A 110430-nucleotide genomic window follows, 5' to 3' on the forward strand; every position below is an offset into this window, starting at 1 on the left:
GCCGGGACATCGCCGAGCAACTGGCCGCGCAAACCGCCCTGGGCGCCGCGCAGATGGCCGTGACCAGCGACGTGGATGCCGCCGAACTGCGCCGCCGCGTGACTTCCCCCGGCGGCACCACGCAAGCCGCCATTGAATCGTTCCAGGCCGGGGGCTTCGAAGCCCTGGTGGAAAAAGCACTGGGTGCCGCGGCACATCGTTCGGCCGAGATGGCCGAGCAACTGGGCAAATAGTCGTCCCCAACCTGCAACTGGACTAGATAGGAATCGAACATGCTCGGAATCAATGACGCTGCCATTTTCATCATCCAGACCCTGGGCAGCCTGTACCTGCTGATCGTGCTGATGCGCTTTATCCTGCAACTGGTGCGGGCGAACTTCTACAACCCGCTGTGCCAGTTCGTGGTGAAGGCCACCCAGCCGCTGCTCAAGCCCCTGCGCCGGGTGATCCCGAGCCTGTTCGGGCTGGACATGTCCTCGCTGGTGCTGGCGCTGCTGCTGCAGATCCTGCTGTTCGCGGTGATCCTGATGCTCAACGGCTACCAGGCCTTGACCCTGCTGCTGCTGCCATGGGCGCTGATCGGGGTTTTCTCGCTGTTTTTGAAGATCCTCTTCTGGTCGATGATCATCAGCGTGATCCTCTCGTGGGTCGCACCCGGCAGCCGCAGCCCTGGAGCCGAGCTGGTCGCGCAGATCACCGAACCGGTGCTGGCGCCGTTCCGCCGGTTGATCCCCAACCTGGGCGGTCTGGACATCTCGCCGATCTTCGCGTTTATCGCGATCCAGCTCCTGCAAAGCTGGGTGATCCCGCGCCTGGCGTTCTATGCGTTCATGCCCAAAGAGCTGTTCGGGTTGATCTGATTCAGCCCCGCTTGCGTGTCAGGGCCGGATAACCTCCGGCCTTTGCTTGCCGCTAGGGGCAGCGGTCTTTAGACTTACGCCTCATTTAAACGAGAGCAGGGTCGATGCCAGCTGCCTTCCCCCCCGATTCTGTTGGACTGGTCGTGCCCCAAATGGCGCACTTCAGCGAACCGCTGGCCCTGGCCTGCGGACGTTCGCTGCCAGCCTACGACCTGATCTATGAAACCTACGGCCAGTTGAACGCCACGGCGAGCAACGCCGTGCTGATCTGCCACGCCTTGTCCGGCCATCATCACGCCGCGGGCTTCCACAACGTCGACGAGCGCAAGCCCGGCTGGTGGGACAGCTGCATCGGCCCCGGCAAGCCCATCGATACCAACAAGTTCTTTGTGGTCAGCCTGAACAATCTCGGCGGCTGCAACGGCTCGACCGGCCCCAGCAGCCTCAACCCGGAAACCGGCAAGCCCTTCGGCGCGGACTTCCCGGTGCTGACCGTGGAAGACTGGGTCCACAGCCAGGCGCGTCTGGCCGACCGGCTGGGCATCCAGCAATGGGCCGCCGTGATCGGCGGCAGCCTCGGCGGCATGCAGGCCCTGCAGTGGACCATCACTTACCCCGATCGCGTGCGCCATTGCCTGGCCATCGCCTCGGCCCCCAAGTTGTCGGCGCAGAACATCGCCTTCAACGAAGTGGCGCGCCAGGCGATCCTGACCGACCCGGACTTCCACGGCGGTTCGTTCCAGGAAGCCGGCGTGATCCCCAAGCGCGGCTTGATGCTGGCGCGGATGGTTGGGCATATCACCTACCTGTCCGACGATTCCATGGGCGAGAAATTCGGCCGCGGCCTCAAGAGCGAGAAACTCAACTACGATTTCCACAGCGTCGAGTTCCAGGTGGAAAGCTACCTGCGTTATCAGGGCGAAGAGTTCTCCGGGCGGTTTGACGCCAACACCTACCTGCTGATGACCAAGGCCCTGGACTACTTCGACCCGGCCGCCAACTTCGACGACGACCTGGCGAAAACCTTCGAGGGCGCGTCGGCCAAGTTCTGCGTGATGTCGTTCACCACCGACTGGCGCTTCTCGCCGGCCCGCTCGCGGGAACTGGTGGATGCCTTGATGGCGGCGAAGAAAGACGTCTGCTACCTGGAAATCGATGCTCCGCAAGGCCACGACGCCTTCCTGATCCCGATTCCTCGTTATCTGCAGGCGTTCAGTAACTACATGAACCGCATAACTCTGTGAGAACGCCATGAGAGCCGACCTGGAAATCATCCAAGACTGGATACCCGCCGGCAGCCGCGTGCTCGACCTTGGCTGCGGCAATGGCGAACTGCTGAGCTGGCTGCGCGACAACAAGCAAGTCACCGGCTATGGCCTGGAAAACGACCCGGACAACATCGCCGAGTGCGTGGCCAAGGGCATCAACGTGATCGAGCAGGACCTGGACAAGGGCCTGGGCAACTTTGCTAGCAACAGCTTCGACGTCGTGGTGATGACCCAGGCCCTGCAGGCGGTGCATTACCCGGATCGCATCCTCGACGAAATGCTGCGTGTCGGCCGCCAGTGCATCATCACCTTCCCCAACTTCGGTCACTGGCGCTGCCGCTGGTACCTGGCCACCAAGGGCCGCATGCCGGTGTCGGATTTCCTGCCGTACACGTGGTACAACACGCCGAACATCCACTTTTGCACCTTCGAAGACTTCGAAGCCCTGTGTGGCGAGCGGGAAGCCAAGGTGATCAACCGCCTTGCCGTCGATCAACAGCACCGCCACGGCTGGGCGAGTAAACTATGGCCCAACCTGTTGGGTGAAATCGGGATTTACCGGGTCAGCAGCCCGGGCCTGACAGACCACAAGATCGCCGTCTAACTATTTTCGAGGAAGACGAATATGAGACGCCTGGCTGTATTTCTACTCACCGCGTGCCTGGGCGTCAGCGCCATGGCCGCCGATGCCATCGACAGTAAGCGCCAGAAGGAATTTGGCGATATCACCGTACACTACAACACCTTCACCTCCAGCTTCCTGCAACCCGATACGGCCCAGGCTGTCGGCGTGGTACGCAGCAAGAACAAGGGCTTGATCAACGTGACCGTGATCAAGGGCGTGACGCCCGTGGCCGCGCAAGTGACCGGCACGATCAAAGACCTGAGCGGCAGGAGCGAAATCCTGACGTTCAAGCAGATTACCGAAAAAGGTGCGATCTATTACCTCGCGCCCTACAACGTGCCGCAACAGGAAGTGCGGGTTTTCACCATCAACGTTGAAACCGGCGGCAAGGCCCATGGTTTCCAATTCAACCAGGAACTGTTTCCGGCGGACTGATGAACCTGACTCAACTCGTGCTGGCCAGCCATAACGCCGGCAAACTCAAAGAACTCCAGGCCATGCTCGGCGAGTCCGTGCAACTGCGCTCGATCGGCGAGTTCAGCCAGGTCGAGCCCGAAGAAACGGGCCTGTCGTTCGTCGAGAACGCCATCCTCAAGGCGCGCAATGCCGCGCGCCTGTCCGGCCTGCCGGCGCTGGCGGACGACTCGGGCCTGGCGGTGGACTTCCTCGGCGGCGCCCCCGGTATCTATTCGGCGCGCTATGCCGACGGCAAAGGCGACGCGGCGAACAACGCCAAGCTGCTCGATGTGCTCAAGGACGTGCCGGATGCCGAGCGTGGCGCGCAGTTCGTCTGCGTGCTGGCCCTGGTGCGACATGCCGACGATCCGTTGCCGATCCTCTGCGAAGGCCTGTGGCACGGGCGCATCCTGCATGCGGCCAGCGGCGCGCATGGGTTTGGCTACGACCCGCTGTTCTGGGTGCCGGAGCGCGATGTCTCCAGCGCCGAACTGAGCCCGGCCGACAAAAACCAGATCAGCCACCGCGCCCGCGCCATGGCTTTGCTGCGCCAGCGCCTGGGCTTGAAATGACCCAGAACACCTCCGCGCAGCCGCTGATCCACGGCGGCGCGCAAACACCACGGGCGGCCCTGCCCCATCTGCCGCCCCTGGCGCTGTACATCCACATCCCGTGGTGCGTGCGCAAATGCCCTTATTGCGACTTCAACTCCCACACCGCCAGCCCTGTGTTGCCGGAAGAAGAGTACGTCGATGCGCTGCTGGCCGACCTCGATCAGGACCTGCACGCGGTTTACGGCAGGGAACTGAGTTCGATCTTCTTCGGTGGCGGCACGCCGAGCCTGTTCAGTGCCGCCGCGCTGGGCCGCCTGCTCAAGGGCGTGGAAGCACGCATCCCGTTTACCGACGACATCGAGATCACCCTGGAAGCCAACCCGGGAACGTTCGAGCAAGAGAAGTTCGTGGCGTACCGCAAGCTGGGGATCAACCGCCTGTCCATCGGCATCCAGAGCTTCCAGCAGGAAAAACTCGCGGCCCTGGGCCGTATCCACAACGGCGATGAAGCCGTGCGTGCCGCCGGCATGGCGCGCCAGGCCGGGTTCGACAACTTCAACCTGGACCTGATGCATGGCTTGCCCGATCAGTCCTTGGACGACGCTCTGAGCGACCTGCGCCAGGCCATTGCGCTCAAACCGACCCATTTGTCGTGGTACCAACTGACCCTGGAGCCCAACACCGTATTCTGGAACCAGCCGCCGACGCTGCCGGAAGACGACACCCTGTGGGATATCCAGGAAGCTGGCCAGGCGCTGCTGGCCGAACACGGTTACGCGCAATATGAAGTCTCGGCCTATGCACAACCGGGGCGAGCGGCGCGACATAACCTCAACTACTGGAGCTTCGGCGACTTCATCGGCATCGGTGCCGGCGCCCATGGCAAGCTCAGCCACCCGGACGGGCGCATCGTCCGCACCTGGAAGACCCGCGCACCGAAGGACTACCTCAACCCGGCCAAAAGCTTCCTGGCCGGCACGAACGCGCTGACCAACGAAGAGCTGCCGTTCGAGTTCCTGATGAACGCCCTGCGCCTCACCGAAGGCGTCGACGCCAAGCTCTACGCCGAACGCACCGGGCTGGCGCTGGCAAGCCTCGCGCAAGGCCGCACCGAGGCAGAACAAAGTGGCTTAATGCAGGTCGAACCGTCACGCCTGGCGGCGACTGACCGCGGGCAACTCTTTCTCAATGACCTGTTGCAGAAGTTTTTGAGCTGATCGCTCTTAAGGAAATCGAATGGATTTGGTACTCGACCTGCTCGCCACCGTATCCCGCTGGAGCCGCAGCAACCTGTCGGAAATCTCCCTGGCCCTCGTCGGCTGCCTGTTGGTGCTGTTCGGCGCTGATATCAAAGGCTGGGTCGAAGCCCGCCTGGGCAGCATCGCCGGCGCCTTGCGCGTACCGTTGATGGCCCTGCTGTGCATGATCGGCAGCGGCGCCGCGCTGATCTACGCCACGCCGTGGATTGTGCGGGGGCTGAGCCAGTTCAACAACTACAGCCTGGCGCCGGTATTGGTGGTGGTGCTGGTATTGATCGGCGTCGTCGCCGACCGCCGCTGAATTTAAAGCCAGATACAAAACAATGTGGGAGGGGGCTTGCCCCCGATAGCAGAGTGTCAGTCAACCACTCTATGACTGACCCACCGCTATCGGGGGCAAGCCCCCTCCCACATTTTTTGGCCGCATTCCAAGTTACTGGCTGATCAGTCGACTTTCTCGAACTTCAAATCCCACACCCCATGCCCCAACCGCTCGCCGCGGCGTTCGAACTTGGTGATCGGGCGCTCGGCCGGGCGTGGTACGCATTTGCCGTCTTCGGCCAGGTTGCGGTAGCCAGGGGCGACGTTCATCACTTCCAGCATGTATTCCGCATAGGGTTCCCAGTCGGTGGCCATGTGCAAGATACCGCCGACTTTCAGCTTGCTGCGCACCAGCTCCGCGAAAGACGCCTGGACGATGCGGCGCTTGTGGTGACGGCTTTTGTGCCATGGATCGGGGAAAAACAGCATCAGGCGATCGAGGCTGTTGTCGGCGATGCAGCGGTTGAGCACTTCAATCGCGTCGCAGTCGTACACCCGCAGGTTGGTCAAACCCTGGGTCAGCACGCCATTGAGCAGCGCGCCGACACCCGGGCGATGGACTTCCACACCGATGAAATCCTGTTCCGGCGCGGCTGCGGCCATTTCCAGCAGGGAATGGCCCATGCCGAAGCCGATTTCCAGGGAGCGCGGGGCCGAACGGCCGAACACTTGGTCATAGTCCACCGGCGCGTCGGCCAGGGGCAGGACGAACAGCGGCGTGCCTTGCTCCAGGCCCTTTTGCTGGCCTTCGGTCATGCGACCGGCGCGCATCACAAAGCTCTTGATGCGGCGGTGCTTGGACTCGTCGCCCTGTTCCACGGTGTTCGGCGTTTCGTTTGATTCAGTCATCAATGGCTCTTACTTGATCAGACCATCCAGCGGCGAGGAGGCGCTGGCGTAGAGTTTTTTCGGCATGCGCCCGGCGAGGTAGGCCAGGCGGCCCGCGACGATGGCGTGTTTCATGGCTTCGGCCATCATGATCGGCTGTTGGGCATTGGCGATGGCCGAATTCATCAGCACCGCTTCGCAGCCCAGCTCCATGGCGATGGTCGCGTCGGAGGCAGTGCCCACGCCCGCATCCACCAGCACCGGGATCTTGGCTTCTTCGAGGATGATCTGCAGGTTGTACGGGTTGCAGATCCCAAGGCCAGTGCCGATCAGGCCGGCCAGCGGCATCACGGCGATGCAGCCGATTTCGGCCAGTTGGCGGGCGATGATCGGGTCATCACTGGTGTAGACCATCACGTCGAAGCCTTCCTTGACCAGGGTTTCGGCGGCCTTGAGGGTTTCGATCACGTTGGGGAACAGGGTTTTCTGGTCGGCCAGCACTTCCAGCTTCACCAGGTTGTGGCCGTCGAGCAGCTCACGGGCCAGGCGGCAGGTACGCACAGCTTCGATGGCGTCGTAGCAGCCGGCAGTGTTCGGCAGGATGGTGTAGCGGTCCGGCGGCAGGATATCCAGCAGGTTCGGTTCGCCCGGGTTCTGGCCGATGTTGGTGCGGCGCACGGCCACGGTCACGATCTCGGCGCCCGAGGCTTCGATGGCCAGGCGGGTTTCTTCCATATCGCGATACTTGCCGGTGCCTACCAGCAGACGGGACTGGTAGGTACGACCGGCCAGGACGAAGGGCTTGTCGCTACGAACGATGCTCATGGGAAATCCTCGAGGTGGGGTGAGGTTCTGCAGAATCCGGGGTGGCGCGCCTGGGCGCCGGACGACTAGCCGCCGCCGATGGCGTGGACCACTTCGACCTGGTCACCTTCGGTGAGCGCAGTCTCGACGTGTTGGCTACGCGGGACGATATCCTGGTTGAGCTCCACTGCGACGCGACGCCCGGTCAGGTCCAGACGGGTCAGCAGGGCCGCAACGGTTTCACCGTCGGGCAGTTCAAAGGGTTCGCCGTTCAACTGAATGCGCATGCCATGGGCCGCCATCGTTTTTAGGGGCAAGCATTCTAGCCCGATTGGCGTAGCTGGCCCAAGACCCTTTGATCAGCAGCGCGCTTCAGGCCGCCTGCTGCAAGCGCCACGCCGCCAGCCCCAGGAGGAACCAACCGAGCAGAAACGCCAGGCCACCGAACGGCGTGATGATGCCGAGCTTGCTGATGCCAGTCATCGTCAGCACGTACAGGCTGCCGGAGAACAGCAGGATGCCGACGACGAACGACACGCCCGCCCACGTGACCAGGCGGCCCGGCAGGTGCGCCGCGAGCAACGCCACGCCGAACAGCGCCAGGGTGTGGACCAGTTGGTAGGTCACGCCGGTATGGAAAATCGCCAGGTACTCGGCGCTCAGGCGGTTTTTCAAGCCGTGGGCAGCGAACGCACCGAGGGCGACACCGGTGAAGCCGAAAAAAGCAGCCAGCATCAGAAAGCCACGCAGCATGAGGAACTCCAGTCAGACTCATTGGGCAGGGTCTGTATAATGGCCCGCTCAACGGGTTCGGCCAAGCCATCTCTATGCTGCGTGTCCTCTTCAATCGTTTTCTCAAAGCCGTGAAATGGTTTGCCATCGGCAGCGTGTTGCTGGTGCTGCTGTTTCGTGTCGTACCGCCGCCGTTCACGGCGCTGATGGTGGAGCGCAAGATCGAATCCTGGTTTGACGGCGAACCGATTGACCTGCAGCGCACCTGGGTGCCGTGGGATGAGATCTCCAACGACCTCAAAGTGGCGGTGATGGCGGGTGAAGACCAGCGCTTCCCACAACATTGGGGCTTCGATTTCGGCGCGATCCAGGCGGCGCTCCTGCACAACGAGCGCGGCGGCTCGATCCGCGGCGCCAGTACGCTGAGCCAGCAGGTATCGAAGAACCTGTTCCTGTGGTCCGGCCGCAGTTATCTGCGCAAGGGCCTGGAGGCCTGGTTTACCGGGCTGATCGAGGTGCTGTGGCCCAAGCAGCGGATCCTTGAGGTGTACCTCAACAGCGTGGAATGGGATGAAGGGGTGTTCGGTGCGCAAGCGGCGGCGCAGCATCACTTCGGGGTGAGTGCCAAGGCGCTTTCTCGGCAGCAGGCCAGCTATCTGGCGGCGGTGTTACCCAATCCTCGGGTATGGAGCGCCAGCCATCCAACGGCCTATGTGGCACGGCGGGCGGCATGGATTCGCCAGCAGATGAGCCAACTGGGTGGGGATGGCTATCTGGTTGAGTTGAACAATTCGCGCAAGGCGCCTTGGTCCGACTGACACAACACAGAAATAAATGTGGGAGGGGGCTTGCCCCCGATAGCAATGGATCAGTCACCTTGATGTCGACTGACACTCAGCTATCGGGGGCAAGTCGAATCGTCGCACCGCCCCTCCCACAGTTTTAAGCGGCGATCGACAGCTTCAGCTTGTTCATCGCGCTTTTCTCAAGCTGACGAATCCGCTCGGCCGACACGTTGTACTTCTGCGCCAGGTCGTGCAGCGTGGCTTTTTCTTCGGCCAGCCAGCGCTGGTAGAGGATGTCACGGCTGCGGTCGTCCAGCACTTCCAGCGCTTCGTGCAGGTTGTGGTTGGAGTTGTCGCTCCAGTCGGCGTCTTCCAGTTGACGCGCCGGGTCGTACCGGTGGTCTTCCAGGTAGTTGGCCGGCGATTGGAAGGCGCTGTCGTCGTCCGCTTCGGCGGCCGGGTCGAAGGCCATGTCATGGCCGGTCAGGCGGCTTTCCATCTCGCGCACTTCACGCGGCTCCACACCGAGGCTTTCGGCCACGCGGTGGACTTCTTCGTTGTTCAGCCACGCCAGGCGTTTTTTCTGGCTGCGCAGGTTGAAGAACAGCTTGCGCTGGGCCTTGGTGGTCGCGACTTTCACGATGCGCCAGTTGCGCAGGATGAACTCGTGGATTTCCGCCTTGATCCAGTGAACGGCGAACGACACCAGGCGCACACCCATTTCCGGGTTGAAGCGCTTCACTGCCTTCATCAGGCCGACGTTGCCTTCCTGGATCAGGTCAGCCTGGGCCAGGCCGTAGCCGCTATAGCTACGGGCGATATGTACGACAAAACGCAGGTGGGCGAGCACCATCTGCCGAGCCGCCCCCAAATCCTGCTCATAGTAGAGACTCTCGGCCAGTTCACGCTCCTGCTCCGGTGTCAGCAATGGAATGCTGTTGACCGTGTGCACATAGGCCTCCAGGTTCGCACCCGGGACCAAGGCATAAACAGGTTGCAAAGAAGTGGTCATACGAAAAAACCTCCGACTCACATAACTCGTGCAGTTCAGCACTGCGAAAATTGACCGGGAACCGTAGGACAAGTTCCCTAAACCACTGATACGGTCAATACAAACGAAACCACATTAATCTGACATTAACTACTTCGGTGCCAGCTCACGTAAATGCCGTGCGACCGCAATCCACGCACCGATATACCCCAACAAGACCGCGCCAAGCAAGAGCGACAGACCATCGGCGACCGGCACCCCGGCCAATGCGAAATCACTGCCGTACAAGCCGGCCAGCCCGATGACCGCGTCGTTCAGCCAGTCCAGGCCGAACGCCAACAAGCCCCAGGACAAAATCCCCGCACCGAAGCCATAAAGCGCGCCCATGTACAGAAAAGGACGACGCACATAGCTGTCCGTGCCGCCGACCAGTTTAATCACTTCTATCTCGGTGCGACGGTTTTCAATATGAAGACGAATGGTATTACCTATCACCAAAAGTAATGCAGACACCAACAACACCGTCAGGCCGAACACAAAGCGGTCGCCCAGCTTGAGGATCGCCGCCAGGCGCTCTACCCAGACTAGATCAAGTTGCGCCTGTTGCACCTTGGGCATCTCTGCGAGTTTTTGTCGCAGGGCTTCCAGGGCCGGTTTGTCGACTTCATTCGGCGTCACCAGCACCACGCCCGGCAGCGGGTTCTGCGGCAGCTCCTTGAGCGCCTCGCCCAGGCCGGACTGTTGCTGGAATTCCTCGAGGGCCTGATCGCGGCTGATGTACTCGGCATCCGCCACCCCCGGCAGGTTCTTGATCTCTTCGCGCAGGGCCTCGCCGTCTTTGGCGCTGGCATCCAGGTTCAGGTACAGCGAAATCTGCGCGGCGCGCTGCCAGGAACCGCCCAGGCGCTCCACATTATTAAGCAGCAGCGACAAGCCCATGGGCAGGCTCAAGGCCACGGCCATCACCAGGCAGGTGAAAAAGCTGCCGATCGGCTGCTTGCCCAGGCGACGCAGGCTGTCGAGCAGGCTGGCACGATGGCTTTCGATCCAGGCACGCAGCAGCGTGGCGAAATCCGGGCCGTCGTCTTCGTCGTGTTTTTTCTTTTTCGGTTGCGGGTCGGCCGGTTTCGGCGCCACGCGCTCGGAAACCTTGGGGCTGCGTGTCGCACTCATACGCCAGCCTCCCCGTCGCCGATCAGGCGACCGCGTTGCAGGGTCAGCATGCGATGGCGCATGCGCGCGATCAGTGCCAGGTCGTGACTGGCGATCAGCACGCTGGTGCCCAGGCGGTTGATATCTTCGAACACGCCCATGATCTCGGCCGCCAGGCGCGGGTCGAGGTTACCGGTGGGTTCGTCCGCCAGCAGCAAGGCCGGGCGGTGGACGATGGCGCGGGCGATGCCGACGCGCTGTTGCTGGCCGGTGGACAGGTCGCCGGGGTAGAGGTCGGTCTTGTCCGACAACGCCACGCGCTCCAGCGCCGAGTCCACGCGCTTGATGATTTCGGCCTTGGACAGCCCAAGGATCTGCAACGGCAACGCAATGTTATTGAACACCGTGCGATCGAACAGCAACTGGTGGTTCTGGAACACCACGCCGATCTGGCGGCGCAGGAACGGAATCTGCGCATTGCTGATGGTGGCCAGATCCTGGCCGGCCAGCAGCAGCTTGCCGGTGGTCGGGCGTTCCATGGCCAGCAGCAGGCGCAACAGGGTACTTTTGCCGGCACCCGAATGGCCGGTGACAAACAAGAATTCGCCGCGACGCACTCGAAAACTCAGCTCATGCAAGCCGACATGCCCATTGGCATAGCGTTTACCGACCTGTTCGAATCGAATCATGAACGCTCCCGCTCGGCAAACAGTGCCTGGACAAAGGGTTCGGCTTCAAAGGTGCGCAGGTCGTCGATACCTTCACCGACGCCGATATACCGAATCGGCAACCCGAACTGCTTGGCCAGGGCGAAGATCACGCCGCCCTTGGCCGTGCCGTCGAGCTTAGTCAATGCCAGGCCGGTCAGTTGCACCGTCTGGTGGAATTGTTTGGCCTGGCTGATGGCGTTCTGGCCAGTACCGGCGTCGAGCACCAGCAAGACTTCGTGCGGAGCCTCGCCGTCGAGCTTACCGATCACGCGGCGCACTTTCTTCAGCTCTTCCATCAGGTTGTCTTTGGTGTGCAGGCGACCGGCGGTATCGGCGATCAGCACATCAATGTTGCGGGCCTTGGCGGCTTGCACGGCATCGAAGATCACCGAAGCGGAATCAGCGCCGGTGTGCTGGGCGATGACCGGGATCTTGTTGCGCTCGCCCCAGACCTGCAGTTGCTCGACGGCCGCGGCGCGGAAGGTGTCGCCGGCGGCGAGCATGACTTTCTTGCCTTCCAACTGCAGCTTCTTGGCCAGTTTGCCGATGGTGGTGGTCTTGCCGGCGCCGTTGACGCCGACTACCAGGATCACGAACGGCTTCTTCGGAGTAATCACCAACGGCGCTTCGACCGGCTTGAGCATCGCGGCCAGCTCGGCCTGCAGGGATTTGTACAGCGCATCGGCGTCGGTCAACTGCTTGCGCGCGACCTTCTGGGTCAGGCTCTGGATGATCACGGCGGTGGCTTCGACGCCCACGTCGGCGGTCAGCAGACGGGTTTCGATGTCTTCCAGCAGTTCGTCATCGATGGTCTTCCGGCCCAGGAACAGGCTGGCCATGCCTTCGCCGATGGTCGCGCTGGTTTTGCTCAGGCCTTGCTTGAGGCGGGCGAAGAACCCGGTTTTGCTCGGTTCGGCGGCAACCACGGGCGACGGCGCGATCACTGCGGGCGCCGCGGCCACAACAGGTGCGGGAGTCGGCTCGACCGCCACCGGCTCAACCTGCGGAATCGGCGGCGTCACATGCTCGGCCTGCACATCTTCGACCAATGCCACGGGCTCTTCGGCCACCGGCAGTGCCAGCCACGGTTTGTGCTCAGGCTCGGCTTGCGCCACCGGCGCGGTCGGTTCGGCGCCTACCAAGGGCTCAGGGGTCGGCTCAGATTGAACCTGCGGCTGTTCGACGACGGTTTCCTGCGGCTTTTTGCGCAGCCATCCGAACAGGCCTTTTTTCTCGCCAGCCGCAGCTGGACTCTTCTTGTCGTCGTTGGAACCAAACATGGAGGACGGCTATCTCAAGGTAGCGACGCGCCAAGGGCGCCTCGGTAAATAAAAATTCGATGCAGAACAGACTGCTTTAACGCTCGCTCGTTCATGCGCAACATTTTGTAAGGCGTAAATAAAGGCCTCAACAAATCGATTCAATATGGAATTGAAGCGATAACATCGGCGAAAAGATGAAGATTGTCGGGGAAAACCGTAGCAAACTTCAAAATTCCTACAACTGAATCCAGAACGGTATGACGACCGCAGTGGCCGTCCCCAAATCGGATCAGTATCCTAGCACCTCCTCGCCCGCCGACGCTAAGACCAAGCGGGCAGCCCAACAGGTTTAAAAACGAATGAATGCTCTAGCCCGCCGCGCCGCAGGCCTGCTGCTCAGCACAGTTTGTCTGCCCCTCTCAGCCTTGGCTGCCGACCCACAACCCACCCATGAATTCACCCTGGATAACGGCCTCAAAGTGGTCGTGCGCGAAGACCATCGCGCGCCGGTGGTGGTTTCCCAGGTCTGGTACAAAGTCGGTTCGAGCTACGAAACCCCGGGCCAGACCGGTTTGTCCCACGCCCTGGAACACATGATGTTCAAGGGCAGCTCCAAGGTCGGCCCCGGCGAAGCCTCGCTGATCCTGCGCGACCTGGGCGCCGAAGAGAACGCCTTCACCAGCGACGACTACACCGCCTACTACCAAGTGCTGGCGCGTGACCGCCTGGGTGTCGCCTTCGAACTCGAAGCCGACCGCATGGCCAGCCTGCGCCTGCCGGCCGACGAGTTCAGCCGCGAGATCGAAGTGATCAAGGAAGAACGCCGCCTGCGCACCGACGACAACCCGATGTCCAAGGCCTTCGAGCGCTTCAAGGCCATGGCCTTCCCGGCCAGCGGCTACCACACGCCGACCATCGGCTGGATGGCCGACCTCGACCGCATGAAGGTCGAAGAACTGCGCCACTGGTACCAGTCCTGGTACGTGCCGAACAACGCCACCCTGGTGGTGGTCGGCGACGTGACCCCGGACGAGGTGAAGAACCTGGCCCAGCGCTACTTCGGCCCGATCCCCAAGCGTGACGTGCCACCGGCGAAGATCCCGCTGGAACTGGCCGAGCCCGGCGAGCGCCTGCTGACGATGCATGTGCAGACCCAACTGCCGAGCGTGATCCTGGGCTTCAACGTGCCCGGCCTGGCCACCGCGCCAGACAAACGCTCGGTACAAGCCCTGCGCCTGATCTCGGCCCTGCTCGACGGCGGCTACAGCGCGCGCATTTCGGAACGGCTCGAACGCGGTGAAGAGCTGGTCTCCTCCGCCTCCACCAACTACGACGCCTACACCCGCGGTGACAGCCTGTTCACCCTGAGCGCCACACCGAACCAGCAGAAGAAAAAGACCATCGCACAAGCCGAAGCCGGCCTGTGGCGCCTGCTGGAAGAACTCAAAGCCAAGCCGCCGACCGCCGAGGAGCTGGAGCGTATCCGCGCCCAGGTCATTGCCGGCCTGGTCTACCAGCGCGACTCGATCACCAGCCAGGCGACCGCCATCGGTTCCCTGGAAACCGTCGGCCTGTCCTGGAAACTGATGGACACCGAACTGGCCGACCTGCAAAGCGTGACCCCGGACGATATCCAGAAGGCCGCACGTACCTATTTCACCCGCGAACGTCTCAGCGTCGCCCATGTCCTGCCTGAGGAGACCGCTCATGAGTGATCGCAAAAGCAGCCGCCTGATCCTGCCCGGCCTGATCGCCGTCACCCTGATCGCGGCGAGCGCGGTGTATTTCCTGCGCCCAAGCGAATCCGTCGCCAGCCCGGCGCTGGAAAAAGCCCAGTCGACCCACACACTGCAATCCCTGGCGGAACTGGACGGCAAGGCGCCGACCAACCGCAAGCTCGACGTGCAGACCTGGAACACCGCCGAAGGCGCCAAGGTGCTGTTCGTCGAAGCCCACGAACTGCCGATGTTCGACATGCGTATCCTGTTCGCCGCCGGCAGCAGCCAGGACGGCAACGTCCCTGGCGTGGCGCTGATGACCAACGCCATGCTCAACGAAGGCGTGCCGGGCAAGAATGTGAGCCAGATCGCCAGCGGCTTTGAAGGCCTCGGCGCGGACTTCGGCAATGGCGCTTACCGCGACATGGCGCTGGTGTCCCTGCGCGGCCTGAGCGACAGCGACAAGCGCGACGCCGCCCTGGCGCTGTTTGACCAGGTGATCGGCAAACCGACCTTCCCCGCAGACTCCCTGGCGCGCATCAAGAACCAGATCCTCGCCGGCTTTGAGTATCAGAAGCAGAACCCCGGCAAACTGGCGAGCCTGGAGCTGTTCAAGCGCCTGTACGGCGACCACCCGTATGCTCACCCGAGCGAAGGCACGGCCGAGAGCGTTCCGAAAATCACCCAGGCACAGTTGCAGGCATTCCACGCCAAGGCGTATGCCGCGGGTAACGCTGTGATTGCCGTGGTGGGCGACCTGACCCGCGCCGAGGCCGAAGCCATGACCGCCAAGGTCTCGGCCTCGCTGCCCAAAGGCCCGGCCCTGGCGAAGATCGCCCAGCCGACCGAGCCCAAGGCCGGTTTGAGCCATATCGAGTTCCCGTCCAAGCAGACGCACCTGCTGTTCGCGCAACTGGGCATCGATCGCGCCGACCCGGACTACGCCGCCCTGTCCCTGGGCAACCAGATCCTCGGCGGCGGGGGCTTCGGCACCCGCTTAATGAGTGAAGTGCGCGAGAAGCGCGGCCTGACCTACGGCGTCTACTCCGGTTTCTCGCCGATGCAAGTGCGCGGCCCGTTCATGATCAACTTGCAGACCCGCGCGGAAATGAGCGGCGGCACCCTGCGCCTGGTGGAAGACGTGCTGGCCGACTACCTCAAGACCGGCCCGACGCAAAAGGAGCTGGATGACGCCAAGCGCGAGCTGAGCGGCAGCTTCCCGCTGTCCACCGCGAGCAACGCCGATATCGTCGGGCAACTGGGCGCCATGGGTTTCTACAACCTGCCGCTGAGCTATCTGGAAGATTTCATGAAACAATCCCAGGCCCTGACCGTAGAACAGGTCAAAGCGGCTTTGAACAAACACCTGAGCGCCGACAAGATGGTCATCGTGACCGCCGGCCCGACGACTGCGCAAAAGCCACTACCGCCCCCCACTGATAAACCTGCCGAGCAGCCGCTCGGGGTTCCGGAGCATTAATGGCCAGTTCATCTCGCCCGAAAAAACCTGTCCACAACGTGCATAACGGTGTGGGCCAACTGCGCATCATTGGCGGTGAATGGGGCAGCCGCAAGCTCAGCTTCCCCGACGTCGTGGGCCTGCGCCCAACGCCGGATCGCGTGCGTGAAACCCTGTTCAACTGGCTGGCACCCTACATCGCCGGGGCCAAGGTACTCGACCCGTTTGCCGGCAGCGGCGCGCTGTTCCTCGAGGCGCTGTCCCGTGGCGCGGCCCAGGCACAGGCGCTGGATGCCAGCAATGTGGCGGTGTCCAGCCTCAAGGAACACCTGGGCACCCTGCGCTGCACCAACGGCCAGGTGCAGACCGCCGACGCGCTGCGCTACCTGGAAACCCAGGCCGCCAGCGAATACGACGTGGTGTTCCTCGACCCGCCGTTCAACCAGAACCTGCTGCCGACCGTGTGCGCGTTGCTGGAAGAGCGCCAATGGCTGGCGCCGGACTCGTGGATCTACACTGAAAGCGAAAGCGCGCCATCCAGCCTGGGCCTGCCCGGCAGCTGGCGCCTGCACCGGGAACAGAAATCCGGGCGGGTGTATTACGCATTGTGGCAACGTTCGGTACAGCCCTCGGCCTGAACGGGCTTTTGTGGCGAGCAAGCTCGCTCGCCACAGTGAGTCCGCGTGCCACAGAGAGTGTCATGACCCCCTCTTCAGACCTGTTCAAACCCGCCTTCGGCCTCGGCAACCCTCATCTGCAAACGTTGTGGGGGCCGCTGTGGCGCCCGACCACGCACCTCGAACGCCCACGCGAACGCCTGTGGCTGGACGACGGCGACTTTCTCGACCTCGACTGGCATGGCCCCCATGACGCGCAAGCGCCGTTGGTGCTGGTACTGCATGGGCTGACCGGCTCGTCCAACTCGCCTTACGTGGCCGGCCTGCAAAAAGCCCTCGCCGCCCAGGGCTGGGCCAGTGCGGCCTTGAACTGGCGCGGATGCTCGGGCGAGCCGAACCTGTTGGCGCGCAGCTACCACTCGGGCGCCAGCGAAGACCTGGCGGCGGCGATTGCCCATCTGCGCGCCAAGCGGCCGTTGGCGCCGTTGTATGCGGTGGGTTATTCCCTGGGGGGCAACGTGCTGCTCAAGCATTTGGGCGAAACCGGCGCGAATTCGGGGCTGCAAGGCGCGGCGGCGGTGTCGGTGCCGTTTCGTCTGGATCAGTGCGCCGATCGCATCGGCCTGGGCTTTTCGCGGGTGTACCAAAAGCACTTCATGCGCGAGATGGTGGCGTATATCCGCGTCAAGCAAAGCCGCTTTTTACAGGATGGTCGTGCTGAAGGGCTCAAGGCCCTGGAGGCACTCGGGTCTCTGGAGAAGATGCACACGTTCTGGGACTTCGACGGCCGGGTCACCGCGCCGCTGCATGGTTTCCTCAGTGCCGAAGACTATTACCGCCGCGCGTCGAGCCGTTACTACCTGGGCGATATCCGCACGCCGACCCTGATCATCCAGGCGGCCGATGACCCGTTTGTCTTCGCCCATAGCCTGCCCGAAGCCAGCGAGTTGTCGGATTGCACCGAGTTCGAATTGCTGGCCAAGGGTGGGCATGTGGGGTTTGTCGACGGTTCGCTGAAGCGCCCCGGTTACTACCTGGAGCGGCGGATTCCGCAATGGCTGCTGACACAACCCCGTTAAACAAGGTGGGTTTACACGCAGGACAACTCAGTCGCCCGTCGCGATTTCCCGCGTTGGATCAGTAATCCACTCGCTCCACGAGCCCGCATACAACTTGCCCAACGGGTAACCCGCCAGGCTCAGGGCGAACAGGTTATGGCACGCCGTCACGCCCGAACCGCAATACGCCACCAACTCATCCGGCGAACGGCCTTGCAACTGGGCGGCGAAGCGCTGCTTGAGCTGCTCGGCCGGCAGGAAACGCCCATCGCTGCCCAGGTTTTCGGTGAACGCCGCACATTGCGCGCCGGGAATGTGCCCGGCAATCGGGTCGATAGGCTCGACATCGCCGCGAAAGCGCGGCTGGGCGCGGGCGTCGAGCAGGGTCAGGCCCGGTTGGCCCAGGCGTTTTTGCAGCTGCTTGGCATCCAGCAACAGGCGATTGTCCGGCGTGCCGACAAAGGTGCCGCGCTCGATCACCGGCGCATCCAGGCTTAACGGGAAGCCGGCCGCGTGCCAGGCCTTCAAGCCACCGTCCAGGATAAACACGCCATCACGCTTGCCCAGCCACGCCAGCGACCACCAGGTGCGGGCGGCATAAACACCCGGGCCGTCGTCGTAGAGCACCACATCGGTATCGGCATTGATGCCCCAGGCACGCAGTTGCTCGGCGAGCGTCTGCGCCTGCGGCAACGGGTGACGCCCGGTCACGCCCTTGGTCACCGGCCCACTGAGATGGCGCTCCAGGTCGGCATATTGCGCGCCTTCGATATGCCCTTCGGCGTAGCTGCACATTCCGTAGTCCGGGTCTTCCAGGGCAAAGCGGCAGTCAAGTATCACCAGAGCGCCGCGCTGTTGGCGCTCGGCCAGTTGCTGGGGGCTGATCAGTTGGGCAAGTGGCATGACAGACTCCTGTGAACAAATTCGGGAAAGATCCTACTTCACTTCTTCCAGTGCCTGGTTCAACGGCACGTAAAACTCTTTGAACAGTGCATCCACCGCCGCTTTGGCCTGCGGCGTGACAAACCCCGCTTCCAGCACCAGCACCTGATACACCCCGCGCTTGATCGCTTCGGCGCTCAGATGTGTGGATTTTTCATTGGTGGTACACAAAAACCGCACCCAGGAGGTAAGGATGATCCAGGCGTTGAGGGTCAGCGCCTCGGTTTGCACCGGATCCATATTGAGAATGCCGGCATCGACAAACCCTCGGTAAATGGCGCCACCCTGAATCAGGCAACGCTGGGAAAAGCGCCGGTAGCCGGTGGCCAGTTCCGGGTCGCTCTCCAGCAGGTGTTCGAGGTCACGGTGCAGGAAACGGTAGCGCCACATGCCGGCCAGGACCGCCTGCAGGTAGAAGCGCTTGTCCTCCACCACCATGGTGCGACCCTGGGGCGGGCGCAGGAAACTGTCGACCAAGGCTTCGTATTCGCGAAACAGCACGGCGATGATCGCCTGCTTGTTGGGGAAGTGGTAGTACAGGTTGCCCGGCGAAATTTCCATATGGGCGGCGATATGGTTGGTGCTGACACTGCGCTCGCCCTGCTGGTTAAAAAGCTCCAGGCTGGTTTGCACAATGCGCTCGCTGGTCTTTACTCGTGGTGCCATAGGGGATCAGCTTCTGTACACGTGATCGACCATCTTACGGCCTAACCTTGCCGGGATAAATCCAGTTATGGCTGCAATGCCATTTGACAATTTAGAGCAATAACTCTAAAAATCCAGGCAGACCAATAACAATCCGGAACTGCACCATGTCTGCCAACGTTGCCTACCCGCAAGATTCCCAGACACTGGATCAACTCCAGGGCCTGTTCGACGCCCAACGCCGCGCCTACGCCGCCAACCCGATGCCGCCGGCCGCGCAACGCCAGCAATGGCTCAAGGCCTTGCGCGAAGTGCTCAGCGACGAACGCCAGGCGCTGATCGACGCGATCAGCCAGGACTTCAGCCATCGCAGCGCCGACGAAACCCTGTTCGCCGAACTGATGCCCAGCCTGCATGGCATTCACTATGCGAGCAAACACCTCAGTGGCTGGATGAAACCTTCCCGCCGCGCTGTAGGCATTGCCTTCCAGCCCGCCTCGGCCAAAGTCATCTACCAACCGCTGGGCGTGGTCGGGGTGATCGTGCCCTGGAACTACCCGCTGTACCTGGCCATCGGGCCATTGGTGGGTGCGTTGGCCGCGGGCAATCGGGTGATGCTCAAACTCAGCGAATCGACCCCGGCCACCGGCGAACTGCTCAAGACCCTGCTGGCGAAGGTCTTCCCCGAAGACCTGGTGTGCGTGGTGCTGGGCGAGGCCGACGTCGGCATGGCATTTTCCAGGCTGCGCTTCGATCATCTGCTGTTCACCGGCGCCACCAGCATCGGTAAACATGTGATGCGCGCGGCGGCCGAGCATCTGACCCCGGTCACGCTGGAACTGGGCGGCAAATCGCCGGCGATCGTTTCCGCCGATGTGCCCCTCAAGGACGCCGCCGAACGCATCGCCTTCGGCAAGGCCCTGAACGCCGGGCAAACCTGCGTGGCGCCGGACTACGTGCTGGTGCCGGAAGATCGCGTCGAGGGTTTCGTCGAGGCCTACAGCAAGGCGCTTCGTGGTTTTTACCCGACTCTGGCCAACAACCCGGACTACACCGCCATCATCAACGAACGGCAACTGGCCCGGCTCAACGCCTACGTGAAGGACGCCACCGACAAGGGCGCCACCCTGATCCCTCTGTACGACCAGGGCCAGGCACGCCGCATGGCCCACAGCCTGCTGTTGAATGTCAGCGATGAAATGACAGTGATGCAGGACGAAATCTTCGGCCCGGTGCTGCCGATCGTGCCTTATCGCGGCATCGACCAAGCCTTTGCCTACATCAATCAGCGGCCTCGCCCACTGGCCCTGTACTACTTCGGCTACAACAAGCGCGAACAGAACCGCGTACTCCACGAAACCCACTCCGGCGGCGTATGCCTGAACGACACGCTGCTGCATGTGGCTCAGGACGACATGCCTTTCGGCGGCATCGGCCCATCAGGCATGGGCCACTACCACGGTCATGAAGGGTTCCTCACGTTCAGTAAGGCCAAGGGCGTGCTGGTCAAGCAGCGCCTGAACGCCGCGAAGTTGATCTACCCGCCTTACGGCAAATCGATCCAGAAGCTGATCCAGAAGCTGTTTATCCGCTGATACCGCCACCCTCGGGATAACCATAACAATGAACCCAAGCCTGACTGATTCACCCGCGCTGTCGCGGCGCGGCGTCCTGAAAATCGGCCTGTGCGCCAGCGCCTTCCTGGCCACCGCCGGGCTGGGTGCCAGCCTCAGCGGTTGCTCCAGCAGCACTCCGGCCAGCGGCTTTGCCCTGTTGCGCAGCAGCGACTTGCCGTTTCTGCGCGCGGTGATCCCGGTGCTGCTGGAAGGCGTGGCCAGCGCCCAGGAAGTTGCCAGCGGGATTGAAGACACCCTGAAAAAACTCGACTACAGCCTGCAGCACCTGTCGCCGGAGATGTTCAAGCTGACCCAGCAACTGTTCGACGTGCTGGGCATGGGCATCACCCGCGGCCCACTGACCGGGATCTGGGGCAGTTGGGAAAACGCCAGTGGCGAACAGATCCGCAACTTCCTGCACCGCTGGGAAAACAGCTACCTGAACCTGCTGCGCATGGGCCAGGGTTCGTTGCTCAAGCTGGTGATCATGGCCTGGTACTTCCGGCCGGCGTCGTGGGCCCATTGCGGCTACCCCGGGCCGCCGAAGATCTGATTCGCATCCCCCCAATAAAAACAAGAGACGACCCCGATGCCTGTACCCGATCTGTTCCGCGACGGCCTGGCCCGCGGCTGGAAAACCCACAATGGCGCCGCCCTCGACCGCGACCTGACGCTGGAAGCCGACGTAGCGATCATCGGCAGCGGTGCCGGCGGCGGCACCTCTGCCGAAATCCTCAGCGCCGCCGGCTACAAAGTGCTGCTGATCGAAGAAGGCCCGCTCAAGACCAGCAGCGATTTCAAGCTGCTCGAAGACGAGGCCTACGCCAGCCTGTATCAAGAAGGCATCGGCCGCATGAGCAAGGACGGCGCCATCACCATCCTGCAAGGCCGGGCCGTGGGCGGCACCACGCTGATCAACTGGACCTCCAGCTTCCGCACCCCGGACGCCACCCTCAGCCACTGGGCCAGCGAATATGCGGTCAAGGGCCACAGCAGCGCGGACATGGCGCCATGGTTCGAAAAAATGGAACAGCGCCTGGGCATCGCTCCCTGGGCCATGCCGCCCAACGCCAACAACGACGTGATCCGCAAAGGCTGCGAACAGCTGGGCTACAGCTGGCATGTGATCCCGCGCAACGTGCGCGGCTGCTTCAACCTGGGTTATTGCGGCATGGGTTGCCCGGTCAACGCCAAGCAGTCGATGCTGGTGACCACCATCCCCTCCACCCTGGAGAAGGGCGGCGAGCTGCTGTACCTGGCCCGCGCCGAACGCCTGGTCTACAGCGGCGACCGCATCAATAGCCTGGAATGCGTGGCCATGGACGAACGCTGCGTGGCGCCGACTGGACGCAAGATCACGGTCAAGGCCAGGCATTACGTGCTGGCCGGCGGCGGCATCAACAGCCCGGCGCTGCTGATGCGCTCGGCCGCCCCCGACCCGCATTCGCGGCTGGGCAAGCGCACCTTTTTGCATTTGGTGAACTTCTCCGCGGCGCTGTTCGACGAGGTGATCAACCCGTTCTATGGCGCGCCGCAGTCGATCTATTCCGATCACTTCCAATGGCTGGACGGCACCACCGGCAGAATGTCGTACAAGCTCGAAGCGCCGCCGCTGCACCCGGCGCTGGCCAGTACGCTGCTCGGCGGCTACGGCACCCAGAACGCCCTGGACATGAGCCAATTGCCACATACCCACGCAATGCTTGCCCTGCTGCGCGACGGCTTCCACCCCGACAGCCCCGGCGGCAGCGTGGAACTGCGCGGCGACGGCACACCGGTGCTCGATTACCAGGTTTCGCCTTACGCCTGGGACGGCCTGCGCCGTGCGTTCCACAGCATGGCCGAGATCCAGTTCGCGGCGGGTGCCAAGTCGGTCAAGCCGCTGCATCACGATGCGCGCTACGTGAAGACCCTGGCCGAAGCACGCAGCCTGATCGACGGCCTCAACCTGGAATTGCACCGCACCTGCCTGGGCAGCGCCCACGTGATGGGCGGCTGCGCCATGGGCGAAGAGCCGAAAAATGCGGTGGCCGACAGCCTCGGTCGCCATCACCAGTTGCGCAACCTGTCGATCCACGACGGTTCGCTGTTCCCCACCAGCATTGGCGCCAACCCGCAGTTGTCGGTGTACGGATTGACCGCGCAACTGGCGAGCGCATTGGCCGAACGTCTGAAAACGGCATGAAAAAACAGGGTATTTCGCGGGTCTATCTGCATAAGTCGACTTGGCCGACCGGGACGGCTGCGATACCATCCGGTTCCCCAACGGACTCCGCCAGGACGACGCGATGAACCGAGTGTTGTACCCAGGTACCTTCGACCCGATTACCAAAGGCCATGGCGATCTGGTCGAACGCGCCTCGCGCTTGTTCGACCATGTGATCATCGCGGTCGCTGCCAGCCCCAAGAAAAACCCGCTGTTTCCCCTGGAACAGCGCGTGGAGCTGGCGCGCGAGGTCACCAAGCACCTGCCCAACGTCGAAGTGGTGGGTTTCTCGACGCTGCTGGCACATTTCGCCAAAGAGCAGAACGCCAATGTGTTCCTGCGCGGCCTGCGCGCGGTATCGGACTTCGAATACGAATTCCAGTTGGCCAACATGAACCGCCAACTGGCGCCGGACGTGGAAAGCCTGTTCCTCACGCCGTCGGAGCGTTATTCGTTCATTTCCTCGACGTTGGTCCGTGAAATCGCGGCCCTGGGCGGGGATATCACCAAGTTCGTGCATCCGGCCGTGGCTGATGCGCTGACCCTGCGCTTCAAGAAGTAAGACCGCTCACTCGGCGCCCGCTCGCACTGCGGGCGCCAATGCGGCACAATTGCGCGCATTAGTTTTCCAGATGCCTTGGCTGACTGCCCTGGCAGGAGTTTCCATGTCCTTGATCATCACCGACGATTGCATCAACTGCGACGTCTGCGAACCCGAGTGCCCGAACGCCGCGATTTCCCAAGGCGAAGAGATCTACGTGATCGACCCCAACCTCTGCACCCAGTGCGTCGGCCACTACGACGAACCGCAGTGCCAGCAGGTGTGCCCGGTGGATTGCATTCCACTGGATGAAGCCCATCCGGAGACTGAAGCGCAGTTGATGGAGAAATACCGGAAGATTACCGGTAAGGCTTGAGCCTGGTGGCGTCTGTGAGGGCCTCATCGGGGGCAAGCCCCCATCCCACATTTGAATGTATTCACACATCAAAATGTGGGAGGGGGCTTGCCCCCGATGGCGATATCAGCCTTCACACAACAGTCAGCTCTGGCACTTAGGGCAAAACACACTCGCCCGCTGCCCCAGCACCACACTGCGCAACTCGCTCCCGCAGACCTTGCACGCCTCGCCACCCCGGCCGTAGACAAACAACTCCTGCTGGAAATACCCCGGCTGCCCATCGCCGCCGATAAAGTCGCGCAAGGTGGTGCCGCCGCGCTCGATGGCGGCCGCCAGAATGCGCTTGATCTCGATCGCCAGCTTCAGATAGCGCCCGCGTGAAATGCCACCGGCCTCGCGGCGCGGATCGATCCCCGCCGCGAACAGCGCTTCGGTCGCGTAGATATTGCCCACGCCCACCACCACCGCGTTGTCCATGATGAACGGTTTGACCGCCATCGAACGCCCACGGGACAGTTTGAACAGGCGCTCGCCATCGAACAGGTCGGTCAACGGCTCCGGCCCCAGGCGGATCAGCAGTTCGTGGTTATGCGGGTCCTGGCTCCAGAGCATCGCGCCAAAACGCCGAGGGTCGGTGTAGCGCAGGGCCAGGCCCGACTCCAGCTCGATGTCCACATGCTCATGCTTGGCCGCCGGCAGGCCGACTTCCACCAGGCGCAGGTTGCCCGACATGCCCAGGTGGCTGATCAGGGTGCCCACTTCGGCGTTGATCAACAGGTACTTGGCCCGCCGCTCCACCAGCACGATGCGCTGCCCGGACAGGCGTACATCGAGGTCTTCCGGGATCGGCCAGCGCAGGCGTCGCTCGCGCACCACGACGCGGCTGACCCGCTGGCCTTCCAGGTGCGGCGCAATCCCGCGCCGAGTGGTTTCGACTTCTGGTAACTCGGGCATGTGTGCCTCGTGAGGTAAGGGTCAGTGCGCGCCCAGTTCGCGGATCGACAATTTCATGCTTTCGAAGTCGTAGTCCGACAGGCCCACGTAGTCCAGCACCAGATGGCCAATCGCGTCCCACTCATAGTCGACCGGCTGGTTGCCCAACACCCGGTACGACGAGCAGATGTGCTCGGCCATTTTCAGGATCGCCAGCAGGTTCTTGAGTTGCGGATTGCGCGGCGACTCATCGCTGAAGATCGCCAGGGCGTTGTGATGGTTGGCAATGGCGTCGGTCACATGCTCCGGCAGGCGCCAGGACTTGGCGGTGTAATAGCCGACCACCGCATGGTTGGTGTTGAACGCATTGTTTTCGGTGTCGACCACTCGGCAGTCGGCACCGGCATTGGCGTAGGACTCTTCGAGCACCGCCATGTAATTGGGGAAGCGCTTGAGCATCAGCGGTACGCCGCAATCGTGGAACAGCCCCAGGGCATAGGCTTCGTCCACCGCCTGGGCGCCGGTGCGCTTGGCCAGGGTGAGGCAGGTCATGGCCACGTCCTGGGCGGTGTCCCAGAAACGGTTGAGGGTGACGATGGTGTCGTCGCTCATCTCGCCCTTGATCGACAGGGCGTTGATCAGGTTGATGATCGAACGGCTGCCCAGCAGGTTAACGGCGCGCTGGATCGAGGCGATCTTGTTGCTCAGGCCGTAATACGACGAGTTGACGATCTTCAGCAGCGCGCCGGACAGGCCCGGGTCCTGGGAAATCAACCGCGCGATCACTTCCAGGTCCGGGTCGGGCATGTACTGTTCCATCTGCAAATCCACCATGATTTGCGGCTGAGGCGGCACACTGATGCCTTGCAGGGCCTGCTGGATCTGTTCGGCGGAAAGCTCTTGGGACATAAGTACACACTCTGGGCGAGAGGGGGATTCTAACCCCGATGGGAAGCTGACCGACACCTCAAAAAACCAAATGGCACTCCTATCAAATGGACGCCACAGCACGCGCCCCCCCCCTGCAACCCATCAGGCCAAGCCACGAAATGTAATGCAACACGGTATACTCCCGCTCTTTTTTCCGGAGCGACGTCATGTCCCTGCCAAGCCTGCGTCTCAAAGCCAACGCCGATCGTCGTTTGCGCAACGGCCACCTGTGGGTCTACAGCAACGAAATCGACGTGGCCGCCACCCCACTTCACGGCTTCCAGGCGGGCGACCAGGCCATCCTCGAAGCGGCCGGCGGCAAGACCCTGGGCATCGTGGCCATGAGCCCGAACAACCTGATCTGCGCGCGCCTGCTGTCGCGTGACATCAAGTTGCCTTTGGACAAGTCGCTGCTGGTACACCGCCTGAACGTCGCCCTGTCCCTGCGCGACCGTCTGTTCGACAAGCCGTTCTACCGCCTGGTCTACGGCGATTCCGACCTGCTGCCGGGCCTGGTGGTCGACCGTTTCGGCGACATCCTGGTGGTCCAGATCGCCTCGGCGACCATGGAAGCGCATAAAGAAGACGTGATCGCCGCCCTGACCCAAGTGCTCAAGCCGAGCGGCATTCTGTTCAAGAATGACTCCGCCGCGCGCGACGCCGAAGGCCTCAACCGCTACGTCGAAACCGTGTTCGGCCTGGTGCCGGAGTGGGTCGCGCTGGAAGAAAACGGCGTGAAATTCGAAGCCCCGGTGATCCAGGGCCAGAAAACCGGCTGGTTCTATGACCACCGCATGAACCGCGCACGCCTGGCCCCGTATGCCAAAGGCAAGCGCGTCCTCGACCTGTACAGCTACATCGGCGGCTGGGGCGTGCAAGCCGCGGCCTTCGGCGCCACTGAAGTGTTCTGCGTCGACGCATCGGCCTTCGCCCTCGACGGCGTCGAGCGCAACGCCGCGCTGAACGGCGTCGCCGAGAAAATGACCTGCATCGAAGGCGACGTCTTCGAAGCCCTCAAAGAGCTGAAAGCCAGCGAAGAACGCTTCGACGTGATCGTCGCCGACCCACCGGCCTTCATCAAACGCAAAAAAGACATGAAAAACGGCGAAGGCGCCTACCGCCGCCTCAACGAGCAAGCCATGCGCCTGCTCAGCAAGGACGGCATCCTGGTCAGCGCCTCGTGTTCGATGCACCTGCCGGAAGACGACCTGCAGAACATCCTGCTGACCAGCGCCCGCCACCTGGACCGTAACATCCAGATGCTCGAACGCGGCGGCCAGGGCCCGGATCACCCGGTGCACCCGGCGATTGCCGAGACGCGCTACATCAAGAGCATCACCTGCCGGTTGTTGCCAAATAGCTAAAGACCAAAACCGTCCCCCTGTAGGAGCGAGCTTGCTCGCGAAAAACGCATAGACGACGCGGGCTACCTGATAGCGCTGCGTCATCGTTGACGTGCTTCGCGAGCAAGCTCGCTCCTACAAGGGGGAAGAGGTCACAACCAGATGGCGTCCCATAGCGGGTACTGGCCGATATGCTTGACCAGCCCTGCACGCAAGGGATTGGCCACGATATAGCGGGCCATTGCTTTCAAATCTTCCTCCCGACGCAGTGCGCGGTCGAAGTAACCTTTTTGCCATAGGGTCCCGAACGAACACCTGGCCTGGTTGATGGCACGGGCACTTCGCGACTTGGTGATTCGCATCAGCCTTGGCAAGTCGCCGTTATGCAACTCGACCAGCCAATGGAAATGGTCAGGCATGACCACCCAGGCCAGCGAAGTCGCCTCACCCTCGTCCTGAGCCTGCCTGAACTCACTGACAAGCAGGCGGCCGATGCGCCAGTCCTGAAAGACCGATTGCCGTTGATGGGTAACCGCAGTGATCAGGTAAATCCGGCCCGACTCCGAACAGCGCCCGATGCGCAGCCGATGTGCACGTTGCTGGGTGGACATTCCTTCGTCCTCTTCTGTGAGTGGAAGAGAAACGGTAGGCGCAGCGACGTCAACCGGCCTCTAAACAGTGGTTCTGAATATGTCCCCTCCCTGTAGGAGCGAGATTGCTCGCGAAAAGCGTCAACGATAACGCCGTACTATCAGGAGGCCCGTGTCGCCTGTTCGTTTTTCGCGAGCAAGCTCGCTCCTACATCAGATTGGTTGATCCGGGCGTGCGTCGCCACGGCGCTTTTCGCCATTCCCTCCAGCCGCCAGCGGTGTAGAATCGGCCTATTCATCGCCAGTCATCCCCCGGCGGGTTTATGAGCTCGAGGCCAAAACGCACGGCGATCCCGTAACGTTTGCGGCAACGTCCGGACACCACGGCCATTTTTCGGGTGTTCCAGACGTCCATAGAAGCTCACTCCCCTTAGCACCTGATTAGTTTTGATTAGCCGCCCGGAGGGCTCCAATGCCAGATTACCGCTCGAAAACATCCACCCACGGCCGCAACATGGCCGGCGCCCGCGCACTGTGGCGCGCCACGGGGATGAAAGATGACGACTTCAAGAAGCCGATCATCGCGATTGCCAACTCGTTCACCCAGTTCGTCCCCGGCCACGTCCACCTCAAGGACCTGGGCCAACTGGTCGCCCGCGAGATCGAACGCGCCGGCGGTGTCGCCAAAGAATTCAACACCATCGCCGTGGACGACGGCATCGCCATGGGCCATGACGGCATGCTGTATTCCCTGCCGAGCCGCGAGATCATCGCCGACTCCGTGGAGTACATGGTCAACGCCCACTGCGCCGACGCCATCGTGTGCATCTCGAACTGCGACAAGATCACCCCCGGCATGCTGATGGCCGCCCTGCGCCTGAACGTCCCGGTGATCTTCGTCTCCGGCGGCCCGATGGAAGCCGGCAAGACCAAACTCGCCTCCCACGGCCTCGACCTGGTCGATGCCATGGTCATCGCCGCCGATTCCAGCGCTTCTGACGAGAAGGTCGCGGAATACGAGCGCAGCGCCTGCCCGACCTGCGGTTCATGCTCCGGCATGTTCACCGCCAACTCGATGAACTGCCTGGTGGAAGCCCTGGGCCTGGCCTTGCCGGGCAACGGTTCCACGCTGGCCACCCACAGCGACCGCGAGCAACTGTTCCTGCAGGCCGGCCGCACCATCGTCGAGCTGTGCAAGCGCTACTACGGCGAGAACGATGAGTCGGTGTTGCCGCGCAATATCGCCAACTTCAAGGCGTTCGAAAACGCCATGACCCTGGACATCGCCATGGGCGGTTCCACCAACACCATCCTGCACTTGCTGGCCGCAGCCCAGGAAGCCGAGATCGATTTCGACCTGCGCGACATCGACCGTCTGTCCCGCCACGTGCCGCAACTGTGCAAAGTCGCGCCGAACATCCAGAAGTACCACATGGAAGACGTCCACCGCGCTGGCGGGATCTTCTCGATCTTAGGTTCCCTGGCCCGTGGCGGCCTGCTGCACACCGACCTGCCGACGGTACACAGCAAGTCCCTCGCCGAAGGCATCGCCAAGTGGGACATCACCCAGACTGACGACGAAGCCGTACACACCTTCTTCAAGGCCGGCCCGGCGGGCATCCCGACCCAGACCGCATTCAGCCAGTCGACCCGTTGGGACACCCTCGACGTCGACCGTGAAAACGGCTGCATCCGCAGTGTCGAGCACGCCTATTCGAAAGAAGGCGGCCTGGCCGTGCTGTACGGCAACATCGCCCTCGACGGCTGCGTGGTGAAAACCGCCGGTGTGGACGAGTCGATCCATGTCTTCGAAGGTCGCGCCAAGATCTACGAAAGCCAGGACAGCTCGGTACGCGGCATCCTCGCCGACGAAGTCAAAGAAGGCGACATCGTGATCATCCGCTACGAAGGCCCGAAAGGCGGCCCGGGTATGCAGGAGATGCTCTACCCAACGTCGTACCTGAAATCCAAAGGCCTGGGCAAAGCCTGCGCCCTGTTGACCGACGGCCGTTTCTCCGGCGGCACCTCGGGCCTGTCCATCGGCCACGCTTCGCCTGAAGCCGCTGCCGGCGGCGCGATTGGCCTGGTACAGGACGGCGACAAGGTACTGATCGACATTCCGAACCGCTCGATCAACCTGTTGATCAGCGACGAAGAACTGGCCGCGCGCCGGGTCGAGCAGGACAAGAAGGGCTGGAAGCCGGTGGAAAAGCGTCCACGCAAGGTGACTACTGCGTTGAAGGCTTATGCGTTGCTGGCGACCAGTGCCGACAAGGGTGCGGTGCGTAACAAGGCGATGCTCGACGGTCTGTAAGGCCCGCCCATGAAAATGCCCCGCCCGTGCGGGGCATTTTTTTTGCTGGGAGAAAACCTCAATAACCATGAGGATCAAATGTGGGAGGGGGCTTGCCCCCCGATGGCAGAGTGTCAGTCGATACATCCACAGCTGACCCACCGCTATCGGGGGCAAGCCCCCTCCCACAGCTTGACCGTGTGAACCCAATCAAGTGTGGGAGGGGGCTTGCCCCCGATAAGCAAGCGACTCGGTCTTACTGGATCTCGTCAGGCTTGACGATCACCCAGTTCTTGTCCGCCGTCACCGGCAAGCCTTCCTTGGCCTGGGCGGCCGCGTGCTTGGCCATCATGCCGTTGAGCTGGGTCATGTACTTGTCTTTGCGGTTGACCCACAGGTGAATGCCGCCCTTGGCCACGTCCACATCGTGGAACAGCATGTAGCCGTCGCTGGTCGGGGTATCGCCGCCGACGATTACCGGCTTTTTCCATTCGTCGATGTAGGTCAGGATCGCGGCGTGCTTGCCGGCCATCCAGGTCGCCGGGGTCCACAGGTAGGGGGTCAATTCCAGACCGAGGTTGGCTTTTTCGTCGTATTTGCCGGCAGTGATCTGCTTGCGTGCGGTGGTCAGTTCGCCGGTCTTGCGGTCCTTGAGCAGGGTGCTCACGCCGATGACGTTCTGCGGTTTGACGTTGTAGCCGTACTTCGGATCGGCAGCGACCATGCGTACCAGCTCTTCCGACGCGGCGGTCATCACATACACCTCGATGCCGTTTTCCATCAGCTTGTTGTACAGCTCGGCCTGGCCGGTGAAGACTTTCGGCGGCTGGACTTCGGAGTTCTTCACCGCGTCGCCTTCGAAATAGCTGACCGGCACTGGCTTGCCGGAGGCCATCAACTCATCGACCTGGACCTTGAGTTCCTTGAGGGTAAAACCTGCAAACACCTGGGCCACCCACGGGTAGCAGACCATGTCGTCCACTTCGCAGAGGCGATAGTAGTAACTGAACAGACTTTCCTTATGGTCGGCGGTGTCTTTGAAGGGCATAAGCTTGAGCGACGGGTCGAGGCTGTCGCGGGTGATCAGGCCCTTGTTTTCCATGTAGGGCAGCAGGGACTCTTCGAGGTCGTAGCGGTAGCTGGTGTTGTCCATGTCGAACACCGCGAAGTTACCCTTGTTGGCGTTGGCGGCGATCATTTCGTTCAGTTGCTTGGCGGCCGGGGCCGGCCAGTGTTTCAACTCGGTGGCGGCGAACGCCTGGCCGGCAAGTGCGAGGCAGAATGCGGCGGATACCAGTAGTTTCGGCGCGAGCTTCATAGGCGTTGTCTCCCTGAGTGAAAGACATCGACGCTAACAAATCCCTGTGACAGTTTTCGCCCGGTCGCGACCGCTTGCGTTCTGATTCCGCCATTGCCATGCGCCTGAGCGCCAACTACTTATTCCAAAAACGACAGACACCATTCCATATTGGTATTAAATCAATATATATCAAGCTGTTAGGCTTCCCGGTTCGCAATCGCAGGCTCACGCGATTGGCAACACTCTCAACGGAGCTTCAATGAATCTGCCCCTGATTCTCAACTTACTGGTGTTCGTGGCCCTGTTGCTGGGCCTGGCACAAACCCGTCGAACAAACTGGAGCCTCGCCAAGAAAGTCCTGTTCGCCCTGATACTCGGCGTGGCGTTCGGTACGGCCTTGCACGCCATTTACGGCGATGGCAACCCGGTCCTCAAAGCTTCTATCGGCTGGTTCGATCTGGTCGGCAACGGTTATGTGCAGTTGCTGCAAATGATCGTGATCCCGCTGGTGTTCGCTTCGATCCTCAGCGCCGTGGCACGTCTGCACAACGCCGCGTCCCTGGGCAAGATCAGCTTCCTGACCATCGGCACCCTACTGTTCACCACCGCGATTGCGGCGCTGATCGGCATCGGCCTGACCAACCTGTTCGGCCTCACCGCCGAAGGCCTGGTGGCCGGCACCCAGGAAATGGCGCGCCTGCAAGTGATCCAGAGCGACTACGCGGGCAAGGTCGCCGACCTGAATATCCCGCAGTTGCTGTTGTCGTTCGTGCCAGCGAATCCGTTTGCCGACCTGGCCCGCGCCAAGCCGACCTCGATCATCAGCGTGGTGATCTTCGCCGCCTTCCTCGGCGTGGCCGCGCTGCAACTGCTCAAGGATGACGTGGAAAAGGGCCAGAAAGTGCTCAACGCCATCGACACCCTGCAAGCCTGGGTGATGCGCCTGGTGCGCCTGGTGATGAAGCTCACGCCCTACGGCGTATTGGCGCTGATGACCAAGGTGGTCGCCGGCTCCAACCTGCAAGACATCATCAAGCTCGGCAGTTTTGTCGTGGTCTCGTACCTGGCGCTGGGGCTGATGTTCGTCGTGCATGGCCTGCTGCTGTCGCTGGCCGGGATCAACCCGCTGCGCTTCTTGCGCAAGGTCTGGCCGGTGCTGACGTTCGCCTTCACCAGCCGCTCCAGCGCGGCGGCGATCCCGCTGAGTATCGAAGCGCAGACCCGCCGCCTGGGCATCCCGCACGCCATCGCCGGTTTCGCCGCCTCGTTCGGCGCGACCATCGGCCAGAACGGTTGCGCCGGTCTCTACCCGGCAATGCTGGCGGTGATGGTCGCGCCGACGGTCGGCATCAACCCGTTGGACCCGCTGTGGATCGCGACCCTGGTGGCGATTGTTACCTTGAGTTCGGCGGGCGTTGCCGGCGTGGGCGGCGGGGCGACGTTTGCCGCGCTGATCGTACTGCCGGCGATGGGCTTGCCGGTGTCACTGGTGGCGCTGCTGATTTCCGTGGAGCCGCTGATCGACATGGGCCGTACCGCGTTGAACGTGAACGGTTCGATGACAGCGGGGGCGATTACCAGCCAGATCATGCAGCAGACGGATAAAGAACGGCTGAATGCGGATGAGCATGCGGAGTTGGCGCAGGCCTGATAGACCGCTATCGGGGGCAAGTCGAATCGTCGCACCGCCCCTCCCACACTTGATCGCATTCACTCGGTCAAATGTGGGAGGGGGCTTGCCCCCGATGCTTTTAGGCTTTTTCCCAGACTTCGAAGTTGTAAGCCGGCTTGTCACCTTCGGCTGGGTTCTGCAGATTGGAAACCAACTTCCACTGGTTCTCATCAAACGCCGGAAACCACGCATCCCCTTCCGGGCTCAGCGCCACCCGCGTCAGGTACAGGCGATCCGCCTGTTCCAGCCCCTGCGCATAAAGCTGCGCGCCGCCGATCAACATCAGCTCATCCACGCCCTGCTCCAGCGCCCACGCCTGCGCGCGTTCCACCGCCGCTTCAAGCGACGGAAAAACTTCCGCACCTTCCAGCGCCAGGTCGGTCTGACGACTGACCACAATGTTCAAGCGCCCCGGCAGCGGTCGGCCCAGGGAATCCCAGGTCTTGCGCCCCATGATGATCGGCTTGCCCAGGGTGGTGGCCTTGAAATATTTGAAATCCCCCGGCAAATGCCAGGGCATGCTGTTGTCGATGCCGATCACACGGTTTTCACCGAGGGCTGCGATCAGGCTTAGAGGGAGAGTTTTTTTCATGGCGACGAGAATACCAGAGCCACGCGAAGCGTACCCCAACCGGCTGCACAGCGGTTATGCTCCAGGCTCACTGACACAACAGGACGGCGCGTGACTGCACTGACCCCCCTGCAAACACTCTGGCTGACGGAAACCGTGCGCCTGCGCGAAGAACACGCCGGCCCGCTGGAAGATCAGCAAGCCAATCGCCTGGCCCGCACGGCCGGCGGCGACCTGTCGACGCGCATTCAACAGCGCGCCCTGCACCTGGCCGAGCGCGATGGGCTGACAACCGCCCTCATCCGCTGGCTGCAAGGTGCGCGTTTGGCCCTGATACTGCTGGCGATAGTCGCGGTGATCAGTGGCGCGGGCCTGGCCTTTGCTGCGCTGGGTAACGGCTTGACCCCGGTGAATGTGTTCTGGGCGCTGGGCAGCCTGCTCGGCTTGAACCTGATCCTGCTGATCAGTTGGGCATTGGGCCTGCTGTTTGCCGGAGAACACAGCGCCAGCCTCGGCCGCCTGTGGCTATGGCTCAGCGAAAAACTCGCGCGTGACGCCAAAGCCGCGCAACTGGCGCCGGCGTTGCTGCTGCTATTGCAGCGCCAGAAGCTCAATCGCTGGGCCGTCGGGGTGCTGGTCAACAGCCTGTGGTTACTCGCATTGCTCAGCGCGCTGGCGATCCTGCTGACGCTGCTCGCCACCCGGCGCTACGGTTTTGTGTGGGAAACCACCATCCTCGGCGCCGACACCTTCGTCGCCGTGACCCAAGCCCTCGGCGCCCTGCCCGCCCTGCTTGGTTTCAACGTCCCCACGGTGGAGATGATCCGCGCCAGCGGCGATTCCGCCCTGAACATCGACAGCGCCCGCCAGGCCTGGGCTGCCTGGCTGGTGGGCGTGCTGCTGATCTACGGCCTGTTGCCGCGGTTGATCCTTGCCCTGCTGTGCCTGTGGCGCTGGAATCGCGGACGCGCCGCCCTGCGCCTGGACCTCAACCTGCCCGGCTACAGCCAACTGCGCGAACGCCTGATGCCGAGCAGCGAGCGGCTTGGGGTCAACGATGCGGCACCGGAGCAGTTGCACGCCGTCGGCGGCGGCGTCAGCGAACTGCACAGTGACGGCGCGCTGGTGGTCGCCATCGAACTCGACGACCAACACCCGTGGCCGCCGAAGCTGCCGGGCAACGTGCAGAACGCCGGCATCCTCGACAGCCGCGAATCACGCCACAAACTGCTGGAACAACTGACCCGCTTCCCGCCCGCGCGCCTGGCCATCGCCTGCGACCCGCGCCGCTCGCCCGACCGGGGCAGCCTGGCGCTGATCGCCGAACTGGCGCGCAGCGCCAGCGCCACCCGCGTGTGGCTGCTGCAAGCGCCACCCGGCCAGGCGCTGGACGCCGAGCGCCTGGGCGATTGGCACGCGGCGCTGCAACAACTGGAACTGCCCTTCGCCGATTGCGCGCCGTTGAACTGGCTGGAGAGCGGCCATGACTAAACCCCTGAAACTCGCCGTGGTCGGCCACACCAATGTCGGCAAGACCTCGCTGCTGCGTACCCTGACCCGCGATGTCGGTTTCGGCGAAGTCTCCCATCGCCCCAGCACCACGCGGCATGTCGAAGGCGCGCGCTTGTCGGTCGAGGGCGAAGCCCTGCTGGAACTCTACGACACCCCCGGCCTGGAAGATGCCATCGCCCTGCTCGACTATCTGGAGCGCCTCGATCGCCCCGGCGAACGCCTCGACGGCCCGGCACGCCTGGCGCGTTTCCTGGAAGGCAGCGAAGCCCGCCAGCGTTTCGAACAGGAAGCCAAGGTGCTGCGCCAACTGCTGGCCTCCGACGCCGGCCTGTATGTGATCGACGCCCGCGAGCCGGTGCTGGCCAAGTACCGCGACGAACTGCAAGTGCTGGCCAGTTGCGGCAAACCGTTATTGCCCGTGCTCAACTTCGTCAGCAGCAACGATCATCGCGAACCGGACTGGCGCGAAGCCCTGGCCCGCCTCGGCCTGCACGCATTGGTGCGGTTCGACAGCGTCGCGCCGCCGGAAGACGGCGAACGCCGCCTGTATGAAAGCCTCGCCCTGCTGCTGGAAAACGCCCGGCCCCAACTGGAACGGCTGATCCTCGACCAGCACGCCCAACGCCAGGCCCGCCAGCAAAGTGCCGCGCGGCTGATCGCCGAACTGCTGATCGACTGCGCCGCGTGCCGGCGCAGCGTGGTCACTGAAGAGGAGCCGCAAGCCATCGGCGATTTGCGCAAGGCCGTGCGCCAGCGCGAGCAGCGTTGCGTGGAAGCCTTGCTCAAGCTGTTCGGCTTCCGCCCGCAGGACGCCGCCGCCAGCGACTTGCCGCTGCTCGACGGGCGCTGGGGCGATGACCTGTTCAACCCGGAAACCCTCAAGCAACTCGGCGTGCGCGTCGGCGGCGGGATTGCCGCCGGCGCGGCCGCCGGTGCCGGGGTCGACCTGCTGGTGGGTGGGTTGACCCTTGGCGCCGCCGCGCTGGCGGGCGCCATTGCCGGTGGCGCGCTGCAAACCGCGCGCAGCTATGGCGGGCGCCTGCTGGGCAAGATCAAGGGCCAGCGCGAGCTGACCGTCGACGACAGCGTGCTGCGCCTGCTGGCCCTGCGCCAACGCCAATTGCTCAAGGCCCTGAACCTGCGCGGTCATGCGGCGATGCACAGCATCAAGGTCGACACGCCGCAGGACAAGACCTGGCGCGAAGGCAAGCTGCCCGACGCCCTGCACAAGGCCCGCGCCCACCCGCAGTGGTCGTCCCTCAACCCCCACGCCAAATTGAGCCAGGCCGAGCGCCAGGAGCAGGTCGAAGCCCTGGCCGCCCGGCTCGATGAAGCCTGACCCCGCTTATTGACGTGCGTACCACTCAAAGCCCAGAAAGGTCGTACACAACGTGCGGATCAGCTCTTTATCGGCCTTGTCCGCGATACCGTCTCGGTCGATGTCACTGTTGGTAAACGATTCCAGCACCCCGTCGCCATCGCCGTCATAGGCGGCGGCCTTGTAGATCAGCGAGCCCTTGCACTGCGGCGCCGTGCGCTCTTGGAATTCCAGCTTGACCGCGTTGGGCGTGCCGGCCTTGGCGTAATGATCGACGTACAGCGTCAACGTGCGCTGCCAGTGGCTGCGCCGATTGAACCAGTTCAACTTCAAAAAGCAGTCGGCGAAGGTGTCCACCCGCTGTTTTTCCAGCCGACAGGGACGGGTGACGGGGTTGAGGTCGTCCGCCCATTGCAGGTCGACCCGGCCGTCCGCGCTCATGTCCACGGCGAAGATCTCGTGGATCAGTTCATCGGGACAGCCAGCCTGCTGCTCATAGAAGTGCAGGATGACTGTGTCCGCCCGACCGTTACCGCTCATGTCCTGGGCCGTCACTTTTAAGTAGCGCATCAGCGTTGCTCCTTGGATTGAAGAAGCAAGCCACCTTAGTGATCCGACCTCAGGGGCTCTAGGCGGCGCATCTGCGTTTGGCGTAAGGCCAATCTACGCAGCCAGTAGCCGCGCGGCCTTGGCCTTGAGTACCTGCAGATCGAGCACCGGCACCTGCGCTTGCTTGGCCTGTTCGTCCCAGTGGCGCAGACGCAGGCTGATGGCGTAGAGCGGGTCTTGCTCGAACGCCCGCGCTTCGTCAGGCGTCATTGCCCCGCCTTGATACGCCAGCGTGCGGCGGCTGGCTTCGCTCAACCGGGCGTAGTAGTCCGGCTGGCTGAAGGTCAGGTAGCGCTTGGCCTCGACGTGATATTCCACCAGCCGCGCCAGGCGCTCGCTGAAACCGACGCGGCGCAGGTAATCGGCGCCCAGCCGCTCATGGCTGACCACGCCATAGCCGCCCATGTTCGCGCCGCCCTGGCCGCAGAGATGGCCGATATCGTGGAAAAACGCGGCCAGCACCACTTCATCGTCGAAGCCTTCGGCCATGGCCCACTGCGCGGCCTGGGACATGTGTTCGAGCTGCGACACCGCCTCGCCGATGTAATCCGCCGTGCCGTGTTGCTCGTACAGGCCGAAGACCTCGGCAATCACCTGCTGCGGATTCATCATGCCGCCCCCCACAGTGCGCTGATATTGCGCTCGCCCAGCGCCGGCCCCACGCTCATGCCCACGCCGGTATGCATCAACGCGGCGCTGACGCCGGGCGCCACGCGCAGGAACGAGAACGGCACCCGCCCGCGTGCGCCGTAGACGCCCTGCCAACGCTCGACCACCTGGACCTTGCAACCCAGGGTCTGCTCGGCCAGTTCGAGCATCCAGTCATCGACCTGCTCGGCGTTGAACGGCGACGCATCGCGGCCGTAGTCGTGGGAGTCGCCGATGATCAGTTCGCCATGGGGCGTCGGGCTGATCAGCAAGTGAATCCCGTGCTCATGCAGGTACGGTGCCTCGCGCAGGATCTGCGCCTGCACCGCCGCCGCTTCCGGCAGGTCGGCAAACGCGCCGTAATGCACGCAACTGAGGCCGGTGAGCAAGGCGTGTTGCAGGTTCAGGTTGACCGCCGGCCGCGCGCGCAGCATTTGCAGGCGGCAGATATGCGGGTCGAGTTCGGCAATCGCTTCGGCCAGCAGGGTTTGGTAGTCGTGGCCCGAGCAGACCACGATCTGCGCGCCACGAAAACTGCCCGCCGTGCTGTGCAACTGGCCGGGCTCGACGTCGCGCACCAGGGTCGAAAAGTGAAACTCCACCTGCAGTTCCTCGCGCAGGTAATCGATCAGCGCCGGGATCGCCTCGCGCGAATACAGCTGCTGATCGTCCTTGCCGTGCAACGCTGCGCGGTGATGACGGAATTGGCCGCCGTACAGATCTCGCAACGCTGCGCCCTGCAGCAGTTCGACGTTATAGCCATACGCCTGGGCGCGGCCGGCGCAGAAGGCTTCCAGCAGGTGTTCTTCGGCTTCGCTGCGGGCGAACAGATACGAGCCGTTGCGCTTGAGCTGCAAGCCGGCCAGCCGCGCCCATTCGCCCCAGATATCGCGGCTTTGCCGCGCCAGGTCGAGCATCGGGCCTGGCGGTTGGCCGGTGACCAGGGCCTGGCCGAAGTTGCGCACCGAGGCGCCCAACGGCGTGGCGCTGCGCTCGAACACCTTGACCTTGAGCCCGCGCTTGGCTGCCGCGTAGGCGTGGGACAGGCCGAGGATGCCGGCGCCGATGATCAGCAGGTCGCTGTGGTGTGTCATTTAGTGATGTCCTGTTTTCAAGACCGCTATCGGGGGCAAGCCCCCTCCCACACTTGACCGAGTTCCAACATGAGAATGCGCTCAAAATGTGGGAGGGGGCTTGCCCCCGAAGAGGCCATCAGCCCAAACGGAGTATTTACTGACCCGCTACCTTCTCCGACTTACCGTCATAGCGCTTGCGCCACTCCGTCAGAATGCTGTCGCGGTTTTTCGAGGCCCAGGTGAAGTCGTTCTTGATCAGCCGCTGCTCGTAGTCCGCCGGCAATTCGGTCTGCGGCTTGGCGATGCCCGGCTGGGCGAGCACGGCGAAGTTGTCCTTGTACAGGTCCATCGCCGCGGTGCTGGCGGAGAAGTCGGCGAGTTTCTTCGCCGCGTCGGCGTGGGCGCTGCCTTTGATCACCGCCGTCGCTTCGATGTCCCAGCCCAGGCCTTCTTTCGGCAGGATGATGTCCAGCGGCGCGCCCTGGCGCTTCAGCTGCACGGCCGGGTATTCGAAGGAAATACCGATCGGGAATTCACCCGAAGCCGCCAGCTTGCACGGCTTGGAACCGGAGTGGACGTACTGGCCGATGTTCTGGTGCAGGTCGTCCATGTACTGCCAGCCCTGCTTCTCGCCGAAGGTCTGCAGCCAGGCGCTCACATCCAGGAAACCGGTGCCCGAGGACGCCGGGTTGGGCATCACGATCTTGCCCTTGTACTCAGGCTTGGTCAGGTCTTGCCAGCTCACCGGTTTGCTCAGGCCCTGCTTCTCGGCTTCGACGGTGTTGAAGCAGATCGTCGCGGCCCAGACGTCCATGCCGACCCACGCAGGCGGGTTGGCGGCGTCACGGTAGTGTTTGCCGATCTTGTCCAGGCCCTTGGGCGCGTAACTTTCGAGCATGCCTTGCTGGTCGAGGATCGCCAGGCTCGACGCGGCCAGGCCCCAGACCACATCGGCTTGCGGGCGGTCTTTTTCCGCGAGCAGCTTGGCGGTGATGATGCCGGTGGAGTCACGCACCCATTTGATTTCGATGTCGGGGTTGGCCTGCTCGAAGGCCTGTTTATAGGTCTTCAATTGCTCGGCTTCGAGGGCCGTGTACACGGTCAATTCAGTCTTGGCGAAGGCATTCAGGCTGAATGCAGTGAGTACGGCAGCGACCAACGCGAGGGGCTTGAACATGGCATACCTCCTTCAGGGTTATTGGCCCGGCGCGGTCTGGCGCCAGGCTTGGGAGCGGCGCAACGCGCCACGTGAGGCCCACGCCAGCAGCAGCGAGACGCCGGCCGAAGTGAACAGGATCAAAGTGGACATGGCCGCCGCGCCGCCCACATTGCCGGCGTCGTCCATGTTCAACACGGCGACGGCGGCGAGGATGGTGTCGGGGCTGTAGAGGAAGATCGCCGCCGAGACAGTGGTCATCGCCGACACAAACAGGTAGCGCACGATGTCCAGCAGCGCCGGCAGGCAGATCGGCACGGTGACGCGCAGGTAGTGGCGGTACAGCGGCGCCTTGAGCGACAGCGCGGCGGCTTCGAACTCGGCATCGAGCTGGCGCAGCGCGGTGGTGGCGGTCATCTGCGCGGTGGTCAAATAATGAGCGATGGTACACACCACCAGCAGCGTCATGGTGCCGTAGAACACATGCAGCGGGTTGCCGCTGAGGTTGAAGAAGAAGACGTAGCCCAGGCCCAGCACCAGGCCCGGCACGGCCATCGGCACGAAGCTGAGCATGCGCAGCGCCAGGTTGAGGCCCTTCTGGCCCTGGGTCTTTTCCATCAGGTACGCGCCGGTGAAGATCAGCACGCTGCCGATCAACGCCGTACACAGCGCCAGGGTCAGGCTGTTGCGGTACGCCAGCCAGCCGCCGCCGGCTGTGTCTTCGAACTGGTAGTGGTTGAGCGACAGCGACAGGTTGTAGGGCCAGAACTTCACCAGCGACGAGTACACCGCCATGCCGAACACCAGCAGCAACACCGCGCAGATCAGCAGCACGATGGCCAGGTAACAGGCATCGCGCCGCCGCGACGGGGCCGGCTGGAACACTTGGGCACGGCCGCCCATAGCATCACCCTGGCGCCGACGCAGCCAGGTATCGACGCCAAAGCTGAACAGCGCCGGCAGCAGCAACACCATGCCGATCAACGCCCCGCGCCCGAACTGTTGCTGGCCGACCACGGCCTTGTAGGCTTCCAGCGCCAGCACCTGATAATCGCCGCCGACCACCACCGGTACGCCGAAGTCGGTGATGGTCAGGGTGAACACCAGGCAAAACGCGGCGAACACTGCCTGGCGCGTGGCTGGCCAAGTGATGCTGCGGAATGCCCGGGCCGGGCTGGCGCCCATGCTTGAGGCGGCATCGAACAAGCGCGCATCCGCCAGGGAAAGCGCCGACAACAGGATCATCAAGGCGTGTGGGAAGGTGTAGATCACCTCACCGAGGACAATGCCCCAGAAGCCGTAGATATTCTCCGACAACAAACCGCGCAGCAGGCCCTGGTTGCCGAACAGATAGACCAGCGCGATCCCCGGCAGCATCGACGGCGCCATCAAGGGCAGCAGCGACAGCCCGCGCCAGAGCGCCTTGGCCGGGATCAGTGTGCGTTGCAGCGCGTAGGCAAACAGATACGCCAGCGGTACGACAATGACCGCCACGCTGAGGGAGACTTTCAGGCTATTCCCAAGCAGCCAGTGGAAGTTGGCGCTGCTGACCAGTTCCCGCGCCGCCACCAGCCCGCCGCCCTGCCCGGCTTCGCTGCTGAAGCCGCGCCAGAAGATCGCCAGCAGCGGCAACAACACCGCGATACCCAGCAGGCACAGCCATAGCCATTTGCCGCCCAGCACGAAAAGGCGGTCGCCCAACTCGGCGCGGGACACCCGGCGTGCAATGGGCAGCGTCATCAGCGCACCCATGTCAGGCAAACACCTGCAGGCTGCGCGGCGGCAACGCGACCCAGATGTCCTGGGCCCCCAGGCGCGGCATGGCTTCCGGAGCCAGTTCGGCCAGCAGCGGATGACCGGGCAGTTGCGCCAGTTCAAAGCTCATGCGGCAACGGTTGCCGAGGAAGGTGATCTCGCGGACCTTGGCCGCAAACAGGTTCTCTTCATGCACCAGCGGGTTGACGCTGATCGCCTCCGGGCGGCAGAACAGGCGCCCGGAGGTGGCCGCGCCAGCATCATCGGCCAGGCGCATGTGCATCCCGCCGACCTGCGCATGGCTCGCGCTGCTGCGGCTGAACGGCAGCCAATTGCCCTGGCCGACGAACTCCGCCACGAACGGTGTGGCCGGGCGGTCGTAGATCTCTTGGGGCGTGGCGTATTGCTCGACCTTACCGTTGTTCATCACGGCAATGCGGTCGGCCATCAACATGGCTTCGTCCTGATTGTGGGTGACCATCAGCGTGGTGACGCCCAGGCGCCGTTGCAGTTGGCGCAGTTCGGTACACAGGTGCTCACGGACGCGAGCGTCGAGGGCCGACATCGGTTCATCGAGCAGCAACAGCGAGGGTGCCGGCGCCAAGGCGCGGGCCAGGGCGACCCGTTGTTGCTGGCCGCCGGAGAGTTGGCCGGGGTATTTCTTTTCGCTGCCGAGCAGGCCGACCAGTTCGAGCATCTGACCGACACGCTTGCGCACTTCATCGCGACCGCTGCCGGTGAGGCCGTAGCCGATATTCGCTTCAACGCTGAGGTTGGGGAACAACGCGTAGGACTGGAACAAAATGCCGTAGTCCCGCGCCTGCGGCGGCAGCAGGGAAACATCCCGCTCCCCCAGGTAAAGCTCCCCACTGTCCTGGCGCTCGAGGCCGGCGATGCAGCGCAGCAGCGTGGTCTTGCCGCAACCGGACGGGCCCAGCAGGCACACCAGCTCGCCGGCGGCGACGTCCAGGGACACGTTGTCCAGCGCGGTAAAGGCGCCGAAGCGTTTCTGGATACCGCGCACCTTCATTGGCGCGCCGGGTTGGGTCAGGGCTGTGTTCATGGAGGCACCTCATCAAACAGATGAGGGCCATGCTAGGCAGGCAATGCGTCCCTGATGTGGCAGAAAGGCAAAACGTGGCGATAGTGGTATTGGTGGATTTGGGTAGGGTTTATCCAGAAGGGGTGGCCTTGAGGGCCCTATCGGGGGCAAGCCCCCTCCCACATTTTGACCGCATTCTCATGTTGGAACTCGGTCAAGTGTGGGAGGGGGCTTGCCCCCGATAGGGCCCTCAAGGCCACCACCGGATTTCAGATCGGCGACATTTCCTGCGCCAACCCGAGAAAAGCAGCTGGCAGGCGAGCGCCTTTTCTTTCCTTGAGGCAGTAGAGGTACTCAGCGATCTGCGGCGCGTTCTCGATGGTCAGCACTCGCAGTTGCGGGTCGTGGGGCACTTCCTGGCGGGCGATGATGCTGATGCCGATATTGCGCAGCACCGCTTCACGAATCGACTCGCGGCTGCCGATTTCCAGCAGTGGCCCGTAACTCACGCCGGCGCCCTGCAGCAGCTGTTCCGTCAGGCGTCGCGTGGTGGAGCCGGCTTCACGCATCAACAGCGTATGCCCGGCCAGCGCGCTCAACGGCACATGATCGAGCGTCGCCAACGGGTGGTTGCGATGCACCGCCAGCACCAGCGGATCGGTGCCCAGCACACGGCGAATCAGGCGCGGGTCTTCCAGCAGTTGCGAGGACGCGGCGACGTCGACGCGGTAATCATCCAGGGCTTCGAGCACCTGTTGGGAGTTGCCGATTTCCACCGACACTTCCACCTGGGGCAAACGCTCGCGGAAGGCTTTGACCAGGTCGAGGATGTAATACGGCGCCGTCGCGGCAATCCGCAATGCGCCCTGGACCTGGCCGCTGTTACGCAGGAAAAACTCGATATCCGCTTCCTGCTGCAACAGCGTCTTGACCATCGGCAGCAGGCGCGCGCCTTCGTCGCTGACCGTCAGGCGGCGGCCCCCGCGATAGAACAGCTCGACGCCGTACTGGCTTTCCAGGTTGCGGATCTGCGTGGTGACGGTGGGCTGGCTCAGGCCGAGTTTTTTCGCCGCCTGGGTGATGCTGCCCAGGCGGGCGACCATAAAAAACGCCTTCAACTCGGCACTCAGCACACCACCCTCACATCATTTATTTGCGCAGCAGGCGCAGGCCATTGAACACCACCAGCAGGCTTACGCCCATGTCGGCAAACACCGCCATCCACATGGTGGCCATGCCCAGGAAGGTGACCGCAAGGAAGACCGCCTTGATCACCAGCGCCAGGGCGATGTTCTGCTTGAGGATACTCGAGGTTTGCCGCGACAACCGAATGAAAGCCGGAATCTTGCGCAAATCATCGTCCATCAAGGCCACGTCGGCAGTTTCGATGGCAGTGTCGGTGCCTGCCGCGGCCATGGCAAAACCGATCTCGGCGCGGGCCAACGCCGGGGCGTCGTTGATGCCGTCGCCGACCATGCCCACGCGCCGGCCTTGGCCGTAAAGGGCTTCAATGGCTAGCAGTTTGTCGGTGGGCAACAGGTCGCCCTGGGCCTGGTCGATGCCGACCTGGGCCGCAATCGCCTGGGCAGTGTGGGTGTTATCGCCGGTGAGCATCAGGGTTTTGATGCCCAGCTCGTGCAACTGCTGGATCGCTTCGCGGCTGCTGTCCTTGACCGTGTCGGCCACGGCGAACAGCGCCAGCGGGCCGGATTTGTCGAGCAGCAGCACCACGGATTTGCCTTGTTTCTCCAGGGCGAAGAGTTTGTCTTCCAGCGCGGGCGAGCACAGGCCGAGTTCTTCCACCAGGCGGTGGTTGCCCAGGTGGTAGGTTGCGCCGTTGATATCACCGCGCACACCGCGACCGGTCAGGGCAGTGAAGTTATCCACAGCATGGCGCGACAGGTTTTTATCCACAGCCGCGTTGGCGATGGCCAGCGATACCGGGTGGTCGGAACGCCCGGCGAGGGCGGCGGCCAACGCCGGCGCACTGTCTTCGACATTCGGGAACAGGGCCAGGTAGTCGGTTTGCACCGGTTTGCCGTGGGTGATGGTGCCGGTCTTGTCGAGGGCCAGGTAGTCGAGCTTGTAACCGCCCTCCAGGTACACGCCGCCCTTGATCAGGATGCCTTTGCGCGCCGCTGCGGCCAGGCCACTGACGATGGTCACCGGGGTGGAGATCACCAAGGCGCACGGGCATGCGACCACCAACAGCACCAGGGCGCGATAGATCCAGTCGAACCAGACGCCGGCCATGAACAGCGGCGGGATCAGCGCCACGCCCAGGGCAAACAGGAATACCGCCGGGGTGTAGATCTTCGCGAAACGGTCGACAAAACGCTGGGTCGGCGCACGGGCGCCCTGAGCCTGTTCCACGGCGTGGATGATCCGCGCCAGGGTCGAGTTGCTGGCGGCCGCCGTGACTGCGTATTCCAGGGAACCGGCCTGGTTGATGGTGCCGGCGAAGACTTTATCGCCCACGGTTTTTTCAATCGGCAGGCTTTCGCCGGTGATCGGCGCCTGGTCGATGGTCGACTGGCCGGCGGTGACTTCGCCGTCCAGGCCGATGCGCTCGCCGGGGCGAACCCGCACGATGGCGCCCAATTCCACACTGTTCACTTCCCGTTCGGCCCAACTGCCGTCGGCCTGGCGCACTGTGGCCCGTTCCGGGGTCATCTGCATCAAGCCGCTGATGGCATTGCGCGCGCGGTCGAGGGACTTGGCTTCGATCAATTCGGCCACGGTGAACAGGAACATCACCATCGCCGCTTCCGGCCATTGGCCGATCAGGATCGCGCCGGTCACGGCGATGCTCATCAGCGCGTTGATGTTCAGGTTGAGGTTTTTCAGGGCGATCCAGCCCTTTTTATAGGTGGTCAGGCCGCCGCTGAGGATCGAGACCAGTGCCACCAGGGCGATCACCCAGGTCGGGGCCGCGTTGGTGAAGTGGATCACTTCGGCGGCCAGGGCGCCGACGCCGGACAACGCCAACGGCCACCAGTGTTTCTTCGCCGGCGGTGCGGCAGCCGGGGTGCCCTCTTCGATCGGATCGGCCTGCATGCCCAGGGACTTGATGGCGTCGATGATCGGCGCGGTGCTCGGCAGGTCATGGGTGACGCCGAGGATGCGGTTGATCAGGTTGAATTCCAGCTGCTGCACACCGGCAAGCTTGCCCAGTTTGTTCTGGATCAGGGTCTGCTCGGTGGGGCAGTCCATGGCTTCGATGCGGAAGGTGCTCAGGCGCGAATCGGCGCTGGGCGCGGCGCTCAGTTGCACCAACGCCGGGGCTGGCGTGCCGGAGCAGCAGGAAGCGGCGTGGCCGTGGTCATGCACCGGCGTCAGTTTTTTCGGCGCATGAGCGTGGTCATGCGCGTGATCGTGCGTGTGCGGGGTGTGATGGGAGTCGCTCATCTGGTCGCGTCCGTAAGGTGCCTGTTGCCAAGTAAAGACCCTGTAGCCACTATAGGGTCAAGCACCCATTTGGAGATTGTTGCGATGAAGATCGGCGAATTGGCCAAGCTGACCGACTGCCCGGTGGAAACCATCCGTTATTACGAGAAGGAAGGCTTGCTGCCACCACCGGCACGCACCGAGGCCAACTACCGCGTGTACACCCAGGCGCACACCGAGCGGTTGGTGTTTATCCGCAACTGCCGCAGCCTGGACATGACGCTGGAAGAAATCCGCAGCCTGCTGGGCTTACGAGACAGCCCGCAGGACCAATGCGAAAACGTGAATGCGCTGATCGACGAGCATATCCACCATGTCAAAGCGCGGATCGACGGCCTGTTGGCATTGCAGGAACAGCTGATCGACCTGCGCCAGCGCTGTGGCAGCGGGCCGGAGCTGGATCAGTGCGGGATATTGCAGCGGCTGGAGGTCAGCGGCAGTGTCGCCGCCAGCGAGGCCGAGCCTTCGCATGTGGGCAGAAGCCATGGGCATTAATTCAGCCTGGTAACCGAATCAAAGTGTGGGAGTGGGCTTGCTCCCTCCCACACAAGCCCACACCTTTAGACGGAGGCGGCCTTTAGATGGCGACGTCGGCCTTGATGCTTGGGTCGGCGTCGTAACCGACGATTTCGAAGTCTTCGAACTTGTAGTCATAGATCGACGCAGGCTTACGCTTGATCACCAATTCCGGCAGCTTCTTCGGCGTGCGCGCCAGTTGGGTCTGGATCTGTTCCATGTGGTTGCTGTAGGCGTGGGTGTCGCCGGTGGTGACGATGATCTCGTGGGGGATCAGGTCGCACTGCTGGGCCAGCATGTGGGTCAGCAGCGCCAGCGCGGCGGTGTTGTACGGCAGGCCGAGGAATACGTCGGAGCTGCGGATATACAACTGCATCGACAGATGGCCGTCATGCACGAAAGCCTGGTACAGCAGGTGGCACGGCGGCAGGGCCTGCTTGCCGTTGCGCGCATTTTCCTGGGGGCTCTTGGTCTCGTCCGGCAGGTACTCGACGTTCCAGCCGTGGAACAGGATGCGGCGGCTGTTGGGGTTGGTCTTCAGCGTCTCGACCATGTAGTCGATCTGATTGATCGTGCCGCCGTCCTTGGTCGGCCAGGCGGTCCACTGCTCGCCGTACACCGGGCCCAGATCACCGTCTTCGGTGGCCCACTCGTCCCAGATACGCACGCCGTTCTCGTTCAACCACTTGATGTTGGTGTTGCCGCTCAACATCCAGATCAATTCGTTGGCGATGCTTTTGAAGTGAAGCTTCTTGGTGGTCAGCAGCGGGAAGCCGTCGGCCAAGTTATGCCGATACTGACGGGCAAACACAGCCTTGGTGCCGGTGCCGGTGCGGTCGCCCTTGGTCAGGCCATTGGTCACGACGTCGTTCAGTAGTTCGAGATATTGCTTCATGTCATTACCCGTATCGGTGCAGCCGAGACCTCGCAGGCCTCGGCATTCGAATTCAAAGCGCGGTGTTCTTCAACGGTTGCGGACGGTTGTACGCCCACCACAGCAGGCCCAGGCCGACGATGATCATCGGCAGACTGAGGATCTGGCCCATGGTCACCCAACCGAACGCCAGGTAGCCCAGTTGCGCATCCGGGACGCGCACGAACTCGACGACAAAACGGAAGATGCCGTAGAACAACGCGAACATACCCGACACAGCCATGGTCGGCCGTGGCTTGCGCGAGAAAATGTACAGAATGAGGAACAGTGCCACACCTTCCAGGGCGAACTGGTACAGCTGCGACGGATGGCGCGGCAATTGCGCCGGGTCGCTGAACGGCGGGAACACCATGGCCCACGGCACGTCGGTCGGCTTGCCCCACAGTTCGGCATTGATAAAGTTACCGATACGCCCGGCGCCCAGGCCGATCGGCACGAACGGCGCAACGAAGTCCATCAGTTGGAAGAATGACTTGCCGTTGCGGCGGCCAAACCACCAGGCGGCGAGCATCACGCCGATAAACCCACCGTGGAAGGCCATGCCGCCCTTCCATACCTCGAAGATCAGCGTCGGGTTGGCGATGTAGGCGGGCAAGTCGTAAAACAGCACATACCCCAGGCGTCCGCCGACGATGACCCCCATCGACAACCAGAAAATCAGGTCGGAGAGTTTTTCCTTGGTCCACGTCGGGTCGAAACGGTTCAGACGCCGGGACGCCATAAACCAGGCGCCGCCGATGCCGATCAGGTACATCAACCCGTACCAATGGATTTTCAGCGGACCGATGGCCAGGGCCACCGGGTCGATCTGCGGGTAAGGCAGCATTGCGACTCCTCGTTAAATCATTCGTTATGGCGACCGGGACCATGCCCGGGCGCGATTAAGGCTGCGTTACAGCAAGAAATTCAAACCCACGCAAAACAGCAGCCCGGCAAACAGGCGTTTGAGCAAGCGCGGCGACAAACGGTGCGCCAGGCGCGCGCCGAAGCGGGCAAACACCATGCTGGTCAGGGCAATGCCCAGCAGCGCCGGCAAATACACGAACCCTAGACTATGAGCGGGCAGCAGCGGGTCATGCCAGCCCAGAATCATGAAACTTAATGCACTGGCCAGCGCAATCGGCAGCCCGCAGGCCGACGAAGTGGCCACCGCTTGCTGCATCGGCACGCTGCGCCAGGTCAAAAACGGCACGGTCAGCGAACCGCCGCCAATCCCGAAAATCGCCGAGGCCCAGCCGATCACCGTGCCCGCCAGGGTCAGACCGAGCTTGCCCGGCACCGTTCGACTGGCCTTGGGCTTGACCTCCAGGGCCAACTGCACGGCGATGATCAGCGCGAACACGCCGATGATCTTCTGCAAGTGGGGGCCGGAAATCGCCTCGGCGGTCAGCGCGCCAAAACCGGCGCCGATCAGGATGCCCACGGTCATCCACACAAAGATCGGCCAGCGCACTGCGCCCCGTCGATGGTGCTCACGCACGGCGTTGATCGAGGTGAAGATGATCGTCGCCAGGGACGTGCCCACGGCCAGGTGGGTCAGCACCTGCGGGTCGAAGCCCTGCAAGGTGAAGCTGAACACCAGCACCGGCACGATAATGATCCCGCCGCCCACGCCAAACAGCCCGGCGAGCACCCCGGCACAGGCGCCCAGCAGTAAATACAGCAGAAATTCCATGGGAGCCCCCAAACCAAGTCCGGCATGTTAACGGATGGAAGGCATGCGACCCAACTGGATACGATGGAACGCCCGCGCCAGTGTAGGTAGAGTGGCCAAACACACAAAGGGAGATCGCCTGATGTGCCTGATTGTTTTCGCCTGGCGGCCGGGCCATGCCCAACCGCTGATCGTCGCGGCCAACCGTGACGAGTTCTACGCCCGCCCCAGCCTGCCGCTGGCCCAATGGCCGGATGCGCCTGCGGTCTATGCCGGACGCGATCAGGAAGCGGGCGGCACCTGGCTGGGGGTGAACGCCGACGGGCGGTTTGCCGCCCTGACCAATATCCGCGACCCGCACCAGCCGCCGGCCCGCAAGTCGCGTGGGGAATTGGTGGCGCGGTTTCTCAGCGGTTCGCTGCCGCTTGAGCAGTATTTGGCGGAGATCAACGGCCGTTCGATTGAATATGCCGGGTTCAACCTGCTGGTGGGCACGCGGGAGGAACTGTGGCATTACAACGCCCGCGACAGCGTGCCTACGCAGCTGCCCGCCGGGGTGTACGGCCTTTCCAATGCAGGGCTCGACACGCCATGGCCGAAATTGCTCAAGGCCAAGGCGGCGCTGGGCGAGGTACTGGAGAACCCGCAGCCGGAAACCTTGCTGGATATCTTGAGCGACCCGCAGACCGCGCCGTTTGCCGACTTGCCGGACACCAGCGTGGGCTTGGCGACCGAGAGTTTGCTATCAAGCGTATTTATCGCCAGCCCCAGTTATGGGACACGGGCGAGTACAGCGCTGATTGTGAATGCGGACGGCACGCGGCAGATGGTGGAGCGCAGTTTTGGGCCGCACGGTGGGCGGCTCGGCGAAGTCGAACTCTCGCTCTAGACACACCACAAAACCAATGTGGGAGGGGCGGTGCGACGATTCGACTTGCCCCCGATTAGGGTGTATCAGCCAAAAGTGTGCTGACTGACACTCCGTAATCGGGGGCAAGTCGAATCGTCGCACCGCCCCTCCCACATTTTTGATCGGCGCCAGGTTTTAGAGGGTTTTGGCTGAGGCCGGGTTGATCATCCGCGTCAACCCCAGGTTCTTCAGCGCCAGTTGCAGCGAGCTGTGGATAACTTGCGGGTTGTCGATGGTCATCAGCTCGGCCAGCAGTTCCTTGGCCATGCTCAGGTTGACCTGGCGCAGCAGCCACTTCACCTTCGGCAAGTTGGTGGCGTTCATCGACAGGCTGTCAAAGCCCATCGCCATCAACAGCACCGCTGCCGCCGGATCGCCGGCCATTTCCCCGCAGATGCTCACCGGCTTGCCTTCGGCATGGGCGTCGCGCACCACATGTTGCAGCGCTTGCAGCACCGCCGGGTGCAGGTAGTCGTAGAGGTCGGCCACCCGTGGGTTGTTGCGGTCCACGGCCAGCAGGTATTGGGTCAGGTCGTTGGAGCCCACCGACAGGAAGTCCACCTGCCGCGCCAGTTCCTTGGCCTGGTACACCGCCGCCGGAATTTCGATCATCACGCCGATCGGCGGCATCGGTACGTCGGCGCCTTCGTCGCGCACCTCGCCCCAGGCGCGGTGGATCAGGTGCAGGGCTTCTTCCAGCTCATGGGTGCCGGAGATCATCGGCAGCAGGATGCGCAGGTTGTTCAGGCCCTCGCTGGCCTTGAGCATGGCGCGGGTTTGTACGAGGAAAATTTCCGGGTGGTCGAGGGTGACGCGAATCCCGCGCCAGCCGAGGAAGGGGTTGTCTTCCTTGATCGGGAAATACGACAGTGACTTATCGCCGCCAATGTCCAGGCTGCGCATCGTCACCGGCAACGGATGGAAGGCGGACAGTTGCTCGCGATAAATCGCCAGCTGCTCCTTCTCGCTCGGAAAGCGCTGGTTGATCATGAACGGCACTTCGGTGCGGTACAGCCCAACCCCTTCGGCGCCGCGTTGTTGCGCGCGGGCCACATCGGCGAGCAGGCCGGTGTTGACCAGCAGCGGCACGCGATGCCCGTCGAGGGTCACGCAGGGCAGTTCGCGCAAGGCGTCGAGGCCCTGGGACAGCTGGCGTTCCTCTTCCACCACCTCGGCGTACTGCTTGCGCATCACTTCGCTGGGGTTGGTGAACACCTCGCCACGGTTGCCGTCGACGATCATTTCGATGCCGTCGACCTTGGAATACGGCAGGTCCACCAGGCCCATCACCGTCGGAATGCCCATGGCCCGGGCCAGGATCGCGACGTGGGAGTTGCCCGAACCGAGCACCGAGATCAGGCCCACCAGTTTGCCTTCCGGCACTTCGCCGAGCATGGTGGCGGTCAGTTCTTCACTGATCAGGATGGTGTTGTCGGGGTAGACCAGGTTGGTGGAACGGTCTTCCTGCAAGTAAGCGAGCAGACGGCGACCGAGGTCGCGCACATCCGAGGCGCGCTCGCGCAGGTAGGCGTCGTCCATCAATTCGAAACGGTTGACGTGATCGGAGACCACCTGGCGCAGCGCGCCCTGGGCCCACTGGCCGGTCTTGATCACGTTTTTGACTTCGCTGCCCAGCGACGCGTCATCCAGCATCATCTGGTACACCTCGAACAGCGCTCGCTCTTCGGGGCGCAGTTGGGTGGCGAGCTTGTTCGACAGGTTGCGCATGTCGGCGCGCACGCCTTCCAGGGCGGTCTTGAACAGTTTGATTTCGGCGTCGATGTCGCTGACGGTCTTGTCCGGCACCACATCGAGGTCGGCCGGCGGCAACATGACCACGGCCGTACCGACGGCCGCACCTGGCGAGCCCGGTACGCCGACGAATTTGGCTTCCTGGATGCCCTTGCCCTGGCGCCCCAGGCCGCGAATCGAGCCGGTGGCTTCGGCATGGGCGATCACCCCGGCCAATTGCGCGCTCATGGTCACGAGGAAGGCTTCTTCGCCTTCGTCGAACTGGCGGCGTTCTTTCTGCTGGATGACCAACACGCCGACAACGCGGCGGTGGTGAATGATCGGCGCGCCGAGGAACGAGGCGTAGCGCTCTTCGCCGGTTTCGGCAAAGTAGCGATAACGCGGGTGATCAGCCGCGTTTTCAAGGTTCAGGGGTTCTTCACGCGTCCCTACCAAGCCCACCAGACCTTCATTGGGCGCCATGCTGACCTTGCCGATGGAGCGCTTGTTCAAGCCCTCGGTCGCCATCAGCACAAAACGGTTGGTCTCGGGGTCCAGCAGGTAAACCGAGCAGACCTGGCTGCCCATGGCTTCCTTGACGCGCAACACAATAATCCCCAACGCCGCCTTGAGATCCTTGGCGGAGTTAACTTCCTGGACGATCTTGCGCAGCGTATTGAGCATGGCTCGGGGTCGAACTCCGTCGTCAGTCGCGCGTTAAAAGGCGCGGGGCAAGCTCTTTGAGAGCGCGACGATAAACCTCGCGCTTGAATGTCACCACCTGGCCCAACGGATACCAATAACTGACCCAACGCCAGCCATCGAACTCCGGTTTACCGGTCAAATCCATCCGCACCCGCTGCTCGTTGGAGATCAGGCGCAGGAGAAACCATTTCTGCTTCTGGCCGATACACAGCGGTTGGCTGTGGGTACGCACCAGGCGTTGCGGCAAACGATAACGCAACCAGCCACGGGTACAGGCCAAAATTTGCACATCTTCGCGCTCAAGGCCGACTTCTTCGTTCAACTCGCGGTACAAGGCGTCTTCAGGGGTTTCGTCAGGGTTGATCCCACCTTGAGGAAACTGCCAGGCATCTTGGTTGATTCGGCGAGCCCATAGGACCTGTCCGGAATCATTCGTAAGAATAATCCCGACATTAGGACGGAAACCATCGGGGTCGATCACGGCAACAACCTCGCAAACGCATGTCGTAGCATTGTTCCACAAAGGTTGTTCCAGCGGCAACGAGGCTTCTTAGCTTATGTGCAGTCTTGTGAAAAGACCGTATTCTGGACGCCTTTTTACAGACTTTTCAGCGGGTAACTGTAATGCGCCTGGCTTTATTCGACTTGGACAACACGCTTCTGGGGGGTGACAGCGATCACGCCTGGGGCGATTACCTCTGTGAACGCGGATTTCTCGACCCGGTGACCTACAAGGCACGCAACGACGAATTCTATCAGGACTACCTGGCCGGCCAGCTGGATAACGCGGCCTACCTGAATTTTTGCCTGGAAATCCTCGGCCGCACCGAAATGGCCCAACTGGAGGCATGGCACAACGACTACATGCGCGACTGCATCGAGCCGATCATGCTGCCGCAGGCATTTGAACTGCTGGCCAAGCACCGCGCCGCTGGCGACAAGCTGGTGATCATCACCGCGACCAACCGCTTCGTCACCGCGCCAATTGCCGCACGCCTGGGCGTGGACGCCCTGATTGCCACCGAATGCGAGATGGAAGACGGCCGCTACACCGGGCGCAGCACCGATGTACCGTGCTTTCGCGAAGGCAAGGTGACGCGCCTGAACCGCTGGCTGGAAGAAACCGGGCACAGCCTGGAAGGCAGCTACTTCTACAGCGATTCGATGAATGACTTGTCGCTGCTGGAGCAGGTGACGTATCCGATCGCGGTAGACCCGGACCCGAATCTGCGGGCTGAGGCTGAAAAACGCGGCTGGCCGGTGATTACGCTGCGGAGCTGATGGCTCTATCGGGGGCAAGCCCCCTCCCACATTTAACTGCATTTCAACGGATGTACGCGGTTAAATGTGGGAGGGAGCTTGCTCCCGATGCAGACAACTCGGTCCCAAGCCTTAAACCGGCTTGGCGCCCATCAACCCCGCAATCGCCACAAACCCCACCAGACTGACCACCGCCAATGCCAAGGTGAAATTCAGGCTACCGCCCTCGCCCTTGCGCAAGCGATTGAGCCGCGCCACCAGCCAGAACCAGCATAGCGCCGCGACGGTGTAGAGCAGGCTGGAACCCAGGATCCAGGTCTGCCCCAGCGGCCAGCCGACCAGATGCACCAGCCACCAGCCGGTAAACGGCATGCTGATCAGGCAGATCCCCATCAACAACCATACGAACGCCCACGGGCGCTGCACGGTGATCGCCGGGCCGGCGCTGCGTTTGCGCCAGGCCAGCAGCGCCAGGCCGAGGCCGCTGAGCAGCAGCAACACGGTCGCCGCCATGTGGATAACTTTGAGGGTGGTCAGGGTTTCCATGTGTCGTCTTCCTTAAAGGCCGCCCCAATCAGCGTAGTCGCTCAACCGAGGAACAGTTTGTAAGCCGGGTTATCGCTTTCATCCCAGTACGGGTAGCCGATGGCTTCAAGGGCTGCCGATACCAGATGGCGCTCGTCCGCCGGGACTTGCAGGCCGGCGACCACGCGGCCGTCGGCTGCGCCGTGGTTGCGATAGTGGAACATCGAGATGTTCCAGCGCCCGCCTAATTTGTTAAGAAAGTTGAACAAGGCGCCCGGCCGCTCCGGGAATTCGAAGCGAAACACCACTTCATCGCTGACCTTCGCCGCGTGCCCGCCGACCATATGGCGGATGTGCAACTTGGCCAGTTCGTTCTCGGTCAGATCGAGCACCGGGAAACCCTGGCTGGTCAGGCTGGCGATCAATGCGCTGCGCGGATCGTTTTCCGGGTGGGTCTGCACGCCGACGAAAATGTGCGCCTCGCGGCCGGAGTGGTAGCGATAGTTGAATTCGGTGATCTGGCGCTTGCCCACGGCTTCACAGAACGCCTTGAAGCTGCCCGGCTTCTCGGGGATGGTCACGGCGATGATGGCTTCGCGGCCTTCACCCAGCTCGGCGCGCTCGGCCACATGGCGCAGGCGGTCGAAGTTGACGTTGGCGCCGGAGTCGATGGCCACCAGGGTTTGCCCGGTGACGCCACGGCTCTCGACATATTTCTTGATGCCCGCCACACCCAAGGCGCCCGCCGGTTCGGTGATGGAACGGGTGTCGTCATAGATGTCCTTGATCGCCGCACAGATTTCATCGGTGCTGACAGTGATCACTTCGTCCACATAGTCTTTGCAGATGTCGAAGGTGTACTGGCCGATCTGCGCCACCGCCACGCCATCGGCAAAAATCCCCACGGTCGGCAGCACCACGCGCTCGCCGGCGGCCATGGCGGCCTGCAGGCAGTTGGAGTCGTCCGGCTCGACGCCGATGATCTTGATCTCCGGACGCAGGTATTTCACATACGCCGCGATACCGGCGATCAGCCCGCCGCCGCCGACCGGCACGAAGATCGCGTCCAGCGGCCCAGGGTGCTGGCGCAGGATCTCCATCGCCACGGTCCCCTGCCCGGCAATGGTGTGCGGATCGTCGTAGGGGTGAATGTAGACGTAGCCTTTTTCGTCGACCAGTTTCAGCGAGTAGGCCAGGGCTTCCGGGAACGAATCACCGTGCAGCACCACTTTGCCACCACGGGAACGCACGCCTTCGACCTTGATTTCCGGGGTGGTCTTGGGCATCACGATAGTGGCCTTGACCCCCAGCACCTTGGCCGCCAGGGCCAGGCCCTGGGCATGGTTGCCCGCCGAAGCGGTGACCACGCCGCGCGCGCGCTCATCGGCCGTCAACTGGGTCAGCTTGTTGTACGCGCCGCGAATCTTGAACGAGAACACCGGCTGCAGGTCTTCCCGCTTGAGCAAGACCTTGTTGCCCAGCCGCTCGGAGAGCTGGCGGGCGGCCTGCAACGGGGTTTCTATGGCAACGTCGTAAACGCGCGAGGTGAGGATCTTTTTGACGTACTGTTCAAGCATCGGCAGGCATCACTGGGCGGAGTGGGCAGGGTCGACGAGTCTAACTCAGCGTTTGGCCGGGCGACCACACGAATCCAAAGGTTTTGATGGGTTATACTCGCGCCCTCTCTACTCCCCGCCCGTTCCGGAGCCCGCATGACCCAGGATCAACTCAAACAGGCAGTGGCCCAGGCCGCCGTCGATTTAATCCTTCCTAAACTCGATGACAAGAGCATCGTCGGCGTCGGCACCGGCTCCACTGCCAACTGCTTCATCGATGCGCTGGCCAAGCACAAGGGCGCGTTCGATGGCGCCGTGGCCAGCTCCGAAGCCACCGCCGCGCGCCTCAAGGGCCATGGCATTCCGGTGTACGAGCTCAATACCGTCAGCGACCTGGAGTTCTACGTCGACGGCGCCGATGAAAGCGACGCGCACCTGAACCTGATCAAGGGCGGTGGCGCGGCCCTGACCCGCGAGAAGATCGTCGCGGCCGTGGCCAAGACCTTTATCTGCATCGCCGACGCCAGCAAACTGGTGCCGGTACTCGGCGCCTTCCCGCTGCCGGTGGAAGTGATCCCGATGGCCCGCAGCCACGTGGCCCGCGAACTGGTGAAGCTGGGCGGCGACCCGGTGTACCGCGAAGGCGTGTTGACCGACAACGGCAACATCATCCTCGACGTGTACAACATGCAGATCACCAACCCGGTGGAGCTTGAGACGCAGATCAACGCCATCGTCGGCGTGGTCACCAACGGCCTGTTCGCCGCACGCCCGGCTGACGTGCTGCTGCTGGGCACCGCGGAAGGCGTGAAAACCCTCAAGGCCTGACGCACAACCGAATGTGGGGTCGGCGGTGTGTTCAGGCTTCTGGTTTCTTGAACACGTAGAACAGGTTCGGCTCGCTGACCAGGTACAACGTACCCGCGTCATCCATGGCGATCCCTTCGGCCTGCGGCACCCGCGCATTCAGGCCATGGCGCCCGTTAAGCAGCGACAAACTGCTTAACGGGCGACCGTCGATATCCAGCTCCAACACCAGGAACGACTCATCCGACAGCGCCAGTAAATGGCCGCTGCGTTCGTCGTATTGCAGGCTCGACAGGTCGCGCACGAACAGCCCGGCATCGCGTTTGGGGTTGTTGATGACGTGGACCGAGTAGGTTTTTTCCGGTTTGAAATGGGGAAACCCGTGAACCTCATAGATCACCATCGGGTCGCGTTCCTTCGCCACGAACAGGCGCTTGCCCACTGAGTCGTAGGCAAGCCCTTCAAACCCCTTGTTGCCCCCCACATGCACACCCAGGGTCATCTGCTCCGCGTCGGCGGCGTCGAGGAACTGCGTATCGTCGTCCACATGCACCTTGATCAGGCGCTGTTGGCGCTCATCGCTGATGACATAGATGTTGTCGCTGATAAATTCCACGGCCTCGGCATCTCCGAAGCCGACCAGGGAAATCCGTCGCAGGATCTTGCCAGCGAGGGACAGTTCGACCAGCTCGGCGTTTTTGTTGGTGACGGTAAACAGGCTTTTACGCACCGGGTCGTAGGTCAGCGCGGAGACGTCGTCATCCAGGCCTTCGATCACCTGGCCCTCGACGCTGACCCGGTAATCCGCCAGGCCAATGGCGCGTTCGCCAACAGGCTGGCCCCACACCTGCCAATTGAACCAGGCCCGTTCGAACAGGCGAAACTGTTGTGCGACAACGCCCGCGCCCATCAAGGCGATCAGCACCAGTATGAAAAAAGCCGGTTTGGGGCGGGCAAGTCGACGCATCGGGCGGGCTCAAAGTCAAAAATGGCGAATGAATATCACGCCCGCCTGAATTTAAACTTAAACGCGCCCGGTGTGTGGCGTATGCCGCGGATAGAGAAATATCCGACGTAATCGGTTGTTATTTCTGTTTTTCGAAACGATAGAACAGGTTCGGCTCACTGACCATGTAGAGGTTGCCGTTCTCGTCCAGGGTCACGCCTTCGGCACGCGAGATCGTGTTCTTGAGGCCGTTGAAGCCGCCGAGCAAGGTCATGAAGCTGACTGGCTCGCCCTTTTCATCCAGTTCCAGCAGCAGGTGGGACTCTGCCGACAGCGCCAGCAGGTGCCCGGTGCGCGGATCGATGGTTAGCGCCGAGAGGTTGCGCATGTCGAGCTTTGTATTGGCGAGCTTTTGCTTGTCACCGACCAGGGTCTGGCTGCCGTCGCTTTTCCAGGTGAACAGCGCCGGCGGGCGTTCTTCGCCGAGCACGAACTGCTGGTTGCGCTTGTCCCAGGTGACACCTTCAAAGGCTTTGTTCTGGTCTTTGGACGGGCCCAGGTCGTAACTCGGGAAGTCGGCCTTGTTCAACGCCGTGGTGCTGGCGTCGACCTTGACGATGGTCAGGCTGTGCTGGCGTTCATCGACCACGGCCATCAGGCCGTTTTCCATCACCGTCACACCTTCCGGGTTGTTCCAACCGTTAAGGGGCATCTTGCGCAGCACATCGCCTTGCAGGGTCAACTCGACGAGGAATGGATTTTTGCCCATGACGGAAAACAGGGTTTTCGTCTGCGGATTGTAGGACAGGTCCGAGGCCTCGTCCTTCTCCATACCGGGCAGCCGCTTGGCGTCGATGACGGCGCGGTAATCCGGGAGCCACACGCTCGCTTGGCGTTTGGCCGGGCTTTCAAAACGTTCCACGACCCACAACACTCCGCGGTCATCCCAATGCATGGCCCAGGCAACGCCATACACAATCGCCCCGACCAGAAGCAGCCAGGAATACCAGCGCAGAGCAAAACGAGAGCGTGGCTTGGAGGTGACGGTAGGCAGGGACACGGCCATTGAGCGCTTTTTCCGGAAAGTCAGCGTTAGGTGAAAGCACAGGAATAACCGGCCCGCGCGCTAGAGGCTGAAGATTATCCGGATGGGGTGTGAAAAAAATGCAAACAACCGAAACGGGTGCGGGACCTGTGGCGAGCGAGCTTGTTCGCTCGCCACAGGGTTGTGCCGAAGTTAGCGAACGCTGCTTTCGAAGCGGGTCACACCGGACAGTTCCAGCACCAGCTTGTCACCGACATTCAACGGCCCAACGCCAGCGGGGGTGCCGGTGAGGATCACGTCGCCGGCCTGCAGCGAGAAGCAGCCGGCCATGTACTGGATCATCGGGATGATCGGGTTGAGCATGGCCGCGCTGTTACCATTCTGGCGCACTTCGCCGTTGATGCTCAGGCGAATGCCGATATCGGTCAGGTCCGGGAAGGTGCTGCCGACCACGAACGGCGCGATCACCGCCGCGCCGTCGAAGGACTTGGCGATTTCCCACGGCAAGCCCTTGGCTTTCAACTCGGCCTGCTTGTCGCGCAGGGTCAGGTCCAGGGCCGGGGCGAAGCCGGAGATGGCATCGAGCACTTCTTCGCGGCTGGGCTTGGTCGACAGGGGTTTGCCGATCAGCACCGCAATTTCCGCTTCGTAATGCACCGAACCACGTTCGGTCGGAATGCTGAAACCACCTTCCAGCGCCACAACGCAGCTGCCCGGCTTGATGAACAGCAACGGTTCGGTCGGTACCGGGTTATCCAGTTCCTTGGCATGTTCGGCGTAGTTGCGCCCAATACACACCACTTTACCCACCGGGAAGTGGATGTTGGTGCCGTCGACATACTTGTGCTGGTAGCTCATGGAACGACTCCTTCAGGGGCGGTTAAACAGCGAAGATCTTGCCGGGGTTCATGATCCCGTTCGGGTCAAACACCGCTTTCACGGCCTTCATGTATTCGATTTCAACCGGCGAGCGGCTGTAGGTCAGGTAGTCGCGCTTGGTCATGCCCACGCCGTGTTCGGCGGAGATCGAGCCGTTGTACTTCGCCACGGTTTCGAACACCCACTTGTTCACGGTGGCGCACTTGGCAAAGAACTCGTCCTTGCTCAGGTTTTCCGGCTTGAGGATGTTCAGGTGCAGGTTGCCGTCGCCGATATGGCCGAACCAGACGATTTCGAAGTCGGGGTAGTGTTCGCCGACGATCGCGTCAATTTCCTTCAAGAATGCCGGCACTTTCGACACCGTGACCGAAATGTCGTTCTTGTACGGCGTCCAGTGGGAAATGGTCTCGGAGATGTACTCGCGCAGTTTCCACAGGTTGTGCAGTTGGGTTTCGCTCTGGCTCATCACGCCGTCCAGCACCCAGCCCTGCTCGACGCAGTGCTCGAAGGTTTCCAGGGCGTGGTTGGCGACTTCTTCGGTGGTGGCTTCGAATTCCAGCAGTGCGTAGAACGGGCACTCGGTCTCGAACGGCGCCGGCACGTCACCACGGCCGAGGACTTTGGCCAGGGCCTTGTCAGAGAAAAACTCGAAAGCGGTCAGGTCCAGCTTGCTTTGGAATGCGTGCAACACCGGCATGATCGCGTCGAAGTCGGTGGTGCCGAGCACCATCGCGGTGAGGTTTTTCGGCGCACGGTCCAGGCGCATGGTGGCTTCCACCACAAAGCCCAGGGTACCTTCGGCACCGATGAACAGCTGGCGCATGTCGTAGCCGGTGGCGTTCTTGATCAGGTCGCGGTTCAGTTCCAGCACGTCGCCTTTGCCGGTGACGACCTTCATGCCGGCGACCCAATTACGGGTCATGCCGTAGCGAATGACCTTGATCCCGCCGGCATTGGTGCCGATATTGCCGCCAATCTGGCTCGAACCGGACGAAGCGAAGTCCACCGGGTAGTACAGGCCGTGCTCTTCGGCGACGTTCTGCAATTGCTTGGTGACCACGCCCGGCTGGCACTTGGCGGTGCGGTCGGTGAGGTTCACCTCGAGGATCTGGTTCATATAGTCGAACGAGACGACCACTTCACCATTGGCCGCAACGGCGGCAGCCGACAGGCCGGTACGCCCACCGGACGGCACCAGCGCGACCTTGTGCTCATTGGCCCAGCGCACGATGGCCTGCACCTGTTCAATCGTCTTGGGGAATACGATGGCAGTCGGGGCCGGGGCGAAGTGCTTGGTCCAATCCTTGCCGTAAGCCTCCAGGGAGTCGGCGTCGGTCAGCACTTTGCCGGGCTCAACCAGGGTCTTTAGCTCATCAATCAGGGCAGGATGGGTCATCGACAGAACTCTCGAACAATTCATGGTCATCCTGAGAACGCTTCACGTCGCAGGAATAGGTGTTTAGCGGGGCGCGTATGCTAGCATACCGCCCCCGTAGGACAGAGCCCAAGGGCGTTCTGCGGTGACGGCTTTCCTGCCGTCCGGGTCAGCTCTGTGCCCTGATTTACCAATACGTTTCTGTTTGACGAGTGGCTGTTGTCGTCAGGCAAGGCGCCGCGACGACTCATAGCTGGGGCTATGGGGAGGAGCGGCAACGCAGCATGACGGCAACAGACGCCGTCAAACGGGAACAGTATTGGTGAATCAGGACACATCCGGCGATCCGATTCCCTGCCATTTTTCTCCGGGATACAGGTTTACGCAGATGAGCAAGACTTCTCTCGATAAGAGCAAGATCAAGTTCCTTCTTCTGGAAGGCGTCCACCCATCGGCTGTCGAAGTTCTGAAAGCCGCCGGGTATACCAGCATTGAGTACATCACCAGTTCTCTGCCGGAAGCCCAGCTCAAGGAAAAGATCGCCGACGCGCACTTCATCGGCATTCGCTCCCGCACTCAACTGACCGAAGAGGTCTTCGATCACGCCAAGAAACTCGTGGCGGTCGGCTGTTTCTGCATCGGCACCAACCAGGTCGACCTTAACGCAGCGCGCGAGCGCGGCATCGCGGTGTTCAACGCACCGTACTCCAACACCCGTTCCGTCGCGGAGCTGGTGCTGGCCGAGGCCATCCTGCTGCTGCGCGGCATTCCGGAGAAGAATGCCTCCTGCCACCGTGGCGGCTGGATCAAGAGCGCGGCCAACTCCTTCGAAATCCGCGGCAAGAAGCTGGGGATCATCGGTTACGGTTCGATCGGCACTCAACTGTCGGTCCTGGCCGAAAGCCTGGGCATGCAGGTGTTCTTCTACGACACCCTGACCAAGCTGCCACTGGGTAACGCCACGCAAGTGTCGAGCCTGACCGAGCTGCTGGGCATGTCCGACATCGTCACCCTGCACGTGCCGGAAACCGCTGAGACCCAGTGGATGATCGGCGAGAAGGAAATCCGCGCGATCAAGAAAGGCGGCATCCTGATCAACGCCGCCCGCGGCACCGTGGTCGAGTTGGACGCCCTGGCCGACGCGATCAAGGACAAGCACCTGATCGGCGCCGCCATCGACGTGTTCCCGGTGGAGCCGCGCTCCAACGACGACATCTTCGAAAGCCCGCTGCGTGGCCTGGACAACGTGATCCTGACCCCGCACATCGGCGGCTCCACCGCTGAAGCCCAGGCCAACATTGGCCTGGAAGTCTCGGAAAAGCTGGTCAAGTACAGCGACAACGGTACGTCGGTGTCCTCGGTCAACTTCCCGGAAGTGGCCCTGCCGGCTCACCCTGGCAAGCACCGTCTGCTGCACATCCACCAGAACATCCCGGGTGTGATGATGGAGATCAACAAGGTCTTCGCGGAAAACGGCATCAACATTTCCGGTCAGTTCCTGCAGACCAACGAGAAGGTCGGCTACGTGGTGATCGACGTCGACGCCGAGTACTCGGACCTGGCGCAACAGAAGCTGCAACACATCAACGGCACGATTCGTTGCCGCGTGTTGTTCTAACGCTTCAAACGCCCTACGAAAAATGGGAGGCCCGCAAGGGTCTCCCATTTTTTTGTCTGAACAAATCTTACTTGACGTTAACCGTGATCACTTTCGACGCTACAGTCGGGTTGAACTGCATGTGCAGTTTATCGCCGGCGACCAGTTGCAAGGTGTGCTTGCCAGGGGTCAGGGTCAGCTCGGTTTCGGTCTGGGCCTTGCCGAAGTGGATCACGCTCTCGGTGGCCGGGATCGGCACGCTGGCGTCCGGCAGTTCCTTCTGGTCGACCAGCAGGTGATGGTGGCCGGTGCCTGGGGTCTGGTCGGTGGCTGGGGCCAGTTTCAGACCTTCCATGCCGAATTTGACGGTGAAGGTTTTATCGACGGTGGCGCCGTCTTTCGGCGAAACGATAAACACTTTGGCATTTTCAGGTGGCGCGCTGCGAGGGATGCCGTCTGCGGCGGTCACCAACATCGAAGCACCCAATAGTACGCCGGCAATCGTTACACGAGACAAAAGGGCTTTCATTCGCTTCTCCACTTTTCTATGAAATTTGTAGGGTTATGACAACTTAGCGACTAATTGCTGTCCAAGGCACTCAACACCATAACAAAGCGATGCTGAACCGCGCCTCGCACATTCGAATTATTTAGGAGTGACCATGCGCTTTTCGCCTGGCCTGTTACTGCTGCTTCCTCTGATGAGCCCCTTGGCTCACGCCGAATTGATTGATGATGTGTTTGACCGCGGTGAACTGCGCATCGCCCTCGAGGCCAATACCCCGCCCTTCAACTTCAAGGACGGCGAGAAACTCACCGGTTTTGAAGTGGAACTCGGTGAACAACTGGCCAAAGAGATGGATGTGCGCCCCTCGTTCATCACCACCGACGACAGTGACATGCTGCCCGGCGTGGCAACCGGCAAGTACGACGTGGCCATCAACCATATCGCTATGACTGCCGAGTTGCAGGATCAGTTCGATTTCAGTGAGCCTTATCGCGACAAGCCGGCGCTGGCCATTCCGTTCCAGAAGGGCAACCCGGCGTTCAAGGCGAGCCTGGACAATGCGCTGCAACGGGTGAAAGCCGATGGCCGGTTGAAGGCGCTGGGGCAGAAGTGGCTCGAAAGCGACACGGCGGAAGTCAAAGCGCAGTAAATCAAAATGTGGGAGGGCTTGGGAGGCGGGCCAGGGCTTGCGCCGCCTCAAGCAACTCCAACTCACTGAACACCCACACCCCATGGCGCTTGAGCAGCGCCGCCGTGACGCCTTCGCCGCTCACCTTCACACCGCTGAAAGTGCCGTCATAGGTCAGCACATTGCCACAGGACGGGCTATTGGCCTTGAGCACGGCGATACGGATATCGTGGCGCTGCACCAGCGCCAACGCCTGGCGGGCGCCGTCGAGGAAGGCGGCGCTGAAGTCCTCGCCCGCGGCGGTCAGCACCTGGGCGCGGCCCTCCCACACGTCGATACCCTGCCCGCCCGGAATCTCGGCGGAAGGCCTGGGCGTGGGCAAACCGCCCGCCACTTCCGGGCAGATCGCAACCACGCGGCCTTCGGCCTGCCATGCCGCCAGTTGATCGAACGGCCCGCTGGCGCCGCCGTCGTAGCGCACTTTGTGCCCGAGCAGGCAGCGGCTGACGAGAATTTTTTCCATGCTTAAAACGGCTCGTTACCGCGCCGACGAAACCAGCCGGTCAGCGACAGGCGCTCGCGGGTAGCGGGCAGCACTTCGTGGGGTACTTCGCCGGACAGGAACACCACCAGGCAACCTCCGCTGGGCACCACGTCGAGTTCGACGCCGTCCTTGAGGTACATGCGCAACTGGCCGCCGTGTTCCGGCAGCCACTCGTCGTTCAAGTAGATCACCGCCGAGACCGTGCGCCGGTCGTCGTCGCGAAACCGGTCCAGGTGCCTGAGGTAAAACGCCCCCGGCGGGTACATCGCGAAATGGCTTTCGAAATCTTCCAGGCCGAGGAACAAGCTGCGGTTTATCGCCAGGCGCAGGCTGTCCATCACCGTCATATAGCGGTCGCAGACGACGGCGTCGCCCTCCTCCAGCCACTGGATATGGTCGCCACGAATACCCTCGCGAATCTCCTGGGCCGGCCCGCGCCCGACCGCCGCCGGGGCCAGCTCACCTTCAGCCGCACGTTTACGGCACTCAGCCGCCAGTTCCAGGGTCAGAGCCTGGGGCAGGAAGCTGTTTTGCTGCGACCAGCCCTTTTCGGCCAGGTCGTCGACAATGCGTTGCAGCAATGGGTGATCGTGGGATATTTGCATGGCGCGCATAGTATCCATACGCCTGTGAATCCGACAGAGCCGCTGAGCGTCTGAACGCACTTTAGCCAGGTGACTGATAGGACTTCTCGACAAATCCTACGCCCGACACGGACAATAGTGGCCGACTGACAGGAGTCCATATGCGTCGTTTGTTTTTTTCCTTGCTGATGTTCTGCGTTTTGCCCGCTTGGGCAGACGGCCATGACCAGTTGTACAAGGTCGCCGGCTGGGCCGAACAACGCGCGCATTTCAATGACGCCCTCAGTGCCGCCCAGCAACGCTACCGCAACAGCCTGCCGCCGGCGGTGTACCAGGCGCTGGTCGACAACAGCAACAAGCGCTTCGCCGCCCAGGCCGTGGACCGGCGCGCCGAAGCCCAATTGCGCAAGCACCTGGCGGACCCGGCACCGGCCCTGGCGTTTTTCCAGTCGCCGCTGGGGCGCAAGATTGTCGCCGCCGAACTGCTGGCCACCCGCCGCGACCAGTTGGCAAAAAATGCCCAAGGCCTGCCGCACATCGAAGCCGACGCCACCCGCAGCCTGATCATCGGCCACCTGGCCCAGGCCCTGCCCGCCCGCGAAGCCGGCGCCGAAGTCAGCCTGGCGATCGCCGGCGTGGCGGCCGACAGCTTGAGCCAGATGATCCCCGGCCTGTTGGGCGGCGGCCAGGCCCAGGGCATGCTGGATGGACAACGCGAACGGCTGATGCAACAAATCGGCAATGACCTGAACAACACGTTGCTGTACGTCTATCGGGACTTGTCCGACCCGGAACTGGAAGAATTCGCTACGTTTGCCGAGTCGCCGCAGGGGAAGGCGTATTACCAGGCGGCGTTGGCAGCGGTCCGCGCAGGCTTGGCGGTCGGTCAAAGCACCTCAAGCCTGGCGCAGTAGGAAATGTGGGAGGGGGCTTGCCCCCGATAGCGGTGGGTCAGTATCAGATGTGCTGACTGACACCCTGCTATCGGGGGCAAGCCCCCTCCCACATTTGTACTGCGTTATTTCAGGTGGTCGGTGAGGTACTTGAAGTACTCATTGCGGATCTCCGGGATCTCATTGGCCAAGTGATGCCGGCCGCGCTTGAGCATCAACACCTCCGGCTGATCGAACTTGCCCCGCAGCACCTGCAGGTTGTGCTGCCAATCTACCGTCATATCCTCTTCGCCCTGCACAATCAGCGGCCGCCGCGGGCTGCGCGGTGCGGCTTCGATTTGCCTGATCCAGCGCGCCAGTGCCCCGACCCAGGCGGTCGGTAATTGGCGCGGCTGCAAGGGGTCGGCTTCGAGGAACGGCTTGAAGGCCGGGTCATTGGTGTTTTCGCTGAACCGTCGGGCGATGCCTTTGACGAACGGCCGCAGCAGGTAATAGCTGACCTGCGACCAGCCCCACCCACGCGGACGCACCAAGGGTGAAAGCAGAAAAGTCTTACCCTGGGCCGGGCTGTCGGCGCCATGGTTGAGCAAGTGATCCACCACCACCGCACCGCCGGTGCTTTGCCCGAACAGGTGCCAGGGCCGGGGCAGGTGCAGCGCTTCAGCCTGGGCGAACAGAGCCTGCACCACGTCCTGGTACACCGCAAAATCATCGATACTGGCCCGCGCGCCGCTGGACAAGCCATGGCCCGGCAGGTCGCAGGCGATCACCACGAAACCCTGGTCCAGCGCCCAGTCGACGACGTGGCGGTACAGCCCCATATGGTCGTAGAACCCGTGGAACATGAACATCGTCGCCACCGGCACCGGCGGCCACCACACCTGGGCGACCACCGCGAACCCATCGACCTCGAACCGGCCAAGGCTGCTCACCGCCGGCACCTGGCGCGCGCTCAGGTCCAGCCCATAGAAGCGCTGATAGACCCGCGCCTCGGCGCTGAGCGGCTGCGCATCCACCAGGGGCCGCAAGCTGTCGCGCAGGTGATCGGGGTCAAAGGTGACGGGCATAAGAGGTTCCAGACTTGGGGCTTCACGCGCTGCGCAGAGGAATATCGAGCTGCGATATTCATCTGTCGGGGCAAGCATGGCAAGCTACGCGTCCTTCGAGGATTGATCTGAATGCGACAGCCCTACCGCACCACCCTGTTCGCCAGCCTGCTGCTGATCCTCTGCGCCGGCGTGTTATGGGCGGCGTATGACTGGTTCCAAGGCCGCTACCTGCGTGCCTTCAGCGAACACACGGCGGTGTTTTCCGGCGATGCGCTGCGCCTGCCCGACGACCTCGCCGGCCCCGGCCCGATCCGCCTTGTGCATTTCTGGGACCCGGCCTGCCCGTGCAACGTCGGCAACCAGCAGCACCTCGGCGAATTGATCGAGCACTACGCGCCCCAGGGCGTCGAGTTCTACGCCCTGCAGAAACCCGGCAGCCACGGCGAGTTGCCCGACAACCTGCGCCAGATGAAAATCCTCAGCAGCCTGCCCGGCGCCGATCAGATACCCGCGACCCCGGCCGTGGCGATCTGGGACCGCAGCGGCAAGCTCGCGTATTTCGGGCCCTACAGCGAAGGGCTGACGTGCAACGCCAGCAACAGTTTCATCGAGCCGATCCTCAAGGCCCTTGCAGCAGGCCGCGCAGTGAATGCCACTCACACCCTGGCGGTGGGCTGCTATTGTTCGTGGCCAACCGGTTCGTAGCCCGTCGCCCCACTCTTGGTAAGGAATGTTCATGAAGCGCCTCTTGCAGGTTCTCGCGGTGCTGCTGGCGCTGATCGCCGTCGGTGCCGGCTGGTACGTCTACAGCAAGCAACCCACCCGCCAGGGCGCCGTGACGCTGGCGAACCTGCAAGGTTCGGTCACGGTGCGCTACGACGAGCGTGGCGTGCCGCATATCCGTGCCGAGAACGAGACCGACCTGTACCGCGCCCTGGGCTACGTGCATGCCCAGGACCGGCTGTTCCAGATGGAAATCATGCGACGCCTGGCGCGCGGCGAATTGGCCGAAGTGCTCGGCCCCAAGCTGCTGGACACCGACAAACTGTTCCGCAGCCTGCGCATTCGCGAGCGCTCCGCCACTTATGTGGCGCAGTTGGACCACGAATCGGCGCACTGGAAGGCCCTGCAAGCCTATCTGGACGGGATCAACCAGTATCAGGACAACCACGCCAGCCCGATGGAGTTCGATGTGCTGGGCATCCCCAAGCGGCCGTTTACCGCCGAGGACACCATCAGCGTCGCCGGGTATATGGCCTACAGCTTTGCTGCGGCGTTTCGTACCGAGCCATTGCTGACCTATGTACGCGACCAATTGGGCAGCGATTACCTGAACGTGTTCGACCTCGCCTGGCAACCCAAGGGCGCGCTCAACCTGGCCGCCAGCGACTGGCAAAACCTCGGCGCCATCGCGGCCCTGAGTGAACAGGCCCTGGCCGACAACGGCTTGCCGCAGTTCGAAGGCAGCAACGCCTGGGCGATCAGCGGCAGCCGCACCCAGAGCGGCAAGCCGTTGCTGGCGGGTGACCCGCATATCCGCTTCTCAGTGCCGTCGGTGTGGTACGAGGCGCAGCTGTCGGCGCCGGGCTTTGAGTTGTACGGCTATCACAACGCGCTGGTGCCGGTGGCGTTCCTGGGGCACAACCTGGATTTCGGCTGGAGCCTGACCATGTTCCAGAACGACGACCTCGACCTGATCGCCGAGCAGGTCAATCCGGACAACGCCAACCAGGTCTGGTACCACGGCCAATGGGTCGACATGACCCGCAGCGAGCAACAGATCGCGGTCAAGGGCCAGGCACCGGTCACCTTGACCCTGCGCCAATCGCCCCACGGCCCGATCATCAATGACGTGCTCGGCGAGAACGCCGGCAAGACGCCGATCGCGATGTGGTGGGCGTTCCTCGACACCCAGAACCCGATCCTCGAAGGGTTCTACCAGCTCAACCGCGCCGACACCCTGGCCAAGGCCCGTGCCGCGGCAGCCAAGGTGTCGGCACCGGGGCTGAACATTGTGTGGGCGAATGCCCAGGGCGATATCGGCTGGTGGGCGGCGGCGCAGTTGCCGATCCGCCCGGCCGGCGTCAACCCCGGGTTTATCCTCGACGGCAGCACGGCCCAGGCCGACAAGCTGGGCTTCTACCCGTTCAGCGCCAACCCCCAGGAAGAAAACCCGGCGCGTGGCTATGTGGTGTCGGCCAATGCACAGCCGGTGTCGCCCAGCGGCATGGAGATCCCCGGCTATTACAACCTGGCCGACCGTGGCCAGCAGTTGAACGCGCAGTTGAGCGACAAGCGCGTGAAGTGGGACGTGAACAACAGCCAGGCCCTGCAACTGGGCACCACCACCGCCTTCGGCCCGCGCTTGCTGGCACCGCTGTTGCCGGTGCTGCGCGAGGTGGTCAAAGACCCGGCGCAGTTGCAGCTGGTGGAGCAACTGGCGGCCTGGAAAGGCGATTATCCGCTGGACTCCACCAGCGCCACGCTGTTCAACCAGTTCCTGTTCAACCTGGCTGACGCGGCCTTCCACCCGAAACTCGGCGACGCCATGTTCAAGACCCTGCTCAGCACGCGGGTGATCGATGCGGCGTTGCCCCGCCTGGCCGCGAGCCCGGATTCGCCCTGGTGGAACGGCAAGCGTGCCGACACCGTCAAGCTCGCCTGGGACAACAGCCTCGCGCACCTCAAGACCACCTTCGGCGATGACCCGGGCCAATGGCAGTGGGGCAAGGCCCATACGCTGACCCACGGCCACCCGCTGGGCTCGCAGAAACCGCTGGACCGGATCGTCAACGTCGGCCCCTTCCCCGCCCCGGGCAGCCACGAAGTGCCGAACAACCAGTCAGCCAATATCGGCCCGGCACCATGGCCGGTGACCTACGGCCCGTCGACCCGGCGCCTGATCGACTTCGCCGACGTGCCCCACGCGCTGACCATCAACCCGGTGGGGCAAAGCGGTGTGCCGTTCGACAAGCACTATGGGGACCAGGCGGAAACGTATATCGAGGGCGGCTACGAGCAGGCGCATTTCAGCGATGAGGAAGTCACGGCCAATACGCGCGGTACGCTGAAGCTGCTGCCAGCCCGCTGACCGCCTGGAACGCAGTCAAAATGTGGGAGGGGGCTTGTATCTGCGGTGTTGCACCTACACCGGTGCGGCGAAGTTGAGCCGGAACTGTTGCGGCGTCACCCCCAGTCGGCGGTTGAACACGCTGCGCATGTGCTGGGCATCGCGAAACCCGCATTGATAGGCCACGGTCTTGAGCGGTGCGCGGCTGCTTTCGAGCATCACCCGCGCCGCATCCACCCGCGCCCGCTCGACGAACTCCGCCGGGGTGATCCGCGCTTCACGGGCGAACACCCGGGAGAAGTTGCGCGCACTCATATTGGCCGCGTTGGCCAGGTCCGCGATGGTCAGGTCGCCGGTCAGATTCGCCAGCACATACACTTGCACCAGCGCCACCGCCGAGGTGGTTTCGGCGTGGGGCGTGAGGAACGGGCTGAACTGCGACTGCCCGCCCGCACGCTGGGTGAACACCACCAGGCGCTTGGCCACGCTCAACGCCACTTCCGGCCCGTGATCCTGGGCCAGCAGGTACAGCGACAGGTCGATCCCCGCCGTGACCCCGGCCGAGGTGTAGAGGTTGCCGTCCTGCATATAGAGACGGTCGGCCTCGACCCGGGCGCTGGGGCACAACCGCGCCAGGTCGGCGGCATCGCCCCAATGGGTGGTGACGGTTTTCCCGTCGAGCAGGCCGGCGCGGGCCAGTATGAAGGCGCCGTTGCAAATCGAACCGAAGCGCTGCGCCCGCGCCGCGGCCCCGCGCAGCCAATCATCGAAGTGCGCGCCGAAATCTTCGAAAGGCAACTGCGGCCCGCCGGCGACCAGAAGCAGGTCATAGGCTTGCAACGCTTCGCGGTAATGCCGATGGGCCTGCAACGACAGGCCGTTGGAACAGGCCATATTGCCGTGGTCCAGGCCGATCACGTCCAACTGGTACTGGTCGTCGGGCGACAGGAAACGGTTCGCTTCGCAGAACACATCCAGCGGGCCGGTCACGTCCAGTGACTGGACGCCGGGGAAAATCAGAATGCCGACGGTCTTGCTCATGAACAGGCACACCTTTACCTAACCGGATAAACACAGAACCCCTGTGGGAGGGGGCAAACGCCCTTCCACCTTTGGATTTTCGCAGGCTTCACGGGGGATATCGTCTGCTACACCCTAGCCGACTTTCACTTGGCACGATGTAGCAGCACATTGGCCGACATCGCACCCTCGCTGCGATAGCCCCTTCCCCGGCGCGCGACCAGACTGGCTGCCTCGGCGCCACCCTGGCGCTTTCTTGCGGAGAACGACCATGAGCACCAGCATCGCCGGCATCAAGATCCCGGACAGCGCCCTGGCCAGGGCCACCACCGACTACATCCGCGATATCGAATCCGACCTGCTCTACCACCACTCGCGCCGGGTGTTTCTGTTCGGCGCGTTGAGCGGTGAGCGCAAGCAACTGGCCTATAACCCGGAGCTGCTTTACGTCGGCGCGATGTTCCATGACCTGGGCCTGGTCGAAGGCCATCGCAGCGACGACCAGCGTTTCGAAGTCGACGGCGCCAACGCGGCGGCGGACTTCCTCAAGCCGCATGGGCTGAGCGATGACGACATCGAACAGGTGTGGCTGTCCATCGCACTGCACACCACGCCGGGCGTGCCACAGCATCTGCGGCCGACCGTGGCGCTGGTCACCGCCGGCGTCGAGATGGACGTGCTGGGCATGGACTACGCCGCATTTACCCCCGTGCAGCGCGAAGCCGTGGTGCATGCACATCCACGCGGTGAAGGGTTCAAGGAATGCATCATCTGCGCGTTCGCCGACGGCTTGCGCCATCGCCCGCAGACCACGTTCGGCAACGTGAAGACCGATGTGCTGGCGGATCAGGAACCGGGGTTCGAACCGATGAACTTTGTCGAGGTGATTCGCCAGTCGCCGTGGACGGCCTGATCAACCTGGAACGCGGTCAAAATGTGGGAGGGGGCTTGCCCCCGATGGCGGTGGATCAGTCACAGCTTCAGTGACTGACACTCTGCTATCGGGGGCAAGCCCCCTCCCACATTTGCACCGTGTCGGCCGTTAGACCGGCGCAGGCGCCCGACGTTTGTCCGGCTGCTGCCAGCCATCGGCTGGCCGCTTCTTCGATCGACAGGTCCAGCTCACGCAAGCGCACCGACACCACCACCGCCACATACGCCGCGCAGAACGTGGTGTGGGCGATCCAGATGGTGACGGCCTGATCAACCTGGAACGCGGTCAAAATGTGGGAGGGGGCTTGCCCCCTCCCACATTTGCACCGTGTCGGCCATTAGACCGGCGCAGGCGCCCGACGCTTGTCCGGCTGCTGCCAGCCATCGGCGGCCGCTTCTTCGATCGCTTGTTGGATCGCCTTCTTGCGCATCTCTTCGGCACGTCGGCTGAAGAACCACACCAGGAAAGTCACCAACGACACCGCCAGCAGAATCAGGCTGGCCACGGCGTTGATCTCCGGTTTGACCCCCAGGCGCACCGCCGAGAAGACTTCCATCGGCAAGGTGGTCGAACCCGGGCCCGACACGAAGCTGGCGAGTACCAGGTCATCGAGGGACAGCGCGAAGGACATCATCCCACCCGCCGCCAACGACGGCGCGATCATCGGGATGGTGATCAGGAAGAACACCTTCCACGGCCGCGCGCCCAGGTCCATCGCCGCTTCTTCGATCGACAGGTCCAGCTCACGCAAGCGCGCCGACACCACCACAGCCACATACGCCGCGCAGAACGTGGTGTGGGCGATCCAGATGGTGACGATGCCACGCTCCTGGGGCCAACCGATCATCTGCGCCATGGCCACGAACAGCAGCAACAGCGACAGACCGGTGATCACCTCGGGCATGACCAACGGCGCGGTCACCAGGCCACCGAACAGCGTGCGGCCCTTGAACTGGCTGATGCGCGTCAGCACGAACGCCGCCAGCGTACCCAGCGCCACGGCCGCGATGGCCGTGTAGCAGGCGATTTCCAGGGAACGCGCCACCGAGCCCATCAACTGGGTGTTGTCCAGCAGGCCCACGTACCACTTGATCGACCAACCGCCCCACACCGTCACCAGCTTGGATTCGTTGAACGAGTAGATCACCAGGATCAGCATCGGCAGGTAGATGAACAACAACCCCGCCACCAGCATGAAGCTTGAGAAACTGACGCGCTTCATATCTTGCCCTCCATCTCTTTGGCTTGGCTGCGGTTGAACAGGATGATCGGCACGATCAGGATCGCCAGCATCACCACCGCCAGGGCAGAAGCCACCGGCCAGTCACGGTTGTTGAAGAATTCTTGCCACAACACTTTACCGATCATCAGGGTTTCCGGGCCGCCGAGCAGTTCCGGGATCACGAACTCGCCCACCACAGGGATGAAGACCAGCATGCAACCGGCGATGATGCCGTTCTTGGACAGCGGCACGGTGATCTTCCAGAAGCTGTTGAACGTGCTCGACCCCAGGTCCGAGGCAGCCTCCAGCAGACTCTGGTCGTGTTTCACCAGGTTGGCGTACAGCGGCAGGATCATGAACGGCAGATACGAATAGACCACGCCGATATACACCGCGATGTTGGTGTTGAGGATCTGCAGCGGCTCGTTGATCAGCCCGATATACATCAGGAAGCTGTTGAGCAAGCCGTTGTTGCTGAGGATGCCCATCCACGCGTACACGCGGATCAGGATCGCGGTCCAGGTCGGCATCATGATCAGCAGCACCAGCACGGTCTGCATCTCTTTGCGCGCACTGGCAATCGCGTAGGCCATCGGGTAGCCGATCAACAGGCACAGCAGCGTGCTGAAGAACGCCATCTTCAGCGAGCCCAGGTACGCGGCGATGTACAACTCATCGTCGCCGAGCATCGCGTAGTTGGCCAGGTTCAGCACCAGTTGCAGCTTCTGCTCAACGAAGGTGTAGATCTCGGTGTAAGGCGGGATCGCCACGTCGGCTTCGGCAAAGCTGATCTTCAGGACGATGAAGAACGGCAGCATGAAGAACAGGAACAGCCAGAGGAAAGGGATCCCGATGACCACATGCCGGCCACCGGGGGTTATTCGTTGCAGCTGGCGCTTGAATTTTTTCATGTTCATGAGCGAAGTACCACGCCGCTGTCGTCTTCCCACCACACGTACACCTGATCACCCCAGGTTGGGCGCTGGCCACGGCGTTCGGCGTTGGCGACGAAGGATTGCACGAGCTTGCCGCTCGGCAACTCGACGTAGAACACCGAGTGGCCGCCGAGGTAGGCGATGTCGTGGACCTTGCCGCTGGACCAGTTGTGCTCGCAGGTCGGCATTTGGGTGGTGACCAGCAGTTTTTCCGGGCGGATGGCGTAGGTCACCGACTTGTCTTCCACCGAGGTGGCGATGCCGTAGCCGACGTAGATGTCGCGGTCCAGGTCCGGGCACTTGAGCACTGCGTGGCCTTCGGCGTCGTCGACCACCTGGGTGTCGAAGATGTTGACGTTGCCGATGAACTCGCACACCAGGCGGCTGGTCGGCGTCTCGTAGATGTCGACCGGGCTGCCGATCTGCGCGATCCAGCCCAGGTGCATGATCGCGATGCGCTCGGCCATGGTCATGGCCTCTTCCTGGTCGTGAGTCACCATCACGCAGGTCACGCCGACGCGCTCGATGATTTCCACCAGTTCCAGCTGCATCTGCGAACGCAGTTTCTTGTCCAGCGCCCCCATCGGTTCATCGAGCAGCAGCAGTTTCGGGCGCTTGGCCAGGGAACGGGCCAGGGCCACACGCTGGCGCTGGCCACCGGACAACTGGTGCGGCTTGCGCTTGGCGTACTGGCTCATCTGCACCAGCTTGAGCATCTCGGCCACGCGGGCGTCGACTTCGGCCTTGGGGATCTTGTCCTGTTGCAGGCCAAACGCGATGTTCTGCGCCACGGTCATGTGCGGGAACAGCGCGTAGGACTGGAACATCATGTTGATCGGCCGCTCGTAGGGCGGCATGTCGGTGATGTCCACACCGTCGAGGTAAATGCGACCCTCGGTTGGGCGCTCGAAACCTGCGAGCATGCGCAACAAGGTGGATTTGCCCGAACCCGAACCGCCGAGCAAGGCGAAGATCTCGCCTTTCTTGATTTCCAGGGACACATCGTCCACGGCAATCGTCTCGTCGAACTTCTTCGTGACCCGGTCGATTTTGACCAGCACCTTTTTCGGTGTCTGGTCGCCCTCGAGGGCTTTCTTATAGGCGCCGGAGGCAACTGCCATTTACGAAACTCCCAAAAAAAAAGAGTGCAGTTCGCCCGACGCGGGCGAACCCAGGATAGTTTGAGCCTTACTTGCCCGTCTTGACCTTGGTCCAGCTACGGGTCATTAAACGCTGCACTTTCGGGGGTAGCTCGAAGTTGACAAATGTCCGGTCGAGAACCGCCTGCGGTGGGTAAACCGCTTCGTCGGTGCGTATCGATTGCTCCATCAGTGCGTCCGCCCCTGGGTTAGGGTTGGCATAACCGACGTAATCACTGACCTGAGCGATAACCTCAGGTTGCAGTAAATAGTTGATGAAGGCGTGGGCTTCTTTAACGTTGGCCGCGTCCTTGGGGATCGCCAGCACGTCAAACCACAGGTTGCCGCCTTCTTTCGGAATCGCGTAGGCGATGTTCACGCCCTTGCCCGCCTCGGCTGCGCGGGCCTTGGCCTGGAACACATCGCCGGAGAACCCGGCCGCCACGCAGATGTTGCCGTTGGCCAGGTCGGAGATGTATTTGGAAGAATGGAAGTAGGTCACATAAGGCCGCACTTTCAGCAGTTTCGCTTCGGCCTTCTTGTAGTCTTCGGGGTTCTCGCTGTTGGGGTTCAGGCCCATATAGTTGAGCACCGCCGGCAGCATTTCATCTGCCGAGTCCATGAAGGACACGCCGCACGTCGCGAGCTTCTTCATGTTTTCCGGCTCGAACAGCACGGCCCAGGAGTCGATCTTGTCGACGCCCAGCACTTCTTTGACTTTATCGACGTTGTAACCGATGCCGTTGGTGCCCCACAGGTACGGCACGGCGTATTGGTTGCCCGGGTCGTTCTTTTCCAGGCGCTTGAGCAGCGCCGGGTCGAGGTTGGCGTAGTGAGTCAGCAACGACTTGTCGAGCTTCTGGAACGCCCCGGCCTTGATCTGTTTGCCAAGGAAGTGATTGGACGGCACCACCACGTCGTAACCGGTACGTCCGGCCAGCAACTTGCCTTCCAGGGTTTCGTTGGAATCAAACACGTCATACACAGGCTTGATACCGGAGGCCTTTTCAAAGTTGGCCAGGGTGTCGGGGCCGATGTAGTCCGACCAGTTATAAACATGCACAGTCGATGCGGCCTGCACGCTGACAGCCAGCGTGATACCGGCACCTACCAGCAAGGCTTGGCGAAATAAAGAAAATGGCAAGTGGAGGTCCTCTTAAATAGTTGGGCCCAAAGTTGTTGCCCGGCAACAAAACCGGCGCGCAACTTACCCTCGATAAACCGATCCGGCAAAACTTTCTGTCATTTAATTACTGTACGGCTACCGCTCTTTGTAGGAGCGAGCTTGCTCGCGAAGAACTCACAGGCAACGCGGGCGACCAGAGGCGCTGCGTTATCGTTGAGGATTTTCGCGAGCAAGCTCGCTCCTACAGGTTACCTCGCTTACTTACCGGATTTGATTTTGGTCCAGCTACGGGTCATTTCACGCTGAGTCGCTGCCGGCAAGTCGGCAATGGCATACAGCTTGGCTTGCACGTCCGCTGGCGGGTAGATGCCTGGGTCGCTGGTGATGTCTTTGTCGACCAATGCGGTGGCTTTCTCGTTACCGTTCGGGAAACGCACGCTGTTGGTGATCGCAGCCATGACTTTCGGCTCGAGCAGGTAGTTCATGAACTTGTAGGCCGCTTCGACGTTTTCGGCATCTTTAGGGATGGCGACCATGTCATAGAAACTGCCGGCGCCTTCCTTCGGAATGTCATACGCCACTTTGACCTTGCCACCGGCTTCAGCCGCGCGGGATTTGGCCTGCTGGATGTCACCCGAGTAACCCACGGCTACGCAGATGTTGCCGTTGGCCAAGTCGGAGATGTACTTGGACGAGTGGAAGTAGCCGATCGAAGGACGGATCTTCAGGAACAGGTCTTCAGCTTGCTTGAGGTCGGCTTTCTTCTGGCTGTCGGTCGGCAGGCCCAGGTAATGCAGCGCGATCGGCAGCATTTCGGTTGGCGAATCGAGGAAGCTCACACCGCAGCTCTTGAGCTTGGCGATGTTTTCCGGCTTGAGCAGGATGTCCCACGAATCGATCTTGTCGACGCCCAGCGCGGCCTTGACCTTCTCCGGGTTGTAACCGATGCCGATCGAACCCCACATGTACGGGAAAGCGTGCTTGTTGTCCGGGTCGCTGACCGACACGGCCTTGAGCAGCGATGTGTTCAGGTTTTCGTAGTTGGACAGCTTGGACTTGTCCAGCTCCTGGTAGACGCCGGCCTTGATCTGCTTGGCGAGGAAGTTGTTCGACGGTACGACGATGTCGTAACCGGACTTGCCTGCCAGCAACTTGGCTTCAAGGGTCTCGTTGCTGTCAAATACGTCGTACACCACTTTGATGCCCGACTCTTTTTCAAAGTTGGCGATGGTGTCCGGAGCAATGTAGTCGGACCAGTTATAGATGTGCAGCACTTTATCGTCTGCCTGGGCCGCGCCCGCCATTGCGCCCATCAGGGACAACGCGAGGAGGGTCTTGCCAGCGTTCTTCAAACCTAATGCCTTCATTTGGTGATGCTCCAATTTTCTTTTTTGGGCCGCAGCATGCTTCATCGATATACAGCTGTTCGGCAGCCCGTCGAAGGGCAGCAAAACAGGACTACAGTCTGGCAAGTTAGGGGGCTGGCTTTCAACTAACCCCCCACTTTTATAACTGCCCGAACGCAGCGCCCGAGAGTCACTGCGTTCTGAGCCTAGCACTTAGCCCTGCAATGCCGCCAAAGTCAGGTCCAGGCAATGACGAGCCTTGGTCACCAGCTCGTCGATTTCGGTCTTGCTGATCACCAGCGGCGGCGAAATGATCATGGTGTCACCCACGGCGCGCATGATCAGGCCATTCTCGAAGCAGAAGGTTCGGCAGATCATGCCAACACCGCGGCCTTCGTAACGCTTGCGCGTCGCTTTGTCCTGAACCAGTTCAATCGCACCGAGCATGCCGACACCACGCACTTCACCCACCAACGGATGATCAGCCAGCTCCCTCAGACGTTTCTGCAAATACGGTGCCGTTTCATCATGCACACGCTTAATAATTTGTTCATCGCGCATGATGCGGATGTTTTCCAGGGCGACCGCCGCGGCCACCGGGTGACCGGAGTAGGTGAAGCCGTGGTTGAAATCGCCGCCTTCATTCAGCACCGCCACCACCTCGTCGCGCACGATCAGGCCACCCATCGGGATGTAGCCCGAGGTCAGGCCCTTGGCGATGGTCATCATGTCCGGCTTGAGGTCGTAGAAATCGCTGCCGAACCACTCGCCGGTACGGCCGAAACCGCAGATCACCTCGTCGGCGACGAACAGGATGTCGTACTTGGCGAGGATTTCCTTGATGCGCGGCCAGTAGCTGTCCGGCGGCACGATCACGCCACCGGCGCCCTGGATCGGCTCGGCAATGAAGGCACCGACGTTATCCACGCCCAGTTCCAGAATCTTCGCTTCCAGCTGGTTGGCGGCCCACACGCCGAACTCTTCAGGGCTCATGTCGCCGCCTTCGCCAAACCAGTACGGCTGGGCGATGTGGACGATGCCCGGGATCGGCAGATCGCCCTGCTCATGCATATAAGTCATGCCGCCGAGGCTGGCGCCGGCCACGGTGGAGCCGTGGTAGCCATTCTTGCGGCTGATGATGATTTTCTTGTTCGGCTGGCCCTTGATCGCCCAATAGTGGCGGACCATGCGCAACATGGTGTCGTTGCCTTCGGAGCCGGAACCGGTGAAGAACACGTGGTTCATGCCGGCCGGTGCAACGTCGGAGATCGCCTTGGCCAGTTCCAGCACCGGCGGGTGGGCGGTCTGGAAGAACAGGTTGTAGTACGGCAGTTCTTTCATCTGCTTGGCGGCGGCGTCAGCCAGTTCATCGCGACCGTAACCGATCGCCACGCACCACAGGCCGGCCATGCCGTCGAGGATCTTGTTGCCTTCGCTGTCCCACAAGTAAACGCCGTGGGCTTTAGTAATGATCCGTGGGCCTTTCTCTTTCAACTGCTTGAAGTCGCTGAACGGCGCCAGGTGGTGATCACTGCTCAAGGCTTGCCATTCACGGGTTTGCGGGTTGTTGCTGGACATACCAATCTCCTAGACTTTTCAGTGGAGGGCGCGCCGTTCAACGGGCGCGCCCGGCGCATCAGACGGCGAAGAGCAGGAACTCCCGCTCCCACGAACTGATCACGCGCTTGAAGTTTTCATGCTCGGCCCGCTTGACCGCGACGTAGCCAGTGATGAATTTGTGACCCAGGTATTTCTCGATGGTCTTGCTGTTTTCCATACGTTCCAGCGCGTCTTCGATGGTCAACGGCAGGCGCAGGTTGCGCCGCTCGTAACCACGGCCGACGACCGGCGCGCTTGGGTTGTGCCCTTCGACCATGCCGATGTAGCCGCACAACAGGCTGGCGGCGATCGCCAGGTACGGGTTGGCGTCTGCGCCCGGCAGGCGGTTTTCCACGCGACGGTTCTGCGGGCCGGCATCCGGTACGCGCAGGCCGACGGTGCGGTTTTCTTCGCCCCACTCCACGTTCACCGGTGCCGAAGTGTCCGGCAGGAAGCGGCGGAACGAGTTCACGTTGGGGGCGAACAGCGGCAGCAATTCGGGGATGAATTTCTGCAGGCCGCCAATGTGGTTGAGGAACAGTTGGCTCATGGTCCCGTCTTCATTGGAGAAGACGTTCTTGCCGGTGGCGATGTCGATGATGCTCTGGTGCAGGTGCATCGCGCTGCCGGGCTCGCCGGTCATCGGCTTGGCCATGAAGGTGGCGGCCACGTCGTGCTTGAGCGCGGCTTCACGCATGGTGCGCTTGAACACCAGGATCTGGTCGGCCAGGGACAGCGCGTCGCCGTGACGGAAGTTGATTTCCATCTGCGCCGTGCCGTCCTCGTGGATCAGGGTGTCGAGGTCCAGCTCCTGCAGTTCGCACCAGTCGTAGACGTCCTCGAACAGCGGGTCGAATTCGTTGGCCGCTTCTATAGAGAACGACTGCCGACCGGTTTCCGGGCGCCCGGAACGGCCGATCGGCGGTTGCAGCGGGAAGTCCGGGTCTTCGCAGCGCTTGGTCAGGTAGAACTCCATCTCCGGCGCCACGATCGGCTGCCAGCCTTTGTCGGCGTAGAGTTTGAGGACTTTCTTGAGCACGTTGCGCGGCGACAGCTCGATCGGGTTGCCTTGCTTGTCGTAGGTATCGTGGATCACCTGGGCGGTAGGCTCGATGGCCCACGGCACCAGGAACACCGCGTTCTGGTCGGGGCGGCAGATCATGTCGATGTCGGCCGGGTCGAGCAATTCGTAATAGATGTCGTCTTCGACATAGTCGCCGGTCACGGTCTGCAACAGAACGCTCTCGGGCAGGCGCATGCCTTTCTCGGCGATGAACTTGTTGGTCGGCGAGATCTTGCCCCGGGTGATACCGGTGAGGTCGCCAATCATGCATTCGACTTCTGTGATCTTGTGGTCTTTCAACCAATCGGTGAGCTGGTCGAGGTTGTTACTCATAAATGCCTCTGGGCTGGGTTTCCTGACGTTCATTAAAGGTCAGGCGTCGGTTGACGCATCGGCGTCGCTGGTTCATCAGAGTGGGAGCTTAACCGCCATTTGGGGTGCCGTTGCACTCCTAAAGCAAAAGGCTTGCCTCCCGTGCAGGATAATGAGCGGCAACTGCAAAAAAGGCAGGACCGGCGTCATGAAAAGGGCGAGTACAAGAAAATGAACGGGGCACGCGAACAGCGTCCTGGCCGTCAAGAATAATGGCCGGATCGAAGGGGCTTATCGGGGATGGAATCATCAATGGGAATGCGCGTTCGCAACATTCGACACGGATCTGAAAAGCATGCAGACCGACCTGTTTCGCGCAGGTGGTGATGCCGATTAACGGCAGGCCAGACATGAAGCACCCCGGTATTATTGCTGTTATGGGTTTGAATCGAGCTTAGCCTTGTTCATTTTTTTACACAACACCCCCGTAAAAAATACAACACGGCCCGCTCAAGCCTGCTAGTCCCAAGCCGGGCAACCGGGTAAAACCGCCCCAAAAAGCCCCAAAAAAGCCCTCGTGGCGCTTTTTTGGGGCAAAAAAGGCCTCGCTTGACTTCGGCATGCCGTTCGGGTTGACTGAAACCTGAAAAGATCAATGATTGATATTTTTAACAACAAAGGTGTTGCATCATGTCGGTACCCCCGCGTGCCGTTCAGCTTAACGAAGCGAACGCGTTCCTTAAGGATCATCCTGAGGTTCTGTACGTAGACCTTCTAATTGCGGATATGAATGGTGTGGTGCGCGGTAAGCGCATCGAACGCACCAGCCTCCACAAGGTTTACGAGAAAGGCATTAACTTGCCTGCCTCTTTATTTGCCCTGGATATCAACGGCTCAACGGTGGAAAGCACCGGCCTGGGCCTGGACATCGGTGATGCTGACCGAATCTGTTATCCAATCCCCGACACCCTGTGCAATGAACCTTGGCAAAAGCGCCCGACCGCGCAACTGCTGATGACCATGCACGAAATTGAAGGTGAACCTTTCTTCGCCGATCCGCGCGAAGTACTGCGTCAGGTTGTAAGCAAATTCGACGACCTCGGTCTGACCATCTGCGCTGCCTTCGAGCTTGAGTTCTACCTGATCGACCAGGAGAACGTGAACGGCCGCCCACAACCGCCCCGCTCGCCGATCTCCGGCAAACGCCCGCACTCGACACAGGTCTACCTGATCGACGACCTCGACGAATATGTCGACTGCCTCCAGGACATCCTGGAAGGTGCCAAAGAGCAAGGCATCCCGGCTGATGCCATCGTCAAGGAAAGTGCCCCGGCGCAGTTCGAAGTGAACCTGCACCACGTGGCCGACCCGATCAAGGCCTGCGACTACGCGGTACTGCTCAAGCGCCTGATCAAGAACATCGCCTACGACCATGAGATGGACACCACCTTCATGGCCAAGCCTTACCCAGGCCAGGCAGGCAACGGTTTGCACGTACACATTTCGATCCTGGACAAGGACGGCAAGAACATCTTTGCCAGCGAGGATCCCGAGCAGAACGCCGCATTGCGTCACGCGATCGGCGGTGTGCTGGAGACCCTACCCGCCCAGATGGCGTTCCTGTGCCCCAACGTCAACTCCTACCGTCGTTTCGGCGCACAGTTCTACGTGCCGAACTCGCCGTGCTGGGGCCTGGACAACCGCACCGTGGCGATCCGCGTGCCGACCGGCGCGGCCGACTCCGTGCGTATCGAACACCGCGTGGCCGGTGCCGATGCCAACCCCTACCTGCTGATGGCTTCGGTCCTGGCGGGCGTACACCACGGCCTGACCAACAAGATCGAACCGGGCGCGCCAGTGGAAGGCAACAGCTACGAGCAGAACGAACAAAGCCTGCCGAACAACTTGCGCGATGCCCTGCGCGAGTTGGACGACAGCGAGGTGATGGCCAAGTACATCGATCCTAAATACATCGATATCTTCGTCGCCTGTAAGGAAAGTGAGCTGGAAGAGTTCGAACACTCCATCTCCGACCTTGAGTACAACTGGTACCTGCATACCGTGTAAGCGCTGGTTGCACTGAAAAAACGTCGCAGGCCTTTGGTCTGTGGCGTTTTTTTATGGGTTGCTTTTGGTAGACCGAGTTGGCCGCCATCGGGAGCAAGCTCCCTCCCACATTTGAACGAGTTTTCCTGAAGAAACCGGTTCGAGTGTGAGAGGGAGCTTGCTCCCGATGGCGGCCTGGCAGACAACACCGACTCCTGCTCATACAATGCCCGCTGCCTTGTAGGAGACTTCCATGACCACCCGCCCCGCCGCCCCTCGCAAACCCCGCGCCCGCAGCCAGGCCCGGATCGACGCGATCCTCGACGCCGCCCGCACGTTGCTGGCGTCCGAAGGCGTGGCCGGTTTGTCGATCTACAGCGTGGCCGAGCGCGCACAGATTCCGCCGTCGTCGGTGTACCACTTTTTCGCCAGCGTGCCGGCGCTGCTGGAAGCGTTGACCGCCGACGTCCATGCGGCATTCCGCGCCGCAATCCAGGCGCCCATCGCGCATGATTCACTCAAGTATTGGCGCGACCTGTCTTACATCGTCGAACAGCGCATGCTCACCATCTACAGCAACGACGCCGCCGCCCGCCAGTTGATCCTGACCCAGCACGGGCTGACCGAAGTGAATCAGGCCGACCGCCAGCACGATCTGGAGTTGGGTGACTTGATGCTGGCCGTGTTCAACCGGCATTTCGAAGTGCCGACCCTGCCCGCCGATGTGGACGTGTTCGCGCTGGCGCTGGAATTGAGTGATCGCGTGTATGCGCGTTCGGTGCATCAGCATGGGCTGATCACGCCGCGCATGGCTGAGGAAGGCATGCGCGTGTTCGATGCGTATGTGGGGCTTTATCTGCCGGCGTATTTGCCCAAGCGGGGCGTCACTGTCTGATGGATGTGTTGTCTGGCAGGGCCTCATCGGGAGCAAGCTCCCTCCCACATGTGACCGAGTTTTCCTGAAGAAACCGGTTCGAATGTGGGAGGGAGCTTGCTCCCACATGTGATCGAGTTTTCCTGAAGAAACCGGTTCGAATGTGGGAGGGAGCTTGCTCCCGATAGCGCCCTCAAGTGATCACAACTTGGCGATCGACACCTCGGTGGATTTGACGAAGGCAATCACCTCGCTGCCGATCACCAGCTCCAACTCCTTGACCGAACGGGTGGTGATCACCGACGTCACGATCCCGGACGCGGTCTGCACGTCGATTTCCGAGAGCACGTCGCCTTCGACGATTTCCTTGACGGTGCCTTTGAACTGGTTACGCACGTTGATGGCTTTGATAGTCATGTCGTTTTTCCTTCGTGGGACAAGTGAGTTATTGCGCCCACCGCAATTGCGTAGGCAACGGTGAAACAGGTTCGGGTTCCGGCGGGGTGCCGGGCAGCGACAGCACACGGTTGAGCACCTGCGCTTCGAGCGCGGCCAGGCGATGCGAGCCTCGGGCGCGTGGACGCGGCAGGTCGACAATCAGGTCGAGGCCGATTTCGCCGTCTTCGATCAGGATCACCCGGTCGGCAATGGCCACGGCTTCGCTGACGTCGTGGGTTACCAGCAACACGGTGAAACCATGCTTCTGCCAGAGGCTTTCGATCAGTTGCTGCATCTCGATGCGGGTCAACGCATCCAGCGCGCCCAACGGCTCATCGAGCAACAGCAAACGCGGCTGATGAATCAACGCACGCGCCAGGGCCACACGCTGCTTCTGGCCACCGGACAAGGCCGCCGGCCACTCATTCGCACGCTCGGCCAGGCCGACCGCTTCGAGCGCTTCCAGCGCCTTGGGACGCCAGTTGCCCTTGAGGCCGAGGCCGACGTTGTCGATGATCTTTTTCCACGGCAGCAGACGCGCTTCCTGGAACATCAACCGCGTGTCTTCGATCGCCTCGCCAAGCGGCGCGGCGCCGGCCAGCAGCTCACCGCTGCTGGCCTTGTCGAGGCCGGCCAGCAGGCGCAGCAAGGTACTTTTGCCGCAGCCACTGCGGCCGACCACGGCAACGAACTGGCCCGCCGGAATATGCAGGTCGATGCCCTTGAGCACTTCCCGCGCGCCAAAGGCCTTGCGCAATTTGCGCACCGCCAGGGGAATCCCCTTCAGCAGGCGCGGAGGTTGTTGAGCGGTCATGCCGCACCTCCTTTATTCACTTGATAAGCCGGATGCCAGCGCAGCCACACACGCTCCAGGCCGCGCGCCGCGAGGTCGGCCAGCTTGCCGAGAATCGCGTACATGACGATGGCCAGCACCACCACGTCGGTTTGCAGGAATTCACGGGCGTTCATCGCCAGGTAACCGATACCGGAACTGGCCGAGATGGTTTCCGCCACGATCAGCGTCAGCCACATAAAGCCCAGGGCAAAACGCACGCCCACCAGGATCGACGGCAGCGCGCCCGGCAGGATCACCTGGCGGAACAGGCTGAAGCCAGACAAGCCGTAGCTGCGGGCCATTTCCACCAGTGCCGGGTCGACGTTGCGGATGCCGTGGTAGGTGTTGAGGTAGATCGGGAACAGCGTGCCGAGGGCGACCAGGAAAATCTTCGCGGTCTCGTCAATGCCGAACCACAGGATCACCAGCGGGATCAGCGCCAGGTGCGGCACGTTGCGGATCATCTGCACCGAGCTGTCCAGCAGGCGCTCGCCCCACGTCGACAGGCCGGTGATAAAGCCCAGGGCCAGACCGATGCTGCCACCGATCACAAAACCCAGGCCCGCGCGCCAGCCGCTGATGGCCAGGTGCGTCCAGATTTCACCGCTGCGTACCAGGTTGACCCCGGCCTCGATCACCGCGCTCGGCGCCGGCAGAATCCGCGTCGACAACCACCCCGCCGACACCGACAACTGCCACACCGCCAACAGCAACACCGGCAGCACCCAAGGCGCCACGCGATGGCTCAGTTTTTCCACATTCATGGCGCCACCTCAGCTCTGTGACGCCGCTTTGGGAAGGATGTCGTTGGCGACCATCTCGCCGAACGGGCTCACGTAGCCGGCACTTTTCGGCAACTCGGGGCGTTCGATATCCAGGTGCGGGAACAGCAACTCGGCGACGCGATACGATTCTTCCAGGTGTGGATAACCGGAGAAGATAAAGGTGTCGATGCCCAGCGCCGCGTATTCCTTGACCCGCGCCGCGACCGTCGGGCCATCGCCCACCAGCGCGGTGCCGGCCCCGCCGCGCACCAGGCCGACGCCGGCCCACAGGTTGGGGCTGACTTCGAGGTTGTCGCGGCTGCCGCCATGCAAGGCCGCCATGCGCTGCTGGCCGACCGAATCAAAGCGCGCCAGCGAGGCCTGGGCACGGGCGATGGTGTCGTCGTCCAGGTGCGAGATCAGTCTGTCGGCGGCTTTCCAGGCTTCATCGTTGGTTTCGCGCACGATCACATGCAGACGAATGCCGAAGCGCACCGTGCGCCCGAGTTTCGCGGCCTTGGCCCGCACCTCTTCGATCTTTTCCGCGACCGCGGCCGGTGGCTCGCCCCAGGTCAGCACCATGTCCACCTGTTCGGCCGCCAGGTCCTGCGCGGCTTCGGAGGAACCGCCGAAGTACAGCGGCGGACGCGGTTGCTGGATCGGCGGGTAAAGCAGTTTGGCGCCTTTGACGCTGATGTGTTCGCCATCGTAATCCACGGTTTCGCCTTCCAGCACGCGACGCCAGATGCGGGTGAACTCCACCGAGGCCTGGTAGCGCTCCTCGTGGCTGAGGAACAGACCGTCGCCGGCCAATTCTTCCGGGTCACCGCCGGTCACCAGGTTGAACAGCGCACGGCCGCCGGACAGGCGATCGAGGGTCGCGGCCTGACGCGCGGCCACCGTCGGCGAAATGATCCCAGGGCGCAGCGCGACCAGGAACTTCAGACGCTGGGTCACCGGGATCAGCGAAGCGGCCACCAGCCACGAGTCTTCGCAGGAACGCCCGGTGGGGATCAGCACCCCGCCGAAGCCAAGGCGGTCGGCCGCCTGGGCCACTTGCTGCAGATAACCGTGGTCGACGGCGCGAGCGCCTTCGGCGGTGCCAAGGTAATGACCGTCGCCGTGGGTAGGCAGGAACCAGAAAATAGTGAGGCTCATGGAGTTGTCTCCTGAAGAAGGCGGATTACGGTGCGTTGGCCACGGCGGCAGGTGGCGTCCAGATCACGTCCTTGATGCTCAAGGGTTTGGGGATCAATTTGAGTTGGTAGAAGCTGTCGGCAATCTTCTGCTGCGCGGCGACCACCGCCGGGGTCAGGAACAGCGCGCCATAGCCCTGGCGTTTCACCGAGGTCAGGGTGATGTCCGCCGGCAGGCCGAGCAGCGGCGCGACCTGTTCGGTGACTTGCTGCGGGTTGGCCTTGGACCACTCGCCCACCGCGCGCACTTCTTCCACCAGCGCCTTGATCACTTCGGGGTGTTTTTCGGCGTAGGGCCTGGTGGCCAGGTAGAACTGGTGGTTGTCGGCAATCCCGCTGCCGTCACGCAAGGTGCGGGCTTGCAGTTGTTTCTCGGCGGCGGCCTGGTACGGGTCCCAGATGACCCAGGCGTCCACGCTGCCACGCTCGAACGCGGCACGCGCATCGGCGGGCGGCAGGAACACGGTCTGTACGTCGGTGTATTTCAGGCCGGCATCTTCCAGGGCCCGCACCAGCAGGTAGTGAACGTTGGAGCCCTTGTTGAGCACGACTTTCTTGCCCTTGAGCTCGGCCACCGATTTGATCGGCGAGTCCTTCGGCAGCAGGATCGCTTCACTGGTCGGCGCCGGCGGTTCGTAGGCCACGTAGAGCAGATCGGCACCGGCGGCCTGGGCGAATACCGGCGGGGTTTCGCCAGTGACGCCGAAGTCGATCGAGCCGACATTCAGCCCTTCGAGCAATTGCGGGCCGCCCGGGAACTCGGTCCACTGCACCTGCACACCGTCGGCGGCCAGGCGCTTTTCCAGGGTGCCCTTGGCCTTGAGCAGCACCAGGGTGCCGTATTTCTGATAGCCGATCCGCAGGGTTTCGGCAGCGTGGGCTTGAACAATGGCGCCGAAGGACACAGCCGCAGCAAACAGTGCGACCAGACCACGACGCAAGATGACAGTGAGCATGGCGCTCTCTCCAAAAATGCGATTGGGGGGGTTGGCTGCACCTGCTTGGCCGTTGGCGGCTGAGTAAGGTGAGTACTTCGTGAATCGGTAAGGCTTAAATGCTCCAGCGAGCACTCAACAAACGTTCATTCAACACATGCGGGTCCAGCGGTTTCGGGCGACGGGCCATGGCGGCGTAGAAGGTTTCCAGGGCCTCGCTCAAGCGCTGTTCGAGGACCGGCACCAGTTGCGCCTGGGCACTGCCTTCGCCGTAAGCGATCTGGCTGTCTTCGGCAAAGATCCCGTGGAGCAATTCCTGGGCTTTGAGCGCCGACAGCACCGGCTTCAATGCGTAGTCCACCGCCAGCATGTGGGCGATGCTGCCGCCGGTGGCGATGGGCAATACCACCTTGTGGGCCAGGGCGCGTTCGGGCAGCAGGTCGAGCACGGTTTTCAGCGCGCCCGAGAACGAGGCCTTGTACACCGGCGTGGCGATCACCAGGCCGTCGGCATTCGCCACTTGTTGCAACAAGTCGATGACTTTGGGGCTGTCGAAGCGCGCATGCAGCAAGTCTTCGGCCGGGAAGTCCCGTATCTGATAACTCACCACTTCCACGCCCTGCTGTTGCAGCCACTGACGGGTTTTATCCAGCAAGACCCCGGAGCGGGAACGCTGGCTGGGACTGCCTCCAAGTGTTACGACCAGCATGTAGGAAATTCCTTTAGCAAGTGTCGGCGGTTCGCTGTGTGGCGATGGCGCCAAGATGGAACAGACCATATCAGCAGATTTATATATCTATAAATCTTATTTTTTCATTTGTTTATTCCTTAAAAGAATAAACCATTCATCAATCGCCAGGCGAAAAAAAGGCCGTCGAAACGGCCTCAAAACCCCTGCCATGTGAGTACACAGCGTCTATCTGTAGGAGCGAGCCTGCTCGCGAAAACCGTCAACGATGACGCAGGCTTTCTGGATGTCCGCAGTAACCGCGCATGCTTCGCGAGCAAGCTCGCTCCTACAGGTAATTCAGCGATTGGGTTGCGGTGTCAGCCGCAGATACGGCTTCACCGCCCGATAGCCTTTGGGAAAGCGTTTCTTGATTTCTTCCTCATCCTTGAGCGACGGCACGATCACCACCTCATCGCCGTCCTGCCAGTTGGCGGGCGTGGCGACTTTGTAGTTGTCGGTCAGTTGCAACGAGTCGATAACCCGCAGGATTTCGTGGAAGTTGCGCCCGGTGCTGGCCGGGTAGGTGATCGTCAGGCGGATCTTCTTGTGCGGGTCGATCACGAACAAGGAACGCACGGTGAGGGTGTCACTGGCGTTCGGGTGGATCAGGTCGTAGAGGTCCGAGACCTTGCGGTTGGCATCGGCCAGGATCGGGAAGTTGACGAGCGTGTTCTGGGTTTCGTTGATGTCTTCGATCCACTTGAGGTGCGAGTCCACCGGGTCTACCGACAGGGCGATGGCCTTGACGCCACGCTTGGCGAATTCGTCCTTGAGTTTGGCGGTGAAGCCCAGCTCGGTGGTGCATACCGGCGTGAAGTCCGCCGGGTGGGAAAACAGCACACCCCAGCTGTCGCCCAGCCACTCGTGGAAACGAATCTTGCCGGCGCTGGAATCCTGTTCGAAGTCGGGGGCGATATCGCCCAGTCTTAGGCTCATGGTGTGGCTCCTGATGAGTGCTTATGGAGCCCACTGTGCATGGATTACGGATTATTTAAAAAGAATAAATATCGATTTATCTAGACGATATAGGAATATTAAAAATGTGTTCACTGGACCTTGGAGCAGGCGAGAGTCAACATTCGTTTCAAGGTTCGAGAAGGCCTTGAGACGCTGTAAAAAAGAGGGGGTCAGGAAGGGCTTGCGGGGGTTGAGCCCGACTTGATTGAACGTGAGAAAAACCTCGCGGTAACGCGAGGTTTTCCTTATCCAGCCTTACAAGAAGCTGTAGGAGTAGCTGAAGATCAGGCGTGTCTGATCCTGGTCCTGGATACCAGTGCCGCTGCCACGGTACGCACCGTGCCGCAGAGTGGTGCCAAAACCTTTGAGCGCGCCGGCCTGAATGGTGTAGTCGATACGCATATCGCGTTCCCACTCGGACTGATCACTGCCACCGCCCACGGCTTTGATGTTGTCGCCGTGCAAGTAGGCAATCGAGGTTCGCAGACCTGGAACACCCAGTGCAGCGAAGTCGTAAGAGTACTGACCGAAGGTGGTGTTTTCACCCGCGCGGACGAAGGAGTTGATCATGCTGTCGGTGAACAGGTAGAAGCTCGACCCGCCGGCACCTTCGTTACGACCATTACCATCCACAACGCTACCCTGGTTCAGCCAGACGAAACCACCGTCATCGTTGACACGCTGGTGACCGAGCATAACGGCGCTGCCACCCAGGGTGTAGGTGAACATGGCGCTCCAGGTCTTGTTATCAACTTCGCCGGCGTTCTTCGCGTAACCACCGTTGTTGTTGAAGCGATAGCCGGCCTGACCGTTCTTGCCATCAGAACTGCTGTCGAAGTAGCGCAGGTCGGTCTTGAAGGACTGACCTTCGCTGATCGGGTATACGTGCAACAGGCCCAGGAAGTGCTGCTTATAGTAGTCTTCGAGGTTTGCGTAGTAGTACTGCAGGGTCAAGTCTTTGGTGACCTTCCAATCAGCGCCACCAAAACGGAACTTATTGCTTTCCTCGGTACCGCCGTTGACGGCCAGGCCGGTGCTGTTGCTTGAAGCACGACCAGTGGCATGTTCGAGTTGACCGGCGTTGAAGGTCACATTGTCGATTTCTTTGGAAGTGACAGTGCCGCCTTCAAAGGTTTGCGGCAACAAACGGCCGTCGCTGGCGATCAGGATTGGAAGGTTCGGCGACAGCGCACCACCCAGGTGTGCTTCAGTCTTGGAGAAGCGGGCCTTGGCGTTAGCACTCGCACTGCTCCAGTTGCTTACGGCAGACCCATCGGAGTCACTTGGAACGAAGGAGTTGTTGTTTGGGTGATGGCCCCGACCACCATCCAGGTGAATACCTACCAATGCCTGGGCGTCGATACCAAAACCAACGACACCTTGAGTGAAGCCGGACTTGTAATCGAACTTCAGGCCGGTGGCTGTTTCGCGTTGATCAGCACCGCCATCACGCTGATCGTTATCGAAATACAAGGTACGCGAGCTGACACTGGCCTTACTGTCTTCAATGAAACCGGCTGCTGCAGCTTGCTGGGCGATTGCCGCCAACGCTATAGCCAACGCCAATGTGGACTTCTTCATGTACCGCTCCTCTCATTTCTAATTTTTGTATTTCTTTGGTCCTGGGTCTAACGCCCGAGATCCACAGATGCGCGATTAGCGCCAGATAGTGACTACCAAGTCAATCGTAACCTTGTGTGTCTACTACCTTCGTCTAATCGCAGTTTGTTTGGTCCCTGCAGGGTAATGAATTTTTCATACACCCAAAAAGAATTATTTCATTCTTTTTCATACGCTTTTGGAATAAGCCTCTGCATGAAACAAGACGCGTCAGCATAGACGAACCTTTGCATAAGCTAATTTCTAAAAGGCATTTCTTGATCGCTTTTTAGATCTTTTTAGCTGAACGCACCGTCATATACGTCACCCAGGATCAAAAAGGCGACGTCATCATGGCCAAACGCCCATCTTCCCGTCAATTTGTTACAGTTTTTGTATCGCTAATATTTCATGCCGGCGTGAGAGCCGCCGATCGAGCCGTCTGGCAGCGAAAGCTTCGCGCAATTTATCCCTCTACGCCTTGATCGTATCGGCTCAAAATCAAGAATCCTTAAACTTTAGTAGGGGGCACGGGGGGCACGATGACGCACCCCGGGGGGTTGATCGACCACGTCATCGCTACGCCCTTCGCCCGTGGGACGTACCGATTTTCGAAGTGACAAGCTGGTTTGGCGCCGAACGCATCACCTCGGGTTAACGCAACGACCGAGGCCTGCATCGCAGGCAAACCAGCTCAGAGGCTGGGAGGGCGGGGTATTACAGGGCCTTCTCGAAAATCTTCGAGTTACGCTGATAGTTGTACAGCGATGCCCGCGCCGAAGGCAGGCGATCCACGCTGCTGGGCACAAAGCCGCGCTCGCGGAACCAGTGCGCCGTGCGCGTGGTGAGCACGAACAGGGTCTTCAACCCCTGCGCCCGGGCGCGCGCCTCGATGCGCTCCAGTAGCTCATCGCCGCGTCTGCCGTGGCGATACTCCGGGTTGACCGCCAGGCACGCCAGCTCCCCCGCGTCCGAATCGGCGATCTGATACAGCGCCGCGCAGGCGATGATCATGCCTTCGCGTTCGACCACGCTGAACTGCTCGATCTCACGCTCCAGCACTTCCCGCGAACGGCGTACCAGGATGCCCTGCTCTTCCAGCGGGCTGATCAGGTCGAGCAAGCCGCCGACGTCTTCGATCGCCGCCTCGCGCACCAGCTCGAATTGTTCCTGGGCCACCAGCGTACCGCCGCCATCACGGGTGAACAGTTCGGTGAGCAGCGCACCGTCTTCGACATAGCTGACGATATGGCTGCGGCCTACCCCGCCCCGGCAAGCTTCGGCAGCCGCATCGAGCAATTCAGCCTGGTAGTTGCTGCCCAGGCGTTGCAGGTGCGCCGGCACTTGTTGCGGGCGCAGTTCACGCACCAGGCGGCCATTTTCATCGATCAGGCCAGGATCGGCACCGAACAGCAGCAACTTATCGGCGGCCAGGTCGATGGCGGCGCGGGTGGCGACGTCTTCGCAGGCCAGGTTGAAGATCTCGCCGGTGGGCGAATACCCCAGGGGCGACAGCAGCACGATGGAGCGCTCGTCCAGCAGGCGATTGATGCCTTTGCGGTCGACCCGACGCACTTCGCCGGTGTGGTGGAAGTCCACGCCTTCGAGCACGCCGATCGGGCGTGCCGTCACCAGGTTGCCGCCGGCCACGCGCAAGCGCGAGCCCTGCATCGGCGACGAGGCCATGTCCATCGACAGGCGCGCTTCAATGGCGATGCGCAGATGGCCGACCGCATCGATCACACACTCCAGCGTGGCGGCATCGGTGATGCGCAGGCCGTTGTGGTAAACCGGGTTGAGCCCGCGCGCTTCGAGGCGCGCTTCAATCTGTGGGCGCGAACCGTGGACCAGCACCAGTCGCACTCCCAGGCTGTGGAGCAGCACCAGGTCGTGGACGATATTGCCGAAGTTCGGATGATCCACACCGTCGCCGGGCAGCATGACCACAAAGGTGCAGTCGCGGTGGGCGTTGATGTAGGGCGAAGCGTGACGAAGCCAATTGACGTAGTCGGGCATGGAACCTGGGCCTGTAATAAAAAGCAGCCGAAAAAGGATGAGTCGTGAAAACGCACAGCAGGCTGATGGTTATCGTCGGAACAGGCTTGGCAACACGCTCGCTCTCCTTATGTACGCATGGGCAGGGATTAATTTATGCAGGTGTCAGGCAGTAATGTTCGATCAGTTCCCGCAATAGACGCACTGTAGGCGTCAAGCGTGACATTTCGAGGTACTCGCCCGGCTGGTGGGCGCAGGCAATATCGCCAGGGCCAAGCACCAGGGTTTCACAACCAAGGCGCTGAAGATAAGGCGCTTCGGTGCCGAACGCTACTGCTTCGGCGCGATGACCGGTCAATCGTTCGGCGACCCGCACCAGCTCTGCGTCTTCGGCCTGCTCGAACGGCGGCACTTCGGCGAACAGCGGCGCATAGTCGATCTTCACCTTATGGCGCTCGGCCACTGATTCGAGTTTCTGCCGGATCGCCGCGCGCAGCACCTGCGGGTCCATGCCGGGCAAGGGCCGCAGGTCGAACTCCAGGGAACACTGGCCGCAGATGCGGTTGGGGTTATCGCCGCCGTGGATGCAACCGAAATTCAGGGTCGGTTGCGGCACGCTGAACTGCGGGTTGTGGTACTCGCGCTGCCAGGCCAGGCGCAGGCCGCGCAGTTCGCCGATGGCGTCGTGCATGGCTTCCAGCGCGCTGTGGCCCAGGCGCGGGTCCGACGAATGACCGCTGCGGCCGAGGATGTCGATGCGCTCCATCATCACACCTTTGTGCAGGCGGATCGGCTTGAGGCCCGTCGGCTCGCCGATCACCGCCGCACGCCCCAGCGGACGCCCGGCCGCCGCCAATGCACGGGCGCCGGACATCGAGCTTTCTTCATCGCAGGTGGCAAGGATCAGCAACGGCTGCTTGAACGGTTGGTCGAGCAACGGCAACACCGCTTCGATGGCCAGCGCGAAAAAACCCTTCATGTCGCAGCTGCCCAATCCTACCCAGCGACCGTCGACTTCCGTCAGCTTGAGCGGGTCGGTCTTCCACAGCGCGGCGTCATACGGCACGGTATCGCTATGACCGGCCAACACCAGGCCGCCGGGGCCCGTGCCGAAACTGGCGAGCAGGTTGAACTTGCCGGGGCTGACGGGCTGGATGTCGATGGCGAAGCCCAGATCGCCCAGCCAGCCGGCGAGCAGGTCGATCACCGGGCGGTTGCTCTGGTCGAGAGACGCTTGGGTGCAACTGACCGACGGTGTGGCAATCAAGGCGGCGAATTGCTCTTTCATGGACGGTAACGGCATGCGCGGTCTCCCTACTTCCCGGATGAACCTCACTATAGAGGCATCTGCACGACACAATAAACCGTTGCGGCGCGTTGCCGGGCTCAGTCCTGTACACTGCACGACCTTGGCAGCCACTCTTTTTCCCGGCTGCGCTCCCGATCCTGGATTTTCCGGCCATGCAGAAAGAAACCGAAATCAAGCTCCGCGTCAGCCGCGAAACACTCGCCGCGCTGCGTGAGCACCCGCTACTGAAAAAACGCAACAAAAGTGGCTGGGAACGCCGTGAGTTGATGAACCAGTACTTCGACACCCCCGAGCGCGACCTGGCCAAGGCCAAAGTCGCCCTGCGTTTGCGCAAGGACGGTGACGACATTATCCAGACCCTCAAGACCCGCGGCCAAAGCGTCGCCGGCTTGTCGGAACGTAACGAATACAACTGGGAATTGCCCAAAGCCAAGCTCGACGTGAAGAAACTCGACGGCGAATGCTGGCCCGAGGAACTCGCCGAGCTGGACAAAAAGACCCTCAAGCCGATCTTCACCACCGACTTCGTGCGCGAACGCGCCGAAATCGCCTGGGGCCGGGGCAAAGCCAAAGTGGTGATCGAAGCCGCACTGGACCTGGGCCATGTAGTGGCCGGCAAGCAGAAAGAAGAAATCTGCGAACTGGAACTGGAACTGCGCGAAGGCGAACCGGCCGCCCTGCTGGAACTGGCCGCCGAACTGGCCTCCACCCTGGCACTGATGCCATGCGACATCAGCAAGGCCGAACGCGGCTATCGCCTGTATGACGCCAGCAGCTACTCCCTGAGCCTGCCGGCGCCGCAACTGCACGCCGAAATGCCACTGGACGACGCCTTCGCCGCGATCATGTGGCACCTGCTGGGCAGCAGCCAGCGCCTGGCCGAGCAATACCGTTTCAATGGCCACTGGCGCCTGTTGCAGGACTGGGTCGACAACCTCGGCGAACTGCGCGCCCTGCTCGGCAGCCTCGGCCAGGCCGCGCCGCGTCAATCCACCAGCGAACTGCGCAGCGCACTCGATGCCCTGCTGGAAGACTGGCGCCCGCTGGTCCAGGCCGGTGACGACGATGAAGACATTCGCAAAGCCGCGCCGGAGCAATTCGCCGAAGAATTGACCGACGTGCGCTGGGGCCTGTTCTCACTGAACACCTCCCGCTGGTTGCTGAACCGCACCTGGACCGCCGACCGCAACGTGCGCGGTAACCGTCAGGGCGCTGCGCAAATCACCAACTGGTTGCCACGCCTGCTGGCCGAAGACGCCGTCGCCCTGCAACTGCCGCGCTATCAGCAGCAACCGGAAGACCTCGCCGAGCAACTGCCGCGCATCGAGCGCATCCAGGCCTGGCTGCACCATGCACGCCAGGTGGTGGACATTGCGGAACTCGACCGCCTGTACGGCGAGCTGAACAAGCTGGCGCAACTGGCCAACCAGCCGATCACCGATGAATCGCTGGATGCGCGCATGCATCAGGCGATCGCGGTGTATCAGAACCGTGCCTGGAAGACCCTGCTGCGTCTGTAACCCCGCTTTCGAAAGCAACCCCCTCCCACATTTGCAATGCATTCCAAATGTGGGAGGGGGCTTGCCCCCGATGAGGCCAGCCCTGTCAGCCCAATACTGGCAAGCTAGTGGTGGACTTGATCTCCGACAACGCCACGATCGAATTGACCTCCTGAATCCCCGGCACCATCGACAACTTCTCGAAGAAAAACCGCTCGTAAGCCTCGATGTCCGACGTGACAATGCGCAGCAGAAAATCCACCGCCCCCATCAACACATAACACTCCAACACTTCCGGAAAACCGCGGATCGCCTCGGTGAACTCGGTGAAGTTGGAACGCCCGTGGGCATTGAGTTTGACCTCGGCAAAAATCTGCGTATTGAGGCCGATCTTCTTGCGGTCCAGCAGCGTGACCTGGCCGCGGATCACGCCCTCGTCCTTCAGCCGTTGGATACGCCGCCAACATGGCGATTGAGACAGGCCGACCTGCTCGGCGATCTGCGCGCTGGAGAGCGAGGCGTCCTCCTGCAGCAGGGCCAGGATACGGCGATCGTAGACGTCCAGCTCGCTGCGCATAGAAATACCTTTAATACGGGTTGTCTTGAATTGATTTGTGCATCTATCGACGAATCAGGCTCATCTTAGATAAGAAATCTCCTTTCGCGAATGTAAGAATTTCTCCAATCGAATCTGGAGAGTCCGCATGCACGCCGTCGAAACCACCTGCCCTGTCACCCGCGTCGACGCGTGGGCCGTCGACAGTGCCCATTGCCAGGCCCATTACCAGATCGTCGCCGAGGCCGAACCCGATGTGCTGTGCCGGGTGCTCAACTATTTCGCGCTGCAGTTCCTGACGCCGCGCCAGGTCAGTGTGAATCGCCAGGACGATGTGCTGACCGTGGATATCGTGATGGATGGCGTGAGCTGGCACCGTGCCCAGGTGATCGGTGAAAAGATTCGAAACCTGATCAGCGTGTGCTCGCTGGAGATGTGGTCGGCTGATTCCGTGCGGCCTCAGGCGCTGGCGGCCGGCGCCCAGTAAAAGCCTGCAATACACGCGCAAGGCAGCGGGTCAGGGGCTGACTAGCCTGGGAATACACCCGGCGCCCCAGGAAAACCTCAATGCCTGTTGATCAGCGATTGGAATTGCCCCCGTTGTTACCGGCCCTGGTCGAGCAGGGCGTGATCACCCTCGATGTGGCCCGGCGCTTGTCGACGCTGCCGGCCAACCACACTCAGCATCCCCTGGAATGCATCGCGGCCCTGGGGCCTTGCCTGGAAACCCTGACGCAATGGCTGGCGCGGCACAGCGGGCAGCCTTACCTGCGTATCGACCCGCTGAAGATCGATGTGGCGACGGTGGTGCCACTGATGTCCCACGCCTTCGCCCAGCGCCACGGCATTCTTGCGGTGGCCGTGGATGCACAGAGCGTCACGGTCGCCAGTGCCGAGCCTTACGTCACTGCCTGGGAAGCCGGGCTGGCGCAGGTGCTCAAGCGTTCGATCAAACGCGTGGTCGCCAACCCACAGGCCATCCAGCGCTGCATCGGCGAGTTTTATCGCCTGGCGAAGTCCGTCAGCGGCGCCGATCAAACAACGCCCGCGCCAGCACATTTCGAGTTGCTCAACCTCGGCGCCGGCGACCAGGCGCCGGACGCCAACGACGCGCATATCGTCAATATCGTCGACTGGCTGTTGCAGTACGCGTTCGGCCAGCGGGCCAGCGATATCCATATCGAGCCATGTCGCGAGCAGGGCCGCGTGCGTTTTCGCATCGACGGGCTGCTGCATGACGTCTACCAGTTTCCGCCCCAGGTCACGATGGCGGTGGTCAGCCGCCTGAAAAGCCTGGGCCGGATGAACGTGGCAGAAAAACGCAAACCGCAGGACGGGCGGGTCAAGACCAAAAGCCCGGCGGGCGCGGAAGTGGAATTGCGCCTTTCAACCTTGCCCACGGCGTTCGGCGAGAAACTGGTGATGCGGATTTTCGACCCCCAGGTACTGCTCAAGGACTTCGACCAGCTTGGCCTGTCGGCCCAGGACCAGCAGCGCTGGCACAGCCTGACCCGCCAGAGCCACGGCATCATCCTGGTCACCGGCCCTACCGGCTCCGGCAAGACCAGCACCCTCTACACCACCCTCAAGCGCCTGGCGAGCCGCGAGGTCAACCTGTGTACGGTGGAAGACCCGATCGAGATGGTCGAGCCGGCATTCAACCAGATGCAGGTGCAGCACAATATCGACCTGAGCTTCGCCAGCGGCATCCGCGCACTGCTGCGCCAGGACCCGGACATCATCATGATCGGCGAGATCCGCGACCAGGAAACCGCCGAGATGGCGATCCAGGCCGCGCTGACCGGGCATCTGGTGCTGTCGACCCTGCACACCAACGATGCGCCGAGTGCGATCAGCCGATTGCAGGAACTGGGCATTGCTTATTATTTGATCAAGGCCACACTACTGGGAGTGATGGCGCAGCGCCTGGTGCGACTCTTGTGCCCACGCTGCAAACGCACAACCGGCGGCAACGACACTGAAGCCATCGGGTGCGCGGAGTGTCGTGACAGCGGTTATCGCGGGCGCGCCGGGGTCTACGAAATCATGGTGCTGGACGACGCGCTCAAGTCGCTGATCACCCCCGGCACCGACGTGCAGGCCTTGCGCCGGGCGGCGCTCCAGCAAGGGATGTGCAGCCTGCGAATGGCCGGCATGCACAAGGTCGAAGCCGGGTTGACCAGCCTGGCGGAAATCTTGCGCGCCACGCCTGGGGATTCAGAAACAAATCCGTTGGCTGTCGGGCGGTGAAACCCTTCTTATCGCAGACAACCCCGTTACAATCGGCCGAACGTCGTTTCACTGACATCTTCAGATAGGGAATCGCTATGCAGATCGGAACCGTACTGCTTCTTTTCGTGGGATTGGCCATCGCCATCCTGTTCATGGGCTTCAAAGTGGTGCCTCAGGGCTATCAGTGGACGGTCGAGCGCTTCGGCCGCTACACCAACACGCTCAAGCCCGGCCTCAACATCATCATCCCGGTCATGGACCGCATCGGTCGCAAGATCAACGTGATGGAAAGCGTGCTGGATATCCCGCCCCAGGAAGTGATCACCGCCGACAACGCCACCGTGCAGATCGACGCCGTGTGCTTCTTCCAGGTGGTCAACACCGCCCAGGCCGCCTATGAGGTGAACAACCTCGAACACGCCATCCGCAACCTGTTGCAGACCAATATCCGTACCGTACTCGGTTCCATGGAACTGGATGCGATGCTCAGCCAACGTGACGGCATCAACGAAAAACTGCTGCGCACCGTCGACGAAGCCACGGCGCCGTGGGGCATCAAGATCACCCGGATCGAGATCAAGGACATCAGCCCACCCGCCGACCTGATGGCCGCCATGTCGGGCCAGATGAAAGCCGAGCGGATCAAGCGCGCACAGATCCTCGAAGCCGAGGGCCTGCGGGCATCGGCGATCCTGACCGCCGAAGGCAAGAAGCAGGCGCAGATCCTCGAAGCCGAAGGCGGACGCCAAGCCGCGTTCCTGGAGTCCGAAGCCCGCGAACGTCAAGCCGAGGCAGAGGCCCGCGCCACCCAGGTAGTGTCCGAAGCGATCGCCACCGGTAACGTGCAGGCCATCAACTACTTCGTCGCCCAGAAATACATCGACGCGCTGGGCAAACTGGCTTCGGCCAACAACAGCAAGGTGATCCTCATGCCGCTGGAAGCCAGCCAGGTGATCGGCGCTGTCGGCGGTATCGGCGAAATCGTCAAAGCGACTTTCGACAACAAGAAAGGCTGAGGCCATCGCCATGTGGGATTTCCTGCAGCATCTTTCGTTTTGGGATTGGCTGGCACTGGGCACGGTGCTGCTGATTCTTGAAGTGTTCGGCGCCGGCGGCTACCTGTTGTGGATGGGGATCGCCGCGGCCGCCGTGGGCGTGATCAAGTTTCTGGTACCGCCGCTCGGGCTGGAATGGCAACTGCTGCTGTTCGCCGTGTTGTCGATATTGACGGCGGTGTACTGGTGGAAACGCCAGCGCAGCAGCGCCAAGGCCAGCGACCAACCGGGGCTCAACGAGCGCGGTTCAGAGTTGATCGGTCACACGTTTGTCGTGCATCAGGCAATTGTGGATGGTCGCGGCAAGATAAAAGTCGGTGATGGCGTGTGGATCGTAACCGGCCCGGACACCCCCGTAGGCGCTCATGTATGCGTGGTTGCACAGGAGGGGACGGTTTTGCAGGTTGAAACTGTTTAGTCAGTGATGGAACTCGATTGGGCTAACTAGAATCATAGAGTACAGATAACCCACCCGGAGTCACCCGCCATGCGTCTCAAATATGCTGTCGCCACCCTCGCTGTGCTTTCCCTACCTGTCGGCTCAGCCATGGCCGATAGCTTCTGGCGTAATGTCATCTCGTCGGGCGCCACGACCGGCTCGACGTACCTGACCTTCAAGGACCACAAGCTGGTGGTTGCCGCCCAAGACGACGCAGGCAGCTTCGTTGCCAGCGACGGCGGCATCCGCGGCCCGTACCTGGAAGCCGCCATGCAGAAAGTCCGCGCCGATAACCCTGGCCTCCAGGCCACGGACATGGAATTGGCCAACGCCATCCTCGCGAAAAACGCTGTTACCGAGTAATCCTCGCCCCATAAAGAATGCCGCTTCCCAGCGGCATTTTTTTTGATCATTTCCTACAGTCATCGCCCCCGGGCACTACGCAGATAGTCTATTTTTTCCAGCCGCGGGCAGAGAAGTCCTGTCGAGCCCTCAAGAGCCAGGCAACAAGCTAAGGATTCCTTTTCCATCGAGCGAATCCCTTCCATGCAAAAACTCGCCTACGCGCTGCTGTTCTCTGTGCTCTTTACCCCCCATGCCCATGCAGAAAACGGGTACGGGTCGTTGAAGCTCAACCACGCCCGTCAGAACCTCTCCAGCGCCCTGCTGACCAGCCCACGCGTCACCGAGCGGGTGGAGGCGCCCGACAGCAGCAAGTCAATCGTCGCCTCTTTCGCCATGGGTTATGCGTTTGCCGATGGCTGGCGCCTGGAAGGGGAATACACCATGCCGAAGCATTCGACCTTCAAATCCTACTGGGCGCCCTTCAATGCCAACGTCAACAGCCAACAGGTCCACAGCCAGCGCTTGATGCTCAATGGCTACAAGGACATCCCACTCAATGATTGGCTGTCGTTTTACGGTATGGCCGGCGTGGGGGTGGCGCGGATCGACGCCGAGGGCTACCAGACCAACGAGACCCGGCGCTTTGCCAGCCATCGCCAGCACAATTTCGCCTACAGCGTCGGCATGGGGCTGGAGGCCAAGGTCAGCGAACAACTCACCCTCGGCGCAGGTTACCGTTACACCGCCATGGGCGATGTGGAAACCGGCTACAACACCTTCGCCAACCGCGTGAACGCACGGGATGAGCAGCTCAAAGGCAAGCTCAAAGAGCAGAATATGTTTCTGGAAGCGCGCGTGTCCTTCTGACTCGCAGCAGAAAATGCCGCGCTCGACGCGGCATTTTTCACCGTTTGGGTGACGTTTCGTTCACAGAAGACAGGCTATATTCAGTCACGCCGTGCAACCATGCCGGTACTGATATGCCTTCTCTCATCGTCTATCTGAAACGGATGCCTTCGTCGTCATGAGCCAACAGCCCTTTCTGCCATTTTCCAAACCTACCATTGATGAAGCCACCATCTCGGCGGTCGGTGATGTACTGCGTTCAGGCTGGATCACCAGCGGGCCGAAAGTGCAGGCGTTCGAAGCGCAACTGTCGGAATACTTTGGCGGGCGACCGGTACGCACCTTCAACTCGGGCACCTGCACCATGGAGATCGCCTTGCGCATCGCCGGTATCGGGCCTGGCGATGAAGTCATCACCACGCCGATCTCCTGGGTTGCCACGGCCAACGTGATTCTGGAAGTCGGCGCTACGCCGGTGTTTGCCGATATCGACCCGGTAACCCGCAATATCGACCTGGCCCAGGTCGAAGCGGCCATCACCCCGCGCACCAAGGCGATCATCCCGGTATACCTGGCCGGCTTGCCGCTGGATATGCCGATGCTTTACGCGCTGGCCAACAAGTACAACCTGCGTATCGTTGAAGATGCCGCCCAGGCCCTGGGTTCGAGCTGGGACGGTGAGCGGATCGGCGCCACCGGCGACTTCGTGTCGTTCAGCTTCCAGGCAAACAAGAACATCACCTCTTCCGAGGGCGGCTGCCTGGTGCTGAACAACGCCGACGAAGCACGCCTGGCAGAGAAGTACCGCTTGCAGGGCGTGACCCGCACCGGCTTCGACGGCCTCGACGTGGATGTGCTGGGCGGCAAGTTCAACATGACCGACATCGCCGCCGCCATCGGCCTGGGGCAATTTGCCCATATCCAGGAGATCACCGCCCATCGCCAGAACCTGGCGCAGCACTACTTCAAGTGCTTCGGCAGTGATTTTGAAGAGCAATACGGTGCGCAACTGCCACCGGCGGATTTCGAAAACAGCAACTGGCACCTGTTCCAACTGGTCCTGCCGGAGCGCCAGGACGGGCTGCCGGCCCGCGCCACATTCATGGAGCAGATGCAGGCCCACGGCGTCGGCATTGGCTATCACTACCCGCCGATCCACCTGTTGAGCCTGTATCGGGCACGCGGGTTCAAGGAAGGCATGTTCCCTGTAGCGGAGCGTGTTGGGCGTTTGATCGTGTCGTTGCCGATGTTCACAGCAATGACAGAGGCAGATGTGGAACGCTCGGTAGCGGCGGTGAAGGCCGTGCTGAAGCGCTGAAAGGCTGTTGCAGGAGCCGGATGACCGGCTCCTGCAGCGGGATCACTCGCCGATGGCGGCTTTGTAGCCGGCGGCATCGAGCAGTTTTTCCAGGTCGGCCGGGGTGCTGGGCTTGAGCTTGAAGATCCAGGCGCCGTAAGGGTCGCTGTTCAACAACTCAGGGCTGCCGCTCAGTTCCTCGTTAACAGCAATCACTTCGCCAGCAACTGGCGAGTAGATGTCCGAAGCCGCTTTAACCGACTCCACGACACCCGCCGCGTCCCCCGCCGCAAACGCTTTGCCGATTTCGGCCAGCTCAACAAACACCACATCACCCAAGGCTTCCTGGGCATGGTCGGAGATGCCGACGGTCACAGTGCCGTCAGCTTCCAAACGGGCCCATTCGTGACTTTCGGCATAACGCAGGCCGGCAGGGATATCGCTCATAGTCTATGTCCTCAAGAAGAAATGTCAGCGGCCACTGGCCTGCCGGAATAGTTAGATCAAGGTTTTACCATGGCGCACGAAGGTCGGTTTGACCACTCGAACCGGATACCACTTGCCGCGGATCTCCACTTCGGCCCGATCGGCAGTCGCCGTCGGTACACGCGCCAAAGCAATGGATTTACTCAGCGTAGGAGAGAAACTACCACTGGTGATCTCCCCTTCGCCAACATTGGCGATACGAACCACCTGGTGAGCGCGTAAAACCCCACGTTCTTCCAGTACCAAACCGACCAATTTGGTCTGCACCCCGGCCGCCAGTTCGGCTTCCAGCGCGGCGCGGCCGATGAAACGGCGCGCGGCCGGTTCCCAGGCAATGCTCCAGGCCATGTTGGCCGCCAGGGGCGAAACGTCCTGGTGGATATCCTGGCCATACAAGTTCATGCCGGCTTCCAGGCGCAGGGTGTCGCGGGCGCCGAGGCCGATGGGGGAAATCCCCGCGCCCACCAGGTCGTTGAAAAAACCCGGGGCCTGATCGGCCGGCAGGACAATTTCCAGGCCGTCTTCGCCGGTGTAGCCGGTGCGGGCGATGAACCAGTCGCCATCGGCCTGGCCTTCGAAGGGCTTGAGCTGGTGGATCAGGGTGCCACGCGACTGGGTCACCAGTTCGGCGATTTTCTGCCGGGCGTGGGGGCCCTGGATAGCGAGCATGGCCAGTTCGGAGCGCTCGTGCAGTTGCACCGGGTAAGAGCCCAACTGCGCCTGCATCCAGGCCATGTCCTGGTCACGGGTGGCGGCGTTGACCACCAGCCGATAACCGGCTTCGGTACGGTAGACGATCATGTCGTCCACCACCCCGCCGTGCTCGTTGAGCATGGCGCTGTACAACGCACGGCCGCAGCCGTGCAAACGGTCGACGTCATTGGCCAGCAGGTACTGGAGCCATTCCTTGGCCTGGGGGCCGGTGACATCGATCACGGTCATATGAGATACATCGAACACCCCGCAGTCGCGTCGCACCTGATGGTGTTCTTCAACTTGCGAGCCATAGTGCAGAGGCATATCCCAACCGCCAAAATCGACCATTTTCGCGCCGAGGGCGAGATGCAGGTCATACAAAGGCGTGCGCTGTCCCATGGGTTTCTCCTTCCGGGCTTGGCGAAGGTACGCAAGGCTGCAGGATGGGCTTAACCCCTTGAATCAAAGGGCCTGCAGCCACATCCGACGAGCCGGTCCGAAACACGGAGCGTACCGAATGCCGCGCATTGTAGCCTCAAGCCGTAGGACTGGCACCTAACCGATTTGCCGAGCGGAACGTCGTATCAGCCCGACCACCGGCAACAGGCCCACCAGCACCAAGGTCAAGGCCGGCAATGACGCCCGCGCCCACTCCCCTTCACTGGTCATCTCAAAGATCCGCACCGCCAGGGTGTCCCAGCCAAACGGGCGCATCAGCAGGGTCGCCGGCATTTCCTTGAGCACATCGACGAACACCAGCAACGCTGCGCTCAGGGTGCCCGGCAGCAACAGCGGAAGATACACTTTGCAAAACAGTCGTGGACCGCTCACCCCAAGACTGCGCGCCGCTTCGGGCAACGATGGACGGATACGCGCCAGGCTGTTTTCCAGCGGCCCGTAAGCCACCGCCAGGAAACGCACCAGATACGCCAGCACCAATGCCGCCAAGCTGCCCAGCAACAAAGGCTTGCCCGCGCCACCGAGCCAGCCCGACAACGGCACCACCAGCTCACGGTCCAGGTAGCTGAACGCCAACATGATCGACACCGCCAGTACCGAGCCCGGCAACGCATACCCGACGCTGGCCAGGCTGATGCCGGAACGAATTGCCCGGGTCGGCGCCAGGCGGTTGGCGAAGGCCAGTATCAGGGCCACGCTGACCGTGACCAGCGCCGCGATACCGCCCAGGTACAGGGTGTGGACGATCAGGCCGGTATAGCGCTCGTCCAGATCGAAGCGGCCGCGCTGCCAGAACCAGGCGAGCAGTTGCAGCATCGGAATGACAAAGGCACAGGCAAACACCAGGCCGCACCAACCACTGGCCGCCGCCGCCTTCCAGCCGCGCAGGTGATACAGCGCCTTGCCGCGCGGCCGCTCATTGCTCGGCCGACTGGCACCGCGGGCACGACGCTCGCCGTAGAGCACCAGCATCACCACCAGCAGCAACAGGCTGGCCAGCTGGGCCGCGCTGGACAGGCTGAAAAATCCGTACCAGGTCTTGTAGATCGCGGTGGTGAAGGTATCGAAGTTGAACACCGAGACCGCACCGAAATCCGCCAGGGTCTCCATCAGCGCCAGGGCCACGCCGGCGCCAATCGCCGGCCGCGCCATGGGCAGGGCCACGCGCCAGAAGGCTTGCCAGGGCGATTGCCCCAGCACGCGCGCCGCTTCCATCAAGCCCTTGCCCTGGGCCAGGAACGCCGTGCGCGCCAGCAGGTAGACGTAGGGATAGAACACCAGCACCAGCACAATGACCACCCCACCGGTGGAACGCACGCGGGGCAGGCGCACGCCGCTGCCGAACGCGTCACGCAGCAGGGTTTGCACCGGCCCCGAGAAGTCCAGCAGGCCGACAAACACAAACGCCAGCACATACGCCGGGATCGCGAACGGCAGCATCAGCGCCCAGTCGAGCCAGCGCCGCCCGGGAAATTCGCAGAGGCTGGTCAGCCATGCCAGGCTCACACCCAGCAAGGTCACGCCGACGCCGACGCCGAGCACCAGGGTCAAGGTATTGCCCAGCAGGCGCGGCATCTGGGTTTCCCACAGATGGGACCAGATCTGCGCGTCGATGCTTTGCCAGGACAGCAACAGCACGCTCAGCGGCAGCAACACCAGGGCGGCGACGCTGAAGACCGGCAGGTACCAGCGGCGTTGGGCGGGGTGGGCCAAGAGCAAATTCCCTGGGAATGGATGATCTACAGACAGACACAAAACAGTGTGGGAGGGGGATTACTCCCTCCCACAGACACATTCAGTTCCAGCCGGCCCGATCCATCAGGCGAATCGCCTCGGCCTGGCGCTTGCCCGCCACTTCCACCGGCAAGGTGTCCGCCACGAACTTGCCCCAACTGGCCACTTCAGCCGACGGCGCCACCGTCGGGTTGGCCGGGAACTCCTGGTTTATGTCGGCAAAAATCTTCTGCGCCTCAGGCGTGGTCATCCACTCCACCAGCGCCTTGGCTGCTTCCGGGTGCGGCGCGTATTTGGTCAGGCCGATGCCGGACAGGTTCACATGCACGCCACGGTCGCCCTGGTTCGGCCAGAACAGCTTCACCGCCAGATTCGGCTTCTGCTTGTGCAGGCGGCCGTAGTAGTAAGTGTTGACGATGCCCACGTCGCACTGCCCGGCGTTGATCGCTTCGAGCACGGCGATGTCGTCGGAGAACACATCGGTGGACAGGTTATTGACCCAGCCCTTGACGATTTCTTCGGTCTTGGCCGCGCCATGGGTTTCGATCAGGGTGGCGGTCAGCGACTGGTTGTAGACCTTTTTTGCCGTGCGCAGGCACAGGCGGCCTTCCCATTGTTTGTCGGCCAGGGCTTCGTAGGTGGTCAGCTCGCCTGGCTTCACCCGGTCGGTGGAATAGGCGAGGGTCCGCGCACGCAGGCTCAAACCGGTCCAGGCGTGGGTGGACGAGCGGTATTGCAGCGGAATATTGGCGTCGATCAGCTTGGAGGTGAACGGTTGCAGGATGCCCATCTGCTCGGCCTGCCAGAGGTTGCCGGCGTCGACGGTGAGCAGCAGGTCGGCGGTGGCGTTCTCGCCCTCGGCCTTGATGCGCTGCATCAGCGGGGCTTCCTTGTCGGTGATGAACTTCACCTGCACCCCGGTTTTCTGGGTGTAGGCGTCGAACACCGGCTTGATCAGTTCGTCGATGCGCGAGGAGTAGACCACGACTTCGTCGGCCGCCTGCACGGTGGTGCTGCCGATGAGGGTGAGTGCCAGGGCAGTCAGGAGGCGCTTGGGTGCCGACATGGGTGCGGTCTCTCGTGAACAAAAGAGTACAAATGATAAGGACTCACATTTAGCATCTCAATCACTCACTCGAATGAGGCGTTACGAGATGTTGCAAGACTGCGTTCTGCAGTGCGACGTATCGCCTCATCGCGGGCAGGCCCGGGCTGCCGGGTGTGTCAGGGCCTGGCCAGTTCCGGCAGATCCCCGCTCAAGCCAAGGGCCTGGCGCACGAAGATCGCCTTGGCTTCCGGCATCTGGTCGACCACCTTCAAGCCGGCATTGCGCAGCCAACGCAACGGCAACTGGTCGGCCTGGAACAAGCGCTCGAAACCTTCCATCGCCGCCATCAGCGCCAGGTTGTGCGGCATGCGCCGACGCTCGTAACGGCTCAGCACTTTCACATCCGCCAGGCGTTCACCGCGTTCGCTCGCCGATAACAGCACCTCGGCCAGCACCGCCGCATCGAGAAAACCGAGGTTCACCCCCTGCCCCGCCAACGGATGGATCACGTGGGCCGCATCGCCGATCAACGCCAGGCCTTCGGCCACATAACGTTTGGCGTGGCGCTGGCGCAGGGGCACACACACACGCGGGTCGGCGCTGAGCACCGTGCCCAGGCGCCCTTCGAAGGCACGTTCCAGCTCACGGCAGAAGTTTTCCTCATCCAACGCCATCAGGCGCGCGGACTCAGCCGGCGTGGTCGACCAGACGATCGAACACCAGTCCTCCTGCCCATCCCGCACCAGCGGCAAAAACGCCAGCGGGCCGGTGTCGGTAAAGCGTTGCCAGGCGGTGCGCCGGTGCGGTTGGCTGCTGCGCACGCTGGTGACGATAGCGTTGTGCAAGTAATCCCATTCGCGGGTCGCGGTGCCGGTCAGACGGCGCACCGCGGAGTTGGCGCCATCGGCGGCGACCACCAGCGGCGCGCGCAGCGTGCGGCCGTCGGCCAGGGTCAGCAACCAGTCATCGCCGGAGCGGCGCATCTGTTCCAGGCGCGCGTTGGCCAGCAGGCCCAGGTCGCAGTCGTGCAGGCGATCGAGCAAGGCATCTTGGACCACGCGGTTTTCGACGATATGCCCGAGCACTTCGGCATGCACGCTGGCCGCCGAAAAATGGATCTGCCCGGTGCCGCTGCCGTCCCACACCTGCATCTCGCCATACGGGCTGGCGCGCCGTGCGACGATGCCATCCCACACGCCAAGGCGCTCAAGGATGCGCTGGCTGGCGGCCGACAAGGCGCTCACCCGCGGCTCGAAAGCCGCGTCAGGCTCGAACGGCTTGACGCTCAGCGGGCTGCCGTCGAGCAGCAGCACCTGCAGGCCACTGCCCTGCAACGCCAGCGCCAGGGCGCTCCCGACCATTCCGGCCCCGACAATCAGCACATCTGCGCGCATATCCATGCTTTAAGCCTGTCTCGCTGGCGGCTTGCGCCGCACGTAAAGGGTTAATCTCATCCCGTCCCGAACGATGTAGTCGCGGCTACGCATCGGGACGCGTGCCCAGGCCCATGGCCTGACGGGCGAACCAGCGTTTCGCCGGCGGCAGCAGGTCGAGGCCCAGCAGGCCCATGTTGCGTCCCAGCGCGACCAGCGGCTGGGCGCTGCCGAACAGGCGCGTGACCTGATCGGAGAAACCCACGGTCAGCGTTTGATCCATGCGCTGCCGCTCGCGATATGCCTGCAAGGTCGCCAGGTCACCCGGCACCGCCGGCCCGGCCAGCAAGGCCTCGGCCAAGGCATTCGCATCGCGCAGGGACAGGTTGAAGCCCTGCCCGGCAATCGGGTGCAGGCTGTGGGCGGCATTGCCGAGGATCGCCAGGTGCGAGCGCACTTGTTCTTCGGCTTCCACCAGGGTCAGCGGGTACAGATGCCGCGCACCGACCTGCTTCAAGGTGCCCAGGCGGTAGCCGAACACGCCCTGCAATTCACTGAGGAAACTGCGCTCATCCAGGTTGGCCAGGCGCTGGGCGTCCATGCCGGCTCGGGTCCAGACCAGCGCGCAGCGGTTGTCCGGCAGCGGCAGCAGGGCCATCGGGCCTTCATCGGTGAAGCGCTCGAAGGCTTCGCCGTTGTGGGCTTCGCTCGGGGTGATATTGGCGATCAGCGCGCTCTGGTTGTACGGGCGGGATTTCACGCCGATCCCCAGTTGCTCGCGCAGGCCGGAGCGACCGCCGTCGGCCAGCACCGCCAGGTCGCACTCCAGCACGGTTTCGTCGTTGAGGGTCAGGCGATAGCCATCGGGCAGCGGCTCCATGCGCGTGACTTCGGCCGGGCAACGCCAGCTGACCACGTCCTTATCCAGGCCTTGCCACAGGCATTGGCCGAGCCAGGCGTTCTCAACCACGTAGCCGAGGGCCGGCACGCCCTCTTCCATGGCGGATAAGCGCGCGGTGGAGAAGCGCCCGCGGTCCGACACGTGGATCTGCTTGATCGGCTCGGCGCGGCGGGAGATGGCCTGCCACAGACCCAGACGCTGATAGATCTGCCGCGCGCCATAGGACAGCGCCGAAGAGCGTGCGTCGTAGCTCGGCTGGTAGCTGTCACCCGGTGCGAAGGGTTCGATCAGCAGGATCTTCCAGCCCCGCGCCTTGGCCCCGTCCTGCAGCGCCAACGCCAGGCTCGCGCCCACCAGGCCGCCACCGATAATGGCCAGGTTGACCCGGCTCATCGGGCGGCCGCCATCAACGCTTCGATGTCGGCGACGGTCTTGGGCACGCCGCCGGTCAGAATGTCACAGCCTTGCTTGGTCACTACCACGTCGTCCTCGATGCGTACGCCGATGCCACGCCATTTCTTTGCCACGCTCTGGTTGTCCGGCGAAATATAGATCCCCGGCTCCACGGTCAACGTCATGCCGACTTCCAGCACACGCCATTCACCGCCCACTTTGTACTCGCCGACATCATGCACATCCATCCCCAGCCAATGGCCGGCGCGGTGCATGTAGAACGGTTTGTAGGCTTCGCCGGCGATCAATTCGTCAACGTCCCCTTGCAGCAACCCCAGCCTCACCAGCCCGGCAGTGATGACCTGCACGGTGGCCTCATGGGCCTGGTTCCAATGCTTGTTCGGTGCAATCTCGGCGAAGGCGGCTTCCTGGGCGGCCAGCACGACTTCATAGATCGCCTGTTGCTCGGGCGAAAACTTGCCGTTGACCGGCCAGGTGCGGGTGATGTCGCTGGCGTAGCAGTCGATCTCGCAACCGGCGTCGATCAGCACCAGGTCGCCGTCCTTGAGCAGCGCGTCATTCTGCTGGTAATGCAGGATGCAACTGTTGCGCCCGGCGGCGACGATGGAGCCATAGGCCGGCATCTTCGCGCCGCCTTTGCGGAACTCGTAATCCAGCTCGGCTTCGAGGCTGAACTCGCGCAAGCCGGCGCGGCTGGCCTGCATGGCCCGCACGTGGGCGGCGCAGGAAATCCGCGCAGCTTCGCGCATCACCTTCACTTCCGCCGCCGATTTATACAGGCGCATATCGTGGAGCAGATGATCCAGGGCAACGAATTCGTTCGGCGGTTGGGCGCCCAGGTGCGCTTTGGAGCGGATAATGTTGATCCACTCCATCAGGTGCCGGTCGAACTCGGCATTGCTGCCCATCGCCGAATACACCCGGTCGCGGCCTTCGATCAGGCCGGGCAGGATGTCGTGGATATCGGTGATGGGGAAGGCATCGTCGGCGCCGAAATC

The 110430-nt window shown here is 62.1% G+C and carries 108 protein-coding genes and 1 pseudogene (2 of these 109 only partly in view); 43 read left to right on the top strand and 66 right to left on the bottom strand.

Translation table 11 applies throughout. From position 1 onward, the window contains the following. The 8 genes from proC to MOQ67_RS29790 all read left to right on the top strand — a co-directional run. A protein-coding gene (gene proC / locus MOQ67_RS29755; RefSeq protein ID WP_017845008.1) for a pyrroline-5-carboxylate reductase crosses the window boundary here: on the top strand, positions 1-233 show its end. Its footprint begins 586 nt before the window's first position; only the last 233 of its 819 coding nucleotides appear in the window; its start codon lies off the left edge, out of view; it ends in the stop codon at positions 231-233. Positions 234-272: 39 nt separating this feature from the next. Further along, positions 273-860, top strand: a complete 588-nt coding sequence (locus MOQ67_RS29760; RefSeq protein WP_017845009.1) for a YggT family protein — start codon at positions 273-275, stop codon at positions 858-860. A 104-nt stretch (positions 861-964) separates the two neighbouring features. Then, a complete protein-coding gene (gene metX / locus MOQ67_RS29765) occupies positions 965-2104 on the top strand; it encodes a homoserine O-succinyltransferase MetX (RefSeq protein ID WP_275958128.1) in 1140 nt (379 codons plus the stop codon). A 7-nt stretch (positions 2105-2111) separates the two neighbouring features. Next, positions 2112-2732: a methionine biosynthesis protein MetW gene (metW, locus tag MOQ67_RS29770; RefSeq protein ID WP_017845011.1), complete on the top strand. Its 621-nt coding sequence runs from the start codon at positions 2112-2114 to the stop codon at positions 2730-2732. Positions 2733-2753: 21 nt separating this feature from the next. Beyond that, positions 2754-3188 (top strand): DUF4426 domain-containing protein, encoded by a 435-nt coding sequence (locus tag MOQ67_RS29775; RefSeq protein ID WP_046381756.1) that lies wholly within the window; start codon positions 2754-2756, stop codon positions 3186-3188. Next, on the top strand, positions 3185-3781 hold the full coding sequence (rdgB, locus tag MOQ67_RS29780) for an RdgB/HAM1 family non-canonical purine NTP pyrophosphatase (RefSeq protein WP_026139793.1): 597 nt from the start codon (positions 3185-3187) through the stop codon (positions 3779-3781). Before MOQ67_RS29775 ends, rdgB begins: the two co-directional genes overlap by 4 nt. Beyond that, the gene (hemW, locus tag MOQ67_RS29785; protein ID WP_448675760.1) at positions 3778-4980 is read left to right on the top strand and encodes a radical SAM family heme chaperone HemW; all 1203 of its coding nucleotides are present in this window, start codon (positions 3778-3780) and stop codon (positions 4978-4980) included. The genes rdgB and hemW overlap by 4 nt, the downstream gene beginning before the upstream one ends. A 19-nt stretch (positions 4981-4999) precedes the next feature. Then, complete coding sequence (locus tag MOQ67_RS29790; protein ID WP_003176691.1) at positions 5000-5323, top strand: DUF3392 domain-containing protein; 324 nt, start codon at positions 5000-5002, stop codon at positions 5321-5323. Between the two features lie 143 nt (positions 5324-5466). Here MOQ67_RS29790 and trmB read toward each other — a convergent pair whose 3' ends face one another. From trmB to MOQ67_RS29810, 4 genes are all read right to left on the bottom strand, one after another. Continuing rightward, positions 5467-6192: a tRNA (guanosine(46)-N7)-methyltransferase TrmB gene (gene trmB, locus MOQ67_RS29795; protein ID WP_017845015.1), complete on the bottom strand. Its 726-nt coding sequence runs from the start codon at positions 6190-6192 to the stop codon at positions 5467-5469. 9 nt (positions 6193-6201) lie between these two features. Next, positions 6202-6996 carry a thiazole synthase gene (locus MOQ67_RS29800; RefSeq protein WP_017845016.1) on the bottom strand — a complete coding sequence of 265 codons (795 nt, stop codon included), beginning with the start codon at positions 6994-6996 and terminating at the stop codon, positions 6202-6204. A 65-nt stretch (positions 6997-7061) separates the two neighbouring features. Beyond that, on the bottom strand, positions 7062-7262 hold the full coding sequence (thiS, locus tag MOQ67_RS29805) for a sulfur carrier protein ThiS (protein WP_008434168.1): 201 nt from the start codon (positions 7260-7262) through the stop codon (positions 7062-7064). 85 nt (positions 7263-7347) lie between these two features. Further along, entirely contained in the window at positions 7348-7728 is a 381-nt protein-coding gene (locus MOQ67_RS29810) for a DUF423 domain-containing protein (protein ID WP_017845018.1), read from the bottom strand. 74 nt (positions 7729-7802) lie between these two features. Here MOQ67_RS29810 and mtgA point away from each other — a divergent pair, with 74 nt between their 5' ends. Beyond that, positions 7803-8525, top strand: coding sequence for a monofunctional biosynthetic peptidoglycan transglycosylase (gene mtgA / locus MOQ67_RS29815; RefSeq protein ID WP_017845019.1), 723 nt, complete (start codon positions 7803-7805; stop codon positions 8523-8525). Positions 8526-8649: 124 nt separating this feature from the next. Here the strand turns inward: mtgA and rpoH are convergent, their stop codons facing one another. From rpoH to ftsY, 4 genes are all read right to left on the bottom strand, one after another. Further along, positions 8650-9504: an RNA polymerase sigma factor RpoH gene (gene rpoH / locus MOQ67_RS29820; RefSeq protein ID WP_017845020.1), complete on the bottom strand. Its 855-nt coding sequence runs from the start codon at positions 9502-9504 to the stop codon at positions 8650-8652. 129 nt (positions 9505-9633) lie between these two features. Beyond that, entirely contained in the window at positions 9634-10656 is a 1023-nt protein-coding gene (ftsX, locus tag MOQ67_RS29825; RefSeq protein WP_017845021.1) for a permease-like cell division protein FtsX, read from the bottom strand. Then, positions 10653-11324 (bottom strand): cell division ATP-binding protein FtsE, encoded by a 672-nt coding sequence (ftsE, locus tag MOQ67_RS29830; RefSeq protein ID WP_017476533.1) that lies wholly within the window; start codon positions 11322-11324, stop codon positions 10653-10655. The genes ftsX and ftsE overlap by 4 nt, the downstream gene beginning before the upstream one ends. Beyond that, positions 11321-12625, bottom strand: a complete 1305-nt coding sequence (gene ftsY / locus MOQ67_RS29835; protein ID WP_079444873.1) for a signal recognition particle-docking protein FtsY — start codon at positions 12623-12625, stop codon at positions 11321-11323. The genes ftsE and ftsY overlap by 4 nt, the downstream gene beginning before the upstream one ends. 341 nt (positions 12626-12966) lie before the next feature. Here ftsY and MOQ67_RS29840 point away from each other — a divergent pair, with 341 nt between their 5' ends. From MOQ67_RS29840 to MOQ67_RS29855, 4 genes are all read left to right on the top strand, one after another. Next, positions 12967-14322 carry a M16 family metallopeptidase gene (locus tag MOQ67_RS29840; protein WP_017845024.1) on the top strand — a complete coding sequence of 452 codons (1356 nt, stop codon included), beginning with the start codon at positions 12967-12969 and terminating at the stop codon, positions 14320-14322. Continuing rightward, the gene (locus tag MOQ67_RS29845; protein WP_017845025.1) at positions 14315-15805 is read left to right on the top strand and encodes a M16 family metallopeptidase; all 1491 of its coding nucleotides are present in this window, start codon (positions 14315-14317) and stop codon (positions 15803-15805) included. Before MOQ67_RS29840 ends, MOQ67_RS29845 begins: the two co-directional genes overlap by 8 nt. Further along, a complete protein-coding gene (gene rsmD, locus MOQ67_RS29850; RefSeq protein ID WP_017845026.1) occupies positions 15805-16422 on the top strand; it encodes a 16S rRNA (guanine(966)-N(2))-methyltransferase RsmD in 618 nt (205 codons plus the stop codon). Before MOQ67_RS29845 ends, rsmD begins: the two co-directional genes overlap by 1 nt. A gap of 62 nt (positions 16423-16484) precedes the next feature. Continuing rightward, positions 16485-17480, top strand: a complete 996-nt coding sequence (locus tag MOQ67_RS29855; RefSeq protein WP_046381750.1) for a hydrolase — start codon at positions 16485-16487, stop codon at positions 17478-17480. Between the two features lie 27 nt (positions 17481-17507). On the opposite strand, the gene MOQ67_RS29860 is transcribed toward MOQ67_RS29855, so the two are convergent. Both MOQ67_RS29860 and MOQ67_RS29865 read right to left on the bottom strand, forming a co-directional pair. Then, on the bottom strand, positions 17508-18362 hold the full coding sequence (locus MOQ67_RS29860) for a sulfurtransferase (protein ID WP_288075876.1): 855 nt from the start codon (positions 18360-18362) through the stop codon (positions 17508-17510). A gap of 33 nt (positions 18363-18395) precedes the next feature. Continuing rightward, a complete protein-coding gene (locus MOQ67_RS29865; protein WP_017845029.1) occupies positions 18396-19067 on the bottom strand; it encodes a TetR/AcrR family transcriptional regulator in 672 nt (223 codons plus the stop codon). 146 nt (positions 19068-19213) lie between these two features. Here MOQ67_RS29865 and MOQ67_RS29870 point away from each other — a divergent pair, with 146 nt between their 5' ends. The 5 genes from MOQ67_RS29870 (at position 19214) to MOQ67_RS29890 (ending at position 23785) form a co-directional block, all read left to right on the top strand. Then, a complete protein-coding gene (locus MOQ67_RS29870) occupies positions 19214-20641 on the top strand; it encodes a coniferyl aldehyde dehydrogenase (RefSeq protein ID WP_057003959.1) in 1428 nt (475 codons plus the stop codon). Positions 20642-20669: 28 nt separating this feature from the next. Further along, the gene (locus MOQ67_RS29875) at positions 20670-21215 is read left to right on the top strand and encodes a hypothetical protein (RefSeq protein WP_017845031.1); all 546 of its coding nucleotides are present in this window, start codon (positions 20670-20672) and stop codon (positions 21213-21215) included. Positions 21216-21251: 36 nt separating this feature from the next. After that, positions 21252-22847, top strand: a complete 1596-nt coding sequence (locus MOQ67_RS29880) for a GMC family oxidoreductase (protein WP_046487839.1) — start codon at positions 21252-21254, stop codon at positions 22845-22847. A gap of 103 nt (positions 22848-22950) precedes the next feature. After that, positions 22951-23430, top strand: coding sequence for a pantetheine-phosphate adenylyltransferase (gene coaD / locus MOQ67_RS29885; RefSeq protein WP_003176711.1), 480 nt, complete (start codon positions 22951-22953; stop codon positions 23428-23430). A gap of 103 nt (positions 23431-23533) precedes the next feature. Further along, entirely contained in the window at positions 23534-23785 is a 252-nt protein-coding gene (locus MOQ67_RS29890) for a YfhL family 4Fe-4S dicluster ferredoxin (protein ID WP_010564414.1), read from the top strand. Between the two features lie 123 nt (positions 23786-23908). On the opposite strand, the gene mutM is transcribed toward MOQ67_RS29890, so the two are convergent. Next, the gene (gene mutM / locus MOQ67_RS29895) at positions 23909-24721 is read right to left on the bottom strand and encodes a bifunctional DNA-formamidopyrimidine glycosylase/DNA-(apurinic or apyrimidinic site) lyase (RefSeq protein ID WP_448675761.1); all 813 of its coding nucleotides are present in this window, start codon (positions 24719-24721) and stop codon (positions 23909-23911) included. Between the two features lie 21 nt (positions 24722-24742). Beyond that, positions 24743-25555, bottom strand: coding sequence for an HDOD domain-containing protein (locus MOQ67_RS29900; RefSeq protein ID WP_173677813.1), 813 nt, complete (start codon positions 25553-25555; stop codon positions 24743-24745). Between the two features lie 242 nt (positions 25556-25797). Between MOQ67_RS29900 and MOQ67_RS29905 the strand changes: the two genes are divergently transcribed. Continuing rightward, complete coding sequence (locus tag MOQ67_RS29905) at positions 25798-26994, top strand: class I SAM-dependent rRNA methyltransferase (RefSeq protein ID WP_057003961.1); 1197 nt, start codon at positions 25798-25800, stop codon at positions 26992-26994. Between the two features lie 131 nt (positions 26995-27125). On the opposite strand, the gene MOQ67_RS29910 is transcribed toward MOQ67_RS29905, so the two are convergent. After that, positions 27126-27584: an REP-associated tyrosine transposase gene (locus tag MOQ67_RS29910; protein WP_046381744.1), complete on the bottom strand. Its 459-nt coding sequence runs from the start codon at positions 27582-27584 to the stop codon at positions 27126-27128. Between the two features lie 451 nt (positions 27585-28035). Between MOQ67_RS29910 and ilvD the strand changes: the two genes are divergently transcribed. Beyond that, positions 28036-29877 (top strand): dihydroxy-acid dehydratase, encoded by a 1842-nt coding sequence (gene ilvD, locus MOQ67_RS29915; RefSeq protein WP_046381743.1) that lies wholly within the window; start codon positions 28036-28038, stop codon positions 29875-29877. 235 nt (positions 29878-30112) lie between these two features. Here ilvD and MOQ67_RS29920 read toward each other — a convergent pair whose 3' ends face one another. Further along, positions 30113-31174, bottom strand: a complete 1062-nt coding sequence (locus MOQ67_RS29920) for a hypothetical protein (RefSeq protein ID WP_017845038.1) — start codon at positions 31172-31174, stop codon at positions 30113-30115. Positions 31175-31415: 241 nt separating this feature from the next. Between MOQ67_RS29920 and MOQ67_RS29925 the strand changes: the two genes are divergently transcribed. Beyond that, positions 31416-32807, top strand: a complete 1392-nt coding sequence (locus tag MOQ67_RS29925; protein WP_102618288.1) for an L-cystine transporter — start codon at positions 31416-31418, stop codon at positions 32805-32807. A gap of 100 nt (positions 32808-32907) precedes the next feature. Here the strand turns inward: MOQ67_RS29925 and MOQ67_RS29930 are convergent, their stop codons facing one another. Next, positions 32908-33420 (bottom strand): dihydrofolate reductase, encoded by a 513-nt coding sequence (locus MOQ67_RS29930; RefSeq protein ID WP_169884630.1) that lies wholly within the window; start codon positions 33418-33420, stop codon positions 32908-32910. A gap of 90 nt (positions 33421-33510) precedes the next feature. Here MOQ67_RS29930 and MOQ67_RS29935 point away from each other — a divergent pair, with 90 nt between their 5' ends. Both MOQ67_RS29935 and MOQ67_RS29940 read left to right on the top strand, forming a co-directional pair. Further along, on the top strand, positions 33511-34890 hold the full coding sequence (locus MOQ67_RS29935) for a DUF2868 domain-containing protein (RefSeq protein WP_448675762.1): 1380 nt from the start codon (positions 33511-33513) through the stop codon (positions 34888-34890). Continuing rightward, complete coding sequence (locus tag MOQ67_RS29940; RefSeq protein ID WP_017845042.1) at positions 34883-36250, top strand: DUF3482 domain-containing protein; 1368 nt, start codon at positions 34883-34885, stop codon at positions 36248-36250. The genes MOQ67_RS29935 and MOQ67_RS29940 overlap by 8 nt, the downstream gene beginning before the upstream one ends. 6 nt (positions 36251-36256) lie before the next feature. Here the strand turns inward: MOQ67_RS29940 and MOQ67_RS29945 are convergent, their stop codons facing one another. From MOQ67_RS29945 to MOQ67_RS29980, 8 genes are all read right to left on the bottom strand, one after another. Beyond that, entirely contained in the window at positions 36257-36799 is a 543-nt protein-coding gene (locus MOQ67_RS29945; RefSeq protein ID WP_046381737.1) for a hypothetical protein, read from the bottom strand. A gap of 93 nt (positions 36800-36892) precedes the next feature. Next, positions 36893-37447 (bottom strand): phosphonate degradation HD-domain oxygenase, encoded by a 555-nt coding sequence (locus tag MOQ67_RS29950; protein WP_046487897.1) that lies wholly within the window; start codon positions 37445-37447, stop codon positions 36893-36895. Continuing rightward, positions 37447-38580, bottom strand: coding sequence for a TIGR03364 family FAD-dependent oxidoreductase (locus MOQ67_RS29955; RefSeq protein ID WP_017845045.1), 1134 nt, complete (start codon positions 38578-38580; stop codon positions 37447-37449). The genes MOQ67_RS29950 and MOQ67_RS29955 overlap by 1 nt, the downstream gene beginning before the upstream one ends. 136 nt (positions 38581-38716) lie before the next feature. After that, the gene (locus MOQ67_RS29960; protein WP_017845046.1) at positions 38717-39739 is read right to left on the bottom strand and encodes a putative 2-aminoethylphosphonate ABC transporter substrate-binding protein; all 1023 of its coding nucleotides are present in this window, start codon (positions 39737-39739) and stop codon (positions 38717-38719) included. A gap of 18 nt (positions 39740-39757) precedes the next feature. Then, entirely contained in the window at positions 39758-41470 is a 1713-nt protein-coding gene (locus MOQ67_RS29965; protein WP_046381734.1) for a putative 2-aminoethylphosphonate ABC transporter permease subunit, read from the bottom strand. A gap of 1 nt (position 41471) precedes the next feature. Next, positions 41472-42536, bottom strand: a complete 1065-nt coding sequence (locus MOQ67_RS29970; RefSeq protein WP_046381733.1) for a putative 2-aminoethylphosphonate ABC transporter ATP-binding protein — start codon at positions 42534-42536, stop codon at positions 41472-41474. Positions 42537-42784: 248 nt separating this feature from the next. Then, complete coding sequence (locus MOQ67_RS29975) at positions 42785-43648, bottom strand: LysR family transcriptional regulator (protein ID WP_102618676.1); 864 nt, start codon at positions 43646-43648, stop codon at positions 42785-42787. Positions 43649-43664: 16 nt separating this feature from the next. Continuing rightward, positions 43665-45923, bottom strand: a complete 2259-nt coding sequence (locus tag MOQ67_RS29980) for a heavy metal translocating P-type ATPase (RefSeq protein ID WP_448675763.1) — start codon at positions 45921-45923, stop codon at positions 43665-43667. An 84-nt stretch (positions 45924-46007) separates the two neighbouring features. Here MOQ67_RS29980 and cadR point away from each other — a divergent pair, with 84 nt between their 5' ends. Next, positions 46008-46457 carry a Cd(II)/Pb(II)-responsive transcriptional regulator gene (gene cadR, locus MOQ67_RS29985; RefSeq protein ID WP_017845051.1) on the top strand — a complete coding sequence of 150 codons (450 nt, stop codon included), beginning with the start codon at positions 46008-46010 and terminating at the stop codon, positions 46455-46457. An 82-nt stretch (positions 46458-46539) separates the two neighbouring features. Here cadR and MOQ67_RS29990 read toward each other — a convergent pair whose 3' ends face one another. The 3 genes from MOQ67_RS29990 to MOQ67_RS30000 form a co-directional block, all read right to left on the bottom strand. Continuing rightward, positions 46540-47373, bottom strand: coding sequence for a thymidylate synthase (locus tag MOQ67_RS29990; RefSeq protein ID WP_017845052.1), 834 nt, complete (start codon positions 47371-47373; stop codon positions 46540-46542). Positions 47374-47425: 52 nt separating this feature from the next. Next, the gene (gene lgt, locus MOQ67_RS29995) at positions 47426-48238 is read right to left on the bottom strand and encodes a prolipoprotein diacylglyceryl transferase (protein ID WP_017845053.1); all 813 of its coding nucleotides are present in this window, start codon (positions 48236-48238) and stop codon (positions 47426-47428) included. 66 nt (positions 48239-48304) lie between these two features. Beyond that, the gene (locus MOQ67_RS30000; protein ID WP_017845054.1) at positions 48305-49087 is read right to left on the bottom strand and encodes a sulfite exporter TauE/SafE family protein; all 783 of its coding nucleotides are present in this window, start codon (positions 49085-49087) and stop codon (positions 48305-48307) included. A 121-nt stretch (positions 49088-49208) separates the two neighbouring features. Between MOQ67_RS30000 and MOQ67_RS30005 the strand changes: the two genes are divergently transcribed. Continuing rightward, positions 49209-49955 (top strand): NRDE family protein, encoded by a 747-nt coding sequence (locus MOQ67_RS30005; RefSeq protein ID WP_448675764.1) that lies wholly within the window; start codon positions 49209-49211, stop codon positions 49953-49955. Positions 49956-50111: 156 nt separating this feature from the next. Here the strand turns inward: MOQ67_RS30005 and ptsP are convergent, their stop codons facing one another. Both ptsP and MOQ67_RS30015 read right to left on the bottom strand, forming a co-directional pair. Next, positions 50112-52391, bottom strand: a complete 2280-nt coding sequence (ptsP, locus tag MOQ67_RS30010) for a phosphoenolpyruvate--protein phosphotransferase (protein WP_017845056.1) — start codon at positions 52389-52391, stop codon at positions 50112-50114. Between the two features lie 22 nt (positions 52392-52413). Then, positions 52414-52893 carry an RNA pyrophosphohydrolase gene (locus MOQ67_RS30015; RefSeq protein WP_026139795.1) on the bottom strand — a complete coding sequence of 160 codons (480 nt, stop codon included), beginning with the start codon at positions 52891-52893 and terminating at the stop codon, positions 52414-52416. A 143-nt stretch (positions 52894-53036) separates the two neighbouring features. Between MOQ67_RS30015 and MOQ67_RS30020 the strand changes: the two genes are divergently transcribed. Continuing rightward, positions 53037-53693, top strand: coding sequence for a histidinol-phosphatase (locus MOQ67_RS30020; RefSeq protein ID WP_017845058.1), 657 nt, complete (start codon positions 53037-53039; stop codon positions 53691-53693). Positions 53694-53804: 111 nt separating this feature from the next. Here the strand turns inward: MOQ67_RS30020 and MOQ67_RS30025 are convergent, their stop codons facing one another. Both MOQ67_RS30025 and ilvA read right to left on the bottom strand, forming a co-directional pair. Continuing rightward, positions 53805-54218 carry a DUF2269 family protein gene (locus MOQ67_RS30025; RefSeq protein ID WP_017845059.1) on the bottom strand — a complete coding sequence of 138 codons (414 nt, stop codon included), beginning with the start codon at positions 54216-54218 and terminating at the stop codon, positions 53805-53807. Positions 54219-54259: 41 nt separating this feature from the next. Next, the gene (gene ilvA, locus MOQ67_RS30030; protein WP_017845060.1) at positions 54260-55774 is read right to left on the bottom strand and encodes a threonine ammonia-lyase, biosynthetic; all 1515 of its coding nucleotides are present in this window, start codon (positions 55772-55774) and stop codon (positions 54260-54262) included. A gap of 135 nt (positions 55775-55909) precedes the next feature. Here ilvA and rpiA point away from each other — a divergent pair, with 135 nt between their 5' ends. Then, the gene (gene rpiA, locus MOQ67_RS30035; RefSeq protein WP_017845061.1) at positions 55910-56581 is read left to right on the top strand and encodes a ribose-5-phosphate isomerase RpiA; all 672 of its coding nucleotides are present in this window, start codon (positions 55910-55912) and stop codon (positions 56579-56581) included. 31 nt (positions 56582-56612) lie between these two features. Here the strand turns inward: rpiA and MOQ67_RS30040 are convergent, their stop codons facing one another. The 4 genes from MOQ67_RS30040 to MOQ67_RS30055 form a co-directional block, all read right to left on the bottom strand. Further along, on the bottom strand, positions 56613-57527 hold the full coding sequence (locus MOQ67_RS30040) for an SdiA-regulated domain-containing protein (protein ID WP_046487870.1): 915 nt from the start codon (positions 57525-57527) through the stop codon (positions 56613-56615). 118 nt (positions 57528-57645) lie between these two features. Beyond that, the gene (locus MOQ67_RS30045) at positions 57646-58572 is read right to left on the bottom strand and encodes an SdiA-regulated domain-containing protein (RefSeq protein ID WP_104904281.1); all 927 of its coding nucleotides are present in this window, start codon (positions 58570-58572) and stop codon (positions 57646-57648) included. Between the two features lie 171 nt (positions 58573-58743). Continuing rightward, the gene (locus tag MOQ67_RS30050) at positions 58744-59409 is read right to left on the bottom strand and encodes a fumarylacetoacetate hydrolase family protein (RefSeq protein ID WP_017845064.1); all 666 of its coding nucleotides are present in this window, start codon (positions 59407-59409) and stop codon (positions 58744-58746) included. Positions 59410-59431: 22 nt separating this feature from the next. Beyond that, a complete protein-coding gene (locus tag MOQ67_RS30055) occupies positions 59432-60826 on the bottom strand; it encodes an FAD-binding oxidoreductase (protein WP_017845065.1) in 1395 nt (464 codons plus the stop codon). Between the two features lie 367 nt (positions 60827-61193). Between MOQ67_RS30055 and serA the strand changes: the two genes are divergently transcribed. Next, complete coding sequence (serA, locus tag MOQ67_RS30060; RefSeq protein ID WP_017845066.1) at positions 61194-62423, top strand: phosphoglycerate dehydrogenase; 1230 nt, start codon at positions 61194-61196, stop codon at positions 62421-62423. 67 nt (positions 62424-62490) lie between these two features. Here the strand turns inward: serA and MOQ67_RS30065 are convergent, their stop codons facing one another. Further along, positions 62491-62931 (bottom strand): DUF4399 domain-containing protein, encoded by a 441-nt coding sequence (locus MOQ67_RS30065; protein ID WP_448675765.1) that lies wholly within the window; start codon positions 62929-62931, stop codon positions 62491-62493. A 133-nt stretch (positions 62932-63064) separates the two neighbouring features. Between MOQ67_RS30065 and MOQ67_RS30070 the strand changes: the two genes are divergently transcribed. Then, positions 63065-63559 carry a transporter substrate-binding domain-containing protein gene (locus MOQ67_RS30070; RefSeq protein ID WP_017845068.1) on the top strand — a complete coding sequence of 165 codons (495 nt, stop codon included), beginning with the start codon at positions 63065-63067 and terminating at the stop codon, positions 63557-63559. Between the two features lies 1 nt (position 63560). Here the strand turns inward: MOQ67_RS30070 and MOQ67_RS30075 are convergent, their stop codons facing one another. Next, entirely contained in the window at positions 63561-64061 is a 501-nt protein-coding gene (locus MOQ67_RS30075; RefSeq protein ID WP_198864260.1) for a DUF523 domain-containing protein, read from the bottom strand. 2 nt (positions 64062-64063) lie between these two features. Beyond that, positions 64064-64696, bottom strand: coding sequence for a 2OG-Fe(II) oxygenase (locus MOQ67_RS30080; protein ID WP_017845070.1), 633 nt, complete (start codon positions 64694-64696; stop codon positions 64064-64066). Between the two features lie 131 nt (positions 64697-64827). Here MOQ67_RS30080 and MOQ67_RS30085 point away from each other — a divergent pair, with 131 nt between their 5' ends. After that, the gene (locus MOQ67_RS30085) at positions 64828-65580 is read left to right on the top strand and encodes a DUF2059 domain-containing protein (RefSeq protein ID WP_017845071.1); all 753 of its coding nucleotides are present in this window, start codon (positions 64828-64830) and stop codon (positions 65578-65580) included. A 104-nt stretch (positions 65581-65684) separates the two neighbouring features. Here MOQ67_RS30085 and MOQ67_RS30090 read toward each other — a convergent pair whose 3' ends face one another. Beyond that, positions 65685-66626, bottom strand: a complete 942-nt coding sequence (locus MOQ67_RS30090) for an alpha/beta hydrolase (RefSeq protein ID WP_448675766.1) — start codon at positions 66624-66626, stop codon at positions 65685-65687. Between the two features lie 111 nt (positions 66627-66737). Between MOQ67_RS30090 and MOQ67_RS30095 the strand changes: the two genes are divergently transcribed. Beyond that, a complete protein-coding gene (locus tag MOQ67_RS30095; RefSeq protein WP_448675767.1) occupies positions 66738-67313 on the top strand; it encodes a DUF6436 domain-containing protein in 576 nt (191 codons plus the stop codon). Between the two features lie 31 nt (positions 67314-67344). Then, complete coding sequence (locus MOQ67_RS30100) at positions 67345-69699, top strand: penicillin acylase family protein (RefSeq protein WP_448675768.1); 2355 nt, start codon at positions 67345-67347, stop codon at positions 69697-69699. Positions 69700-69753: 54 nt separating this feature from the next. Here the strand turns inward: MOQ67_RS30100 and MOQ67_RS30105 are convergent, their stop codons facing one another. Further along, on the bottom strand, positions 69754-70719 hold the full coding sequence (locus tag MOQ67_RS30105) for a GlxA family transcriptional regulator (RefSeq protein WP_057003979.1): 966 nt from the start codon (positions 70717-70719) through the stop codon (positions 69754-69756). 250 nt (positions 70720-70969) lie between these two features. On the opposite strand from MOQ67_RS30105, the gene MOQ67_RS30110 reads away from it, so the two are divergent. Next, complete coding sequence (locus MOQ67_RS30110; RefSeq protein ID WP_448675769.1) at positions 70970-71611, top strand: HD domain-containing protein; 642 nt, start codon at positions 70970-70972, stop codon at positions 71609-71611. A 181-nt stretch (positions 71612-71792) separates the two neighbouring features. Here MOQ67_RS30110 and MOQ67_RS30115 read toward each other — a convergent pair. The 9 genes and pseudogenes from MOQ67_RS30115 to MOQ67_RS30155 form a co-directional block, all read right to left on the bottom strand. Beyond that, positions 71793-71894 (bottom strand): annotated as a pseudogene (locus MOQ67_RS30115) (putrescine ABC transporter permease PotI); the annotation flags it as partial. A gap of 75 nt (positions 71895-71969) precedes the next feature. Further along, positions 71970-72854 (bottom strand): ABC transporter permease subunit, encoded by an 885-nt coding sequence (locus tag MOQ67_RS30120; RefSeq protein ID WP_046381717.1) that lies wholly within the window; start codon positions 72852-72854, stop codon positions 71970-71972. After that, complete coding sequence (locus MOQ67_RS30125; protein ID WP_017845077.1) at positions 72851-73771, bottom strand: ABC transporter permease subunit; 921 nt, start codon at positions 73769-73771, stop codon at positions 72851-72853. Before MOQ67_RS30125 ends, MOQ67_RS30120 begins: the two co-directional genes overlap by 4 nt. Beyond that, positions 73768-74910 (bottom strand): ABC transporter ATP-binding protein, encoded by a 1143-nt coding sequence (locus tag MOQ67_RS30130; protein WP_017845078.1) that lies wholly within the window; start codon positions 74908-74910, stop codon positions 73768-73770. Before MOQ67_RS30130 ends, MOQ67_RS30125 begins: the two co-directional genes overlap by 4 nt. Before the next feature lie 67 nt (positions 74911-74977). Then, on the bottom strand, positions 74978-76072 hold the full coding sequence (locus tag MOQ67_RS30135; protein WP_046487885.1) for a polyamine ABC transporter substrate-binding protein: 1095 nt from the start codon (positions 76070-76072) through the stop codon (positions 74978-74980). A 239-nt stretch (positions 76073-76311) separates the two neighbouring features. Further along, the gene (locus tag MOQ67_RS30140) at positions 76312-77406 is read right to left on the bottom strand and encodes a polyamine ABC transporter substrate-binding protein (RefSeq protein WP_026139797.1); all 1095 of its coding nucleotides are present in this window, start codon (positions 77404-77406) and stop codon (positions 76312-76314) included. A 207-nt stretch (positions 77407-77613) separates the two neighbouring features. Further along, a complete protein-coding gene (locus MOQ67_RS30145; protein WP_017845081.1) occupies positions 77614-78978 on the bottom strand; it encodes an aspartate aminotransferase family protein in 1365 nt (454 codons plus the stop codon). Positions 78979-79036: 58 nt separating this feature from the next. Next, positions 79037-80395, bottom strand: coding sequence for a glutamine synthetase family protein (locus tag MOQ67_RS30150; protein WP_017845082.1), 1359 nt, complete (start codon positions 80393-80395; stop codon positions 79037-79039). 118 nt (positions 80396-80513) lie between these two features. Beyond that, positions 80514-80786: a glutamine amidotransferase gene (locus tag MOQ67_RS30155; protein ID WP_128192375.1), complete on the bottom strand. Its 273-nt coding sequence runs from the start codon at positions 80784-80786 to the stop codon at positions 80514-80516. Between the two features lie 278 nt (positions 80787-81064). On the opposite strand from MOQ67_RS30155, the gene MOQ67_RS30160 reads away from it, so the two are divergent. Then, positions 81065-82441: a glutamine synthetase family protein gene (locus MOQ67_RS30160; protein ID WP_026139798.1), complete on the top strand. Its 1377-nt coding sequence runs from the start codon at positions 81065-81067 to the stop codon at positions 82439-82441. A gap of 232 nt (positions 82442-82673) precedes the next feature. Beyond that, positions 82674-83315 (top strand): TetR/AcrR family transcriptional regulator, encoded by a 642-nt coding sequence (locus tag MOQ67_RS30165; protein ID WP_046381715.1) that lies wholly within the window; start codon positions 82674-82676, stop codon positions 83313-83315. 180 nt (positions 83316-83495) lie between these two features. Here the strand turns inward: MOQ67_RS30165 and MOQ67_RS30170 are convergent, their stop codons facing one another. The 10 genes from MOQ67_RS30170 to argE all read right to left on the bottom strand — a co-directional run bounded on the left by MOQ67_RS30170 (position 83496) and on the right by argE (position 94046). Beyond that, entirely contained in the window at positions 83496-83711 is a 216-nt protein-coding gene (locus tag MOQ67_RS30170) for a TOBE domain-containing protein (RefSeq protein WP_017845085.1), read from the bottom strand. Between the two features lie 28 nt (positions 83712-83739). Beyond that, the gene (gene ssuB / locus MOQ67_RS30175; protein WP_104904277.1) at positions 83740-84546 is read right to left on the bottom strand and encodes an aliphatic sulfonates ABC transporter ATP-binding protein; all 807 of its coding nucleotides are present in this window, start codon (positions 84544-84546) and stop codon (positions 83740-83742) included. Then, positions 84543-85331, bottom strand: coding sequence for an aliphatic sulfonate ABC transporter permease SsuC (gene ssuC, locus MOQ67_RS30180; RefSeq protein WP_046381713.1), 789 nt, complete (start codon positions 85329-85331; stop codon positions 84543-84545). The genes ssuB and ssuC overlap by 4 nt, the downstream gene beginning before the upstream one ends. 9 nt (positions 85332-85340) lie before the next feature. After that, positions 85341-86489, bottom strand: coding sequence for an FMNH2-dependent alkanesulfonate monooxygenase (ssuD, locus tag MOQ67_RS30185; protein WP_448675770.1), 1149 nt, complete (start codon positions 86487-86489; stop codon positions 85341-85343). Positions 86490-86514: 25 nt separating this feature from the next. Continuing rightward, the gene (locus MOQ67_RS30190; protein ID WP_104904276.1) at positions 86515-87483 is read right to left on the bottom strand and encodes a sulfonate ABC transporter substrate-binding protein; all 969 of its coding nucleotides are present in this window, start codon (positions 87481-87483) and stop codon (positions 86515-86517) included. Between the two features lie 94 nt (positions 87484-87577). Further along, positions 87578-88171 carry an NADPH-dependent FMN reductase gene (ssuE, locus tag MOQ67_RS30195; protein ID WP_017845090.1) on the bottom strand — a complete coding sequence of 198 codons (594 nt, stop codon included), beginning with the start codon at positions 88169-88171 and terminating at the stop codon, positions 87578-87580. Between the two features lie 318 nt (positions 88172-88489). Continuing rightward, entirely contained in the window at positions 88490-89128 is a 639-nt protein-coding gene (locus MOQ67_RS30200; RefSeq protein ID WP_169881737.1) for a peroxiredoxin, read from the bottom strand. Between the two features lie 276 nt (positions 89129-89404). Next, complete coding sequence (locus tag MOQ67_RS30205) at positions 89405-90730, bottom strand: OprD family porin (RefSeq protein WP_169884141.1); 1326 nt, start codon at positions 90728-90730, stop codon at positions 89405-89407. A 735-nt stretch (positions 90731-91465) separates the two neighbouring features. After that, entirely contained in the window at positions 91466-92764 is a 1299-nt protein-coding gene (gene argA / locus MOQ67_RS30210; protein WP_448675771.1) for an amino-acid N-acetyltransferase, read from the bottom strand. A gap of 133 nt (positions 92765-92897) precedes the next feature. Further along, the gene (argE, locus tag MOQ67_RS30215) at positions 92898-94046 is read right to left on the bottom strand and encodes an acetylornithine deacetylase (protein WP_448675772.1); all 1149 of its coding nucleotides are present in this window, start codon (positions 94044-94046) and stop codon (positions 92898-92900) included. A gap of 158 nt (positions 94047-94204) precedes the next feature. On the opposite strand from argE, the gene MOQ67_RS30220 reads away from it, so the two are divergent. Beyond that, positions 94205-95572 (top strand): CYTH domain-containing protein, encoded by a 1368-nt coding sequence (locus tag MOQ67_RS30220; RefSeq protein WP_448675773.1) that lies wholly within the window; start codon positions 94205-94207, stop codon positions 95570-95572. An 85-nt stretch (positions 95573-95657) separates the two neighbouring features. On the opposite strand, the gene MOQ67_RS30225 is transcribed toward MOQ67_RS30220, so the two are convergent. Continuing rightward, positions 95658-96128 carry an Lrp/AsnC family transcriptional regulator gene (locus tag MOQ67_RS30225; RefSeq protein ID WP_017845096.1) on the bottom strand — a complete coding sequence of 157 codons (471 nt, stop codon included), beginning with the start codon at positions 96126-96128 and terminating at the stop codon, positions 95658-95660. Positions 96129-96255: 127 nt separating this feature from the next. Here MOQ67_RS30225 and MOQ67_RS30230 point away from each other — a divergent pair, with 127 nt between their 5' ends. The 7 genes from MOQ67_RS30230 (at position 96256) to MOQ67_RS30260 (ending at position 102342) form a co-directional block, all read left to right on the top strand. After that, complete coding sequence (locus MOQ67_RS30230) at positions 96256-96594, top strand: hypothetical protein (protein WP_017845097.1); 339 nt, start codon at positions 96256-96258, stop codon at positions 96592-96594. A gap of 80 nt (positions 96595-96674) precedes the next feature. Next, complete coding sequence (locus MOQ67_RS30235) at positions 96675-98357, top strand: GspE/PulE family protein (protein ID WP_126587647.1); 1683 nt, start codon at positions 96675-96677, stop codon at positions 98355-98357. A 77-nt stretch (positions 98358-98434) separates the two neighbouring features. Beyond that, positions 98435-99355 carry an SPFH domain-containing protein gene (locus MOQ67_RS30240; RefSeq protein ID WP_046381704.1) on the top strand — a complete coding sequence of 307 codons (921 nt, stop codon included), beginning with the start codon at positions 98435-98437 and terminating at the stop codon, positions 99353-99355. A 10-nt stretch (positions 99356-99365) separates the two neighbouring features. Then, positions 99366-99812: an NfeD family protein gene (locus MOQ67_RS30245; RefSeq protein WP_017845100.1), complete on the top strand. Its 447-nt coding sequence runs from the start codon at positions 99366-99368 to the stop codon at positions 99810-99812. 69 nt (positions 99813-99881) lie between these two features. Beyond that, positions 99882-100196, top strand: coding sequence for a DUF2388 domain-containing protein (locus MOQ67_RS30250; protein ID WP_003176799.1), 315 nt, complete (start codon positions 99882-99884; stop codon positions 100194-100196). Positions 100197-100379: 183 nt separating this feature from the next. Continuing rightward, positions 100380-101045 (top strand): outer membrane protein, encoded by a 666-nt coding sequence (locus tag MOQ67_RS30255; RefSeq protein WP_126587645.1) that lies wholly within the window; start codon positions 100380-100382, stop codon positions 101043-101045. Positions 101046-101202: 157 nt separating this feature from the next. Beyond that, positions 101203-102342 (top strand): DegT/DnrJ/EryC1/StrS family aminotransferase, encoded by a 1140-nt coding sequence (locus MOQ67_RS30260; protein ID WP_126587643.1) that lies wholly within the window; start codon positions 101203-101205, stop codon positions 102340-102342. Between the two features lie 42 nt (positions 102343-102384). On the opposite strand, the gene gcvH is transcribed toward MOQ67_RS30260, so the two are convergent. The 7 genes from gcvH to pepP all read right to left on the bottom strand — a co-directional run. Then, complete coding sequence (gene gcvH / locus MOQ67_RS30265) at positions 102385-102768, bottom strand: glycine cleavage system protein GcvH (protein ID WP_102618642.1); 384 nt, start codon at positions 102766-102768, stop codon at positions 102385-102387. A gap of 51 nt (positions 102769-102819) precedes the next feature. Next, a complete protein-coding gene (gene gcvT / locus MOQ67_RS30270) occupies positions 102820-103902 on the bottom strand; it encodes a glycine cleavage system aminomethyltransferase GcvT (RefSeq protein WP_079444901.1) in 1083 nt (360 codons plus the stop codon). Between the two features lie 156 nt (positions 103903-104058). Continuing rightward, on the bottom strand, positions 104059-105675 hold the full coding sequence (locus tag MOQ67_RS30275) for an ABC transporter permease (protein ID WP_017845105.1): 1617 nt from the start codon (positions 105673-105675) through the stop codon (positions 104059-104061). Between the two features lie 82 nt (positions 105676-105757). Next, positions 105758-106762: an extracellular solute-binding protein gene (locus tag MOQ67_RS30280; RefSeq protein ID WP_126587639.1), complete on the bottom strand. Its 1005-nt coding sequence runs from the start codon at positions 106760-106762 to the stop codon at positions 105758-105760. A 158-nt stretch (positions 106763-106920) separates the two neighbouring features. Continuing rightward, a complete protein-coding gene (locus tag MOQ67_RS30285) occupies positions 106921-108138 on the bottom strand; it encodes a 2-octaprenyl-3-methyl-6-methoxy-1,4-benzoquinol hydroxylase (protein ID WP_164887041.1) in 1218 nt (405 codons plus the stop codon). An 85-nt stretch (positions 108139-108223) separates the two neighbouring features. Next, positions 108224-109411, bottom strand: coding sequence for a 2-octaprenyl-6-methoxyphenyl hydroxylase (gene ubiH, locus MOQ67_RS30290; RefSeq protein WP_046381698.1), 1188 nt, complete (start codon positions 109409-109411; stop codon positions 108224-108226). After that, positions 109408-110430, bottom strand: the 3' portion of a protein-coding gene (pepP, locus tag MOQ67_RS30295; protein WP_046381697.1) for a Xaa-Pro aminopeptidase. The gene runs 300 nt beyond the window's last position; 1023 of the gene's 1323 nt are visible here — the last part of the coding sequence; its start codon lies beyond the right edge, outside the window — the gene reads right to left on this strand; its stop codon occupies positions 109408-109410. The genes ubiH and pepP overlap by 4 nt, the downstream gene beginning before the upstream one ends.

It is taken from the genome of Pseudomonas sp. LY-1 (genome assembly GCF_053502595.1).

Bases quoted from the DNA above. Each gene is read 5' to 3' on its own strand.
- MOQ67_RS30225 (WP_017845096.1), bottom strand. From the start codon at position 96,128: ATGCGCAGCGAGCTGGACGTCTACGATCGCCGTATCCTGGCCCTGCTG.
- MOQ67_RS29760 (WP_017845009.1), top strand. From the start codon at position 273: ATGCTCGGAATCAATGACGCTGCCATTTTCATCATCCAGACCCTGGGC.
- MOQ67_RS29860 (WP_288075876.1), bottom strand. From the start codon at position 18,362: ATGCCACTTGCCCAACTGATCAGCCCCCAGCAACTGGCCGAGCGCCAA.
- ptsP (WP_017845056.1), bottom strand. From the start codon at position 52,391: ATGCTCAATACGCTGCGCAAGATCGTCCAGGAAGTTAACTCCGCCAAG.
- MOQ67_RS29880 (WP_046487839.1), top strand. From the start codon at position 21,252: ATGCCTGTACCCGATCTGTTCCGCGACGGCCTGGCCCGCGGCTGGAAA.
- MOQ67_RS29840 (WP_017845024.1), top strand. From the start codon at position 12,967: ATGAATGCTCTAGCCCGCCGCGCCGCAGGCCTGCTGCTCAGCACAGTT.
- MOQ67_RS30070 (WP_017845068.1), top strand. From the start codon at position 63,065: ATGCGCTTTTCGCCTGGCCTGTTACTGCTGCTTCCTCTGATGAGCCCC.
- MOQ67_RS30220 (WP_448675773.1), top strand. From the start codon at position 94,205: ATGCAGAAAGAAACCGAAATCAAGCTCCGCGTCAGCCGCGAAACACTC.
- lgt (WP_017845053.1), bottom strand. From the start codon at position 48,238: ATGCTGCCTTACCCGCAGATCGACCCGGTGGCCCTGGCCATCGGTCCG.
- ilvA (WP_017845060.1), bottom strand. From the start codon at position 55,774: ATGCTTGAACAGTACGTCAAAAAGATCCTCACCTCGCGCGTTTACGAC.
- MOQ67_RS29800 (WP_017845016.1), bottom strand. From the start codon at position 6,996: ATGAGCATCGTTCGTAGCGACAAGCCCTTCGTCCTGGCCGGTCGTACC.
- MOQ67_RS29970 (WP_046381733.1), bottom strand. From the start codon at position 42,536: ATGAACACAGCCCTGACCCAACCCGGCGCGCCAATGAAGGTGCGCGGT.
- MOQ67_RS30095 (WP_448675767.1), top strand. From the start codon at position 66,738: ATGCGACAGCCCTACCGCACCACCCTGTTCGCCAGCCTGCTGCTGATC.
- MOQ67_RS30065 (WP_448675765.1), bottom strand. From the start codon at position 62,931: ATGAAAGCCCTTTTGTCTCGTGTAACGATTGCCGGCGTACTATTGGGT.
- MOQ67_RS30260 (WP_126587643.1), top strand. From the start codon at position 101,203: ATGAGCCAACAGCCCTTTCTGCCATTTTCCAAACCTACCATTGATGAA.
- MOQ67_RS29940 (WP_017845042.1), top strand. From the start codon at position 34,883: ATGACTAAACCCCTGAAACTCGCCGTGGTCGGCCACACCAATGTCGGC.
- rpoH (WP_017845020.1), bottom strand. From the start codon at position 9,504: ATGACCACTTCTTTGCAACCTGTTTATGCCTTGGTCCCGGGTGCGAAC.
- MOQ67_RS30235 (WP_126587647.1), top strand. From the start codon at position 96,675: ATGCCTGTTGATCAGCGATTGGAATTGCCCCCGTTGTTACCGGCCCTG.
- ftsE (WP_017476533.1), bottom strand. From the start codon at position 11,324: ATGATTCGATTCGAACAGGTCGGTAAACGCTATGCCAATGGGCATGTC.
- ssuC (WP_046381713.1), bottom strand. From the start codon at position 85,331: ATGAATGTGGAAAAACTGAGCCATCGCGTGGCGCCTTGGGTGCTGCCG.
- MOQ67_RS30110 (WP_448675769.1), top strand. From the start codon at position 70,970: ATGAGCACCAGCATCGCCGGCATCAAGATCCCGGACAGCGCCCTGGCC.
- MOQ67_RS29930 (WP_169884630.1), bottom strand. From the start codon at position 33,420: ATGAAAAAAACTCTCCCTCTAAGCCTGATCGCAGCCCTCGGTGAAAAC.
- MOQ67_RS30125 (WP_017845077.1), bottom strand. From the start codon at position 73,771: ATGAACATGAAAAAATTCAAGCGCCAGCTGCAACGAATAACCCCCGGT.
- ftsY (WP_079444873.1), bottom strand. From the start codon at position 12,625: ATGTTTGGTTCCAACGACGACAAGAAGAGTCCAGCTGCGGCTGGCGAG.
- argE (WP_448675772.1), bottom strand. From the start codon at position 94,046: ATGCCGTTACCGTCCATGAAAGAGCAATTCGCCGCCTTGATTGCCACA.
- MOQ67_RS29950 (WP_046487897.1), bottom strand. From the start codon at position 37,447: ATGAATCCGCAGCAGGTGATTGCCGAGGTCTTCGGCCTGTACGAGCAA.
- MOQ67_RS30170 (WP_017845085.1), bottom strand. From the start codon at position 83,711: ATGACTATCAAAGCCATCAACGTGCGTAACCAGTTCAAAGGCACCGTC.
- metW (WP_017845011.1), top strand. From the start codon at position 2,112: ATGAGAGCCGACCTGGAAATCATCCAAGACTGGATACCCGCCGGCAGC.
- MOQ67_RS29890 (WP_010564414.1), top strand. From the start codon at position 23,534: ATGTCCTTGATCATCACCGACGATTGCATCAACTGCGACGTCTGCGAA.
- MOQ67_RS30250 (WP_003176799.1), top strand. From the start codon at position 99,882: ATGCGTCTCAAATATGCTGTCGCCACCCTCGCTGTGCTTTCCCTACCT.
- MOQ67_RS30020 (WP_017845058.1), top strand. From the start codon at position 53,037: ATGCGCCTGGCTTTATTCGACTTGGACAACACGCTTCTGGGGGGTGAC.
- MOQ67_RS30120 (WP_046381717.1), bottom strand. From the start codon at position 72,854: ATGAAGCGCGTCAGTTTCTCAAGCTTCATGCTGGTGGCGGGGTTGTTG.
- MOQ67_RS29925 (WP_102618288.1), top strand. From the start codon at position 31,416: ATGAATCTGCCCCTGATTCTCAACTTACTGGTGTTCGTGGCCCTGTTG.
- MOQ67_RS30145 (WP_017845081.1), bottom strand. From the start codon at position 78,978: ATGTCCAGCAACAACCCGCAAACCCGTGAATGGCAAGCCTTGAGCAGT.
- MOQ67_RS30130 (WP_017845078.1), bottom strand. From the start codon at position 74,910: ATGGCAGTTGCCTCCGGCGCCTATAAGAAAGCCCTCGAGGGCGACCAG.
- MOQ67_RS29775 (WP_046381756.1), top strand. From the start codon at position 2,754: ATGAGACGCCTGGCTGTATTTCTACTCACCGCGTGCCTGGGCGTCAGC.
- MOQ67_RS29910 (WP_046381744.1), bottom strand. From the start codon at position 27,584: ATGTCCACCCAGCAACGTGCACATCGGCTGCGCATCGGGCGCTGTTCG.
- MOQ67_RS30105 (WP_057003979.1), bottom strand. From the start codon at position 70,719: ATGAGCAAGACCGTCGGCATTCTGATTTTCCCCGGCGTCCAGTCACTG.
- hemW (WP_448675760.1), top strand. From the start codon at position 3,778: ATGACCCAGAACACCTCCGCGCAGCCGCTGATCCACGGCGGCGCGCAA.
- ssuE (WP_017845090.1), bottom strand. From the start codon at position 88,171: ATGCTGGTCGTAACACTTGGAGGCAGTCCCAGCCAGCGTTCCCGCTCC.
- MOQ67_RS30090 (WP_448675766.1), bottom strand. From the start codon at position 66,626: ATGCCCGTCACCTTTGACCCCGATCACCTGCGCGACAGCTTGCGGCCC.
- MOQ67_RS30050 (WP_017845064.1), bottom strand. From the start codon at position 59,409: ATGAGCTACCAGCACAAGTATGTCGACGGCACCAACATCCACTTCCCG.
- MOQ67_RS30055 (WP_017845065.1), bottom strand. From the start codon at position 60,826: ATGACCCATCCTGCCCTGATTGATGAGCTAAAGACCCTGGTTGAGCCC.
- ilvD (WP_046381743.1), top strand. From the start codon at position 28,036: ATGCCAGATTACCGCTCGAAAACATCCACCCACGGCCGCAACATGGCC.
- MOQ67_RS30000 (WP_017845054.1), bottom strand. From the start codon at position 49,087: ATGGAATTTCTGCTGTATTTACTGCTGGGCGCCTGTGCCGGGGTGCTC.
- ssuD (WP_448675770.1), bottom strand. From the start codon at position 86,489: ATGAGCCTCACTATTTTCTGGTTCCTGCCTACCCACGGCGACGGTCAT.
- MOQ67_RS30205 (WP_169884141.1), bottom strand. From the start codon at position 90,730: ATGAAGAAGTCCACATTGGCGTTGGCTATAGCGTTGGCGGCAATCGCC.
- MOQ67_RS30045 (WP_104904281.1), bottom strand. From the start codon at position 58,572: ATGGCCGTGTCCCTGCCTACCGTCACCTCCAAGCCACGCTCTCGTTTT.
- MOQ67_RS29845 (WP_017845025.1), top strand. From the start codon at position 14,315: ATGAGTGATCGCAAAAGCAGCCGCCTGATCCTGCCCGGCCTGATCGCC.
- MOQ67_RS30285 (WP_164887041.1), bottom strand. From the start codon at position 108,138: ATGCGCGCAGATGTGCTGATTGTCGGGGCCGGAATGGTCGGGAGCGCC.
- MOQ67_RS30025 (WP_017845059.1), bottom strand. From the start codon at position 54,218: ATGGAAACCCTGACCACCCTCAAAGTTATCCACATGGCGGCGACCGTG.
- MOQ67_RS29790 (WP_003176691.1), top strand. From the start codon at position 5,000: ATGGATTTGGTACTCGACCTGCTCGCCACCGTATCCCGCTGGAGCCGC.
- MOQ67_RS29865 (WP_017845029.1), bottom strand. From the start codon at position 19,067: ATGGCACCACGAGTAAAGACCAGCGAGCGCATTGTGCAAACCAGCCTG.
- MOQ67_RS30155 (WP_128192375.1), bottom strand. From the start codon at position 80,786: ATGTCTGGCCTGCCGTTAATCGGCATCACCACCTGCGCGAAACAGGTC.
- rpiA (WP_017845061.1), top strand. From the start codon at position 55,910: ATGACCCAGGATCAACTCAAACAGGCAGTGGCCCAGGCCGCCGTCGAT.
- ssuB (WP_104904277.1), bottom strand. From the start codon at position 84,546: ATGACCGCTCAACAACCTCCGCGCCTGCTGAAGGGGATTCCCCTGGCG.
- MOQ67_RS29855 (WP_046381750.1), top strand. From the start codon at position 16,485: ATGACCCCCTCTTCAGACCTGTTCAAACCCGCCTTCGGCCTCGGCAAC.
- gcvT (WP_079444901.1), bottom strand. From the start codon at position 103,902: ATGGGACAGCGCACGCCTTTGTATGACCTGCATCTCGCCCTCGGCGCG.
- MOQ67_RS29810 (WP_017845018.1), bottom strand. From the start codon at position 7,728: ATGCTGCGTGGCTTTCTGATGCTGGCTGCTTTTTTCGGCTTCACCGGT.
- MOQ67_RS29955 (WP_017845045.1), bottom strand. From the start codon at position 38,580: ATGACACACCACAGCGACCTGCTGATCATCGGCGCCGGCATCCTCGGC.
- argA (WP_448675771.1), bottom strand. From the start codon at position 92,764: ATGCCCGACTACGTCAATTGGCTTCGTCACGCTTCGCCCTACATCAAC.
- rsmD (WP_017845026.1), top strand. From the start codon at position 15,805: ATGGCCAGTTCATCTCGCCCGAAAAAACCTGTCCACAACGTGCATAAC.
- thiS (WP_008434168.1), bottom strand. From the start codon at position 7,262: ATGCGCATTCAGTTGAACGGCGAACCCTTTGAACTGCCCGACGGTGAA.
- mtgA (WP_017845019.1), top strand. From the start codon at position 7,803: ATGCTGCGTGTCCTCTTCAATCGTTTTCTCAAAGCCGTGAAATGGTTT.
- ftsX (WP_017845021.1), bottom strand. From the start codon at position 10,656: ATGAGTGCGACACGCAGCCCCAAGGTTTCCGAGCGCGTGGCGCCGAAA.
- serA (WP_017845066.1), top strand. From the start codon at position 61,194: ATGAGCAAGACTTCTCTCGATAAGAGCAAGATCAAGTTCCTTCTTCTG.
- metX (WP_275958128.1), top strand. From the start codon at position 965: ATGCCAGCTGCCTTCCCCCCCGATTCTGTTGGACTGGTCGTGCCCCAA.
- MOQ67_RS30165 (WP_046381715.1), top strand. From the start codon at position 82,674: ATGACCACCCGCCCCGCCGCCCCTCGCAAACCCCGCGCCCGCAGCCAG.
- MOQ67_RS29980 (WP_448675763.1), bottom strand. From the start codon at position 45,923: ATGAGCGACTCCCATCACACCCCGCACACGCACGATCACGCGCATGAC.
- MOQ67_RS30150 (WP_017845082.1), bottom strand. From the start codon at position 80,395: ATGAGTAACAACCTCGACCAGCTCACCGATTGGTTGAAAGACCACAAG.
- MOQ67_RS30160 (WP_026139798.1), top strand. From the start codon at position 81,065: ATGTCGGTACCCCCGCGTGCCGTTCAGCTTAACGAAGCGAACGCGTTC.
- MOQ67_RS30240 (WP_046381704.1), top strand. From the start codon at position 98,435: ATGCAGATCGGAACCGTACTGCTTCTTTTCGTGGGATTGGCCATCGCC.
- coaD (WP_003176711.1), top strand. From the start codon at position 22,951: ATGAACCGAGTGTTGTACCCAGGTACCTTCGACCCGATTACCAAAGGC.
- ubiH (WP_046381698.1), bottom strand. From the start codon at position 109,411: ATGAGCCGGGTCAACCTGGCCATTATCGGTGGCGGCCTGGTGGGCGCG.
- MOQ67_RS30190 (WP_104904276.1), bottom strand. From the start codon at position 87,483: ATGCTCACTGTCATCTTGCGTCGTGGTCTGGTCGCACTGTTTGCTGCG.
- MOQ67_RS30075 (WP_198864260.1), bottom strand. From the start codon at position 64,061: ATGGAAAAAATTCTCGTCAGCCGCTGCCTGCTCGGGCACAAAGTGCGC.
- MOQ67_RS30080 (WP_017845070.1), bottom strand. From the start codon at position 64,696: ATGCGCGCCATGCAAATATCCCACGATCACCCATTGCTGCAACGCATT.
- MOQ67_RS29870 (WP_057003959.1), top strand. From the start codon at position 19,214: ATGTCTGCCAACGTTGCCTACCCGCAAGATTCCCAGACACTGGATCAA.
- gcvH (WP_102618642.1), bottom strand. From the start codon at position 102,768: ATGAGCGATATCCCTGCCGGCCTGCGTTATGCCGAAAGTCACGAATGG.
- MOQ67_RS30230 (WP_017845097.1), top strand. From the start codon at position 96,256: ATGCACGCCGTCGAAACCACCTGCCCTGTCACCCGCGTCGACGCGTGG.
- MOQ67_RS30245 (WP_017845100.1), top strand. From the start codon at position 99,366: ATGTGGGATTTCCTGCAGCATCTTTCGTTTTGGGATTGGCTGGCACTG.
- MOQ67_RS29875 (WP_017845031.1), top strand. From the start codon at position 20,670: ATGAACCCAAGCCTGACTGATTCACCCGCGCTGTCGCGGCGCGGCGTC.
- MOQ67_RS30085 (WP_017845071.1), top strand. From the start codon at position 64,828: ATGCGTCGTTTGTTTTTTTCCTTGCTGATGTTCTGCGTTTTGCCCGCT.
- MOQ67_RS30040 (WP_046487870.1), bottom strand. From the start codon at position 57,527: ATGCGTCGACTTGCCCGCCCCAAACCGGCTTTTTTCATACTGGTGCTG.
- trmB (WP_017845015.1), bottom strand. From the start codon at position 6,192: ATGACTGAATCAAACGAAACGCCGAACACCGTGGAACAGGGCGACGAG.
- MOQ67_RS30255 (WP_126587645.1), top strand. From the start codon at position 100,380: ATGCAAAAACTCGCCTACGCGCTGCTGTTCTCTGTGCTCTTTACCCCC.
- MOQ67_RS30200 (WP_169881737.1), bottom strand. From the start codon at position 89,128: ATGAGCCTAAGACTGGGCGATATCGCCCCCGACTTCGAACAGGATTCC.
- MOQ67_RS29965 (WP_046381734.1), bottom strand. From the start codon at position 41,470: ATGGGTGCGCTGATGACGCTGCCCATTGCACGCCGGGTGTCCCGCGCC.
- MOQ67_RS29960 (WP_017845046.1), bottom strand. From the start codon at position 39,739: ATGTTCAAGCCCCTCGCGTTGGTCGCTGCCGTACTCACTGCATTCAGC.
- MOQ67_RS29945 (WP_046381737.1), bottom strand. From the start codon at position 36,799: ATGCGCTACTTAAAAGTGACGGCCCAGGACATGAGCGGTAACGGTCGG.
- MOQ67_RS29920 (WP_017845038.1), bottom strand. From the start codon at position 31,174: ATGAAGCTCGCGCCGAAACTACTGGTATCCGCCGCATTCTGCCTCGCA.
- mutM (WP_448675761.1), bottom strand. From the start codon at position 24,721: ATGCCCGAGTTACCAGAAGTCGAAACCACTCGGCGCGGGATTGCGCCG.
- MOQ67_RS29905 (WP_057003961.1), top strand. From the start codon at position 25,798: ATGTCCCTGCCAAGCCTGCGTCTCAAAGCCAACGCCGATCGTCGTTTG.
- MOQ67_RS30100 (WP_448675768.1), top strand. From the start codon at position 67,345: ATGAAGCGCCTCTTGCAGGTTCTCGCGGTGCTGCTGGCGCTGATCGCC.
- cadR (WP_017845051.1), top strand. From the start codon at position 46,008: ATGAAGATCGGCGAATTGGCCAAGCTGACCGACTGCCCGGTGGAAACC.
- MOQ67_RS29990 (WP_017845052.1), bottom strand. From the start codon at position 47,373: ATGAAGCAATATCTCGAACTACTGAACGACGTCGTGACCAATGGCCTG.
- MOQ67_RS30005 (WP_448675764.1), top strand. From the start codon at position 49,209: ATGTGCCTGATTGTTTTCGCCTGGCGGCCGGGCCATGCCCAACCGCTG.
- MOQ67_RS30280 (WP_126587639.1), bottom strand. From the start codon at position 106,762: ATGTCGGCACCCAAGCGCCTCCTGACTGCCCTGGCACTCACCCTCATC.